At 60.7% G+C, this 112587-nt stretch carries 106 protein-coding genes and 3 tRNA genes (2 of these 109 running past the window's edge); 61 read left to right on the forward strand and 48 right to left on the reverse strand.

From position 1 onward, the window contains the following. Both B3C1_RS04690 and hda read left to right on the forward strand, forming a co-directional pair. Positions 1 to 348, forward strand: partial view of a DUF2066 domain-containing protein gene (locus B3C1_RS04690; protein ID WP_008483254.1) — the end only. It extends 654 nt beyond the left edge of the window; 348 of the gene's 1002 nt are visible here — the last part of the coding sequence; its start codon lies off the left edge, out of view; the stop codon is at positions 346 to 348. A 49-nt stretch (positions 349 to 397) separates the two neighbouring features. Beyond that, entirely contained in the window at positions 398 to 1090 is a 693-nt protein-coding gene (gene hda / locus B3C1_RS04695; protein ID WP_008483255.1) for a DnaA inactivator Hda, read from the forward strand. Between the two features lie 42 nt (positions 1091 to 1132). On the opposite strand, the gene B3C1_RS04700 is transcribed toward hda, so the two are convergent. The 5 genes from B3C1_RS04700 to B3C1_RS04720 are packed head-to-tail and all read right to left on the reverse strand — an operon-like array spanning position 1133 to position 5872. Further along, positions 1133 to 3076 (reverse strand): hypothetical protein, encoded by a 1944-nt coding sequence (locus B3C1_RS04700; protein ID WP_008483256.1) that lies wholly within the window; start codon positions 3074 to 3076, stop codon positions 1133 to 1135. A gap of 27 nt (positions 3077 to 3103) precedes the next feature. Further along, positions 3104 to 3496, reverse strand: coding sequence for a DUF2069 domain-containing protein (locus B3C1_RS04705; RefSeq protein WP_008483257.1), 393 nt, complete (start codon positions 3494 to 3496; stop codon positions 3104 to 3106). Further along, the gene (locus B3C1_RS04710; RefSeq protein ID WP_008483260.1) at positions 3493 to 4032 is read right to left on the reverse strand and encodes a flavodoxin family protein; all 540 of its coding nucleotides are present in this window, start codon (positions 4030 to 4032) and stop codon (positions 3493 to 3495) included. Before B3C1_RS04710 ends, B3C1_RS04705 begins: the two co-directional genes overlap by 4 nt. After that, positions 4029 to 4370 (reverse strand): arsenate reductase (glutaredoxin), encoded by a 342-nt coding sequence (arsC, locus tag B3C1_RS04715; protein ID WP_008483261.1) that lies wholly within the window; start codon positions 4368 to 4370, stop codon positions 4029 to 4031. The genes B3C1_RS04710 and arsC overlap by 4 nt, the downstream gene beginning before the upstream one ends. 59 nt (positions 4371 to 4429) lie before the next feature. After that, entirely contained in the window at positions 4430 to 5872 is a 1443-nt protein-coding gene (locus B3C1_RS04720; protein ID WP_008483262.1) for a beta-barrel assembly-enhancing protease, read from the reverse strand. Between the two features lie 115 nt (positions 5873 to 5987). Here B3C1_RS04720 and B3C1_RS04725 point away from each other — a divergent pair, with 115 nt between their 5' ends. Both B3C1_RS04725 and B3C1_RS04730 read left to right on the forward strand, forming a co-directional pair. After that, on the forward strand, positions 5988 to 6242 hold the full coding sequence (locus tag B3C1_RS04725) for a sulfurtransferase TusA family protein (protein ID WP_008483263.1): 255 nt from the start codon (positions 5988 to 5990) through the stop codon (positions 6240 to 6242). Continuing rightward, the gene (locus B3C1_RS04730; protein ID WP_008483264.1) at positions 6239 to 7315 is read left to right on the forward strand and encodes an AI-2E family transporter; all 1077 of its coding nucleotides are present in this window, start codon (positions 6239 to 6241) and stop codon (positions 7313 to 7315) included. Before B3C1_RS04725 ends, B3C1_RS04730 begins: the two co-directional genes overlap by 4 nt. A 30-nt stretch (positions 7316 to 7345) precedes the next feature. Here the strand turns inward: B3C1_RS04730 and B3C1_RS04735 are convergent, their stop codons facing one another. The 3 genes from B3C1_RS04735 to ltaE all read right to left on the reverse strand — a co-directional run bounded on the left by B3C1_RS04735 (position 7346) and on the right by ltaE (position 10409). Beyond that, positions 7346 to 8851 carry a methyl-accepting chemotaxis protein gene (locus B3C1_RS04735; protein WP_008483266.1) on the reverse strand — a complete coding sequence of 502 codons (1506 nt, stop codon included), beginning with the start codon at positions 8849 to 8851 and terminating at the stop codon, positions 7346 to 7348. Between the two features lie 92 nt (positions 8852 to 8943). Further along, complete coding sequence (locus B3C1_RS04740; protein ID WP_008483268.1) at positions 8944 to 9411, reverse strand: GNAT family N-acetyltransferase; 468 nt, start codon at positions 9409 to 9411, stop codon at positions 8944 to 8946. Continuing rightward, the gene (gene ltaE / locus B3C1_RS04745; RefSeq protein WP_008483270.1) at positions 9402 to 10409 is read right to left on the reverse strand and encodes a low-specificity L-threonine aldolase; all 1008 of its coding nucleotides are present in this window, start codon (positions 10407 to 10409) and stop codon (positions 9402 to 9404) included. The genes B3C1_RS04740 and ltaE overlap by 10 nt, the downstream gene beginning before the upstream one ends. Before the next feature lie 163 nt (positions 10410 to 10572). Between ltaE and B3C1_RS04750 the strand changes: the two genes are divergently transcribed. Continuing rightward, positions 10573 to 12420, forward strand: a complete 1848-nt coding sequence (locus B3C1_RS04750; RefSeq protein ID WP_035481178.1) for an ABC transporter ATP-binding protein — start codon at positions 10573 to 10575, stop codon at positions 12418 to 12420. Between the two features lie 26 nt (positions 12421 to 12446). Here the strand turns inward: B3C1_RS04750 and B3C1_RS04755 are convergent, their stop codons facing one another. The 3 genes from B3C1_RS04755 to B3C1_RS04765 form a co-directional block, all read right to left on the reverse strand. Further along, entirely contained in the window at positions 12447 to 12977 is a 531-nt protein-coding gene (locus B3C1_RS04755) for a DUF2780 domain-containing protein (RefSeq protein WP_008483272.1), read from the reverse strand. 93 nt (positions 12978 to 13070) lie between these two features. Beyond that, positions 13071 to 13541, reverse strand: a complete 471-nt coding sequence (bcp, locus tag B3C1_RS04760; protein WP_035481226.1) for a thioredoxin-dependent thiol peroxidase — start codon at positions 13539 to 13541, stop codon at positions 13071 to 13073. Positions 13542 to 13549: 8 nt separating this feature from the next. Beyond that, positions 13550 to 14086 carry a glycine cleavage system transcriptional repressor gene (locus tag B3C1_RS04765; RefSeq protein WP_008483274.1) on the reverse strand — a complete coding sequence of 179 codons (537 nt, stop codon included), beginning with the start codon at positions 14084 to 14086 and terminating at the stop codon, positions 13550 to 13552. 90 nt (positions 14087 to 14176) lie between these two features. On the opposite strand from B3C1_RS04765, the gene dapA reads away from it, so the two are divergent. The 11 genes from dapA to B3C1_RS04815 all read left to right on the forward strand — a co-directional run bounded on the left by dapA (position 14177) and on the right by B3C1_RS04815 (position 21262). Beyond that, entirely contained in the window at positions 14177 to 15055 is an 879-nt protein-coding gene (gene dapA, locus B3C1_RS04770) for a 4-hydroxy-tetrahydrodipicolinate synthase (RefSeq protein WP_008483275.1), read from the forward strand. Positions 15056 to 15064: 9 nt separating this feature from the next. Continuing rightward, positions 15065 to 16150 carry an outer membrane protein assembly factor BamC gene (gene bamC, locus B3C1_RS04775; RefSeq protein ID WP_008483276.1) on the forward strand — a complete coding sequence of 362 codons (1086 nt, stop codon included), beginning with the start codon at positions 15065 to 15067 and terminating at the stop codon, positions 16148 to 16150. A 104-nt stretch (positions 16151 to 16254) separates the two neighbouring features. Next, complete coding sequence (purC, locus tag B3C1_RS04780; protein ID WP_008483279.1) at positions 16255 to 16968, forward strand: phosphoribosylaminoimidazolesuccinocarboxamide synthase; 714 nt, start codon at positions 16255 to 16257, stop codon at positions 16966 to 16968. Between the two features lie 115 nt (positions 16969 to 17083). Further along, the gene (locus B3C1_RS04785; RefSeq protein ID WP_008483282.1) at positions 17084 to 17464 is read left to right on the forward strand and encodes a SpoIIAA family protein; all 381 of its coding nucleotides are present in this window, start codon (positions 17084 to 17086) and stop codon (positions 17462 to 17464) included. Between the two features lie 66 nt (positions 17465 to 17530). Continuing rightward, complete coding sequence (locus B3C1_RS04790; RefSeq protein WP_008483284.1) at positions 17531 to 18421, forward strand: PhzF family phenazine biosynthesis protein; 891 nt, start codon at positions 17531 to 17533, stop codon at positions 18419 to 18421. Next, positions 18421 to 18747: a DMT family transporter gene (locus tag B3C1_RS04795; RefSeq protein WP_008483286.1), complete on the forward strand. Its 327-nt coding sequence runs from the start codon at positions 18421 to 18423 to the stop codon at positions 18745 to 18747. The genes B3C1_RS04790 and B3C1_RS04795 overlap by 1 nt, the downstream gene beginning before the upstream one ends. A gap of 47 nt (positions 18748 to 18794) precedes the next feature. Further along, positions 18795 to 18956, forward strand: a complete 162-nt coding sequence (locus B3C1_RS20100) for a hypothetical protein (RefSeq protein ID WP_156804451.1) — start codon at positions 18795 to 18797, stop codon at positions 18954 to 18956. Between the two features lie 61 nt (positions 18957 to 19017). Next, positions 19018 to 19500 (forward strand): GNAT family N-acetyltransferase, encoded by a 483-nt coding sequence (locus tag B3C1_RS04800; RefSeq protein ID WP_008483287.1) that lies wholly within the window; start codon positions 19018 to 19020, stop codon positions 19498 to 19500. 12 nt (positions 19501 to 19512) lie between these two features. After that, positions 19513 to 20013, forward strand: coding sequence for an isochorismatase family protein (locus B3C1_RS04805; protein ID WP_008483288.1), 501 nt, complete (start codon positions 19513 to 19515; stop codon positions 20011 to 20013). Positions 20014 to 20116: 103 nt separating this feature from the next. Further along, positions 20117 to 20410: a hypothetical protein gene (locus B3C1_RS04810; protein WP_008483289.1), complete on the forward strand. Its 294-nt coding sequence runs from the start codon at positions 20117 to 20119 to the stop codon at positions 20408 to 20410. A gap of 27 nt (positions 20411 to 20437) precedes the next feature. Then, a complete protein-coding gene (locus tag B3C1_RS04815) occupies positions 20438 to 21262 on the forward strand; it encodes an SGNH/GDSL hydrolase family protein (RefSeq protein WP_008483290.1) in 825 nt (274 codons plus the stop codon). 27 nt (positions 21263 to 21289) lie between these two features. Here B3C1_RS04815 and B3C1_RS04820 read toward each other — a convergent pair whose 3' ends face one another. Further along, complete coding sequence (locus tag B3C1_RS04820; RefSeq protein ID WP_008483291.1) at positions 21290 to 22345, reverse strand: NAD(P)-dependent alcohol dehydrogenase; 1056 nt, start codon at positions 22343 to 22345, stop codon at positions 21290 to 21292. Positions 22346 to 22537: 192 nt separating this feature from the next. On the opposite strand from B3C1_RS04820, the gene B3C1_RS04825 reads away from it, so the two are divergent. Beyond that, a complete protein-coding gene (locus B3C1_RS04825) occupies positions 22538 to 23401 on the forward strand; it encodes an AraC family transcriptional regulator (RefSeq protein ID WP_008483292.1) in 864 nt (287 codons plus the stop codon). Positions 23402 to 23514: 113 nt separating this feature from the next. Here B3C1_RS04825 and B3C1_RS04830 read toward each other — a convergent pair whose 3' ends face one another. From B3C1_RS04830 to B3C1_RS04860, 7 genes are all read right to left on the reverse strand, one after another. Next, the gene (locus B3C1_RS04830; protein ID WP_008483293.1) at positions 23515 to 24204 is read right to left on the reverse strand and encodes a M15 family metallopeptidase; all 690 of its coding nucleotides are present in this window, start codon (positions 24202 to 24204) and stop codon (positions 23515 to 23517) included. Further along, positions 24173 to 25303, reverse strand: coding sequence for a succinyl-diaminopimelate desuccinylase (gene dapE, locus B3C1_RS04835; protein WP_336391105.1), 1131 nt, complete (start codon positions 25301 to 25303; stop codon positions 24173 to 24175). Before dapE ends, B3C1_RS04830 begins: the two co-directional genes overlap by 32 nt. Next, positions 25300 to 25650, reverse strand: a complete 351-nt coding sequence (locus B3C1_RS04840; RefSeq protein ID WP_008483295.1) for an ArsC family reductase — start codon at positions 25648 to 25650, stop codon at positions 25300 to 25302. The genes dapE and B3C1_RS04840 overlap by 4 nt, the downstream gene beginning before the upstream one ends. 107 nt (positions 25651 to 25757) lie before the next feature. After that, the gene (gene crr, locus B3C1_RS04845) at positions 25758 to 26264 is read right to left on the reverse strand and encodes a PTS glucose transporter subunit IIA (protein ID WP_008483296.1); all 507 of its coding nucleotides are present in this window, start codon (positions 26262 to 26264) and stop codon (positions 25758 to 25760) included. A gap of 33 nt (positions 26265 to 26297) precedes the next feature. Beyond that, positions 26298 to 27947 carry a phosphoenolpyruvate--protein phosphotransferase gene (ptsP, locus tag B3C1_RS04850; RefSeq protein ID WP_008483298.1) on the reverse strand — a complete coding sequence of 550 codons (1650 nt, stop codon included), beginning with the start codon at positions 27945 to 27947 and terminating at the stop codon, positions 26298 to 26300. Next, entirely contained in the window at positions 27931 to 28200 is a 270-nt protein-coding gene (locus B3C1_RS04855; protein WP_008483300.1) for an HPr family phosphocarrier protein, read from the reverse strand. The genes ptsP and B3C1_RS04855 overlap by 17 nt, the downstream gene beginning before the upstream one ends. 157 nt (positions 28201 to 28357) lie before the next feature. Next, complete coding sequence (locus B3C1_RS04860; RefSeq protein WP_008483302.1) at positions 28358 to 30769, reverse strand: TonB-dependent receptor plug domain-containing protein; 2412 nt, start codon at positions 30767 to 30769, stop codon at positions 28358 to 28360. A 409-nt stretch (positions 30770 to 31178) separates the two neighbouring features. Here B3C1_RS04860 and B3C1_RS04865 point away from each other — a divergent pair, with 409 nt between their 5' ends. Genes B3C1_RS04865 through B3C1_RS04875 form a run of 3 tightly spaced genes read left to right on the forward strand, consistent with a single transcriptional unit; the run spans position 31179 to position 33843 of the window. Further along, on the forward strand, positions 31179 to 32756 hold the full coding sequence (locus B3C1_RS04865; protein WP_035481183.1) for a flavin monoamine oxidase family protein: 1578 nt from the start codon (positions 31179 to 31181) through the stop codon (positions 32754 to 32756). Continuing rightward, a complete protein-coding gene (locus tag B3C1_RS04870; protein ID WP_008483304.1) occupies positions 32753 to 33349 on the forward strand; it encodes a c-type cytochrome in 597 nt (198 codons plus the stop codon). The genes B3C1_RS04865 and B3C1_RS04870 overlap by 4 nt, the downstream gene beginning before the upstream one ends. Before the next feature lie 11 nt (positions 33350 to 33360). Beyond that, on the forward strand, positions 33361 to 33843 hold the full coding sequence (locus B3C1_RS04875; RefSeq protein WP_008483305.1) for a RidA family protein: 483 nt from the start codon (positions 33361 to 33363) through the stop codon (positions 33841 to 33843). A gap of 41 nt (positions 33844 to 33884) precedes the next feature. On the opposite strand, the gene B3C1_RS04880 is transcribed toward B3C1_RS04875, so the two are convergent. The 3 genes from B3C1_RS04880 to B3C1_RS04890 all read right to left on the reverse strand — a co-directional run bounded on the left by B3C1_RS04880 (position 33885) and on the right by B3C1_RS04890 (position 36696). After that, positions 33885 to 35174 (reverse strand): OmpP1/FadL family transporter, encoded by a 1290-nt coding sequence (locus tag B3C1_RS04880; protein ID WP_008483306.1) that lies wholly within the window; start codon positions 35172 to 35174, stop codon positions 33885 to 33887. A gap of 248 nt (positions 35175 to 35422) precedes the next feature. Continuing rightward, positions 35423 to 36139: a DUF3379 family protein gene (locus B3C1_RS04885; protein ID WP_008483307.1), complete on the reverse strand. Its 717-nt coding sequence runs from the start codon at positions 36137 to 36139 to the stop codon at positions 35423 to 35425. Then, positions 36136 to 36696, reverse strand: coding sequence for a sigma-70 family RNA polymerase sigma factor (locus B3C1_RS04890; protein ID WP_051012881.1), 561 nt, complete (start codon positions 36694 to 36696; stop codon positions 36136 to 36138). Before B3C1_RS04890 ends, B3C1_RS04885 begins: the two co-directional genes overlap by 4 nt. A 119-nt stretch (positions 36697 to 36815) precedes the next feature. On the opposite strand from B3C1_RS04890, the gene B3C1_RS04895 reads away from it, so the two are divergent. Next, a complete protein-coding gene (locus B3C1_RS04895) occupies positions 36816 to 37502 on the forward strand; it encodes an SDR family oxidoreductase (protein ID WP_008483310.1) in 687 nt (228 codons plus the stop codon). Here B3C1_RS04895 and B3C1_RS04900 read toward each other — a convergent pair. Genes B3C1_RS04900 through B3C1_RS04925 form a run of 6 tightly spaced genes read right to left on the reverse strand, consistent with a single transcriptional unit; the run spans position 37493 to position 44134 of the window. After that, positions 37493 to 39079: a BatD family protein gene (locus B3C1_RS04900; protein ID WP_008483314.1), complete on the reverse strand. Its 1587-nt coding sequence runs from the start codon at positions 39077 to 39079 to the stop codon at positions 37493 to 37495. The two genes, B3C1_RS04895 and B3C1_RS04900, sit on opposite strands and share 10 nt — an antisense overlap. After that, on the reverse strand, positions 39073 to 40842 hold the full coding sequence (locus tag B3C1_RS04905) for a VWA domain-containing protein (protein ID WP_008483315.1): 1770 nt from the start codon (positions 40840 to 40842) through the stop codon (positions 39073 to 39075). Before B3C1_RS04905 ends, B3C1_RS04900 begins: the two co-directional genes overlap by 7 nt. Then, positions 40839 to 41810 carry a VWA domain-containing protein gene (locus tag B3C1_RS04910; protein ID WP_008483317.1) on the reverse strand — a complete coding sequence of 324 codons (972 nt, stop codon included), beginning with the start codon at positions 41808 to 41810 and terminating at the stop codon, positions 40839 to 40841. The genes B3C1_RS04905 and B3C1_RS04910 overlap by 4 nt, the downstream gene beginning before the upstream one ends. Next, positions 41797 to 42252, reverse strand: a complete 456-nt coding sequence (locus B3C1_RS19280) for a DUF4381 domain-containing protein (protein WP_008483319.1) — start codon at positions 42250 to 42252, stop codon at positions 41797 to 41799. Before B3C1_RS19280 ends, B3C1_RS04910 begins: the two co-directional genes overlap by 14 nt. Beyond that, positions 42246 to 43181, reverse strand: coding sequence for a DUF58 domain-containing protein (locus tag B3C1_RS04920; protein WP_008483320.1), 936 nt, complete (start codon positions 43179 to 43181; stop codon positions 42246 to 42248). The genes B3C1_RS19280 and B3C1_RS04920 overlap by 7 nt, the downstream gene beginning before the upstream one ends. Then, complete coding sequence (locus B3C1_RS04925; protein ID WP_008483321.1) at positions 43178 to 44134, reverse strand: AAA family ATPase; 957 nt, start codon at positions 44132 to 44134, stop codon at positions 43178 to 43180. The genes B3C1_RS04920 and B3C1_RS04925 overlap by 4 nt, the downstream gene beginning before the upstream one ends. Before the next feature lie 171 nt (positions 44135 to 44305). On the opposite strand from B3C1_RS04925, the gene fadI reads away from it, so the two are divergent. Beyond that, the gene (fadI, locus tag B3C1_RS04930; protein ID WP_008483322.1) at positions 44306 to 45619 is read left to right on the forward strand and encodes an acetyl-CoA C-acyltransferase FadI; all 1314 of its coding nucleotides are present in this window, start codon (positions 44306 to 44308) and stop codon (positions 45617 to 45619) included. Continuing rightward, a complete protein-coding gene (gene fadJ / locus B3C1_RS04935; RefSeq protein ID WP_008483324.1) occupies positions 45619 to 47772 on the forward strand; it encodes a fatty acid oxidation complex subunit alpha FadJ in 2154 nt (717 codons plus the stop codon). Before fadI ends, fadJ begins: the two co-directional genes overlap by 1 nt. Positions 47773 to 48211: 439 nt before the next feature. On the opposite strand, the gene B3C1_RS20105 is transcribed toward fadJ, so the two are convergent. The 3 genes from B3C1_RS20105 to B3C1_RS04950 form a co-directional block, all read right to left on the reverse strand. Continuing rightward, a complete protein-coding gene (locus B3C1_RS20105; protein WP_156804452.1) occupies positions 48212 to 48349 on the reverse strand; it encodes a hypothetical protein in 138 nt (45 codons plus the stop codon). Between the two features lie 77 nt (positions 48350 to 48426). Then, positions 48427 to 52938, reverse strand: a complete 4512-nt coding sequence (locus B3C1_RS04945) for an EAL domain-containing protein (RefSeq protein WP_156804453.1) — start codon at positions 52936 to 52938, stop codon at positions 48427 to 48429. Next, on the reverse strand, positions 52905 to 55679 hold the full coding sequence (locus B3C1_RS04950) for an insulinase family protein (RefSeq protein WP_008483328.1): 2775 nt from the start codon (positions 55677 to 55679) through the stop codon (positions 52905 to 52907). Before B3C1_RS04950 ends, B3C1_RS04945 begins: the two co-directional genes overlap by 34 nt. Positions 55680 to 55788: 109 nt before the next feature. Here B3C1_RS04950 and sixA point away from each other — a divergent pair, with 109 nt between their 5' ends. Further along, positions 55789 to 56247 (forward strand): phosphohistidine phosphatase SixA, encoded by a 459-nt coding sequence (gene sixA, locus B3C1_RS04955; RefSeq protein ID WP_008483329.1) that lies wholly within the window; start codon positions 55789 to 55791, stop codon positions 56245 to 56247. Here sixA and smrB read toward each other — a convergent pair. Further along, positions 56236 to 56754: an endonuclease SmrB gene (smrB, locus tag B3C1_RS04960; protein ID WP_008483330.1), complete on the reverse strand. Its 519-nt coding sequence runs from the start codon at positions 56752 to 56754 to the stop codon at positions 56236 to 56238. The genes sixA and smrB overlap by 12 nt on opposite strands. 50 nt (positions 56755 to 56804) lie before the next feature. On the opposite strand from smrB, the gene prmB reads away from it, so the two are divergent. From prmB to B3C1_RS04985, 5 genes are read left to right on the forward strand one after another with little or no spacing between them, the layout of a single operon-like run. After that, positions 56805 to 57743 (forward strand): 50S ribosomal protein L3 N(5)-glutamine methyltransferase, encoded by a 939-nt coding sequence (gene prmB / locus B3C1_RS04965; RefSeq protein WP_008483331.1) that lies wholly within the window; start codon positions 56805 to 56807, stop codon positions 57741 to 57743. A 2-nt stretch (positions 57744 to 57745) separates the two neighbouring features. Next, positions 57746 to 58810 (forward strand): chorismate synthase, encoded by a 1065-nt coding sequence (gene aroC / locus B3C1_RS04970; protein ID WP_008483333.1) that lies wholly within the window; start codon positions 57746 to 57748, stop codon positions 58808 to 58810. Between the two features lie 5 nt (positions 58811 to 58815). Continuing rightward, the gene (locus B3C1_RS04975) at positions 58816 to 59352 is read left to right on the forward strand and encodes an elongation factor P hydroxylase (protein ID WP_008483335.1); all 537 of its coding nucleotides are present in this window, start codon (positions 58816 to 58818) and stop codon (positions 59350 to 59352) included. Then, positions 59349 to 60458 carry an ATP-NAD kinase family protein gene (locus tag B3C1_RS04980; RefSeq protein ID WP_008483337.1) on the forward strand — a complete coding sequence of 370 codons (1110 nt, stop codon included), beginning with the start codon at positions 59349 to 59351 and terminating at the stop codon, positions 60456 to 60458. The genes B3C1_RS04975 and B3C1_RS04980 overlap by 4 nt, the downstream gene beginning before the upstream one ends. Position 60459: 1 nt before the next feature. Beyond that, entirely contained in the window at positions 60460 to 60729 is a 270-nt protein-coding gene (locus B3C1_RS04985; RefSeq protein ID WP_008483338.1) for a YfcL family protein, read from the forward strand. Between the two features lie 116 nt (positions 60730 to 60845). On the opposite strand, the gene mnmC is transcribed toward B3C1_RS04985, so the two are convergent. Continuing rightward, on the reverse strand, positions 60846 to 62744 hold the full coding sequence (mnmC, locus tag B3C1_RS04990) for a bifunctional tRNA (5-methylaminomethyl-2-thiouridine)(34)-methyltransferase MnmC2/FAD-dependent 5-carboxymethylaminomethyl-2-thiouridine(34) oxidoreductase MnmC1 (protein WP_035481192.1): 1899 nt from the start codon (positions 62742 to 62744) through the stop codon (positions 60846 to 60848). Positions 62745 to 62868: 124 nt separating this feature from the next. On the opposite strand from mnmC, the gene fabB reads away from it, so the two are divergent. From fabB to purF, 10 genes are all read left to right on the forward strand, one after another. Beyond that, the gene (gene fabB, locus B3C1_RS04995) at positions 62869 to 64083 is read left to right on the forward strand and encodes a beta-ketoacyl-ACP synthase I (protein ID WP_008483340.1); all 1215 of its coding nucleotides are present in this window, start codon (positions 62869 to 62871) and stop codon (positions 64081 to 64083) included. A 62-nt stretch (positions 64084 to 64145) separates the two neighbouring features. Beyond that, on the forward strand, positions 64146 to 65222 hold the full coding sequence (locus tag B3C1_RS05000; RefSeq protein WP_008483341.1) for a 4-phosphoerythronate dehydrogenase: 1077 nt from the start codon (positions 64146 to 64148) through the stop codon (positions 65220 to 65222). Positions 65223 to 65229: 7 nt separating this feature from the next. Next, positions 65230 to 66240: an aspartate-semialdehyde dehydrogenase gene (locus B3C1_RS05005; RefSeq protein ID WP_008483342.1), complete on the forward strand. Its 1011-nt coding sequence runs from the start codon at positions 65230 to 65232 to the stop codon at positions 66238 to 66240. 116 nt (positions 66241 to 66356) lie between these two features. After that, positions 66357 to 69440, forward strand: a complete 3084-nt coding sequence (locus tag B3C1_RS05010) for a FimV/HubP family polar landmark protein (protein WP_008483343.1) — start codon at positions 66357 to 66359, stop codon at positions 69438 to 69440. 83 nt (positions 69441 to 69523) lie between these two features. Then, the gene (gene truA, locus B3C1_RS05015; RefSeq protein ID WP_008483345.1) at positions 69524 to 70318 is read left to right on the forward strand and encodes a tRNA pseudouridine(38-40) synthase TruA; all 795 of its coding nucleotides are present in this window, start codon (positions 69524 to 69526) and stop codon (positions 70316 to 70318) included. Positions 70319 to 70426: 108 nt separating this feature from the next. After that, positions 70427 to 71296, forward strand: a complete 870-nt coding sequence (gene accD / locus B3C1_RS05020; RefSeq protein ID WP_008483346.1) for an acetyl-CoA carboxylase, carboxyltransferase subunit beta — start codon at positions 70427 to 70429, stop codon at positions 71294 to 71296. 16 nt (positions 71297 to 71312) lie between these two features. Beyond that, the gene (gene folC, locus B3C1_RS05025) at positions 71313 to 72554 is read left to right on the forward strand and encodes a bifunctional tetrahydrofolate synthase/dihydrofolate synthase (RefSeq protein WP_008483347.1); all 1242 of its coding nucleotides are present in this window, start codon (positions 71313 to 71315) and stop codon (positions 72552 to 72554) included. Beyond that, positions 72535 to 73140 carry an SPOR domain-containing protein gene (locus B3C1_RS05030; protein ID WP_156804454.1) on the forward strand — a complete coding sequence of 202 codons (606 nt, stop codon included), beginning with the start codon at positions 72535 to 72537 and terminating at the stop codon, positions 73138 to 73140. Before folC ends, B3C1_RS05030 begins: the two co-directional genes overlap by 20 nt. A 68-nt stretch (positions 73141 to 73208) precedes the next feature. Beyond that, on the forward strand, positions 73209 to 73697 hold the full coding sequence (locus B3C1_RS05035) for a CvpA family protein (protein ID WP_008483349.1): 489 nt from the start codon (positions 73209 to 73211) through the stop codon (positions 73695 to 73697). Between the two features lie 24 nt (positions 73698 to 73721). After that, positions 73722 to 75236 carry an amidophosphoribosyltransferase gene (purF, locus tag B3C1_RS05040; protein WP_008483350.1) on the forward strand — a complete coding sequence of 505 codons (1515 nt, stop codon included), beginning with the start codon at positions 73722 to 73724 and terminating at the stop codon, positions 75234 to 75236. Between the two features lie 40 nt (positions 75237 to 75276). Here the strand turns inward: purF and B3C1_RS05045 are convergent, their stop codons facing one another. Next, the gene (locus B3C1_RS05045; RefSeq protein WP_008483351.1) at positions 75277 to 75873 is read right to left on the reverse strand and encodes a Yip1 family protein; all 597 of its coding nucleotides are present in this window, start codon (positions 75871 to 75873) and stop codon (positions 75277 to 75279) included. A gap of 110 nt (positions 75874 to 75983) precedes the next feature. On the opposite strand from B3C1_RS05045, the gene B3C1_RS05050 reads away from it, so the two are divergent. The 5 genes from B3C1_RS05050 to miaE all read left to right on the forward strand — a co-directional run bounded on the left by B3C1_RS05050 (position 75984) and on the right by miaE (position 83584). Beyond that, positions 75984 to 77117: a tetratricopeptide repeat protein gene (locus tag B3C1_RS05050; protein ID WP_008483353.1), complete on the forward strand. Its 1134-nt coding sequence runs from the start codon at positions 75984 to 75986 to the stop codon at positions 77115 to 77117. A 175-nt stretch (positions 77118 to 77292) separates the two neighbouring features. Beyond that, complete coding sequence (locus B3C1_RS05055) at positions 77293 to 77826, forward strand: outer membrane beta-barrel protein (protein ID WP_008483354.1); 534 nt, start codon at positions 77293 to 77295, stop codon at positions 77824 to 77826. A gap of 12 nt (positions 77827 to 77838) precedes the next feature. Beyond that, entirely contained in the window at positions 77839 to 82437 is a 4599-nt protein-coding gene (locus B3C1_RS05060; RefSeq protein ID WP_008483355.1) for a thrombospondin type 3 repeat-containing protein, read from the forward strand. Positions 82438 to 82517: 80 nt separating this feature from the next. After that, positions 82518 to 82769 (forward strand): hypothetical protein, encoded by a 252-nt coding sequence (locus tag B3C1_RS05065; protein WP_008483356.1) that lies wholly within the window; start codon positions 82518 to 82520, stop codon positions 82767 to 82769. 38 nt (positions 82770 to 82807) lie between these two features. Beyond that, positions 82808 to 83584, forward strand: a complete 777-nt coding sequence (miaE, locus tag B3C1_RS05070; RefSeq protein WP_008483357.1) for a tRNA isopentenyl-2-thiomethyl-A-37 hydroxylase MiaE — start codon at positions 82808 to 82810, stop codon at positions 83582 to 83584. An 11-nt stretch (positions 83585 to 83595) separates the two neighbouring features. Here miaE and B3C1_RS05075 read toward each other — a convergent pair whose 3' ends face one another. Together B3C1_RS05075 and B3C1_RS05080 are read right to left on the reverse strand one after the other, a co-directional pair. Continuing rightward, entirely contained in the window at positions 83596 to 84315 is a 720-nt protein-coding gene (locus tag B3C1_RS05075; RefSeq protein ID WP_008483358.1) for a UDP-2,3-diacylglucosamine diphosphatase, read from the reverse strand. Then, a complete protein-coding gene (locus B3C1_RS05080; protein WP_008483360.1) occupies positions 84312 to 84803 on the reverse strand; it encodes a peptidylprolyl isomerase in 492 nt (163 codons plus the stop codon). The genes B3C1_RS05075 and B3C1_RS05080 overlap by 4 nt, the downstream gene beginning before the upstream one ends. A 109-nt stretch (positions 84804 to 84912) precedes the next feature. Between B3C1_RS05080 and cysS the strand changes: the two genes are divergently transcribed. Next, positions 84913 to 86286, forward strand: coding sequence for a cysteine--tRNA ligase (cysS, locus tag B3C1_RS05085; protein ID WP_008483361.1), 1374 nt, complete (start codon positions 84913 to 84915; stop codon positions 86284 to 86286). 36 nt (positions 86287 to 86322) lie between these two features. Here the strand turns inward: cysS and B3C1_RS05090 are convergent, their stop codons facing one another. The 3 genes from B3C1_RS05090 to folD form a co-directional block, all read right to left on the reverse strand. Next, on the reverse strand, positions 86323 to 87123 hold the full coding sequence (locus tag B3C1_RS05090; protein WP_008483362.1) for an isocitrate lyase/PEP mutase family protein: 801 nt from the start codon (positions 87121 to 87123) through the stop codon (positions 86323 to 86325). A 105-nt stretch (positions 87124 to 87228) separates the two neighbouring features. Next, complete coding sequence (locus B3C1_RS05095; protein WP_008483363.1) at positions 87229 to 88014, reverse strand: ion transporter; 786 nt, start codon at positions 88012 to 88014, stop codon at positions 87229 to 87231. Next, positions 88004 to 88861 (reverse strand): bifunctional methylenetetrahydrofolate dehydrogenase/methenyltetrahydrofolate cyclohydrolase FolD, encoded by an 858-nt coding sequence (gene folD, locus B3C1_RS05100; protein WP_008483364.1) that lies wholly within the window; start codon positions 88859 to 88861, stop codon positions 88004 to 88006. Before folD ends, B3C1_RS05095 begins: the two co-directional genes overlap by 11 nt. A gap of 163 nt (positions 88862 to 89024) precedes the next feature. Here folD and B3C1_RS05105 point away from each other — a divergent pair. The 11 genes from B3C1_RS05105 (at position 89025) to B3C1_RS05155 (ending at position 99506) form a co-directional block, all read left to right on the forward strand. Then, positions 89025 to 89101, forward strand: a tRNA-Arg gene (locus tag B3C1_RS05105). Positions 89102 to 89112: 11 nt separating this feature from the next. Next, positions 89113 to 89188 (forward strand) — tRNA-His (locus tag B3C1_RS05110). Between the two features lie 73 nt (positions 89189 to 89261). Further along, positions 89262 to 90398, forward strand: coding sequence for a GNAT family N-acetyltransferase (locus B3C1_RS05115; RefSeq protein ID WP_008483365.1), 1137 nt, complete (start codon positions 89262 to 89264; stop codon positions 90396 to 90398). Positions 90399 to 90633: 235 nt separating this feature from the next. Then, positions 90634 to 91938: a trigger factor gene (gene tig / locus B3C1_RS05120; RefSeq protein WP_008483366.1), complete on the forward strand. Its 1305-nt coding sequence runs from the start codon at positions 90634 to 90636 to the stop codon at positions 91936 to 91938. Between the two features lie 89 nt (positions 91939 to 92027). Further along, complete coding sequence (gene clpP / locus B3C1_RS05125; protein ID WP_008483367.1) at positions 92028 to 92639, forward strand: ATP-dependent Clp endopeptidase proteolytic subunit ClpP; 612 nt, start codon at positions 92028 to 92030, stop codon at positions 92637 to 92639. 78 nt (positions 92640 to 92717) lie between these two features. Beyond that, positions 92718 to 93989, forward strand: a complete 1272-nt coding sequence (gene clpX / locus B3C1_RS05130) for an ATP-dependent protease ATP-binding subunit ClpX (protein WP_008483368.1) — start codon at positions 92718 to 92720, stop codon at positions 93987 to 93989. Positions 93990 to 94075: 86 nt separating this feature from the next. Beyond that, complete coding sequence (lon, locus tag B3C1_RS05135) at positions 94076 to 96430, forward strand: endopeptidase La (RefSeq protein WP_008483369.1); 2355 nt, start codon at positions 94076 to 94078, stop codon at positions 96428 to 96430. A gap of 226 nt (positions 96431 to 96656) precedes the next feature. After that, positions 96657 to 96929 carry a nucleoid-associated protein HU-beta gene (gene hupB / locus B3C1_RS05140; protein ID WP_008483370.1) on the forward strand — a complete coding sequence of 91 codons (273 nt, stop codon included), beginning with the start codon at positions 96657 to 96659 and terminating at the stop codon, positions 96927 to 96929. Between the two features lie 56 nt (positions 96930 to 96985). Then, positions 96986 to 97062: transfer RNA gene (locus B3C1_RS05145), tRNA-Asp, on the forward strand. 61 nt (positions 97063 to 97123) lie between these two features. After that, positions 97124 to 99004, forward strand: coding sequence for a SurA N-terminal domain-containing protein (locus B3C1_RS05150; RefSeq protein ID WP_008483371.1), 1881 nt, complete (start codon positions 97124 to 97126; stop codon positions 99002 to 99004). Between the two features lie 43 nt (positions 99005 to 99047). Continuing rightward, positions 99048 to 99506: a CreA family protein gene (locus B3C1_RS05155; protein WP_008483373.1), complete on the forward strand. Its 459-nt coding sequence runs from the start codon at positions 99048 to 99050 to the stop codon at positions 99504 to 99506. Positions 99507 to 99556: 50 nt separating this feature from the next. Here B3C1_RS05155 and B3C1_RS05160 read toward each other — a convergent pair whose 3' ends face one another. Beyond that, positions 99557 to 100702: a methionine aminotransferase gene (locus tag B3C1_RS05160; protein WP_008483374.1), complete on the reverse strand. Its 1146-nt coding sequence runs from the start codon at positions 100700 to 100702 to the stop codon at positions 99557 to 99559. Between the two features lie 91 nt (positions 100703 to 100793). Between B3C1_RS05160 and B3C1_RS05165 the strand changes: the two genes are divergently transcribed. The 3 genes from B3C1_RS05165 to B3C1_RS05175 are packed head-to-tail and all read left to right on the forward strand — an operon-like array spanning position 100794 to position 102591. Beyond that, on the forward strand, positions 100794 to 101393 hold the full coding sequence (locus B3C1_RS05165; RefSeq protein WP_008483375.1) for a methylthioribulose 1-phosphate dehydratase: 600 nt from the start codon (positions 100794 to 100796) through the stop codon (positions 101391 to 101393). Then, positions 101390 to 102064: an acireductone synthase gene (gene mtnC, locus B3C1_RS05170; protein WP_008483376.1), complete on the forward strand. Its 675-nt coding sequence runs from the start codon at positions 101390 to 101392 to the stop codon at positions 102062 to 102064. Before B3C1_RS05165 ends, mtnC begins: the two co-directional genes overlap by 4 nt. Further along, the gene (locus tag B3C1_RS05175; protein ID WP_008483377.1) at positions 102061 to 102591 is read left to right on the forward strand and encodes a 1,2-dihydroxy-3-keto-5-methylthiopentene dioxygenase; all 531 of its coding nucleotides are present in this window, start codon (positions 102061 to 102063) and stop codon (positions 102589 to 102591) included. Before mtnC ends, B3C1_RS05175 begins: the two co-directional genes overlap by 4 nt. A gap of 32 nt (positions 102592 to 102623) precedes the next feature. On the opposite strand, the gene B3C1_RS05180 is transcribed toward B3C1_RS05175, so the two are convergent. After that, positions 102624 to 103265: a hypothetical protein gene (locus B3C1_RS05180; protein WP_008483378.1), complete on the reverse strand. Its 642-nt coding sequence runs from the start codon at positions 103263 to 103265 to the stop codon at positions 102624 to 102626. A gap of 14 nt (positions 103266 to 103279) precedes the next feature. After that, positions 103280 to 104269: an S-methyl-5-thioribose-1-phosphate isomerase gene (mtnA, locus tag B3C1_RS05185; RefSeq protein ID WP_008483379.1), complete on the reverse strand. Its 990-nt coding sequence runs from the start codon at positions 104267 to 104269 to the stop codon at positions 103280 to 103282. Positions 104270 to 104389: 120 nt separating this feature from the next. Between mtnA and mtnK the strand changes: the two genes are divergently transcribed. Next, a complete protein-coding gene (mtnK, locus tag B3C1_RS05190; protein ID WP_008483380.1) occupies positions 104390 to 105574 on the forward strand; it encodes an S-methyl-5-thioribose kinase in 1185 nt (394 codons plus the stop codon). A 27-nt stretch (positions 105575 to 105601) separates the two neighbouring features. On the opposite strand, the gene B3C1_RS05195 is transcribed toward mtnK, so the two are convergent. The 6 genes from B3C1_RS05195 to pspF form a co-directional block, all read right to left on the reverse strand. Continuing rightward, positions 105602 to 106372 carry a peptide ABC transporter ATP-binding protein gene (locus tag B3C1_RS05195; RefSeq protein ID WP_008483381.1) on the reverse strand — a complete coding sequence of 257 codons (771 nt, stop codon included), beginning with the start codon at positions 106370 to 106372 and terminating at the stop codon, positions 105602 to 105604. 2 nt (positions 106373 to 106374) lie between these two features. Continuing rightward, on the reverse strand, positions 106375 to 107376 hold the full coding sequence (locus B3C1_RS05200; RefSeq protein WP_008483383.1) for a peptide ABC transporter ATP-binding protein: 1002 nt from the start codon (positions 107374 to 107376) through the stop codon (positions 106375 to 106377). A 2-nt stretch (positions 107377 to 107378) separates the two neighbouring features. Further along, complete coding sequence (locus B3C1_RS05205; RefSeq protein ID WP_008483385.1) at positions 107379 to 108272, reverse strand: ABC transporter permease subunit; 894 nt, start codon at positions 108270 to 108272, stop codon at positions 107379 to 107381. Continuing rightward, positions 108259 to 109290: an ABC transporter permease gene (locus B3C1_RS05210; RefSeq protein ID WP_008483386.1), complete on the reverse strand. Its 1032-nt coding sequence runs from the start codon at positions 109288 to 109290 to the stop codon at positions 108259 to 108261. Before B3C1_RS05210 ends, B3C1_RS05205 begins: the two co-directional genes overlap by 14 nt. After that, positions 109290 to 110900 (reverse strand): ABC transporter substrate-binding protein, encoded by a 1611-nt coding sequence (locus tag B3C1_RS05215; protein ID WP_008483387.1) that lies wholly within the window; start codon positions 110898 to 110900, stop codon positions 109290 to 109292. The genes B3C1_RS05210 and B3C1_RS05215 overlap by 1 nt, the downstream gene beginning before the upstream one ends. Positions 110901 to 110995: 95 nt before the next feature. Then, positions 110996 to 112045: a phage shock protein operon transcriptional activator gene (pspF, locus tag B3C1_RS05220; RefSeq protein WP_008483388.1), complete on the reverse strand. Its 1050-nt coding sequence runs from the start codon at positions 112043 to 112045 to the stop codon at positions 110996 to 110998. A gap of 172 nt (positions 112046 to 112217) precedes the next feature. Here pspF and pspA point away from each other — a divergent pair, with 172 nt between their 5' ends. Next, positions 112218 to 112587, forward strand: the 5' portion of a protein-coding gene (pspA, locus tag B3C1_RS05225) for a phage shock protein PspA (protein ID WP_008483389.1). It continues 296 nt past the right edge of the window; the window shows 370 of its 666 coding nt (coding positions 1-370); it begins with the start codon at positions 112218 to 112220; the stop codon falls past the right edge of the window.

Raw genomic sequence — 112587 nt, forward strand, 5'->3', positions numbered from 1 at the left:
GCCAGCGGCGACAGCCGTGGCGACAGCCTGGAACTGGCCTTGAAGGCCATGGTGGACGACATGGCCGACCGCCTGGCCCAGAGCCTGGCGGTCAAAGGCCAACTGTCGGCCCAGCTGACCCAGCTGACCCTGGTGGGGGTGGGCCGAGCTGCGGATTACCTGCAGGCCCTGGACGAGCTTAAAGCCCTGGCTCAGGTGGCCGATGCCAATGTGGACTCGGTATCGGGTTCGCAGGTGGTATTCAGCCTGCAGCTGCGTGGCGACGAAGAACAGCTGCGCCAGGCTTTGACCCTGTCCCGCCATTTTGAGGTGGGGCCGGATGGCCAGTATCATTTTGTCAGTCGATGAGCGGCCTGGGGCCGCTCTGCATTATTAAGTAACAGGAAACCAGTCTTCTATGCAGTTGCCCCTGGCGGTTCAACTTCCTGACGACGAAACCTTTGTCAGTTTCTACCCAGGCGACAATGCCCAAGTGGTGGCGGCAGTAAAAAATGCCGCCCGTGCCGAAGGCAAAAGGGTGCTCTATCTGTGGGGGAAAGGTAAAAGCGGCCGCAGCCACCTGCTGCATGCCGCCTGCGCCCTGGCCGCCGAGCGCGGTGCCGCCGCCGCCTACCTGCCCCTGAAAGCCAGGGAACAGATGGCCCCGGCCATGCTTGAAGGCATGGAAAAACTGGCCCTGGTCTGCATCGATGATGTGGGGGCCATAGCCGGTGACGATGCCTGGGAACGCCAGGTGTTTGACCTTTACAACAGAGTCTTGGAAACCCGCGACGGGGCTCACCTGGTGATCACCGCCGAGGCGCCGCCCCAGCAGTTGGGGCTGGCCCTGCCGGATCTGGTGTCGCGCCTGGACTGGGGGGTGACCTACCAGCTCCATCCCCTGGACGATGAAGGCAAACTAGCGGCCCTGCAATTGCGGGCGGGATTACGGGGTTTTACCCTGCCGGACGATGTGGGCCGCTTTGTGCTCAACCGCCTGTCCCGGGATATGCGTTCCCTGTTTGAAGCCCTGGACGCTCTGGACAAGGCCTCCATTGCCGCCCAGCGTAAGCTGACCATTCCTTTCGTCAAGCAGGCCTTGGACCTGTAACTCATCGCCATAAAAAAGCCCGCATCGTGCGGGCTTTTTTTGTTACTGCGATTTGGGCAGGGGCGGCATGACGCTGCGCCGCTGGTTGCTGGGTAAGGGGGCGCTGCGGGGCGCCTCGGCCAGGCTTTGAGCGCTGACACTGAAGGCGGCGGCACCGGCGCAGTTGGCCGGATCCAGGTTGTCCACCCAACCCTTGCCGGCACAGAACTCCAGTGGTGTCAGGGTGTTGAGCATGGCCTGGGCCTGGCTGTAGGCGTCGGGTAAGACCCCTTGTACGGCAGTCAGGGCCCTTGAACGCACTTGGCTGACGGCGATGCGGTTACGTTGGCCCCTGTCGACGATGTAATCGTTGGCGGAGCTGGGATTGCTGGGCAGGCTGGTGACCGCTACGTCTCTGTCGATGCCATAGCGCAGCTTCATCATGGTCTCTTCAAACAACATGGCCAGATCCTCACGGGTGCTGGCGTAGTTGTAAAAGTCGTTGGCCCGGTCGGGGAAGAAAAAGCCCGATACATCGCCCGGTTGATAGGCCCTTTGGGCGGCTGACGCCGTTTCCCCGAAGAAACTGACCTGGGCTAGCTCGGCCATTTCAGCTGACAGCAAGGGTGATGTCGTGCTGAGCTGGGTAGACAGCACAGGAGAAGCCAATGCCGCGTCAACGAAGATGCTGTTGCCGTTCAAGCCCAAGGCCAGTTTGGTCTGAGACATAAAGTCGTTGGCGTGGGTCAGCTCATGGTAGAGCAGGGAGCCAAGATCTGCCTCCAGCTCGGCCAGGGTGCGGCTTTGGCGGGCCTGGGGATCGGTGCTGGAGAAGGCATAGTCGTTGTCCTTGACGTAGCGCCAGGGCACCAGGAATTGCAGTTCGGAACCAAAGCCGGCGCGAAAATCGGGCTGCTCGTTGATCATGTCCCGCTCGGCCGGGGTCAGCCAGAGACTGTCTGGGTCCAGGTAGATGGCACCGGTCAAGGCCCAGTAAAAGGACGGCCTGATGTCATGGGCGATGACGATGGCGGTAGTGGCCCGCAGCAGATGCTTGAAGTCGCTGTTGGGATCCAGGCTGGTCAGGAAAGTCTTGAAACGCTCCCCCATCCAGTCGTGGGACACCAGCACCCTGTCCATGATCTGGTTGACGGTGGGCTCCTGGTTGTTCAGGCCTATGGGTGGCAGGTTGTTGATGGTGCAAAGATCGCTGTCGTCCAACTGGTTGGAATAAACACAGTCGGCCAGGCGGCTGGCATAGGGGCTGCTGCCCTGGTAGGCGTAGACCCGGGTCCTGGGGGTTGAGGTAGCGCAGCTTTCCCCGTCTTCGGCGCAAAAGTAGGGGCTGGTGACCTCTGGCCTGTCCTGTACCGCCACATAGACCCTGTCTTTGAGGGTGCCCACATTGGTCTCGACACTGCCCTCAAAGACCATGACGGCGTCGCTGCTGACCTTGGGTGCGGTCACGAACAGCACCGGAGAGCTCTGGCTGGTCTGTAAGCTGGCGCTGGGGCCAGACAACTGGCGGAACGACCAGCCCGACACGCTACTGATGCCGGTGGCGTTGAGGCGCAGTGAAAACTCGGCCCCTTCGCTGACCGAGCGGTCCAGCCGCATCTGGGCCTTGGCAGCGGTGTCGCTGCTGACATCCAGGCTGAAGTCTTTACTCAGGGTGTTGCCGTTGGTCAGGGTGGCGGTAAAGCTGAAACGGTAGTTACCGGCCTCGACGGCGTCAAAGCCTACGCCTGTAGTCTTGTCGGCCAGCAGTGGCACAGTGGGGCCGGCGGTCTGGGTCCACTGAAAGCTTCGGTAACTGCCGGCCGGTAATGTGGCCACTATGCCGACGGCGTCGCCGGTTTGGGCGCTGCTGTCACCGGTCAGGGTCAACTCTGTGGTGGGGGGAATAGGGTTGCTGATATCGTCAGAGCCGCTGCTGCCGCCGCAGGCAGCGAGCACAGCGCTGGCAAGGACCAGCGCCAACAGGCGTGGGGTGGTGGGAACCGTCATAACATCCTCTGTCTCGTTTTTCGAATGTTAATGAGGTTGGTTTTTTTTGAGTCCTAAATCAAGCTCTTTGCCACGCCAACGGGCGTAAAAGACACCGCCGGTTAACATCATTAAGGTAAATATCAGCTCCACGGCGGCCAGCCAGCGCTCGGCCGGGCTAACCCAGAGCAGGGTCAGGCTGTGGGTAAGGTAAAGCAACACCAGAAAGTTGGCCCAGGCGTAGGTGTAGGGGTTGCCCTTAAGTATGCCCTTCAAGGGCAACAGCAAGGGCAAAAACCACAATGCCAGCAGGAAGCCGGCACTGAGTTGCGGATGGGGGGCCAGCCACAACCGCCACAGCGGTACCCAACAAAGCAGCCCCAAATAACCGGCCAGGGCCAGATAGCGCATGCGCTGGGTGTGGGGCTGGGCCGGTTTCATGCAAGGGCCTTGGTCATCTTGCCCAGGCGCCGGCCCATGGCCAGGCACAGGGCCTTTTCATCGTTGGTGATGGCGCCGGCCTCGGCCCAGTGGCTGGGGCCATAGGGAGTGCCACCGCTTTGGGTGTGATGCAGGGCAGGCTCGGTATAGGGCAGGCCCAGTACCATCATGCCGTGATGCAACAAGGGCACCATCATCGCCAGCAAGGTGCTTTCGTGGCCACCGTGCAGGCTGCCGGCCGAGGTAAAGACACAGGCCGGTTTGTCCACCAGGCTGCCGGCCAGCCATTCGCTGGCGGTGTCGTCCCAGAAGGCCTTCATGGGGGCGGCCATGCCGCCAAAGCGGGTAGGGCTGCCAAGGGCCAGGGCCGAGGCGCTGTGTAGCTCCTCCCTACTGACCTTGGGATCTTCGCCGCCGTCCTCGACGGTGCGCAGCCAGCTCTCCACCCCGGTCTCTTCGATGCCCCTGGCAATCAGGCGCGCCATCTGGCGGGTTGCCCCTGTCTTGCTGTAATAGAGCACCAAGGCCGCTGTCATAGGATCTCCAGTACCTGCTCGGGGGGGCGGCCAAGGCGGGCCTTGTCACCGTTCACCAAAATAGGGCGCTCGATGAGCTTGGGGTGCTCAGCCATGGCCTTGATAAGGGCGGCTTGGTCCTCTTCCTGGGCCAGGCCCAGTTCTTTGTAGAGGTCTTCTTTGGTGCGCATCAGCTGGCGAGCAGAGTCGAACCCTAGCTTTACCAGCAGCCCATTGATGGTTGCCTCAGAAGGGGCCTGTTCCAGGTAGAGCACCACCTCGGGGGAAAGGCCCCTTGCTTCCAACAAGGCCAGGGTTTCGCGGGACTTGGAACACCTTGGATTGTGATACAGCTGCATAACGCCTCCTTCTAGCTTGAGCCGCCATTGTAGCGGCCCAGCCAGTGCTGCCAACCCTTTTAGCGCAGGGCCTCGAACTTGGCCTTCTGGCTTTTCACCTGGGCGATACGGCCCTCGATGCGCCTTTGCTCTATGGCGTTGCTGCCGTAAGCCTGGTAGGCGCGGTTGAAGTGGTTGATAGCCCGGTCGAAGGCGCCCCGGTAGGCCAGCTGCTCGGCCTGCCAGAATTCCCGGGCACCGGTGTCTTTCACCTGGGCCTGGGCTTTTACCATCATGTCCATGGCCAAGGGGTCTTCCTGGTGGCGGTAAAGATAGGGTTCGAGCACCTTGATGGCCTCATCGCCTTTTTCGGCGTAGATCCAGGCGTTGGCCAGGTTCAGGGCCACCACCGGGCTGTTGGGGCGAATACCGGCCTCTGGCGCCAGGAAGCGGGCTGCTTCTTCGGCCCGTTTCAGGCCGATAAGGGCATCCACCTTCAGCACTTTGTAGTAGAGGTTTTCCGGCGACTTTTTGATCAGCCGTTCGGCGATGTCCAGGGCTTGCTGGTTTTCGTCCTGCTGCAAGGCCACCAGGCCCAGGCCGTAATGAACTGCATCTTCAAACACATATTGTTTGTGGCGCAGTTCGCTCTCCAAACGGCCTTTAACCTTGGCCGGCTCGTCACCATAGTTGGCGCGGATCAGCATTTTGGTGAGCTGGAACTCCAGGGATGGCTGGCTTATCAGCGGCGGGTATTGCATGGCCCGGTTACGGGCTTCGGCAACCCGGGACTCGGACAAGGGGTGGGACAGCAAAAATTCCGGGGGCTTGGACACGAAACGGTACTGGGCCACCATTTTTTCAAAGAAACTGGCCATGCCAGACGGGTCGAAACCGGCCGTGTAGAGGGTACGAAAGCCTACCCGGTCCGCTTCCTGTTCGTTCTGGCGAGTGTAGTTGGTGCTAAATTGCTGGTTGGCGGCGATAGAGGCCTGCAGGCCGGCCATGCCCGCCTCCGGGTTGGCGATGCCCACCAGGATGGACCCGACGATACCGGCTATGGTCAGGGGTAGGTTCTTCTGGTTCTGCTCCAGTTTACGGGCCAGGTGGCGCTGGGTGACGTGGGCGATTTCGTGAGCCAGCACCGACGCCAATTCGTCCTCGCTTGCCGCCTGGCGGATGATGCCGGTGTAAAGGGCCACATGGCCGCCGAAGTAGGCGAAGGCGTTCAGTTCGTTAACCCGTAACACCATGAAGTCAAAAGGATAATTGACGTTATCCGCATGGGACACCAGCTTGTGCCCCAGGGCCTGGACATACTCGGTCACCAAGGGGTCCAGCACCATGGGGGCCTGGCTGCGCAACTGATAGGTGTAAAGCTCCCCCAGGGACTCTTCCTTCTCCAGGCTCAGTACCGACAGGCCGGCGGTGCCGATTTGCGGCAGGTCGCTGGCGGCGGGAGCAGGGAGGGGCATGGCGAGGCCAAGGCTGAGCAGTGTGGCAATAAATCCTTTAACTTTCATTCATGTGACTCGCTGTGGCGGGCCTAGACAACATAACAACTGGACCACCAAAAGTCCTGTTTGTTTCCGCTCTTTTGTCCCCCATAATGAGAAGCCCGAGCAAACCGGAGCTGACATGCAGCACGACTTGCGCCGCTACCGCTGTCCCATGGCCCTGGTCCAGGCCAAGATTGCCATAGGCCGCTGGCCGGGAGATGCCCCCCTGGTGCTGCTGTTGGCCGAAAAGGCCAGTACCGAAGATCTGTGCCGCTGGCTTTGTGCCCAGGGCCAGCCTTTCGAGCGCCACGACAGTCCCGGATTTTTTCAGGTTTGCCTCACCCCCAGGGTGCCAGACTCGGCGCCTTCGCAACATGCTCAGGAGATGCAGTGAAAGCATTGGTGTTCGATTGGTTCCGCCGCCGTTTTTCCGACCCTAACGCCATTACCCTCTTTTTACTGCTGGTGTTCGGCATCCTGGCCATCTATGCCCTGGGTAATGTCATGGCCCCCTTGCTGGTGGCCCTGGTGCTGGCCTATCTGCTGGAGTGGCCGGTACAGAAACTGCTGGGATTGAAGCTGTCCCGTACCTGGTCGACAGTGCTGGTGATGGTGCTTTTCATCGGCCTGACCCTGGTGGCGATGCTGTTCCTGGTGCCTACCCTTTGGACCCAGACTTCCAACCTGGTCAAGGAATTGCCGACCATGCTCGACCATGTGCGCCACTTTGTTCTGGAGCTGCCCAGCCGCTACCCCAGCCTGGTGCAGCCCGAGCAGATCCAAACCCTGGTGGACGAGTCCCAGAAAACCCTGATCAACTGGGCCCAGGCCGCCCTGGGGGCGACGGTAGCGTCCCTTGGTAACGTGGTGTCCATCATGATTTACCTGATCTTGGTGCCGCTGTTGATGTTCTTCCTCCTTAAGGATAAAGACAGCCTGCTGGCCGGGTTTGACCGCTTCTTGCCCCGCAACCGCAAGCTGGCTCAGCAGGTCTGGCATGAGATGAACGTGCAGATCGTCAACTACATCAGGGGCAAGGTGCTGGAGATCTTGATTGTCGGCATCGCCAGCTACATCACTTTTGCCATCTTCGGGCTGCGCTACTCGGCGCTGTTGGGACTGGCGGTGGGTTTGTCGGTACTGGTGCCCTACATCGGCGCCGTGGTGGTGACCATACCCGTTGCCCTGGTGGCGGCCGTGCAGTGGGGTTTCGATAGCACCTTTATCTACCTGATGGTGGCCTACGGGGTGATCCAGGCCCTGGACGGCAATGTGCTGGTGCCCATCCTCTTTTCCGAAGCGGTGAACCTGCACCCTATCTTCATTATCTTGGCGGTGCTGTTTTTCGGTGGGATCTGGGGATTTTGGGGGGTGTTCTTTGCCATACCCCTGGCGACCTTGGTCAAGGCTGTGGTCAACGCCTGGCCCATGCCCCCCGAGCCAGAGGCCCTGCCCGAGGCGAAGTGAAAAAACGGCTCCCAAGGGAGCCGTTTTTTATCAGGCCGGTAGGCGTAGGGTGGCCAACTGATCCGCCATGGCCTGCTGCTGGCGGCTAATAAGGCCGGTCAGCTGCTCCAGTTCCAGCAGTGCCTCGGCGATACGCTCCTGGCGGCTGCGGATATGGGCGGCGCCACGGGCCATTTCCTGGGTTACCTGGCGCTGCTGGGTGGTGGCGCTGGCCACCTGAGCCATGTGTCCAGAGCTGTGGTCCAGGGCCTGCAGGCTGGCAGCGATTTGTTCCGCAACCTTGGCTGCGGCAGCTTCACTGCCTTGCGCTGCCGACCGGCAATGGCCCATGGCGGCCACGGCCTCACTGACCCTTTGCTGCAGGCTCTTGATAAGATTGGTTATCTCGCCGGTGGACTGCTGGGTTTGAGCGGCCAGGCTGCGCACCTCGTCCGCCACTACCGCAAAGCCCCGGCCGGCGTCCCCGGCCCTGGCCGCTTCGATAGCGGCGTTCAGGGCCAGCAGGTTGGTCTTGTCCGCCACTTCGGCTATCACGTCCACCACCTTGTTGATGGCGGCGCTGGCCAGGTTGACCTCGTCCATAAAGCCGGCCGTGGTGCCCAACTGGCGGCCCATGTCCTGGCTGGCCCGGGCGGCCTGATCGGTGGCCAGTGAGGCCTGTTGTTGCTGTGCAAGGGCCTGGCCGACCTGGGCCTGGGCCTGGTCAGCGCTGTCGGCGATATGGCTGGCGGAGGCGGCCATTTGCTCAATGGCGGCGGCCAGCTCCTGCAGGGCCTGGCTGATGGCTTTGCTCTGGCTGTTGATGTCCTGTTCCTTTTGCACCAACTGGCCATTGAGCCGGCCCAGGTCATCTTTCTCGGTGACCAGGGCTTTGGCCATGGCGCCAAGGGCGCCGAGCATCTGGGCAAAGCCCCTGAGGGCTGGGGTTAGGGGCGCCACCTGGATATCCAGGTTGATGCTGCCTTTGTCCAGACTCATGGCCTGGCTGGCCTCGGTCAGCACGTCCCCTTGCAGGTTTTCCTGGCGCGATTGCAGAGCCATCAGCACCAGCACCGCCGTTTCCACCACCACGTAAGCGGCGTGCAGGCCCACTGTCTGCCAGTGGTTGGCCATATGGTTGAACAGCCAGACCGGGTAACCTTGGTGTTGCAGGTAGCAAAACAACAGATGGTGTACGGCAATGACCGCCGCCCCTGTCAGCAGGGTGGGAATTTGGCGGTAGACGGTGAGCAGTGCCAGGGTCACGAAGACCCCGAAGTGGAGCTCGATAAGGCCGTGGGCCAGATGGATCTGCAGGGCCACCATGGCCATCTGCAAGGCGGCCATCAGCGGGCCGGAGATGGGCAACTGGCCCAGGGCCAGGCGCACGAAGGCGGCCATGGCCAACAACGGCAGGCCAAAAGCCAGGGCCTGGCCCCATTGGCCATGCCAACTGGCCAGGTAAAGGCAGAACAAAAAGTAAAAGGCCATCACGCCCAGCATCAGGCGGTTGGCATTATGCAGTCGGGCAGATTCCAAAGGGGAAACAGCAGGCATTCCAGGGCACCTTCGAATTCGGGGGAGCGGATTCTACCCCCGAAAGAAGGTCATGGATCAGCCGAACTGCACTGTTCTTGACCTATTTCAAGTCAAAGGGCTTTTTCCATGGTCCAGTTCACCAGGATTTTACCCCGCCGTTGCACCTGGTTTTCAGAGGTCACCGAAAAGCCTTGCTTGGCAAAGAAGGGTTTGGCCAGTTTGGACGCGTCCACCGTCAGCTGTGTCAGCCCCTGCTCCCTGGCCCTGTGTTCCAGTTGCCGGTAAAGGGCCTGGGCCACCCCTTGGCGCTGAAAGTCCGGGTGGGTAAAGGCAAGGCCGATAAGGCCGGAAGGTTCCAGGGTCATAAAGCCGGTCAGGGTCCCGTCCTGCTCCGCCACCAGGGGCTGCAATAGGTCCAATTTCTGGCGCCAAAGGCCGTAATCGATGGGGTAGGGGGCCCAGGCGTCCAACTGAGCCTGGTTATAGGGCCCCAGGGCCGAGCGGTGCACGCTGGCGTAGAAAAGCTCGGCCAGGGGGCGGGCGTCGCGGCTCTGGTAAGGCCTGATGATCAGTGACATCGGTAAAAGTCCGCCACCGCCTTGAGCAAGCGGGCCACGTCGTCCCCGCTGATACCCAGGTGGGTTACCAGCCTGATGGGTTTGCCGGCGCTGATAAGGATGCCGCGCTCCAGCAAGTACTGCTTAAGCTCCTGCTCCCGGCCCAGTTGGCACTGGGCGTAGAGGATATTGGTGGGGGTGGCGGTTACCTTGAGGGCGCCAATCTCCCCAAGGCCCTGGGCCAGTTGGCCGGCATGGTCGTGGTCTTCTTGCAGCCTTGAGGGCATGGTGTCCAGGGCGATATGGGCCGCAGCGGCGATGATGCCAGCCTGGCGCATGGCGCCACCCAACATCTTGCGAAGGCGCCTGGCCCTGTCGATAAAGTCCCGGTCACCCATCAGCAGCGAACCCACCGGCGCTCCCAGGCCTTTGGACAGGCAGATGCTGACCGAGTGGTAATGGCGGGTAATGTCCTTGATGTCCACCCCCAGGGCCACGGCGGCGTTAAAGGCCCTGGCCCCGTCCAGGTGCAGCTTGAGGCCCTTTTCCTGGCAGAGGGCGGCGGCCTGCTGCTGGTAGTCCAGGCTCAGCACCTTGCCGCCTATGGTGTTCTCCAGGGACAACAGCCTGGTGCGGGCGAAGTGAAAGTCGTCGGCCTTGATGGCGGCCGCCACCTTGGCCAGATCCAGGCTGCCGTCCGCTTCGTTGTCGATGGGTTGGGGCTGGATGCTGCCCAGCACGGCGGCGCCGCCGGCTTCGTATTTGTAGTTGTGAGCCTGCTGGCCGCACAGGTATTCGTCGCCGCGCTGGCAATGGCTCATCAGCGCCAACAGGTTGGCCTGGGTGCCGGAGCTGGTAAAAAGACCGGCTGCAAACCCCAGCTTGTTGCAGGCAAAGGCTTCCAGGGCATTGACGGTGGGGTCGTCCCCGTAAACGTCGTCACCCACTGCTGCCTGGGCCATGGCGGCACGCATTTCATCTGTGGGCTGGGTGACGGTGTCACTGCGAAAATCGATCATAAAAGCCTTCCTGGGGTTGTTTGGCTTGGTTATATCGCAAGGCCGGCCGGGATGCACGGGCGATTCTTGCAATTTGTTCATAGCCTTGTTTCGGCGCCAAGCGTCGCCGAGGCTGGCCGGACCGTGTATCCTGACGGCACTTTTCTCGCCGTATCGAGGTGTTATGTTCGGCTGGTTTGAAAGACGATTGGAGCCCTTGCCCAAGGACGAACCCCAGGTGCCGCCCCGCACCCTGGTGGCCTTTTGCCTGCACTACACCAAGGGCGCTTGGCGCTATCTGTTGCTGGCGGCACTGATGATGGCCCTGGTGGCCATTACTGAGGTCTGGCTATTCGGCTTTATGGGCAACATTGTCGACTGGCTGTCGGGTATGAGCCGCGACACCTTTATCGAGGAGCAGGGCCCAGTGCTGGTGGCCATGGCCTTGGTGGTGCTGGTGGCGCTGCCGGCCTTTGTGGGCCTGCATTCGCTGATCAACTTCCAGACCCTTATCGGCAACTTCCCCATGCGCATTCGCTGGCAGGTTCACCGTTACCTGCTCAAGCAGTCCATGGCCTTCTACCAGGACGAGTTTGCCGGCCGGGTGGCCACCAAGATGATGCAGACCGCCCTGGCGGTGCGCGAATGCGTGATGAAGCTGATGGACGTACTGAACTACGTGGCCGTCTATTTCATCGGTACCCTGGTGATCGTCGGCGCCGCCGACTGGCGCCTGGTGATCCCCCTGGCCCTGTGGCTGGGCTGCTACATGCTGATGCTGCGCTTTTTCGTGCCGCGTCTGGCCAAGGTGTCGGCGGTCCAGGCCGACGCCCGTTCGGTGATGACAGGGCGCATCGTCGACAGCTACACCAATATCCAGACCGTCAAGTTGTTCTCCCACGCCCGCCGCGAGGCCGATTACGCCGAAGAAGGGATGCGCGGCTTTATGAACACCGTCTACGCCCAGATGCGGCTGGTGACCAAGCTCAACGTCAGCCTCTATGTGCTCAACGCCCTGCTGCTGTTCTCGGTGGCGGCCCTGGCTCTGTGGCTGTGGCTGGAAGCGTCCATTTCCGTTGGCGCCGTGGCGGTGGCCCTGGGCCTGGTGCTGCGTCTGTGGGGCATGTCCCAGTGGATCATGTGGGAAGTGTCGGCGCTCTTTGAAAACATCGGCACGGTGCAGGACGGTATCGGCTCCATTTCGGTGCCAAGGCTGGTGGAAGACAAGGCCGATGCCGAGCCTCTGGACGTCAGTCAGGGCGGTATCCAGTTCCAGGACATCCGTTTTCACTATGGTAAGGAAAGCGGCGTCATCGACCATTTGAGCCTTAACATCCAGCCTGGTGAAAAGGTGGGCCTGGTGGGGCGCTCCGGGGCCGGCAAGTCCACCCTGGTCAACCTCTTGCTGCGTTTTTATGACCTGGAAGGGGGCAAAATCTGCATCGACGGCCAGGACATTGCCGCCGTCACCCAGGACAGCCTGCGGGCCCAGATCGGCATGGTCACCCAGGACACCTCGCTGCTGCATCGCTCGGTGCGGGACAACATCCTCTATGGTCGCCCCGACGCCGACGAGGCCATGATGCGGGAAGCGGCCAACAAGGCCGAGGCGGACGGCTTTATTGAAGAGTTGTCCGACGCCAAGGGCCGCAGCGGCTTTGACGCCCATGTGGGCGAGCGGGGGGTCAAGCTGTCCGGTGGCCAGCGCCAGCGTATCGCCATCGCCCGGGTGATGCTCAAGGACGCCCCCATCCTGATCCTCGACGAGGCCACCTCGGCCCTGGACTCGGAAGTGGAAGCGGCCATCCAGGAAAATCTCTATCGCCTGATGGCCGGTAAGACGGTGATCGCCATAGCCCACCGCCTGTCCACCATTGCCGCCATGGACAAACTGGTGGTGATGGACAAGGGCGCCATAGTGGAGGTGGGCAGCCACGACGAGCTGCTGGCCAAGGGGGGCATTTACGCCCAGCTCTGGCAGCGCCAGTCCGGCGGCTTCCTCGGCGACGAGGACGAACTGGCAAGGGCATGAAAAAAGCGGGCATCAGCCCGCTTTTTTTAGGCGCCCATCAGGGCGGTTTTCAGGCTCTGCATCAGGGCCGTGCCCCCTTCGGACTGCACATAATTTAGCAGCGGCGGCAGGAACTGTTGGACCATGCCCGGTTCCATGCCCAAGGACTCAAAGGCGCTGCCCAAGGCGTCCAGGCTGGGGTTGCCGTCGCCGCCATCACCGCCCAGCAGGGCGTCGGCTTTGCCCAAGAGTCCGCCCTGGCTGCCGGTGGACTGAGCTGCATTTTCCCCAAGGTCCGGGGCGGCGGCCAGCAGTTGGTCGAGGCTTGGGAACAGCTCGGCCAACTTGCCAAAGTCGTTGCCGCTCATGTTGTCCTTGGCCATGGCCAGCAGGGCCCCGGTGCCGCCTTGGGCCTGGTCCTGGCTGACCCCAAGGGTGGATACCAGGGTGTCCATCAGGCCGCCTTCGGTTTGCGGCTGGGTTTGGCTTTTAATAGCGCTGCCCAGTTTGCCAAGGTCGATGGCCTGGGACGGAAGGGCGGTAACGGCCAGGGCGGTGGCGATAAGCAGGGTCTTCATCTGTGCTCCTTGGAATGTGCTTTATGCTGTTGTCCGCCGACTGTCTTGAACAGCAGCTTAACCATCAAAAAAGGGCGCCCCAAGGCGCCCTTTTCAGCCGTTGCTGGCCAGCCAGTCCAACACCACCTGGTGGTGGTCGCTGGTTTTGAACTTGTCGAAGCGGTGGCGGACTGTGCCGTCGCTGCCAATCAAAAAGCTCAGGCGGTGGATGCCGTCGAATTCACGGCCCATGAATTTTTTCAGGCCCCAAACCCCGAAGGCCTCGGCCACCTGGTGGTCCTCGTCGGCCAGCAGCGGAAAGTTCAGCTCCTGCTTTTGCTCGAAGTTTTTCAGGCGTTTGGCCGGGTCTGGGCTGATGCCCAGCACCGCCACGCCCTTGGCCTTAAGCTCGCCCAGGCTGTCGCGCAGGCCACAGGCCTGGACGGTGCAGCCGGGGGTGCTGGCCTTGGGGTAGAAATAAACCAGCACCTGCTGGCCCGCGAAATCACTGAGCTTGACGGTGTTCCCGTCCTGGTCGGCCAGGGTAAAGGCAGGGGCCTTGTCGCCGGCATTGAGCGGTTTGATGCTCATCATCACTCCTTATGACGAATTTCGGTCAGGGGGGTCAGATGGGAAAGTTTCACATCCAGGGCGGCGGCGTTGCACAGGGGGGCGAGGGCGGTCTCAAATTCCCCAAGGTCGGTGCCGTCCGGCAGGTTGATACGGATGGCCAGGTGTAATTGGTCATCTTCGGTGCTGGCCGACAGGGCCGAGATGTTGACCTGGCGTTCGGCCAGGAACTGGGTCACCTGGGAGATCACCCCGGGGCGGTCCGGGGTGACGGCTTGCAGTTCCAAGCGGTGGGCGTAGTTGGCGGCTTCGTGGTGGCCGGTGCGTTTCATCATGGTCAGCAGGTTATGATCCCGCGCCAGCATCGGCATCTGGCTTTCCAAGCGGGCCACCGCATTCCAGTCACCACTGATCAGCATGATCAGGGTAAACTCGTTGCCCAGGATGGCCATGCGGCTGTCGACGATGTTGCAGTGGCAGGCACTGGCCAACTTGACCAGCTCGTTGACGATGCCCGGCCTGTCTTCACCGACGGCGGTGACCACCAAAAATTGGCTCATTCACTGTCCTTTCAATGCGTTAACTGCTGGCTTGTGTTGCACAAAGGGCAAAAGTACCATACCAAGCCAATGATAAAACAGGAGCATAACATGTTCACCGGCAGCATCGTCGCCCTCGTCACCCCCATGACCAGTGAAGGCGCAGTGGATTTTGACGCCCTCAAGGCACTGGTTGAGTGGCATATCAGTGAAGGGACGCAAGGGATTGTTGCCATGGGTACCACGGGTGAGTCCGCCACCCTGGATACCGACGAACATATTGCCGTGGTCAAGGCCGTCTGTGAGGCCGCCGGCGGCCGCATCAAGGTGATCGCCGGCAACGGTGGCAGCGCTACCCACAAGGTGGTAGCCCTGACCAAAGAGCTGGACGCCTTGCCCATCGACGGTTTCCTGACCGCCACCCCAGCCTACAACAAGCCCACCCAGCAAGGCCTTGTGGCCCATTTTGAGGCCGTGGCTGCCGCCACCGCCAAGCCCATACTACTTTATAACGTGCCCGGCCGTACCGCCGTGGACATGAAACCGCAAACCGTGGCCACCTTGAGTGAACTTCCCAACATAGTGGGTATCAAAGAGGCCACCGGTGACCTGGCAAGGCTGGCAGATCTGCAAGCCCTTGTGGCGGATGACTTTGTGCTGTTGTCCGGGGATGATGCTACCTGCCGCGCCTTTATGCTGGCTGGCGGCCACGGCATTATCAGCGTTACAGTCAACGTGGCGCCCAAGGCCATGCGCAACCTTTGCGACTTGGCCCTGGCCGGCAAAGGTGCAGAGGCCCTGGCCCAGGACCTGAAGATCCAGGGGCTGCACAGGTCCCTGTTTGTAGAAGCCAACCCGACACCGGCCAAGTGGGCGCTCAAGCGCCTGGGGCTGTTGAAAACCGACACTTTACGTTTGCCGCTTGTGCCCCTGACCGCAGCCGGCCAAGCGAGCGTTGAGGCCGACCTGAAAAAAGCCGGCCTTCTTTGAGGTATTTGGATGACCATAACTAAAACGACCCTGGCGCTGGCCGTCATTGCCCTGGCCGGGTGCTCTTCGACCATGGAACGTCGCCAGGCGGACGGCAGTTTTGCCTACGCCCAATTGGAAACCGAGCCGACCCTCAAAGCGCCGGCCAATCTCCATGCCCCCAAAGGGGATGGCCGTTTTGACATACCGCCGGCCAAGGCCCAAGGTCCGGTGGGCAAGGAGCTGGACATCCGCGCCCCGCGCCTGGTGCTGACCCTGGTGGACGGCTCCCGCCTGGAAGAGAGCGAGTCCGGCTCCAAGGTGCAAATCGACGCCCGTGACGGTGTGGGTGACGTGGTGTCCATCGTCCAGCAGCGCCTGGACCAGTGGCTGGCCGCCCGCAATATCCCGGTCCAAAAACGCGGCAGCACCCAGATTGAAACCGGTTGGTTCGTGCCGGCCGACAGCGAAACCATGATGGCCAGCGCCGACGACTTCCCGGTCAAGCGCCGCTTTGCCATCAGCGTCAAGGCTCCCGAGCACAAGCGCACCGCCGAGGTCAGCATCAAGAGCCTGGGGGCTGAGAAGACCTCCAGCGACGACGAAGAGACCATCATAGGGGAAGGGGAACGCGCCGCCGTGGCGGTCCTGAACGACTGGCTGGCTTACTATGCCAGTAAGGACGAGGTCAGCGCTCGCGACCAGCTTCTCGCCAAGTTCCGCCCCGTGGCCGTTACCCTGCGTCAGGAAGAGGGCGACCAGACCGCCTTTGTTCTGGGTGCCGATTTTGAGCGGGCCTGGAACCGCCTGCCCATGGTCCTCGAGCACCTGGGCTTTGAGGTCAAGGACATCGACAAGTCCCTGGGTACTCTCTTTGTCAGCTATAAGGGCAGCCCGGACAGCTCTTTCTGGAGTGGCCTCTTTGGTGGCGACGACAAGGAACTGACCCTGGAGCACGGTAAATACCAGATCCAGCTTGGGGAACTGGGGGACAACACCTCCATGACCCTGACCGACGATGATGGCCAGCCGCTGCCCACCGCCAAGTACACCGAAATGTACAATCAGTTCGCCGAACTGATGCGCGATGGCGATCTGAAAGAACTCAAGAAATAGCGCTGACAAGCCAGAGTCAGGGCATTACAATACGCAGGCCGCCGAGAGCGGCCTTCTTTTTTCGCCCAAGCGCAAACGTTTTCAGCAATCGGAGTCCTCATAGGATGGAAAAACGCCAAGAGCTTTACCGTGGCAAAGCCAAATCTGTTTACACCACGGACAATCCTGACTACCTTGTCCTGCATTTTCGCAATGACACGTCCGCCTTCGACGGCGAGAGGATCGAGCAGCTGGCGCGCAAGGGCATGGTGAACAACAAGTTCAACCACTTCATCATGAACAAGCTGGAAGCGGCCGGCATTCCCACCCAGATCGAAAAACTGCTGGGTGACGACGAAGTGCTGGTGAAGAAACTGGACATGATCCCGGTGGAATGTGTGATCCGCAACTACGCAGCCGGCTCCCTGGTGCGTCGCCTGGGCGTGGAAGAGGGCAAGAAGCTCGAGCCCCAGACCTTCGAATTGTTCCTGAAAAACGACGCCCTCCATGACCCCATGGTCAACGACAGCCTCTGCGCCGCCTTTGGCTGGGCCACCGAAGCCCAGTTGGCCCGCATGAAAGAGCTGACCTACCAGGTCAACCAGGTGCTGTCCAAGCTGTTCGATGACGCCGGCATGCTGCTGGTGGATTTCAAGCTCGAATTCGGCCTATTCAAGGGCGAGATCGTGCTGGGTGACGAGTTCAGCCCAGACGGCTGCCGTATCTGGGACAAAGACACCAAGAAGAAGCTGGATAAAGACCGGTTCCGCCAAGGCCTAGGTGGCGTGGTGGAAGCCTACGAAGAGGTGGCTGCCCGCCTGGGCCTGGATCTGGGCTAAGGTTTAACCGCTTCAAAACCCCGGCTGGTCCGGGGTTTTTTATTGCGTTGGAGCAAGGACTTAGCTCAACCAGGGACTATGCTTAAGGCTATGGAAGGTCCCTAAGGAGAGCGGTATGGGCACCACAAGACACGGACTGAGCATTGGCCTGGAGCGCACCGGCAGCGAGTTTTTCCTGGTTCTGAGGGCCGCCGGCACCCTGACCCACAAGGATTACCAAGTGATCACCCCAATGCTGGACAGCGCCCTGGCGGCGGTGACCAGCCCTCATGTAAAAGCCCTGGTGGACTTGCGGGAGCTACGTGGCTGGGAGCTGCAGGCGGCCTGGGACGATTTTCGCCTCGGCCTCAAGCACGGCCAGGCCTTCGACAAGATTGCCCTGCTGGGCAACAAGGTCTGGCAGCAGCTGGCGGCCAAAGTCGGCGACTGGTTTGTGTCCGGCGAGATTTGCTATTTCGAAGAGGAAGCCGAAGCGCTGGCCTGGCTTGCCGAATAATCGCCGGTCTTCTTCCCTTGAGGCTTTCATGACAGTACCCTCCTTGGTCTGACAAGGAGGACTGTCATGGCCTTATCCCCTCTCAAATCCCCAACGTCCTGCCAGGTGCATCTGGTGCGGGCCTTTACCTGGCGCGGCCAGGGCGGCAATGGCGCCGGCGTGGTGCTGGATGCAGGCGAGCTTAGCGAGGCCCAGATGCAGGCCCTGGCCCAGCAGGTGGGCCTGTCGGAGACGGCCTTTATCAGCGCCTCAAACAAGGCTGACTTTGCGGTGCGCTTTTTCACCCCCACCGAGGAAGTAGACTTTTGCGGCCATGCCACCCTGGCGGTGTTTTCCTTGCTGCACCAAAGCGGTCGCCTAGGCCCTGGCCACTATCGCCAGGAGACCAAGGCCGGGGTGCTGGGGGTGCGCATCGACGCCGACGGGCAGGTGGTCATGGACCAGTGCCTGCCGCAGTTTATGGCCCAGCACTCAGCTGAGCTCCTGGCGCCAATGCTGGGTCTGGTGCCGGCCGACATCGGCCTGCCGGGCTTGCCAATCCAGGCTCTGAGCACCGGCCTTAGGGATCTGATGGTGCCGGTGGCCAAGGGCGGCCTCGATAAGGCCCGCCCCCGGTATCGAGCCATCAGCGACTTTTGCCGGCAGCAGGGGCTGGTGGGCTTTCACCTGTTCGAGGCACCAAGCCAGGGGGAGGTGCGTTGCCGCAACTTTGCTCCCCTGGTGGGCATAGACGAGGAGTCGGCCACCGGCAGCGCCTGTGGCGCCCTGGCAGCCTACCTGGCCCACTACCAACCTGGCCTGCCCAACCCGCTTACCATGGTGCAGGGCCAGGCCATGGGCCAGGGGTCTCGCCTGGACACCTGGGTGGAAAAACGCGACGGCGCCATCAGCGCGGTCAGGGTCGGTGGCAGGGCCGCTGTTTACGACCAGACACAGCTTGCTGTGGAGACCTGCTGATGAAGCACTGGCTGTTGCTGACCCTGGCTATTGTCGCCGAGGTGGTTGGCACCTCGGCCCTCAAGGCCAGCGAGGGCATGACCCGGCCCTGGCCGGCGCTGCTGGTGGTGCTGGCCTATGGCCTGGCCTTCTATCTTTTGTCCCTGACCCTCAAGGTGATACCGGTCGGGGTGGCCTATGCGGTCTGGTCAGGACTGGGGGTGGTGTTGGTCACCGCTTTTGCCTGGGGCTTTTTCGGTCAACGGCTGGATTGGCCACAGCTGCTGGGCATGGGGCTTATCGTGGTGGGGGTTGTGGTAATGAACCTGTCCGGCGGCGCTCATTGAGGGCCGCTTGTGCTAAGCTGGGCGGCTTCTGAGTGGAGGAACCTGTAGTGCTGTTTAGACTCTTCCTGGTGTTTTTGATGGTGGCGGTGTTGATCACCCTGGTGGTGGGCGCCGCCAAGCGCTTTGGCCTGCCGACCCTGCCGGCCCTGCTGCTGGTGCCGGTAATAGCTTTGTTGGGCTGGCTGTTGTACAAAAGAAAATCACCATGAAAAACGCGGGCCCGGCCCGCGTTTTTATCTTCTGGCCCTTAATTGCCTGTTAGGACACGCCATGACCGTTACCATTATCCAGGTCGATTACCAGGACCCTCGCCAAGGCGCCGACCTGGCATTCTTGCTGGGCAGCTACGCCGCCGATCCCATGGGGGGCGGCGAGCCCCTGGACGAGGCACATCTGGCCGCCTTACCCAAGGCCTTGGCCAAGCTGCCTTATGCTCTTAGTCTGCTGTGCTACGTGGACGGCCAACCGGCAGGGCTGTTGAACGCCTTTGAAGGCTTTTCCACCTTCAAGGGCAAGCCCCTTTATAACATCCATGATCTGGTGGTACTGGCTCCCTACCGGGGCCAAGGGCTAGGCCAGCAACTGCTTTCGGCCATGGCCGACCTGGCGCGGGCCAAGGGCTGCTGCAAGCTGACCCTGGAGGTACTGGACGGCAACCTGGTGGCCAAGCAGGCTTATATCAAGGCCGGCTTCGCCGGTTATCAATTGGATCCGGCCCTGGGCCAGGCGCTGTTTTGGGAAAAACAGCTGTAAGGGAGTGATGAAATGAAAGCCTTGCTGTTGATTGACGTACAAAAAAGCCTGGTGGCGGAGTGTGAGGCCACAGCGCCCATGCTGGCGGTGTTGGTGGCCCAACTGGCCAAGGCCCGGGCTGTGGCGGCGCCGGTGCTGTTCGTGGCCGACCGGCGGGTAGAGCCGGACCCGGGCTTGCACCCGGCCCTTGAGGCAAGGGCTGACGAGCCGCTGCTGTGGAAAGACTACTGCGACGCTTTTTTGGAGACGGATCTCGATGCCAGGCTCAAGGCCCTTGGGGTCACCGAACTGGTGATAGGTGGCCTGCAGAGCGATTTTTGCATCGACACCAGCTGCCGCCGTGCAGCCTCCCTCGGCTACAAGGTGACCCTCATTGCCGACGGCCATGGCACCGCTGCCAACGGCGTCTTGCAGGCGGCGCAAATAGTGGCCCACCACAACAGGGTGCTGCGCCACTTTGATGCCGGCCAAGGCCAGGTGCGGGTGCAGGCCGGGGCTGAGCTGGCCTTTTAAGGCGTTCTTGTGGTGAGGATCATATTTTGAGGTGCCGCCGAGGCGATTTCCTGCTGTTGGGCTAGAAACAACAAAAGGCAATTGTCGTTGTGGAGGCCGCAAGATGGGAACGACCAGGGATTGGTGTATCGAACATGACCCGGGATTTGAGCATTTGGTGTACCGGGAGCCCGGTCGCTACGTGGTCTGCCATGTGACCCAGGGTTATGCCTACATGGGAGGGGGCAGTGTCTGTCAGAAGGCCCAGCCCAGGGTCTGTGTTTATGCCGACTCGCTAAGGGTGTTGGCCGCCCAGGATCAAAACCTGAGCCTGCAGGAAAGGGACAGGGAAAGGATATGCCGGCGCATCCAGTGGTTCTTCGAAGACAAGGGCCTGGCAACGGAGATCTGTCCTTAGCCGAACCAGCCTGACAAGGAGGTCTGCATGTATACTCGCGATCCGCACCAGTTCCGCCTGGCGGTTTGGCAAAATCCCGATTACCCGGCCGTGCTGGTGGAAGGGGATTCTTGGGCCGACCATCCCTTGGTGCCCAATCTGTCTTGGAATCTGCACCAATACCTGGGCCACAAGGTGAATATCCTCAATATCAGCCAGTCTGGGGATCTGGTGTTCAATATGGCCCACGGCAAGCAGTTCAATACCCTAAAAGCTTACCTGGCCAGCAGCCATTTTGACTTTGACCTGCTGCTGCTGTCCGGGGGCGGCAACGACATCCTGGTCAACGACCAGCCGGAGTTCAAGCTCGAGCGCATCCTAAAACCCAGCCAGCAACCGGATCCCCGCTTTTTTATCGACGAGGGAGCCTGGAAAGCCTCCCTTGACCGGGTGGAACTGAGCTACGTGCGGATCCTCGACGCCGCCAAGGACGCCAACCCCCATCTCAAGATCCATGGCCACTGCTACGACTATATCTACCCCAGGGACAAAGGGGCCGACATCATTGTCATCCCCGATGCCCTGGGGCCTTGGGTCTACCCGGTGATGCAACATATACAGGTGACCGACCAGCAGTTGCAGCGCAATATCATCAAGTGCCTGCTGGACGACTTTGCCGCCATGCTCGGCTCCCTTAAGGCCCGCTATCCCCAGTTCGACTTCAGCAATACCCTGGGCACCTTGCCCAACCACCCCAGCTGGGATCTGAACCTGCCCAACTGGGATGATGAAATTCACCCCAACGGCAAGGGCTTTGCCAAGCTGGTCAATGAAAGGGTAGGGCCCGACGTCAAGGCCCGGCTACCGGCATAAAAAGGCCCGCATCTGCGGGCCTGTTGTTTAGGCGTTCTTGAGGCTGGCCATGTCGATGACGAAGCGGTATTTCACGTCACCTTTTTTCATGCGCTCATAGGCCTGGTTGATGTCCTGCATCGCCAGCATCTCCACGTCACAGGTAATGCCGTGCTCGGCGCAGAAATCCAGCACTTCCTGGGTTTCCGGCAGGCCACCGATAAGGGAGCCGGCAATCACCCGGCGCTTCAGTACCAGGTTGGCGGCGTGGACGGGGGGATCCATAGGTTCGATAAGGCCAACCAGAATATGCACACCGTCGTACTTGAGGCAGTTGAGGTAGGGGTTCAGGTCGTGCTGCACCGGAATGGTGTCCAGCAGGTAGTTGAAGGTGCCGGCCACGGCCGCCATCTGCTCGGGGTCGGTGCTGATCACCACATGGTCGGCCCCTTGCTTCTTGGCTTCGGCCACCTTGCTTTCGGAGCGGGTGAAAATGGTCACCTCGGCGCCCATGGCCTTGGCAAACTTCACACCCATGTGGCCAAGGCCACCCATGCCCAGTACCCCTACCTTGTCACCGGCCTTGACCCCGAAGTGCTTGAGGGGGGAATAGGTAGTGATGCCGGCACAAAGGATGGGCGCGGCGCTGGCCGGGTCCAGGGCTTCGGGGATGGACAATACAAAGCGCTCGTGCACCACTATGCTGTCGGAATAGCCGCCATAGGTGATGGTGCCGTCAATTTTGTCCTGGCCGTTATAAGTGCCGACAAAACCGTTCAGGCAGTACTGCTCCAGGCCGTCATCACAGGCAGAACAATGCTTGCAGGAGTCTACCAGGCAGCCGACACCAACGATGTCGCCTACCTTGAAGCGGCTGACATCGCTGCCCACGGCGGTCACATGACCGATGATCTCATGGCCGGGCACCACTGGATAGACAGAGCCGCCCCAGTCGTTCTCGGCGGTGTGGATATCGGAGTGGCATACGCCGCAATAGTCGATTTCGATGGCCACGTCATCGGCGCGCAGGGCGCGGCGCTCGAAGTTGAATGGCGCCAGGGGGCTGGTGGCGGACTGGGCCGCAAAACCTTTGGCTTGTGCCATAACGAAGGCTCCTTAAGGTCGAAAGGGTGAAAAAGTCCTGACTATTGTTAGGGGGAAGGGCCTGGCAAGCCATCCACATTCCTGCGAGTTTTTTGCCAATTTCTCCAAAAGCCCGGCACAGTGCTTAAGGCGGGCGGGTAGTAGAGGCATAATGTTCCGGCGCCCTGAGGCGCAGAATGAGAGACGCGACCCATGGCCAACGCCCTTATCCCCTTGCTGACATCGCTGCTGCAATCTGACCGATCCTCCAAGACGGCACTTGAGGGGGTGACAGTGCTGCATTGTCCGAGGGCTGTACCGCGTTCACCGCTGATCTACAGCCCACCTTGCCTTGTTATCATTGCCCAAGGTCGCAAAATTGGCTACCTGGGAGACAGGGAGATCCATTACAACCCGGGCCACTACCTGGTGCAGACCCTGCCGCTGCCCTTCGAATGTGAAACCTATGCCAGCAGCGATGCGCCCCTGCTGGGCTTGTCGATACGCATCGATCCGGTGTTGTTGGCCGAACTGGTCCATGAAAGCGGCCCCATGGCCCTGGCCGACGGTGACCCCAGCCCCATGGCGTCGGTGCCCATGACAGGGGCTATGGCCGGGGCCGCCGAGCGCCTGCTGCAATGCCTGCAATCGCCACTGGAGGCCAGGGTTTTGGGCCAGGGGCGCCTTCGGGAGCTGATTTTTGAGGCCCTTAAAGGGGCCCAGGGGCCTGCCCTTAGGGCCCTGGTGCAGGGGCAAGGCCATTACGCCCGAATTGCCCAGGTGCTGGCGGAGATGTGCGACAACCTGGGGCAGGAAATGACGGTAGAGCAGCTGGCCCGCAGTGCCAGCATGAGCCTGTCGAGCTTTCACCAGCATTTCAAGGACGTGGCCCGCTGCTCGCCCCTGCAGTATTTAAAACGACTGCGGCTGCTCAAAGCCCAGATGCTGTTGAGCCAAGACCAGCTCAACGTCGGCCAGACCGCCAATGCCGTGGGCTATAAGAGCGTCAACCAGTTCAGCCGTGACTATAAGCGCTACTTTGGGGCCAGCCCCAACCAGGAGCGCCGCTCGGCATAAAAAAGCCCCCTAGCGGGGGCCTTTGGGGGGCTTGTTCTTGGGCTGACGCGGCCACAGCAGGGCCAAGTTACCGACGATAACCAACAGCACCAACAGGGCTATCCACCATCCCATCAGGGCTCACTCACATTGGTGATAAAACGGGCCATCAGTTCCTCCAGCCTCGGCACTATCACCTCGCGGCCGGTCACCTGGCCGTAGTTGAGGGTATCGGCCAGTTTCCCAACGCTGAGCCGCTTTAACAGCGGCACTGCCTGGGGGGCATAGCTTAAATGCCAGGGCTCGACGGCTACGCCGCCCCTGTCCTGGTCGTAGGGCAGGAAAAAATCAAAGCCCGGTGCCGCGTCCCGAAGCCAAAGTGCAAAATCATGCTGGCTGCCGCCGGGGCCGTATTCCTGGGGGGTCAGGCCAAGGGGAGCGCTGCCCTGGGCTCTGGCACAATACAGATCCAGGTCCGTGCCCCAATGGTGGCGGCTGGCCCCAGGCAGGGCCGAGAAACGCAGTATCGCCAGCAACTTTTGCTCGTCGCTCATGGCTGCCAGGTCCAAAGGCCGGCCGGCATCGTCATGGACAGGGCGTACCCCCCGCCATTTGCCGGAAAAGATCTGCTCCTGGCGCTCAAAGTCCCGAAAGCTCGAGGCAATGGTCAGGGCAAAGCCGTCCTTGCGGGCCGCTGCCTGCAAGGTTTCGAAGGCGCTGGCAGTCGCTGCTGCCAGCCGCTGGCCTCCCAGATCCCGTAAATGGCCGACATAGCGGCCAGTCAGGACCAGATCAGGCCAGGAGTCGCTCGAGAAGTCGCTCATAAATCAGGGCCAGTTTGTCCAGTTCGTCCACCTTGGTGCATTCGTTCACTTTATGGATGGTGGTATTAACAGGACCCAACTCCACCACCTGGGCACCGGTCGGGGCGATAAAACGGCCGTCCGAGGTGCCACCTGAGGTTTCCAGGCGGGTGGGCTGGCCTGTTACTTCCTCTATGGCCAGCTGCACGGCGCCAAGGAGCGGGCCAGAGCCGGTGAGGAAGGGCTCGCCGTTGAGTTTCCAATGAAGATCGTAGTCCAGGCCGTGGGCGTCGAGGAGGCCGGTGACCCGGGCCTTGAGGTTGTCGCTGCTGGATTCGGTGGAAAAGCGGAAGTTGAATTTCACCTCCAGCTCGCCGGGCACCACGTTTTCGGCGCCGGTACCGCTTTTGAGGTTGGAGATCTGGAAACTGGTGGGAGGGAAGAATTCGTTGCCCTTGTCCCACTCGATGCCGGCCAGTTCGGCCAGGGCCGGGGCCGCCAGGTGCACCGGGTTCTTGGCCAGATGCGGGTAGGCCACGTGGCCCTGCACCCCTTTGACGGTCAGGTACCCCGACAGGCTGCCACGACGGCCGTTTTTCACCACGTCTCCCACCGTCTTGGTGGAAGAGGGCTCGCCGACGATGCACCAGGTGATCTTCTCGTTGCGGGCTTCGAGGGTGTCTATCACCCGCACCGTGCCGTTGATAAAGGGGCCTTCTTCATCGGAGGTGATGAGGTAGGCGATTGAGCCTTTGTGGTTGGGGTGTTTTTGCACGAAGCGCTCGGTGGCCACCACCATGGCCGCCAGGCTGCCTTTCATGTCGGCGGCGCCCCGGCCGTGCAGGTAGCCGTCCATCACCGTGGGTTCGAAGGGCGGGGTATGCCACTGCTCCAGGGGGCCGGTGGGCACCACGTCGGTGTGGCCGGCAAAGCAGAACAGCGGGCCTTCGCTGCCTCGGCGGGCCCAGAGGTTGGTGGTGTCTTCAAAGACCATGGACTCGAGGTTGAAACCCACGGCAGCCAGGCGTTCCCCCATCAGCTGCTGGCAGCCTTCGTCTTCGGGAGTGACAGAGGGGCGGCTGATAAGATCGGCAGCCAGTTGCAGAACGTCGCTCATCAGGCCACTCCGAAGATGTTGGCGTATTGGTCGGCCTTGAAGCCCAGCGCCAGTTGGTCATCTTTGGCCAGCAGCGGCCTTTTGATCAGCGCCGGGTGGCTCAGCATCAGGGTTACAGCTTTCGCCTGGTCCAGGTTTTCCTTGTCGCTGTCGGGCAGTTGCCGAAAGGTGGTGCCGCGCTTATTGAGCAGCGCTTCCCAACCCAGGGTCTGGGCCCAGTCTTCCAATTGGCTTTGGGCCAGGCCGTCAACCCGGTAGTCGTGAAACTGGTAGGGGATACCCTGGGCATCCAGCCATTGGCGGGCTTTTTTGATGGTGTCGCAGTTTTTGATTCCGTAGAGGGTGGTCATCTGTGCTTGGGGTCCGCGTTGGCATTTTGACCCCATGGTAACAGGAGCGGCCCGCTATCGGTACAGGGCCGGGGCAGGTAGCAAAAAGGCCCCGATGGGGGCCTTTTTCAGCGATACAGGGTGAGGATGACGTCTTCCCCGGCCTTGACCTTGCCGGTCTTTTTACGGATATGGCGAAAATCGTCCATGTTGGACACCACTATGGGGGTCAGGGTAGAGCGGGCATGGGCTTCGAGGAACTTGAGGTCGCATTCGAGCACCACGTCCCCTTTCTTGACCTGCTGGCCTTCGCTGGCCACTCGCAGGAAACCTTCCCCCTTGAGTTCCACCGTGTCGATACCCAGGTGGACAAAGATCTCCACCCCCTGCTCGGACTCGATGGAGAAGGCGTGGTTGGTTTCAAAGATCTTGCCAATGGTGCCGTTGACCGGCGCCACCACCTGATGGGAGCTGGGTTTGATGGCAATGCCGTCACCGACGATCTTTTCTGCAAAGACCACGTCCGGCACGGACTCGATATCGACCAGCTCACCGCTGACCGGGGCGTGGATGTCGATACCATCCCCCTGCGGGCCGTCGCCGAGTAACTGTTTGAGCTTATCCAGTAGCCCCATAGCTGCCTACGTTGTCAGTTTTTCTCAAGCTTATCATGCTTTTTGCAAAAGGGCGCTGAGTTCGGCGGTGGAACGGCACCCCAGCAGGGCCTGGCGCTCGGGCAGTGCGACCGGTGTCACCAGGCGCTGGCGGATGGCGGGCAGGGCGCTGGCCTGCATGGAAAGACCGGTCAGCCCCAGCCCCAGCCACAGGGGCAGGTAGTCGGGGCTGGCGGCCAGCTCGCCGCACAGGGTCACCGGCAGGGACCGGGGCTGGGCGGCGTCCACCACCCTTGCCATCAGCCTAACCAGGGCCGGGGATACGGCATTGAGCCGGTCGGCTACCTTGGGGTTTTCCCGGTCCACCGCCAGGGTGTACTGGGCCAGATCGTTGGAGCCGATGGAGAAAAAGTCCACTTCCTCGGCCAGCACGTCGGCCAGCATGGCGGCGGAGGGGGTTTCCACCATGGCCCCAAGGGGCGGGCAGGGCAGGGCCATCTGCCCGGCCAAGGTTGCTAGCCGGTCTTTGACCGCCAACACCTCGTCGAGCTCCGAGACCATGGGGATCATGATCCGCAGCGGGTACTGGCGGGACACTTCCAGCAGCGCCTGGAGCTGGGTGTCCAGCAGCTGCGGGTTGTCCAGCAGCACCCGGATACCGTGCCAGCCCAGGGCCGGGTTAGGCTCTGAACCTTTACCCAGCCAGGGCAACGGCTTGTCGCCACCGGCGTCCAGCAGCCTGAAGGTCACCACCGCCGGGGCGCATTCCCGGGCAATGTGCTGGTAAATCTGCACCTGGCGCTCCAGCCCCGGCGCCTGCTGGCGGTTGGGAAAGAGCAGTTCGGTGCGGCAAAGGCCCACGGAGCTGGCGCCGGTGCCCGGGGTTTTGCGGGCTTCCAGCAGGGTCGAGATATTGACCCCCAAGGCGATGGGGGAGGCCGCCGGTATGACCTCGGCCTCCCCGGCCAAGGCCTCTTGGCGGCAGGTGGGAAAGTCGGGCAGGGCCGGGCCGTAGAACAGCAGGCCCTGGTCCCCGTCCAGGGCCAGCCAGTCGCCGTCACTGACCCTGTCCATGGCTTCGCAGCCGGCCAGGGCCGGTATGCCAAAGGCCCGGGCCAAAATGGCGGCGTGGGAGTGGCGGCCGCCCTTGCGGGTGACGATACCAAGCAACTTGTCGTTATCCAGCAAGGTCAGCTGGGCCGGGTAGAGCTCGTCGGCCAGCAGGATGACCGGGTCTTCCAGCAGTATATGGTCGGGGGGCATGCGCCCTTGCAGCAGGTGCACCAGGCGGCTGGCCAGTTCCCTAAGGTCGGCGGCCCGTTCGGCCAGGTAGTCGTCGCCGATATTGACCAGGGTGCGGGCCTGTTCATTGAGCACCTGGTAGACGGCGGCTTCGGCCCTGGCCCTTTTGTCGAAGATCTGGCGGCGCACTTCTTCCACCAGCTCCGGATCGGTTACCAGCAAGTGCAGGCCCACGAACAGGGCGGCGATGTCGTCACCGAGCTTTTCTTGGGCTTGCTGATGAAGCAGTTCGAGCTGGGACTCGGCCTGGGTCAGGGCGTCTTGGAAGCGCTGCCATTGATGGTCAAGCTGGGCCGGGGCGCAGGGGGTAAAGTCGAGACGCAGATCGTGGCTGGGCAGGGTCAGGGCCGGGCCCTTGATCTTGCCGCCGCTGACGGCAATGCCGTTAATGCTGGCCATCATTGAACTGTTCCAGCCATTGATGGAGGGCACCGATGGCCTGGCGGGCATCGTCCCCCTGGGCGCACACTTCAATGCTGGCACCGCTGACCAAAGGCAGCTTTTGCAGGGCAAACAAGCTCTTGGCATTGGCCTGCAAGCCGTCACAGCGCACCTGGATATCCGCCTGGAATTGACGGGCCAGGGCCACCATCAAGGCGGCGGGCCGGGTATGCAGGCCATGGGGGGCCAATAGGGTGATGCAACAGCTTTCCATCAGTACCTGACAACTAGGGAAACTCCCGAAGATTACCATTAAGGATTTTCACCGCCAACTGCCCTTGCCTTAGGGTTGTTCAGGGATCTTCCCGGCAGGATGCCGCCAACAAAAACAGGAGCGCCGAAGCGCTCCTGTAACCGGGTCACTATCGTTGTCAGAAATGATAGTTGGCTTTGAAGAACCAGCGCAGGCCGTCGGTGCCCACTGCCGAGTTGGCCGGGTAAACCTGGCCTGTGCCCTCGCCGTACTGGAACTTGTCCGGGTAGTTGTCGAACAGGTTTTCCACGCCGGCGGTCAGGGCCAGGCCTTCCATGGCGTACCAGGTGGCGGAGGCGTCGGCGATAAGCTCGGCGCCGTAGGTCTGGTATTGCTGGTCGGTGGCGTTCTTCCATTTGCCGTAGTAGCGCAGCCCCAGGTCGAACTTCAGGTCGTCGATGCTGTGGGTCAGGTTGAGGTTGACCCGGGTCTTGGGCAGCAGGTTTTCGATATCGGCCTTGCGGTCGGCGTCGATGATGGTGCTGTCCTTGATGTCGGTGACCTCTGTCTTGTTGTAGTTGGCCCCCAGGTTGATGACGGTATCCCCCAAAGAGGAACTTAAGAGGTAGTTGACCACCAGGTCGATACCCTGGGTACGGGTGTCAAAGCTGTTGGTAAAGAAGCGGATCTGCCCGAAGTCGTCGGCCCGGGGAATGCCCGCCGCCACCAGCTGCACCCGGGTGGCATCGTCGATGTCGATGGAGCCGGACATGGCGACCCGGTCCTGCACCTCGATGCGGTACAGATCCAGGGTGGCGGTCAGATCGGAGGTCAGGGGCCAGCCCAGGCCCACGCTGATGTTGTCGGACTCTTCCGGCTTGAGGGCCTTGCCGCCGAAGAACTGGGCGATGGGGTTGGTGGGCGGTATGGTGCCCACGGCCACCGGGGTGGGGTCGTCACCGATAAAGGTGGTGGCCACGTTGATGGTGTGGGACTGGCCCGGGGTAGGGGCACGAAAACCGGTGCTGACGGTGCCGCGCAGCACCAGATCGTCGGTGGCGTTATAGCGGATGGAGAACTTGCCGTTGGTGGTGTCGCCAAAGTCGGAGAAGTCCTCAAAGCGCCCGGCCAGGCCCAGCATCAGCTGGTCGGTCAGGTCCCATTCCATGTCCAGGTAGGCGGCGTAGTTGGAGCGGGTCCATTCGCCGGTCTGGTCGGGGTCAAAGCCGGGGAAGCCGTTGGAGCCGATCCCCAGGTAGCTGTAGGGGCCGATTTCCCAGGACGCCTTATCGCCGGCGATGATCTCGTAGGTTTCATCCCGGTACTCAGCGCCGAAGGCCAGGTTCAGGCGGCCAATGGGGTAGACGAAGTCGGCGTTGAGGTTCTTTTCGGTCTGCTGCAGGGTGCCCGGCAGGAAACTGACCGGCGAGTCCGGCCCCAAGGAGGGGTTGATGGTGTTGTGCATAAAGTATTCGATGCGGTCGCGGCCAAAGCTGCCGGACAGATCAAAGCTCAGGTCCTCGGCCAGGGCGTCCAGGCTGCCTTTAAGCCCCACCACTTGGCTGAAATCGTAATTGTCCGAGCCAAAGCGGGGGGTAAAGCCGCCGGGGAACCATTGCAGGAAGTTAAAGGTGCCGCCGCCGTCCAGGGGAATGTCGGTGAAAAAGTCCCTGTCCCGGTTACGGTAATAAAAGCTGCCCTCGGAGGTGGCCTCGGAGTAGTTGCCGAACAGGTAGAGCTGATCGGTGGCGTTAAGGTCCAGCCCGGCGTTCCAGAACAGCCGTTTGGCCTTGGCACTGGGGGTACCCCAGATCATCGCCGGGTCCGGCACGCCGCTGATGCCCTGGTCGATGTAGGACTGGGCGTCGGGGCGCTGTACCCCCCTGGAGGTCTCGTCACGCTGGGTGATCTCGGCGCTGATGTTGATAAAGCCGGCCTCGGTCAGGGCCGCCCCCAGGTTGGCCGCCACCTTCCATTCGTCGCCGTCTCCTTCCTGGGTTGAGCCGTACTGGGCCATGGTTTCCAGGCCGTCGCTGTCGGTACGCAGCACAAAGTTAATGACCCCGGCGATGGCGTCGGAGCCGTACTGGGCCGAGGCGCCGTCTCGCAGCACTTCCATGCGCTTAAGGGCAATGCTGGGAATGTTGGAAATGTCCGGGCCCTGGGCTCCCTGGGCCAGGGAACCACCGCTGAGCTGCACCAGGGCAGAGCGGTGGAAACGCTTGCCATTGACCAGCACCAGGGTTTGGTCCGGCGGCAGGCCGCGCAGGGTAGCGGGCCGCACAAAGGAGCTGCCGTCGCTGATGGGTTGAGTGGGCACGTTGAAGGAGGGCACCAGTTTGCGCACCACTTCCCCCAAGTCGGAGTTGCTGTGGCCCCGGATGTCGACGCCGTCGAAGATGTCGATGGGGGCGGCCGAATCGGCCGCCGTACGCCCCGCGACCCTGGAGCCGGTAATGGAGATCACCTCGGTTTCGTCGGGCAGTGCCGCCTCTTCTTCGGCCCTGGCCGGCAAGGTACCCAAGCCCAGCATCACCGCCATGGAAAGCAGGCCCAGGGTCTGTCCCTTTCTGTTTTTATCGCTTGTCATTTTTTATCCGCCCTTTATTGAAAGTGTGTCACTTCATTCCTGGAAACAACGGCGGCATTAACCTTCCAGTAACACTTTAAGGCGATAGCACAGAGCCAAATTCCCTTTCAAAGAAAAACAGCGAGCGTCAACCAATGGCGTCGGTGATTTGTGAGGCCATTCGCAAATACCCCGCGCTAAATAGCTTGTTTTTTAACCTTTACGTAAGCGTAATAATGTTTTAAATACAATGTCTTACCATAGAGTAAATGCTCTAGTTTTTGTGATGTTTGTCCCATAATGTTATTGGCTTGATAATGAGTGTTTTAAAAGTTACGAGGTTTATGTTTAGGGTTGGGAGTGCGCTTAATTTATAAAAACGGCCGAATTCAAATCCCTGAATAAACTAATCCGTAACATTGGGTGGCTTATGAAAAATGCACTGACACGGCGGCAACTATTGGGCCTGCTGGGGCGGGTCGGGGGCTCGGCGGCGCTGTTTCAAGCCGCCGGCCTGCTGGGGGTGACGGCCATGCCGGTACAGGCGGCACCAAAGCGGCTGACACCGGTGCCGGGCAAGGGACCCAAGGTCTTGATCTTGGGTGCCGGCATCAGCGGCTTGACCGCCGCCTATGAGCTGGGCCTGGCCGGTTACCGCTGCACCATACTGGAAGCCTCCCACAGGCCCGGCGGGCGCAACCTGACCGTGCGCCACGGCGATTTTATCGACGAGTTGGGTAACCCCCAGTACTGCCGTTTTGACGACAAGCCCCATCTCTACCTTAACTGCGGGCCAGCACGGATCCCCGCCTCCCATACCGGCCTGATGCATTACTGCCGCGAGCTGGGGGTGGCGCTGCAGCTCTTTAGCAACGACAACCGCAACTGCTACACCCAGGACGATGCCGCCTTCGGTGGCAAGCCGGTGCGGCTGGCCGAATACCAGGCCGACATCCGCGGCTTTATGGGGGAGCTGATGGCCAAGTCCCTGGCCTCGGCCCAGCATCTGGACGCCCCCTTTGACGAAGCCGATCTGGGGCAGCTGCAGGAATTTGTGCGCCTCTACGGCGATCTGGGCGCGGATCTCAAGTACCGGGGCACTGAGCGGGCCGGCCTGGTGTCCGGCGGCTTTGTGGACCCTGAGATGCTGAAAAAGCCGAACCGCTTTAGCGACCTGATGCGCAGCCACTACTGGGCCGGCGCCCTGCACTTTGCCGAGGCGGCGGACCAGGCCCCGGCCATGATGACCCCGGTGGGGGGCATGGACAGGGTGGTACAGGGTTTTCTCAAGCACACCGCCGACAAGATCCGCCTCAAGGCCCAGGTGCAGAAGGTCTGGCTGGACGAGCAGGGGGTGGAGGTCAGTTACCTCCATGGCGGCCAGCAAAAGGTGGAGCGGGCCGACTACTGCCTGAACTGCATTCCTACCCACATCATGGCCGGCATCGACAATAACTTTCCCGCCGACTATCGCCAGGTGCTGGGGGCAGTGCAGCGGGGCAAGCTCTTTAAAATCGGTTTCCAGGCCAAGGAACGGTTCTGGGAAAAAGAAGGGATCTACAGCGGCATCAGTTGGACCAACCAGGACATTACCCAGATTTGGTATCCCGAGCACGGCACCTTCGAGCAAAAGGGCATCCTGCTGGGGGCCTACAGCTGGGATCCGACCATCGCCGACCGCTTTGCCGCCATGACCCCTGACCAGCGCCTCAAGGCCGCCCTGGCCCAGGGCAGCAAGGTGCACCCGGACTACGCCCAGTACATGGAAAACGGTGTCACCGTCTGCTGGCAACGGATGAACCACATGCTGGGCTGCAGCTCCTATTGGCCAGAGGCGCTGCTGGCGGACGGCTTCAAGCGCCTGCAGGCCCCGGCCGGACGCCATTACATGGTGGGGGATCAGATCAGTTTCCACCCCGGCTGGCAGGAGGGGGCCATCCGCTCGGCCTGGCATGCCCTGGCCGATATCGAACGCCGCGAAGGGCAGCGTGCCCGGGAGGCCGCATGAACAAAGTGCTGCTGTTGGGTCTGCTACTGGCTTTGCCGGCCCTGGCAGCCAGCGACGATGCCCGTTACTGCCTGGTATGCCACGGCAGCAACGCCAGCGGTAATGCCACCGTTGCTGCCCCCAACCTGTCGATACTGCCCGGCTGGTACCTCAAGGGCCAGCTCCATGGCTTTGGCCAAGGCTGGCGCGGCCAGGGGGACTGGCATGGCCAGGAAATGGCGGCGGTGGCGAAGACCATGTCGCCTCAGCACATTCAGGAGGCCGTTAGCTTTCTGGCTGGCCTCGGCGTACATCGGGCCGAGGGCACCCTTGACGGCGACCCGGCCCGGGGCCAGGTCCTTTACCCGCGCTGCGCCGGTTGCCACGGCGATAATGGCCAAGGGCTTGAAGCGCTGCAGGCGCCGCCCCTGGCCGGCCAAAGCGACTGGTATCTGTTCAAGCAGCTCAAAGCCTACCGGGATGGGGAGCGGGGCCAGGCCGGCACCGACCAAAGCGGCCAGATCATGGGCCAGGCAGCTCTGCTGCTGGGCTCGGACCAGGAGATGCGGGATCTCGCCGTCTACCTCAACCAATTGTCAGCACCACCACACTGAGGACCATAAAAATGAAACGGACACTGTTGATGGGCACCCTGCTGCTGGCAGCCGGTGCCGCCCAGGCCAGCGACATCAAGCGCTACCCCTTGCCGGGGGGTAGCACTTTTCCCATCGCCTCGGCGGTGGAGGTCAAGGGCACCGTCTATCAAAGCGGCATGGTACCGGCTCCCAAGGATGCCAAGGCCGCCAAGGGCAGCGCCGCCTTCTGGGGCAATACCGAGGAGCAAAGCCTGAGCGTGCTGTCGCGCATCGAGGCCTCCTTAAAGGAAAAGGGCCTGGCCATGGCAGACGTGGTGAAGATGACGGTGTTTTTGGTGGGGGACCCGGCCTTGGGGGGCAAGATGGACTTTGGCGGCTTTATGAAGGCCTATACCCAGTATTTTGGCACCCAGGCCCAGCCCAATCTGCCGGCCCGCAGCGCCGTGCAGGTGGCGGCCCTGGCCGGGGAGGGCATGCTGGTGGAAATTGAAGTCATTGCCATCAGGCCATAAAAAAGGGCCCAACGGGGCCCTTTTTTGACGCGACAGCTCTCTTAGAAGCGGTAGGACGCTTGCAGGGAGAAGATGTCGGCGTCGCCTTTCATGGTGCCATTGAACTGGCCGGCCGGGGACGGGTTGCCGTCTTTGATCACGGCGCCTTCGTTGATATCGGCTTCGTCGGAGTCCAGGTAGTTGTAGGCGACGTCCACTTCGAAGTTGGGGCTGAAGCGGTAGGTCATACCCAGGCTGTACCAGACGCGGTCGGAGTCGGGAATACGCAGGGTACGGTGCTCGTCGGCTACCGGGCTCTCATCGAACTTCAGGCCGGCACGCAGGGTGATGTCCTGGGTGGCAATGTAGGTCAGGCCCAGGCTGTAGGCCCAGCTGTCGTCCCACTGCTCTTCCTGGTTCAGAATGGAGGCGCCCAGGGTGGTATTGCCGCGCAGGCGGTCAAACTCGGACCACTCGATACGGTTGACGGACGCCTGTACGGACAGGGTGTCGGTCAGCTTCTGGTTCAGGGCCAGTTCCCACAGGGCCGGCAGGGTCAGGTCGACAGAGTCGTCAAACTTAGCCGGTACGCTGGGCTTGAGCTGGGGGATGATGCCGGTGTCGACCTCACCTTCCAGGGTCAGGTCAACCTTGGAGCGGTAGGAGAAGCCCACTTGGGTATCGTCGCTAAAGCGGTAGTACAGGCCCAGGTTCCAGCCGTAGCCGTAGTCGTCACCTTCCAGTTTGGTCAGCAGCTGGCCGGAGAAGGGCGCAGGGGCCGCAGCGGGCATGCTGGAGCTGATGGTGGCGTCGGCGTAGACCAGGTTCAGACCAAAGCCTACGGAGAAGCTGTCGTCGACCTTGTAGGCAAGGCTGGGGTTGAAGTTCATGGTGACCAGGTCGGTCTCATCCGCCAGGGTACTGGCCAGGATACGGTCGTTGTAATCGGTCTTGAGGCCGAAGTTGCCGAAACCGCCGAAACCGAAGGTCCACAGCTCGTTGATGGGCAGCACGAAGTAGGCCGCCGGTACAAAGGCGTTGGGGGCCACATCGTTCTGGCCGGTATAAACGGGGGAGGCGCCGGTAACGAAGTAGTTGGTGGCGGTACCTTCGATATCGATGTTCGGCATGATGTAGGAGCCGGACAGGGTTACCACAGGCTTGGTCAGCTGAGTCATCAAAGCCGGGTTGGAGGCAACAACGGAAGCGTCTTCAGCAACGGCGGCTTCACCGGCGTTGGCACGGCCCAGGGCTTTGGCTGAGTGCTCGGTAATTTGGAAACCGGCGGCCATGGCACCGGAACAGATGCTGAAGATGGCGCTGGCGAGAAGTGATTTTCTGATTAACTGCATAATTATTATCTCTCTACGTGACATCCTTGATTAAAGTCCGCTCAGCGGACCTGTTGAGGATATTATCAAAAGTTCGGCGAATACTCATAAAAAAGCGCAGGTTCTGACGGCTTATTTGCGATGAAAGTCAACTGAATCGCGGTCAGTAAACTTTGCCGGGCTCCGAGTCCCCTTTCGTAGCCCTGCCAAAGGCTTACAGGCAAAAAAAGACCTGGTACGGGACCAGGTCGGGCGTCAGTGTACAGCTGTTAGGCGGACCAGTTAAGGTGGGCCTTTAATTTATTCTCCATCTCCTGCAGGGGTTCCCCTTTTTCACCGATCAGTATCACCTGGTGCTGACCCCATTGCTCGGCCATGCCGTCGAACTTGCCGTCGGCAAAATAGGCTTTTTCCTTTTCCCCTTTGCTGGCCTTGGCGTTGACGATAAAGAGGGTCACCCGGCCTTTTTCACCGGCCAGGACGGCGTGCAGGCTCTTAATGCCGTCAAAGTCGCAGAAATTGACGAAGTAGATATGGCCCACCTGCTGGTCCATCTGGCCACCATAGGCCGCCAGCTTGCTGTTGAAGGTGGCCAGGGTTGCCTTTTCATCCACCGCCGCCGTCATGGTGGGGTACTCGTGGTAGACGTGGGCCAGGGCATGTTGGCTAAAACCTAGCTGGCTGCGGTCCAGAGCAAAAAAGCTCAGCAGGGCGCCGGCCAGGAAGGCAAAAGAGGCCGCTATGCCCAGTTGCCAACGCCAGCGGCGGCGCTGGCGCTGCTCGAAGTCCTTGAGGCTTTGGTTCAAGAGGATGCGGTTGGCCAGGTTGCCAGGAGCGGCCACCTTCAGGGCCGCCAGCAGTTTGGCGTCCTGTTGGCGCACTTCCTGTAGCAGCTTGGCATTGGCGTCGCTGTCCTGGGCTGCGGCTTTGAGGGCGGGGTCTTGGGGATCGCTCAGGGCGCGGCGGCGAAATTCCAGTTCGTTCATTCTGTTGCCCTCCTGCTGCTGGGGGAATCTGTGGCCAGCATGTCGCGCAGCTGGTTGCGGGCCCGAAAGAGGCGGGTCATCACGGTGTTGGTATTGAGTTCGAGGATCTGGGCAATCTCGTCCCCCGAGTAGCCGAACAGCACCTGCAGTACCAGGGGTTCACGATAGTCCTGGGCCAACTGGCTCATGGCCCGGCGCAGCTCCAGGTGGCTGAGTTGGGTTTCGCTGTCGGGGCTGTGCTCGTCGAGGATCTGCGCCTCCTGATAGTCGCTCATCTCCAATTGCTTGCGCTCGAACCGGCGGGCGTTTTCCCGGCGCAATATGGTGATGAGCCAGGCCCTGGCAGACTTTTCATCCTTGAGGTCGTCAAGGTAGCGCCAGGCCCTTAGGAAACTTTCCTGGACCAGATCCTCAGAGACCGCCGGGTCTCCCGTTAGCCAGAGGCCATAGCGATACAGGTCGGTGGACAGGGCCGCGACCAAGGCCTCGAATCGTCGTTGTTTTGTGTTCATGGCTTCATTGACCGGCCATGTGCGCATTTGCTTTCGCCCTAGCATGGGTTTCTTGATGAAGTGGTGGTGCCTTCCACCTTAGCCGAGGGCCGGTCGGCTGACGAGGCCTTGCAAAGGCTTTGGCGGCAGCCGATGCTGGGGTTTTGCACCCAAAGGAACCAGCCATGGCTGACTTTCACGGAAAAAACCTGGTGGTGACCGGGGCCAATGGCCTGATTGGCGCTGCCATTTGTGACTATCTTCGCCAGCGTGGCGCCAAGGTGCTGGGGTTGGACAAAGCAGCAGGCCCCGGCTGCCAGGCCTTGGATCTGGCCGACGCCGCCGCCATTGCCCGCTTTGGGGCCGGCATTGACGGCGCCGTCCATGGCCTGGTCAATAATGCCGCCATCAGCGACCCCCACAACAGCCCTTTGGCGGACTTGTCCCTGGCCACCTGGCAGCAGGTGCTGGCGGTGAACCTGACGGCGCCCCTGCTGCTTACCCAGGCCTTGCTGCCCCATTTTGCCGAAGGGGCCAGTGTGGTGAATATCGGCTCGAGCCGGGCGCTGATGTCCGAGCCCAACAGCGAATGTTATGCGGCCAGCAAAGGGGGGCTGGTGGCCCTGAGCCACGCCCTTGCCATCAGTTTGGGGGCCAAGGTGCGGGTCAACTGCGTCAGCCCAGGCTGGATAGCCCCGGACCAGGCCGAGCTGAGCCTGGCCGACCACGGCCAGCACCCGGTGGGCCGGGTTGGCCGGGGCAGTGACATTGCCAGCCTGGTGGCTTGGCTGTTGAGCGAGGAGGCGGGCTTTGTCACCGGCCAGCATTGGCTGGCCGATGGCGGCATGAGCCGTAAGATGATTTACAGCTGAAAGCGGGCGTAAAGGCCGTTGCCGGGGGGCGGGGCCTGGGGCGGCTTGGCCTGCTGCAAGGCCTGCCACAGGGCCTGGCCGTTGAAGCTGGCAAGGCTTGGGGCAAAGCGGCTTTGCTGCAGATTGTTGATGGCCGCCGCCAGGGGCGGATGGGCCAAATAGGCTGCCAGGGCTTCCAGGGAGTGGAGTTGGTATTTGTCCTGGGCCCACAGCAGCAAGGCCTGGCCGGCCCTGGCCGGATCCCCCGACAACACCGCCTGGCGCAGCTTAAGCCAGCCGGGAGATTCCTGCTCCGGCAGGGCCTTGGCCTTGGCTTGGCCCAGACGGGGCTTAAGCCAGAGCCAGAGGGTGGCGGCCCACAGTAGCAGGGCAGCCAGGGTCAGCCAGGGCCAGAAGCCGGCGCTGGTGGTGGCCGGAGCGGCCTGACTGTCTTGCACTTGTGACTGGGGCAGGGTGCCGGGGGCTATGGTGAAAGTGCGGGCCGGTAAGCTGGCGACCCGATATTGCTTGGCCAGGGTGTCAAACCAGGTCACCTCCACTGCCGGCAGGGTAAAGGTACCGGCCTTGGCCGGCACCAGAGCCACGGCGGAGAGCTGCTGGGCCATCATCCAACCGTCGTTGATGTAGCTCTTACGGTCTTTTTGGTCCGGGTAGACCTTGATGCCTTCCGGCACCGGAATATCCAGGGGCGGCAGGTTGGTGGCCAGGGTGCCGGTGGCGGTGAGCACCAGGGTGCGGGTCAGGGGTTGGCCCAGGGCCCAATGTTCTGGGTCGCCGCTCCAGCGCTCCTCCAGGTTCAGTTCCCGGGCCGGCAGCCAGGGGCGGCTGGGGTCAGGTACTGCCAGTACCGTCAGGCTCTGGGGCTGGCCGACCTTGCCTACTTCCCGGCTCTGATAAAAGCCCCGGCTGTCCTGGGTGAAAATTTCGCCGTTAAAGACCGGCGGCTCCACCACATAGCTGCCCACTTCCTTGGGGAAGAGGGCGTAGTTGCGTTCAAAGCTGCGGTAGCGCCGGCTCTGGCGAGTCAGGGTGCCTTCTTTGTCCTCCCCCAGGGGTTTGAACTCGGCTTTGTCCATCTTGGGATCCGAGAGTTTGCCGGACTTGAGGTCCTTACCCACCAGTAGCAGCACCTGGTAGTTGACCTGGGCCCCGGGGTAAACCTGGGTGTCGGACAGGCTGGTTTCCAAGATCAAGTCCTGGCTCTTGGTACTGGCGCCAGGGGCCACCACTTCCAGCTTGATGGGGGCGGTGACCAGATCGTCCACTTTCAGGGACGGCACCAGGTATTGCCCCGGCTTTTTGGCGATAAGGCTGATGCGCCAGCGGGTTTCCCGACTGACGTTGAAGTTCTGAATTTGGGTGGAGCGGCTGACATTGGTGTTGCCGACCATGAAGTCCTTGAACAGCGGCTGGGTGTCCAGGGCGTCCGACGCCATGTCGTCATTGACCGTCACCTCCAGGGTGACCGCCTCTCCGGCGATAACGGGGTTGCGGCTTAAGGTGGCCTCCACCTGGGTGGCGGCCATGGCCAGCATCGGCAAACCGGCGGCCAAGAGCCAAAGCAGGCGCTTTACCATTGCTCCTCTTCCTTATCGTGTTTGGCCTGGGCTTCATAGGCCCGGCGCATTTTCTGTTGCAGCAGGTAACCGGGGTCGTCGTTGACGGCGTCCAGCAGCTTGTCGCTGTTAAGCATGGGGCCTTGGGATGGGTCCCCTTCGCCTTTGGCAAGGCCGGCCTTTTGTTGGCGGCCCTGGTCCTTACCCTTGTCGTCCGCCCCTTGGGGGCTGGGCTTGTCGTCTTCTTGCCCTTGCTCGTTGCCCTGTGGCTTGGGTTGGTCCTTGGCTCCGGCGTCCTTGTCCCCTTGCTGGCCGGCATCGGGCTCCTTGGGCTTTTGGGAGTTATCCCCCTGGTCCTGGGGCTTGCCCTTGTCGGCGTCCGACTGGTCGCCGGGCTGCTGGCCCTGGTCCCCCGGTTTTTGATCCTGTTCTTTTTGTCCTGACGACTCATCCCCCTGGTCGCCTTGGCCCTGCTGTTGCTGGTCTTGTTGTTGGTTCAAAAGGTCCAGATTAAAACGGGCATCGGCAAAGTCGGGCTGTTCGGCCAGGGCCTCCTGGTAGGCGCCGATGGCACCTTGGGTATCTCCGGCCTTCGCCAGGGCATTGCCTTGGTTGTAGCGAGCCTGGGCCCCGGGCTGGTCTTGCCAGAGGGCGGCGGCGTCCTGGTAGTGGCCGGCCCGGTACAGGGCGGCGGCCTGCCAGTTGGGGTCGCTAAATTGGTTGGCCGCCTCGGCGTAGTCCTTGGCCTGGTATTGCTGGTAGGCCTCTTGGCCCTGGTTTTTAAAGAGGGCAGCGTGGCTAGGCTGGGGCAATACCGCCACCAGGGCCAGTACCAGCAGGCCCCGGCGAAAGGCCAGCAAGGCCAAGGGCAGCAGCAGCCACAGCAGGTAACGGCCGCCGTCCTTGGGCAGAGTCATTACCTCGTCCGACTGGGTTTGGCCACTGTCGGGGCGGGTCAGCAGGGCATTGAGGTCGCCATCGTCCAGGCCCGCCTTGATGCAAAGGCCGTTGACGGCGCCACAGGTATCACTCAAACGGCTTTGGGGAATGATCACCTGGCCCTGGCCGTCCTTAAGCAGTTCCCCTGACAGGGTACGGATAGGGGCGCCGGCTTCGGTACCGAACACCAGGGTAGAGAGGTTGAACGGCCCCAGGTCCAGGTTGGCCAGGGCGCGGCTTTCCTTGGGGTTGAGACCATCGGTAAAGAGCAGGATGTCACCGCGCCGGTAGCCGGCTTGCTGAAGCAGCTCTATGGCCTGGACTACCCCCAGATCGGCCCTGGAGCCCTGGGCCGGCATGATTTCGCTGGACAGGGCCTGGAGCAGATGCTCGAGGGTACCGCCGTCCCGGGTCAGGGGGGCTATGGTGTAGGCGCTGGCGGCGTAAGCCACCAATCCGGTCTCACCCTCGTTGAGGCGGCGCACCAGGTCGATGGCTTTGTATTTGGCCTGGGTCAGACGGTCTGGGGCCAGATCGGTGGCGCGCATGGACAAAGACATGTCCATCACCAACACCCGGCCGCCCTTTAATTGGTAAAGGGGGTATTGGTCTTGCTCCCAGCTGGGGCCGGCCAGGGCCAGGGTACCCAGCAGCCAGGCCAGGGCCAAGGCCGCCAGAGGCCAGCGGCTTTGGGCGCCGTCTTTGCCTACCAGCAGGTGTTTGGCCAGGTGCGGTGGCAGCAATTTTTGCCAACCGGAGCCGGCCGGGCGGCGCTGCCAGCACCACCACAGCAGCAAGGCCAGGGGCAGCAGGGCCAGCAGCCAGCTTGGTCTTAGCCAGATCATCGGGTCCTCCACAGGGCCAGGGCCACGCTCAGCAGCAGCAACAGGGCCAGGGGCCAGTAAAAGATATCGGTGCGGGGCCGCAGGGTCTGGGTATTGTCTTCCAAAGGCTCAAGTTGGTTGAGCTCCTTGTAGATGTCTTCCAACTGGTCTGCATCCTTGGCCCTGAAGAAACGGCCGCCGGTGGCGTCGGCCAGGCGAGCCAACTGGGCTTCGTCCGGCGGATCGCCATTGGGCACCTTGATATTGCCAAGGGGTGTGCGTTTTATCTGGTAGTCAGAGCCAAAGCCGATGGCGTAGAAGGTCACGCCCTTTTCCCTGGCGGCGGCGATGGCATCGTCCGGCTCGATGCCGCCGGCAGTGTTGCGCCCGTCGGTAAGCAGCACAGCCACTTTTTTCTGACTCTTACGGCCTACCAGCTGTTTGGTGGCAAGGGCTATGGCTTCACCGATGGCGGTACGGTTACCCACCAGGCCCAATTCGGCTTCTGACATCAGGGTGGCGATGGTGTCCAGGTCGTAGCTCAAGGGAGCCTGCACATAGGCATGATCGGCAAAAAGAATGAGGCCCAGGCGGTCGCCCTGGCGGGCCTTGATGAAGTCGAACAACACCCCTTTGGCGGCGGTGAGGCGGTCACTGGGGCGACCACCGTATTCCATGTCGGTTTCCTGCATGGAGCCGGAGAGATCCAGGATCAGCATCATTTCCCGGCGGCTGTCGGGCAGGCTGACCGGATCCCCGACCCAGACAGGCCGGGCCAAGGCCGCCAGCAGCAGCGCCCAACCCAGCCACTTTAGCCAGGCCGGCAGGCGGCGCCGGGCGACGGCAGGGTTGTCGTCGTCGGCCTGGTGAACCACCGCCAGTGGTACTTTCAGGCGGGTCAGGCTAGCCACAGGTTGGGCTGGCAACAGCAACCACAGCAGGGGCAGCGGCAGTAGCAGCAGGACCCAGAGGGCTTCAAACTCCAGCACTGTGACCCTCCTGAGTGTGGATCCAGGCACTGGCGAAGGCCTTTAGATCCCGAAACAACTCGTAACGGATGGGAAAGCTCTTGGCATAGGGACCGGCTTCCAGGAGTTCGATTAGGTGCCTGTCCACCGGCTGGGTGGCCTGGGCTTGTAAAAAGGCCAGCCAGGGCTTGCCAGACAGGATGCTTACCTGATCCTTGGGGTGGTAATAGCAGGCCGCTTCTTTCAGAAGTTGGTTGAGCATGGCCAGAAAGTCTTCGCCGTTACCCAGTTGCTGCAGGCGTTGTTGCAACCTGTCTCCCACCGTGATGCGCTGGCGCCGCCAATACCAGATGGCGCCGGCAATGGCGGCCAGCACCAGGGCCAGCAGCAGCCACCAGCCCAGGGCCAGAGGCCAGGCGGAGGGGGGCAGGGGTTCGTGGATGTCTTTGAGCTTGGCTAGCATGGCTGCACCCGGTCGAGCTGGAATTCCAAAGACTGTTGGGCGCCCACGGCGCAAAAACGGATATCCATGGCTTTGAGGGTCTGGCGTATGGCCTGGATGGTCTTTAAGCGGCTGCGCTGATAGTGGTTGCGAAAGCGCGCCGACCCTATGGGCAGCAGGCCCTTTTGGGTCGGTCCCTGTACCGGCAGGGTCAGGGGCAGGCGGCTTTGGGGCAGGGTCAGCTCCAGGGGGTCGGTGATCATAAAGACGCAGACGTCGGCGTGCTTGTGCAGCCTGGCCAGCAGCCACTGGCTTTCGGTGTCCCAGCCTTGCAGGTCGGTCAGCAGCCAGATCTGGCTGCCGGGGGCGGCCAGCTTCAGGCTGCGGCGCAGCAGATCGTTCAGTAGCTCAGGCTTGCTTTGGTGCAAGTCCGGCGCCTGGTTTTGCAGGTCGATAAGGGCGTGGGCAAGGGCCAATACCCCTTGCTGGCGGCCCTTGGGCTTGAGTTCCTTGTGGCTGTCGCCGTTGCCGATAAGGGCGCCGATGCGGTCCCCGCGCTCGGCCACGTGCCAGGCCAGCAGGGAAGCCAGGTGGGCGGCCTGCACCGCCTTTAACAGCAGCTTGGAACCAAACTGCATGCTGGGCCCCAAATCGACAATAAGGTGTACCGGCCTTTCCCGCTCTTCACGGAACAGCTTGGTGTGGGGCTTGCCGGTACGGGCCGTGACCCGCCAGTCGATGGTGCGGATATCGTCTCCCACCTGGTACTGGCGCACTTCGTCAAAGTCCATGCCTCGGCCCTTGGCCCTGGCCTGGTGCTGGCCGGCCTGGTGGGCGCGGGAACTGGCCTTGGGGGTCAGTTGCACCTGGCGGGCCAGGCGCCGGTAAGGCACCAGTTCGTCCAGGCACAGGGTGACGCCGTTGGCGCCACTGGGTAGGGCGGCGCTCATGGGCAGGGTACGCGGGCGAGGATACGGTCCAGCACTTGCTCCATGGTGACGCCACCGGCCTCGGCCTGGTAGGACAGCAGCAGGCGATGGCGAAGCACGTTGGGCAGCAGGGCCTGGACATCGTCTGGGGTGACAAAGTCGCGGCCGGCCAGCCAGGCCCTTGCCCTTGCGCAGCGCTCAAGGGCGGCGGTGGCGCGGGGGCTGGCGCCGTAGGCCAGCCAGCCGGCCAGCTCGTCGTCAATCCGGGCCGGTTCGCGGGTGGCCATAATCAGGGCCACCATGTACTGCTCCACGGCGTCAGCCAGGTGCAGGTTAAATATTTCCCGGCGGGCGGCAAAGATGTCGTCCTGGCTCAACGGCTCTACCGGTATAGGTTTGTCTTCGATGGCTTCCTGGCGGTTGAGGCGCAGTATCGCCATTTCGGTCTGGGCGTCCGGGTAGTCCACCTTCACATGCATCAAGAAGCGATCGAGCTGGGCTTCCGGCAGTGGGTAGGTGCCTTCCTGCTCCAAGGGGTTTTGGGTGGCCATGACCAAAAACAGGCGGGGCAGGGGATAGGTGGTCTTGCCCACCGTTATCTGCCGCTCGGCCATGGCCTCCAGCAGTGCCGACTGCACCTTGGCCGGGGCCCGGTTGATTTCGTCGGCCAGCAGCAGGTTGTGGAACAGGGGGCCTTTTTGGAAGGCGAACTCGCCGGTTTCCGGCCGGTAGATATCGGTACCGGTCAAATCCGCCGGCAGCAGGTCAGGGGTGAACTGCACCCGGTGAAAGTCGGCTTCCAGGCCCTGGGCCACGGCTTTGATGGCGCGGGTTTTGGCGAGCCCGGGGGGGCCTTCCACCAACAGGTGACCATCGGCCAGTAGGGCGATCAGCAGGTTCTGGGTCAGTTGGCTCTGGCCCACCACTTGTTTATCAAGGTGGCTTCGCAGGCGGGTGAAGGCAGCGCGTGTCATTGATTTTCTGATTATTCTTGAGTGTTGACCTTTTTGTAACGGAAAACGCAATTAAGGTCTACAGCAGTCTCTTGGCCAGGCGTTTCCATTTTGAAATGGAGTGGTTACAATCGGACTCACAGGTCAGACCTCTGCCGCACAGAGGCGCCCATCACAACAGAGAGGAAAGGGATGACGGCCAAACAACAAAACCTCAAAACCGCCAACGGTGAGCGTATCGCTGTCGTTGCCGGCCTGCGTACGCCATTTGCCCGCCAAGCCACCTACTACCACGGCGTACCCGCCCTGGATATGGGCAAGATGGTGGTCAACGAACTGCTGACCCGCGCCGAACTGGACCCCAAGCTGGTGGACCAACTGGTGTTTGGCCAGGTGGTACAGATGCCCGAAGCCCCCAACATCGCCCGTGAAATCGTGCTGGGCACCGGCATGAACGTGCACACCGACGCCTACAGCGTGTCCCGTGCCTGTGCCACCTCTTTCCAGTCCACCGCCAACGTGGTGGAGTCCATCCTGTCCGGCACCATCGATATCGGTATCGCCGGCGGCGCCGACTCCTCCTCCGTATTGCCGGTCGGGGTATCCAAGAACCTGGCCCGCGCCCTGGTGGATTTGACCAAGGCCAAGACCCTGGGCCAGCGCTTTGCCATTTTCCGCCGCCTGGGCCTCAAGGATCTGCTACCGGTACCGCCGGCAGTGGCCGAGTACAGCACCGGTCTGTCCATGGGTGACACCGCCGAACAGATGGCCAAGAGCCACGGCATCAGCCGCGTCGCCCAGGACGAACTGGCCCACCGCTCCCACAGCCTGGCCGCCAAGGCCTGGGCCGACGGCCTGCTGCGCGACGAAGTGATGGTGGCCCATGCCGAGCCTTACAAAGGCTTTTTGGACAAGGACAACAACGTCCGCGAAAACTCCGACGTGGCCAGCTACGCCAAGCTCAAGCCGGTCTTTGATCGCAAGTTCGGCTCCGTTACCGCCGCCAACGCTACCCCCCTTACCGACGGCGCTTCTGCCATCATCCTGATGCGTGAAGGCCGTGCCAAAGAGCTGGGCTACGAGCCTTTGGGCTATATCCGCTCCTATGCCTTCAGCGCCATCGACGTCTGGGAAGACATGCTGATGGGCCCGTCCTACGCCACCCCCCTGGCCCTGGACCGCGCCGGCATCAGCCTGGCAGACCTGACCCTTATCGACATGCACGAAGCCTTTGCCGCCCAGACCCTGGCCAACGTCAAAATGTTCGCCTCGGACAAGTTCGCCAAGGAAAAACTGGGCCGCGACAAGGCCACAGGGGAAATCGACATGGACAAGTTCAATGTGCTGGGTGGCTCCATCGCCTATGGCCACCCCTTTGCCGCCACCGGCACCCGCATGATCACCCAGACCCTGCGCGAGCTTAAGCGTCGCGGTGGCGGCCTGGGCCTTACCACTGCCTGCGCCGCCGGCGGCCTGGGCGCTGCCATGATCCTGGAGGCCGAATAATGACCGACAAGACTTTTAGCTTCGCCCTGCGCGAGGACGGTATCGGCATCATCACCATGGATGTGCCCGGCGAGTCCATGAACACCCTCAAGGCCGCCTTTGCCGAGGAGATCCGTGCCATTCTTGCCGACATCCGTCACGATCCGGCGGTAAAAGGCCTGGTTCTGGTGTCCGGCAAACAAGGTTCCTTCATTGCTGGCGCCGATATCGGCATGCTGGATAAATGTGAGAGCAGCCAGGACGCCGAAGCCCTGTCCAAGGCCGGCCATGCCATCTGCGCCGAGCTGGAAAGCCTCAAGGTGCCGCTTATCGCCGCCATCCATGGCCCCTGCCTTGGCGGTGGCCTGGAGCTGGCCATGGCTTGCCACGGTCGGGTTGCCTCCGATTGGGACAAGACCGCTCTTGGCCTGCCGGAAGTGCAGCTGGGCCTGCTGCCGGGGTCCGGCGGCACCCAACGCCTGCCGCGCCTGGTGGGCATTCAGAAAGCCTTGGACATGATGCTGACCGGCAAACAGCTGCGCCCTGCCCAGGCCAAAAAGGCCGGCCTGGTGGACGAAGTGGTGCCCCAAAGCATCCTGCTGGACGTGGCCATCGGCCTTGCCAAGAAAGGCAAGCCCCTGCGCGACGGTGTCAAACTGGGCTTTAAGGACAAGCTGTTGGAAGACAATGGCGTTGGCCGCAACATCGTCTTCGACCAGGCCCGTAAAACCGTGCTGAAAAAGACCGGTGGTCATTACCCGGCGCCACTTAAGATCCTCGAATGCGTGCGGGTCGGTATGACCGACGGCATGGACGCAGGCCTGGCGGTTGAAGCCAAGTACTTCGGCGAACTGGTAAAAACGCCAGAGAGCAAGCAGCTGCGCGGCCTTTTCTTCGCAACCACTCAGATGAAGAAGGAAACCGGCGCCGAGGGCGTGACTCCCAGGAAAGTCGCCAAGGCGGCGGTTTTGGGTGGCGGCCTGATGGGTGGCGGCATTGCCAACGTCACCGTGACCAAGGCCGGCGTGCCTGTGCGTATCAAGGACATTGGCGAGCAGGGCATCAGCCATGCCTTCAAATACAGCTACGACCTGTTGATGAAGAAGGTTAAGCGCCGCCACCTGCGTAAGAGCCAGGCACAAAAGCAGATGATGATGCTGACCGGCGACACCCAGTACCGGGGCTTCCATGACGTGGATATCGTCGTCGAAGCGGTGTTTGAAGACTTGGCCCTCAAGCATCAGATGGTCAAGGACATCGAGACCCACTGCGGCCCCGAGACCATCTTCGCCTCCAACACTTCGTCTCTGCCCATAGGCCAGATAGCCGAGGCCGCCCAGCGCCCTGAAAACGTCATCGGCCTGCATTACTTCTCGCCGGTGGACAAGATGCCCCTGGCCGAGATCATTGCCCACGACAAGACCTCGCCCCAGACCATCGCCACCACAGTGGCCTTTGCCCGCCGCCAGGGCAAGACCCCTATCGTGGTCAAAGACGGCGCCGGTTTCTATGTCAACCGTATCCTGGGTCTGTACATGAACGAAGCAGCCTACCTGCTGATGGAAGGGGAGCCGGTTGAAAAACTGGACAAGGCCCTGACCGCCTTCGGCATGCCGGTGGGTCCCATGACCTTGCTGGACGAGGTGGGTATCGATGTGGGTGCCAAAATTGCCCCCATCCTGGAAAAAGAACTGGGCGAGCGCTTCCAAGCACCGGCGGCCTTTGACAAGCTGCTGGCCGACGGCCGTAAGGGCAAGAAATCCCAGAAGGGTTTCTATCTTTACAAGGATCTGCCCAAGTCTTGGAATCCGCTGAAAAAGCTGCCGAAAAAGCCGGTGGACGAGTCTGTGTACCGGGTGCTGGGCATCAGCCCTGCCGGTAGGTTGGACCTGGATGCCATTGCCGAGCGCACCTTGCTGCAGATGCTCAACGAGGCGGCACGCTGCCTGGATGAGGGCATCATTCAAAGTGCCCGCGACGGCGATATCGGCGCCATTTTCGGTATCGGTTTTCCTCCCTTCCTGGGCGGGCCTTTCCGCTACATGGACAAGTTGGGCGCCAAAGCGGTAGTGGCCAAGCTTGAGGCCCTCAAGGCCCAGCACGGGGAGCGCTTTGCTCCCAGCCCATTGCTGGTGAAGATGGCCGAAGACGGCGGTCATTTTTACAATGACTGAGTAAAAAAGGGGAGCTCGGGCTCCCCTTTTTTTGGTCATAAATTCGTCATCATGGTAAAGTACGGGGCTAGCTGTAGAGGTGCCCTATGTCCTGGTTGTTGTTGCCGTTGTTTTTCCCTGCCTTTTCCCTGCTGTTTTACATTGAAGCCCTCAAGGGCGGTATCAGACCCCGTTATTGGGCTCTGGTTGGCCTGGTGACTGGTCCCTTTGCCTGGCCCATGCTGCAAGCCAGAAAGCGACTCTGGTGGCGTCAGGTTTGTGGTTACTCCGGCATTTTATTCCGGGCATAAGAAAAGGCGCCATCAGGCGCCTTTTTCACGTCAGGACCACCACCTTTGAGCCGGGGTCACTCTTATAGACAGTGTCTCCAACCCCTCAGGCAGCCGGTGGGACCGCTTAGGGCGGCGTCCCAGCCAGGTTTTCAGAAGGGTGATCATGATTACAGGCCTACTTGGTCTTCAATCATTACCTGCGCGGATGCGGAGGTGGGGGACAGACCTACCTGATCTTCGATCTGGGTGGTCGGGGTAGGATTGAAGAAGTTGAGCAGAATGGCCAGCAGAGAAGCGTTAAACATGATTATTATCCTCAGTGAGTGTAAGTAGTGTCTTGCCGTTAATGAAGAGCAAGCACTGTGCCAACACCCTCGATCATTTAACGTTTCAAACTGACAACATCTGCCGGGCCGAGTTTTCCCCCTCTTTTCAGCAATAATTGCTCAAAATCCATGGCTGGCATGGGTTTACCAAACAGATATCCCTGGCTGATAGGACAGTTGAGCTGTTTGAGAGCCGTCAATTGCTCTTCAGTTTCTACCCCTTCGGCTACCACCTGCAGTTCCATATTCTTGGCCAGGGAAATAATGGCTGCCGTGAGGCTCCTGGCACTGGTATCTACCGTCAAGTCTTTGACGAAGGAGCGGTCAATTTTGACGCTGGTGACGGGAAATTGGCGCAGGTGGGACAGGGAAGAATAACCGGTACCGAAGTCGTCCATGGCCAGGGTAATACCCCGCTCCCTCAGCCTTTCCATCACGGCGATGGCCCTGATGGGATCTTCCATCATGGCGCCCTCGGTCAGCTCCAGCTCCAACAGGTGGGGAGGCAGGCCACAGGTCTCCAGGACTTCGTCGATTCGGGCCACCAGATCCTGCTGGCGGAATTGTCGTGGCGACAGGTTGATGGCGATGCGGCCGGGGAAGAGGCCTTGATCATACCATTTGCAGACCTGACGGCAGGTGGCATGCATCACCCAGTTACCCAAGTCGACAATCAAGCCGCTTTCTTCGGCGATGGGAATAAAGTCGGCCGGGGAAATATAGCCACCTCTGCCGTCCGGCAGCCGTAAAAGGGCCTCGGCGCCCTTGCACTGTCCTGAGTAGGTGTCGGCTTTGGGCTGGTAGAAGACCTCGAACAGGTTTTCCCGCAGGGCCTTACGTACCCGGTTCTCCAGGGCGAGGCGGGCATGGGCCTGCTCATTCATGGTGGTGGAGAAGAACTGGCAGATATCGCCACCAACGTGCTTGGCGTGGTACATGGCGGCGTCGGCATTACGCAGCAGGTTCTCCGGGTTGTCACCGTCATCGGGATAGAGGACGGCGCCAATGGCGCAGGTGACGTTGATTTCTTCGCCGTGGAGGTAGAAGGGGGCCATCAACTGGCGATGCAGGGCGGCAGACAAACGGGTGATGTCGTCGAGCTTGGCCTGGCTGTCCACCACTATGGCAAATTCGTCTCCCCCTAGGCGATAAAGGGTATGTTCCTGACCCATCACGTACTGCAGGCGGTCTGCCACTTCCAAAAGTAGCTGATCGCCGTATTGGTGGCCGAGGGAATCGTTTACCTGCTTGAAGTTATTAAGATCCAGCACCATCAGGGCACAAGGCTGCTTCTTGCGCACCAGGCCATGCAAGGTACTCATAAAGAAGCTGCGGTTGGGCAGGCCGGTCAAGGGGTCGGTGTTGGTCAGGCGTTCAAGCTCCCGCTCTTTTTCCTTACGCTCGGAAATGTCGGAGAAGACGGCCACGAAATGGAAAGAGTCCTTCTCGTCATCCATGACCCTGTCTATGGTGATCTCGATAGGGTAGATCTCGCCACTGTTGCGCCTGGCTTCCAGCTCGTCGTGCCAGCGGCCGGATTTTTCCAGGGCCTGTTTGATCTGCTCCATGAAACGTTCGTTGTAGAGCGAGAAGTTCCACGGCTTGCCGATGGCATCCTGGCGGCTGGTGCCGGTGACCCGGGTAAAGGAATCATTGATATCCTGGATAATGAAATCCGGCGAGGTAATACAGATGGCGTCGGAAATATTGCGGAATGACTGGGCCAGCAGTTTGAGCTTTTCTTCGGTCTTCTTGAGCTTGGAAATGTTCTTGATGGTGCCGGTCATGCGGACAGGGGCGCCCCTGTCGTTGTATTCCACCACCCGGCCCCTATCGAGGATCCAGACCCAATCGTCTTCCTTACCTTTGACCCTGTAGGCGATTTCAAATTCGTCCTGCTCTCCAGAGAAGCAGGCATTGAGGGTTGATTTCACCCTGGCCAGATCCTTGGGGTAAATATTGTTCTTGTTGTCTGCGGTACGGACACCGTCATCCGGCAGTAGCAGGGTGTCCCAGATATTGGATCGATAGATGTTGCCGTTCTCGATATCCCAGTCCCAAAGCTCGTCACCGCTCCCCCAGAGGGCCAGTTTCAATCTTTCTTCGCTTTCCACTATGCGGGCATGCTGGCGCCGCCGGGTGCGGACTATGGACAATATATGCAGGGCAATAAAGAAGACAATGCAGATGTAGACGAAAATAGCACCATTGCTTCGCCACCAGGGGGGCAGTATCACCAGATTAATGCCCTGGCTTTGAGCAACGACTCTGCCACCATCTATGGCCCGAAAGGTGATCTTATGGGTCCCCGAGTCCAACTTGCTCAGTGCCAGGCGATTGGAGTTGTCCAGGTCGTACCATCTGTCATCGTAACTGGATACCTTGTATTGAAAGCTGGCTCTGTCTGGAAACTCGCTGTTGAGCAATGACAAATCCAAGAATAATGGATACTGGTGGTACTCCAATGTCAGTGAGTGCGTCTTAAGCAGTTCACCCAATAAATCATTTCGTTCGTCACCAAACAGGTTCACTCCTGATACCGTAATATCCCCGCTTGGACTGTCGTGAGGCACCGAACCCACACCGACTAGCGTAATACCGCCTATACCTCCGAGATAAAGGGTGCCGCTGGGGGAGATCATGAAGGCAGTAGAGGCATATTCATCAAGAATGTTGTATCGGCTATCAAAACTGGCAACGATGCCAAGGTGGAGCAAATCACCCTGAACATCGAATACCTTAAAACCGGACGAAGTCAGGGTGACAAAGCGTTCGCCACTGGCTACAGCCACAGTGCCGCCAGAGTAAATTTCCTCGCTGGGCTTTAACGGCAGTTGGAGAACTTCGCCGCTGGCAATGTCGATGATCCTGCCATCTTTAAGAAGTGCATAGAGCCTGTTCTTATACTCGACAACCTTTTTTGTCCAAGTATCAACGACCTTGACTTCTTTTCCTGAAGAGAGTTCTTTTTGGCAGAGCCCGTTGTCCCCTGCCAAATACTGGACACCTTTGAACTTGTAAAGATGATTGGTGAAACCGGGGTTACAACTGGTAAAGCCGCCATCCCTGATGATATGGCCGGCCTCCAAGTGGTAATAATTGTGGTTTCTATCGCTAAGAATCCAGTTTTCCTGATAAATGGCCGAGTTGAATGCAATGTCAGAAACAATTGTCTGCGTCTGGCCTCTGTTTTGTACCACCAAGCCATTGGACGTCAAAATGAGGTAGCCATTGGCACTGTCAAAAAGATAGTTCACCTTGCCATCGTCGAGGGCGAGGGGCTTGATCGTCTCACCGTTATAGATATAAGCATTGGCCTTGTTGTCAATCAGTAATACGTCCTTGCCCGAGTGCGCAATGAATTTGACGTAAGTGCTAGATGAACTGGAGGGTAGGGTCTGGTTGGTAAGTGCCGATGGGTTTTTCTTGAAAATAATGACGCCGTTGGAATGGGTTCCCAGCAGGAGCGACTTGTTGTCTTCTACAAAGGTCCATGACTTGCCTTTGAAAAAAAAGGTTGGCTTGTCTTGGCCATTTAATTGGATGAGTCCCTCTTCGGTAGCCAGCTTGAATTGGCTGCCGTCATGTCGGAAATCGTAGGTTGGCGCTTTGAAAAGTGGCTGACTTGGTTTTTTGAAATCAAAGAAACCAAGCTCGGAAGCGACATAGACGCTATTGCCAACGTTAGCCACCTTGTTGATATTCAGGCCGAAACGGAGCTCTTCACCGGTTTTTTCAAAGGCTCTGTTAAGTGACAGCAATCCCTTGTCATAGGTGGCTACCAAGAATCCGCCCTGGTAAGGCATGACTTGTTTAACGTTGCTGATGCTTACTTGGTCTTCAACTTTGAATGATGCGGGGTTAACTTCATAAAGCCCGTCCTGGGCACCCACCAAAATGGTGCCGTCCCCCAGTTCATTGACAGACCATATGACTTTGTCATCGAAGCTGTCGAGCCGTGAAAATGCCGAGGCCGGCCATTTTTTTACCAACAACCCATTCTGGGTGCCTACCCATAAGTTGTTGTGGCTATCGTTGAAAAGGTTGCGGATAAAGCCGGATTTGGCGGGGAATTTGTCGCTGCCGGGCAGGAAGTTGACCAGGCTGCGGCCATCGAAGCGGGACAGGCCGCTGGTGGTGGCTATCCAGGTGAAGCCCTTGTGATCTGTAACCATGTCCAGGGCGGTCAGCTGTGGTAAACCGGCTTCCTTGTCCAACACCTGGTATTGGTAAAACTGTGGTTGCTCGGGAAGTTGGGCCCAGGTCGAGAAGGACAAGAGACAAAACAGCCACAGCCAAGGCTGCCCTTTAATTTTGGGGTTTCTGGGCCACATCTGGCTACCTGGAAAGGGGCGGATGAGAATCAATATATCCTTATAACTTAGGCATCTAGCACTGTCAAAGGCACGCCATGAGAGGGGGGGAGGGGCTGTTCCACCAGGCGCTACCCTGGTGTTAGCCCATCCTTCCCGGCAGCAGGCGCACCACCGGATCAAGGTCCACGACCACCGGCCAATCCTCTCCTTTCCCGGCGTTAAGAACGGAAGGGCTCCGGCGGCCAGCGGCACTGAGGCAACTGGGTTTTAAAGAGCTCTACGTCGGTAATAAGTCGAAGGTTATCCAGCGCTTCAAGATGCCGATGCTGGTGGCCCACCGAGGCCAGCAGTAGCCGGTCGGCCGAGCGGTTTCGCAGCCGCTTGACCATCATCCGGATCAGTTGAGTACGGTTGAAACCGTGAATGGCGCGGCTCAGGCGTTGGCGCCAGTCGAAGGTCAAGTCACCCTGGCCAACGGCGTTCCAGAGCCTGGCGCTGCGATCGGCCAAGGTGGCGTCGGGCTGGGCCAACTGGTGCAGCAACACCGCCTTGGTGGCCTGCCATTGCTGGTCACTCAGCCCCAGCAGTAACAGCGAAAAGTCGGCGATAAAATCGTCGATGGCGTCCAGCAGCTGCACCGGGCCGGCCACCGGGCTTTGCACGTAGAACAGCAAACCTGGCAGCCGTTGCATGGGGAAGAAACTGACCCCCAGCATGTAGCCCAGTTGCTGCTTGTTGCGCAGCTCGTCGAAGAAGGTGGCGCTCATCAGCTGCTGGGCCAGCATGAAAAAGGCATGTTCCTTGGGAGACGCGTGGCGGCCCTGGTAGAACACCAGCAGCGCCGAGTCCGGGTGGTCCACGCCATGGGTACGCAGCAATGGCCCCCTGTGTTCCAGGCGCAGCACCCGGCGCACCGGCTCCTGGCCCTTGGCCCTGTTGGTCACTTCCTCAAGCCAGGGGTACACCTCGTCGATGGGGGCACTGCCGTGGACCAGGCCTTCCACGAACAACGAGCTGGTGACCTCCTGCTGGTGTGCCACCAGATCGTCGTAACTGAGTTGCTGCATCTCGGCTGCCAGCCGGGCATAGCCAGGATGGGACGGTTGTAAAAGCCGGGTCAATTCCGCCAGCAACTGCTGCACCGGCTTTTGTTGTTTCAGTGACTGGTATTGGCGAATAAGGGCCTTTCGGCACATTTCCATCACCCCTTTGGGGGGCGGCTCGTCCAGAAGGCGCTGGGTGATATGACTAAACAAGCGATGCTGGCGCCCCAAAATGCCCCCCAGCTGCAGGGTGATACCGGCCTGCTGGGGATAGAGCTGCCAGCTAAGACCAGCCAGCTCGGCGTCATAAAGCTCGCCTGTCAACGATTCTGACACCATGTCCAGCCAGAGCCGGGTCAGGGCTATATGGCGCGGGGTTTCCATGGCATGGGGGCTTTCCATGGCTAGGTACAAGTGCCCTTTGGGCAGCCTGAAATCCGGGTCCTGCCAGTGCCATAGCCGTAAGTGGGGCCCGCTTTTGACCGGCTCGGGACGATTTTGCACCCGGCCCAGGGGGGCCGGCTCTGGGGGCTGGCCCAAAAAGGGATTGGGGGAGGGTAGGCGCAGCTCGCCAAACACCCTGGGGGCATGCCAGCGGGCCAGCCATTCCTTGCTGATGGGCCTGGTCAGAAAGGGGGTGTGGTACCAGGGCGCCTCTGCTTCCCCTTCTACATCCGGAGACACCAGGGCCAGGCGCAGGTTGTCCGGGGTCAGGAAGTCTAGCCAATAGTGCAGCCGCTCCGGGCTGAAGCCAGTCATCACAAAATCGCCGTAAAGCACATCGTCAGGCGGAAATTGCAGCAGATTAACCGCCAGGTGGCTGGCGTAATCCATGGGCTCCGTGACTTCCATCAACCGAAAGGATTGCTCTGCCAGTTGTTGGCGTTCAGAAAAACGCCAACTTTCCAGGCCCTGGGTGCGGATCAGGGCCAACTGGGCAAAGAGGGCCTCGACGATCTCGGCCTGGTGGGCTTCTCCTTGGGGAGTAAGTAAAAACTGTACTGTGTATTCGCGAAAACCGCTACCGCTGATGCCGCCGCCAGCGGACAGGGCCTCAACCCATTGGCGTTCTTTGAGGTAGGCCAGCAGGCTGCCCTGGCCCTCGTGGCCCAGCAGGTGGCTGATAAAGGTCAGGGGCTTTTGCCGGTATTCGCTCTGCACCGACGGCAGCGGGAAGTTCACCGCCAGGCGCCGCTGGTCTTTCAAAGGCTTGGCTGACACCTGGAAGGGCAGGTTCTGGTAGAGGCGGGTACCTTCCCAAAAGGCCGGCACCTTATCGCCCCGGCGGATATCGGAAAAATAACTGTGGGCCCAGGACGAAAGCTCGGCCACCGATTGTGGTCCGTAGAGCACCAGGGTCATATTGCCGGCGTGGTAGTGATGTTCAAAGAGGGTCCTGGCCTCTGCGGCCAAGGCTTCTGGGTCGCCGGACAGGGTTTCGAGGTTGCCCACCGAGAACTTGCTAAAGGGATGCTCGGGGTTCACCACCGCCTTGTGCACCTGGTAGAGGCGGCGGGTGTCGTCCTGCAATTTCAGGCGATATTCGGCTTCGATGGCATGGCGCTCCTTATCCACCGCTTCACTGGACAGCAAAGGGCAGACAAAAAAGCGGGAAAAGCGCCATAGGGCCTCGGCAAACTGCTGCGGCGGAATATCGAAGAAATAGCTGGACTGCTCTGTCCCTGTCCAGGCGTTGTGGTTGCCGCCGGCGCTCTGAATAAAATTCTGATACTCGCCGGTGCCCGGGTGCGTATTAGTACCCAGGAACAACAAATGTTCCACAAAGTGAGCCAAGCCCTCCCGGTGGGGCGGGTCGAAAAAGTGGCCCACCCGCACAGCGGCAGCGGCCGCCGCCTTGTGGCTCTTGGGGTCCTCCACCACCAGTACCGGCAGGCCGTTGGCCAAGGTGATGTGTCGGTAAGTACGGTGATCAAAAGGACTTTTATGCACGGTGGCCCCTGTGGTCAGGACGAATCTTCATTATGACCGTCCTTGGCAAGATTGGAAACGCCGACGGCTTTCTGTACACTGCGCGACCAGTTTTGTATGGAGATGACAGATGCAGATCCTGGTAATGCGGCACGGCGAGGCCGAACCGCAGATAACCCACGACGCCGAGCGCCGCCTGACCGCCCTGGGTCAGCAGCAGGCCCAGGCGCAGGGCCAGTGGCTGAAAAGCCTGGGCTGGACGCCCGATGCCCTTTGGGTGAGCACTTACCTGCGTGCCCAGCAGACTGCCGAGCAGACCCTGCGTGCTCTGGATGCCCATCCTAAGCGTCTGGTTCTCCCTGAACTGACTCCCGACGGCAATGCCGGTGCTGTGGCCGATCTGGTGGCGGCGTCGCCGGAAATCGAGCGGCTGCTTATCGTTTCCCACATGCCGCTGGTCTCTTACCTGGTGGAAAAACTAGTGCCCGGCGAAGTGCCCATGGCCTTTGCCACGGCGCAAATCGTGGTCATCGACATCGAAGACGGCAAGGCCAAAGTGAGCCTTCGCCAACTCTCCTCAGTGGACTGAGTCCACCAGTATCAGCAATGCCCCCTGGCCCCCGTATTCCCTGGGGGCCGACTGTATCGCCAGCACCTTGGGGTGCTGCGCCAGCCAACTGGGTACCTGCTTTTTCAGTGCGCCTGTGCCGATGCCATGCATGATGCACAGGCAAAACACCTGATCTTTGATGGCCCGGTCAATTAACGCCACCAATTCGAGCTTGGCGCTTTCGCGGGTCATACCGTGCAGGTCCAGGGTCATCTCCGGGGCATAATCGCCCCGGCGCAACTTTTTCAGTTCCCCAGCCGACACCCCTTCCCGCACGTAATTGGGCCAGTTCTCACCGAAGTGGGGCTGGTAGCTGTCGGAAAAGTAAAAACTCGCCTCCCGGGCGGTCTTTTGATCGGCTAATTGGCGGCGCTTGGGGCGTCGCGGGCGCTCATGGCCTATGGTATCCTGCGCCATCGGCCGGGTGTCGGCCATGGCGTCACGGAAAAGGGCCAAATCGTCGTTATCGATGGGGGTCTTTTTCATGGGGCCATAGTGTAGCCCAGCGCGGTGCTGGGCTGAAATGGGAGGCAGAGTTGGACAAGATTTTCTTAGATGAAGCCGTTGCAGAGCTTCACAGTATCCAGGACATGATCCGTTGGGCCGTCAGCCGCTTTAGCGCCGCCAACATCTATTACGGCCATGGCACCGACAATCCCTGGGATGAAGCCGTAGCCCTGGTCCTGGCCACCCTCTATCTGCCCATCGACATCGACAACGATACCCGCCATGCCCGCCTGACCGTGTCAGAGCGCCAACGTATCGTCGAGCGCATCATGGTGCGTATCCAGGAGCGCAAGCCGGTGCCTTACATCACCAGCCAGTCCTGGTTCTGCCATATGCCCTTTTACGTGGACGAGCGGGTGCTTATTCCCCGCTCCCCCATCGGCGAGCTGATTGAGCAGCGCTTCTCGCCTTGGCTGGACGGCCGCGACGTCACCCGTATTCTCGACCTTTGCACCGGCTCCGGCTGCATTGGCATTGCTTGCGCCCATTACTTCCCCGAAGCGGAAGTGGACATCACCGATCTGTCCAAAGACGCCCTGGCGGTAGCCGAGCGCAACATCGAAGAACACGGCATGTTGCACCAGGTCACCCCTATTCACTCGGATCTGTTCCGCGCCATTCCCGAGGGTGAAAAGTACGACCTTATCGTTACCAACCCCCCTTATGTTGACGCCGAAGACATGTCGGACTTGCCCGGTGAATACCACCACGAGCCCGCCGTGGCCCTGGCCGCCGGCACCGATGGCCTCAAGTTGGTAAACCGTATCCTCGCCAATGCCGGCAAGCACCTCAAAGAGGGCGGCATTTTGATTTGCGAAGTGGGCAACAGCGAAGTGCACATGAACCACCAGTACCCCGAGCTGCCCATCGTTTGGCTGGAGTTCGAGCGCGGCGGCAGTGGCGTATTCCTTATTACCAAGGAAGATCTGGACCAGCACGCTGACCTGTTCAGCCTCTATAAGGATTAACCATGGCCGGCAACACCTTTGGCACCATCTTTACCGTTACCACCTTTGGCGAAAGTCACGGCCTGGCCCTGGGCGCCATTGTTGACGGCTGCCCCCCTGGGCTTGAGCTGACCGAGGCGGATCTGCAGCACGATCTGGACCGTCGCCGCCCTGGCACCTCCCGTTACACCACGCCGCGCCAGGAACCGGATCAGGTCAAGATTCTCTCCGGCACCTTTGAGGGCAAAACCACAGGTACCCCCATTGGCCTGCTGATTGAAAACACCGATCAGCGCTCTCAGGATTACTCCGAAATAGCCCGCCAGTTCCGCCCCGGCCATGCCGACTATGGCTATCACCACAAGTACGGCCTGCGCGATTATCGCGGCGGTGGCCGTTCCAGCGCCCGCGAAACCGCCATGCGGGTGGCCGCCGGCGCTATCGCCAAAAAATGGCTGGCGCAATTTGGCGTGACCATCCGCGGCGCCCTGGTGGCCATGGGCGAGGTGGACTGCCCGGTTACCGACTGGAGCCAAGTGGAGCAAAACCCCTTTTTCTGCGGTAACCCAGACAAACTGGACGATTTGGACGAGCTGCTGCGGGCCATCAAAAAAGAAGGGGATTCGGTTGGTGCCAAGATCATGGTCGAAGCCAGCGGCGTACCGGTGGGCCTCGGCGAGCCGGTGTTTGACCGCCTCGATGCCGATATCGCCAAGGCGATGATGTGCATCAACGCCGTCAAGGGCGTGGAAATTGGCGACGGCTTCGAAGCGGCCCGCCAACGCGGCTCCGAGCACCGCGACGAGATCACCCCGGAAGAGGGCTTTCTCACCAACCACGCCGGCGGCATTTTGGGCGGTATCAGTACTGGCCAGAGCATCAGTGTCAATATCGCTCTCAAGCCCACCTCCAGCATCAAGGTGCCGGGGCGCAGCATCGATGTCGACGGCAACGCCGTGGAGGTGGTGACCAAAGGCCGCCACGACCCTTGTGTGGGCATTCGCGCTGTCCCCATCGCCGAAGCCATGCTGGCGTTGACCTTGATGGACCATTGGCTGCGCCACCGAGGGCAAACCGGACGCATTTAAGCCGTATGCACCGATACTCTGACCTCATCATGCTCTTTAACGATTGCTTCCTGGCCAGCCACAACACTGTGCTGGTCAGGGGCGACGACGAGCCCATTTACCTGCCGGCAGACAGCGACAACCCCCATCACCGGGTGGTGTTTGCACACGGCTACTACGCTTCTGGCCTTCATGAAATCGCCCATTGGTGCCTGGCCGGGGAGCAGCGCCGCCAACAGGTGGATTACGGCTACTGGTACTGCCCGGACGGCCGCGATGACGCCCAGCAAAAGGCCTTTGAAGCCGTCGAAGTCAAACCTCAGGCTATCGAATGGGGCCTGTGTGCGGCGGCGGGTTTTCGCTTTAACGTCAGCACCGACAACCTAAGCGGCAGCGCCGAGCCGGACCGGGCTGGCTTTCAGCACAAGGTCCACGGTCAGGTACTGCGCTATCTTGCCGAAGGTTTTCCCCCTCGCGCCGCCCACTTTATGGCGGCTCTTGCCAAGTTTTACGGGCAAAAGCCGCCGGTGGCGGCGGATTTTCCTTTGCCGGAGGCGCTATGAAGCTTGGTCTTATCATCAACCCGGTGGCCGGGGTTGGTGGCAGTGTCGCCCTTAAGGGCAGCGACGGTGTCGTTGAAGAAGCCTTGGCCCGTGGTGCCGTCAAACAGGCCAATAACCGTACCCGCACTGCCTTGGAACCCTTACTGGCGGTAAAAGATAAGCTGTCTTTTATCACCGCCTCCGGGGAGATGGGCGCCGATCTCCTTCAAGAGATGGGCTTTCGCTTTGAGGTGGCCTACCAGGCGCCAAAGGACACCTCTGCCGAAGACTCCAAAGCTGCCGCCAAGGCGCTGCTGGATAAGCACGTTGAGCTGCTGCTGTTTGCCGGCGGCGACGGCACCGCCCGGGATATCTGCGCCGTCGTGGAAGAAACCCTGCCGGTGCTGGGAGTCCCCGCCGGCTGTAAAATCCATTCTGGGGTTTACGCCGTTACCCCCAAGGCGGCCGGGGAGCTGATTGCTTCCTTGCACCGGGGCGAGCTGTTGAGCCTGGTGGACGCCGATGTCATGGACATCGACGAGAGCCAGTTTCGCCAAGGGGTGGTGCGCGCCAAGCGCTTTGGCGAGATGCGCATTCCCAGCTCCTTGCGCTACGTGCAGGCGGTCAAGCAGGGCGGCAAGGAATCGGACGAACTGGTGCTGCATGATATTGCCAGCGAGGTTATCAGCCGCATGGAGCTGGGCCAGCGCTTTGTGATGGGCTCGGGCAGCACTGTGGCCTTTATCATGGAAGAGCTGGGCCTTGCTAACACCCTGCTGGGGGTCGACCTTATCGAGAACGAGCAGCTTTTAGAAAGCGATCTCACCGAAGCGCAGCTCTTTGAGGCTATCATTCCCGGCACCAAGCTGGTGATCACCCTGATTGGTGGCCAGGGCCATCTTTTTGGCCGCGGCAACCAGCAGCTGAGCCCCAGGGTTATTCGCGCCATAGGCCGTGACAACATCCTGGTGGTGGCCACCAAGCGTAAATTGCAAGCCCTGGACGGGCGCCCCCTGATCATCGATACCGGCGACGCGGCGCTAGACCGAGAGCTCACCGGTATTTACCCCATCATTACCGGCTACCGGGACAGCGTTATGTACCGGGCCGCTAACCCGACGGACTGATATGGCTTACCAGCAGTTTCTAGACAATATCCAAACCCAACTGGACGATTTGGTAGTAACCGGCAGCGACGACGATCTGTTCGCCAGTGGCTACCTGCAAGGCCACGTTAGCCTTTCGGCTGGCCAATACGAGCTGGAAGAGACCGAGCCGCAAGTGGCAGAGCTTAAAGTGCGGGTCAAGGCCAGCCTTAATAAAGCCATCGAAGCGGGCGAGCTGAACCCTCAGGATCAGGCGCTGGTAGTGGGCCTTTGGGAGCGGGTCAGCCAGTAAAGGCGCTACTGCGCTTGCCAATATGGCGTTAAAAAGGCCCGGGTTTGGCGCAGGTCTGCACTGCACTAACCCGGGCCTTTTGGGTTTTATTGGCGTCCCTCGCTGGGCCCTTGAGTTTAGATAGAAAGGCCCTTCTTAAGCCTGCGAACCCAAAACCGGTTGGGCATCAGCGCATCCAGCACTGCGTTAGGCAGCGGCAGCGGTTCAGCCAGCATTTGCGACACCAGCACATCGGCGCACAACAGCCCCGAGGTGACGCCCCGGGCGCCAAGGCCGCCCAGTAGCCACACCCCTTCATATTCGGTAGCCGCCATCTCGTTCTCACTCTTGCCCTCAAAACCGGCCGGATCGGGCAGGGCGCCCACTACCGGCAGGTGGTCCCGCAGCACCACCCGGGTGCCGGCATTACCGCCGACGATTCCTTCCGGCAGCCAATCGGCACCCGGGAAGCTGGCCTTCATCTTGGCGATATTCTCTTGGTGCTCTTCCTCCCGCACCGCGATGTCGAGGTCTTGGCGTACAAAGCTGGCGCCGATACACAGGGCCCCAGCCTCGGGCGGCGTCATATAACCGTTGTGGCACAGCACGGTATTAAGGCTGGCCAACTGGCCGTCGGCTTTGACTTGGCTGATTTGCCCGCGCACGGCGGTAAGCGGCAGCTTTTCGGCAAGGGTGATATTGCCGGGGCCGGCGGCAAGAATAAGATTATCGAAAGTGCCCAGCACGGCGTCGCCTGCCAAAAGCTGCCAACCCTCGGCACTTTGGCTAAAGCCGGTGACCTCCACATCAAACTGTACCTTGCTGCCGGCCAGCAGCCAGTCCACCAACGCCGGCGGTTTCAGCCAGCCCGCTTTTTCAAAGTAAAGGCCAGGGTAGGGCAGGGACACCCCGGCCAGAGCGCTGGCCTCCACATCGTCCACATAGCGGCAAAGGGCCGGATAGCCCTCGGCCAGGCGTGGGTAGCGGGCCTTGAGCTTGTCGTCCAGCGCCAGTTGCAGCAGACCGTTGAGGCCTTGGGGAATGCCGCTTTCAACGGCAATGCGGCGGCTGTAGCCAAAGGCGCTGGCAAAAAGCTGGCTGACGGCGTCTTGGTCGATGTTTAACAGCGGGTAGAGCGCCCCTTGAGGGTTACCTGAGGCGCCGACGGCGGCCAGATTGTCTTTACAAAAAAGGGTGGCTTCGATGCCCCGGCGCCTTAGCTGCCAGGCACAGGCGGCGCCGGCAAGGCCAGCGCCGACAATGGCCACCTTGCCAAGCTTCTTCGCTGGGCGCCTTTGATAAATGGTGGCCGCAGGCTGGGCGCTGGGCGCTGCCAGGCACCCTGCCAGCATCTCCCTTTTGGTGCCAAAGCCCGGCACCTTGTTGGCGGCGAAGCCGGCGGCATTTAGGCCCCGGCGCACAAAGCCGGCGGCGGTAAAGGTGGCAAAGGTGCCGCCGGGTTTGGCAAGCTTGGCCATGGCGTCAAACAGGCTTTGCTGCCACATTTCGGGGTTTTTGGCGGGGGCAAAGCCGTCTAAAAACCAGGCGTCTACCAGGCCCCCTTGGGGGCGCTGCCAGCTTGGCAGCAGATCTTTAATGTCCCCCAGCCACAAGTCCAGGGTGACCTTGCCAAACAGCAGGCGATGGCAGCCTTCGACGGCGTCGGGGTATTGCTCGATAAGCTGCTCCGAGAACGCGGCAAGTTCTGGCCAGGCGCTAAGGGCAGCGGTTAAATCGCTGCGGCTTAGGGGGAATTTCTCGGTGGAGATAAAGTGCAGCCGGGCCTTGGGGCCGGCCTGCGCATTAAAAGCCTGCCAGGCGGCCAGGAAGTTAAGGCCGGTGCCAAAGCCGGTTTCGGCGATAACAAAGGCCCCTTGGTGATCGCTAAAACGCTGGGGCAGGCCATTATTGTGCAAAAATACGAAGCGGCTTTCTTCAAGGCCAGAGGCGTTGGAAAAGTAAACGTCGTCAAAGTCTTGGGCCACCGGCGTGCCCTGTTCATTGAAATGTATGCTGGCCTGTCGCATTGTTGTCATCCCCGCTGCTTAGGGTGGCGTATTCTACCCTTGACCTGGGTACTGGACCATGGGGAAAGCCGACCACTTGGGTTTGTCCCTTTGCGTACCATAGGGTTAATGCAACTGAATTAAGTGAGGCATGATGAAACGCGTCGTGATCACCGGTCTGGGTGTGGTATCCAGCATCGGCAACAACGCAGAGGAAGTGCTGGCGTCCCTGAAAGCCGGTAAGAGCGGTATCTCCCATTCCCAGCAGTTCGTAGAACAGGGGCTGCGGTCCCAGGTTTGGGGTGATGTGAAGCTGGATATCAGCGAGCACATCGACCGTAAAGCCATCCGCTTTATGGGTGAAGCCGCCGGTTATGCCTACATTGCCATGGAGCAAGCTATCGCGGACGCGGGCCTTTCTGAGGAGCAGGTGTCCAATATTCGTACCGGTATCGTTGCCGGCTCCGGCGGCGCCTCCAGCAAGAACCAGAGCCTGGCCATCGACACCCTGCGCGAAAAAGGCGTCAAGCGCGTCGGCCCCTACATGGTGCCGCGCACCATGTCGTCCACCGTTTCTGCCTGCCTGGCCACCCCTTTTAAAATCAAGGGCGTGAACTACTCCATCAGCTCCGCCTGCTCCACCTCTGCCCACTGTATCGGCCATGCTGCCGAGCTTATCCAGTTGGGCAAGCAGGACATGGTCTTTGCCGGCGGCGGTGAAGAAGTGGATTGGACCCTGGCGATGATGTTCGACGCCATGGGCGCCCTGTCTACCAAGTACAACGACAGCCCGGAAAAGGCCTCCCGCACCTATGATGCGGACCGTGACGGTTTCGTTATTTCCGGTGGCGGCGGCATGGTGGTGGTGGAAGAGCTGGAACACGCCCTGGCTCGCGGCGCCAAGATTTACGCCGAGATTGTTGGCTACGGCGCCACCTCCGACGGTTACGACATGGTCGCCCCCAGCGGTGAAGGCGCCCTGCGCTGCATGCAGATGGCCATGCAGGGTGTGGACGGCGCTATCGACTACATCAACACCCACGGCACCTCCACCCCGGTGGGCGACGTCAAAGAGCTGGAAGCCATCCGCACCCTCTTTGGTGACAAGGTACCGGCCATCTCCGCCACCAAGGCCATGACTGGCCACGCCCTGGGCGCTGCCGGTGTGCACGAGGCCATTTACTCGCTGCTGATGATGGAGCACGGCTTTATCGCCCCGTCGGTCAACATCGAGAACCTCGACGAGAAAGCGGACGGCATGCCGGTTATTCGCGCCGCCACCGACGCCAAACTGAATGTGGTGATGTCCAACAGCTTCGGCTTTGGCGGCACCAACGCCTCCCTGGTGATGAAACGCTACCAGGGCTAAGGCTTCTAAAAAGGCCGGTTTGGGGTAGACTCACCCCAAACCGGTTTTTTTGTGCCTGCACCATGCTCAATATCCTTGCCGACGGCCTGATGCCCCTGGTCGACGATCTCTTTGCCCCTCTGGGAACACTGCAACGTTTCGAAGGCCGCCAACCGACGCCAGCGCAGCTGGCCCAGGCCGAGGTTTTGCTGGTACGCTCGGTGACCCAGGTCGACGCCGCCCTGCTGACCCAGGCGCCCAAGTTGCGCTTTATCGGCTCCGCCACCATAGGCACCGACCATCTCGACATTAAAGCCATTGAAGAAAAAGGTCTTTTTTGGACTGCCGCCCCTGGCTGCAATGCCGACGCCGTAGCCGACTATGTGCTGTCGGCGGTACTGAACTGGCAGACGATGACTGGCCGGGACCTGCCGGCCTTGACCGTCGGCATTGTCGGCGTCGGAAATATTGGCTCTCGGCTGTCTAGACGGCTAAATGTGCTGGGTGTTAAGGTGCTGTGCTGCGATCCGCCAAAGGGCGAGCCGGGTTTTATCACCCTGGCCCAGATGCTGCCCCAGGTGGACGTGCTGACCTTGCATGTACCTGGCGGCCAGGGCACGCGCCATATGATTGGGGCAACCGAATTGGCCGCCATGAAACCAGGGGCGCTGCTGATCAACAGTTGCCGTGGCAGCGTGGTGGATAACGCCGCCCTGCTGGCCTGGCTTGAAGCCGGGGCCGGGCAGGCGGTGCTGGACGTCTTTGCAACCGAGCCGGATTTTGACCGGCGACTGTTGGACCTGGGGCTGTGGCTGACGCCGCACATTGCCGGCCACAGCATAGAAGGCAAGCGCCGAGGCACCTGGATGCTTTATGAAGCCCTGTGCCAGAAGCTAGGGCAGGTGCCCCAGGGGCGCTTTGAAGACCAGCTGCCAAGGGCGCCGGTGGAAAGCATCAGCGGCATTGAGCTGGCCGTTAGGCGCCTTGGCAACCTGGTGTTTGATATCCGGGATGACGACGCCTGGTTCAGGGCCGGCCTCAAGGCCGGCCGCACATTCGATGAGCTGCGCCGCAGTTACCCCAAAAGGAGGGAATGGGGCAGCCTCAAGGCAGGATCTTTGGAAGACGGCGCCAGGCTTTGGGACCTGGCGTCACATTGACGAGGTAATGATGACAATCAACGTGGCAATCCTGGGCGCCTCTGGCGCCGTCGGTGACACCCTGCTGGAGCTGCTGGAAGAGCGCGACTTTCCGGTAGGGGAACTCTTTTTGCTGGCCTCCAGCCGCTCTGCTGGCCAAACCCGTCAATTCAAAGGCAAGAGCCTGATTATCGAGGACGTGGAGCAGTTTGACTGGTCCAAGGTCGAGCTGGCCTTCTTCTCCGCCGGTGGCAGCGTGTCTCGCCACTGGGCGCCCATTGCCGCCGATGCCGGGGTATTGGTGATCGACAATACTTCCGAGTTCCGCTACCAGCCGGAAGTGCCGCTGGTGGTGCCGGAAGTGAACCCCGAAGCCATTGCCGATTATCGCAACCGCAACATCATTGCCAACCCCAACTGCTCTACCATCCAGATGCTGGTGGCCCTCAAGCCCATTCATGACCGCTACGGCATCAGCCGCATCAATGTGGCCACTTACCAGGCCACCTCCGGTGCCGGGCGCAGCGCCATGGAAGAGCTGGCCAAGCAGACCGCCGACGTGCTGAGCGGCCGTCCCGCCGAGCCCAGCAAGTTCCCCAAGCAAATTGCATTTAACTGTTTGCCGCAAATTGACGTCTTCCAAGATAACGGCTTCACCAAAGAAGAGATGAAGATGCACTGGGAAACCCAGAAAATTCTGGGGGACGACAGTGTTGCTGTGAACGCCACCTGTGTAAGGGTACCGGCTTTCTACGGCCATGCTGAAGCGGTGCACCTGGAAGCCCATCAGCCGGTTGACGTCAATGAAGTCAAGGCGCTGCTGGCCCAGGCGCCCGGTATCGAGCTGGTTGAAGACAGCGACTACCCAACCCAGGTGACTCATGCCTCTGGCAGCGACAGCGTCTTCGTCAGCCGGGTGAGGGCGGACTTCAGTCACCCCCATGGACTCAACCTCTGGGTGGTGGCCGACAACGTCCGTAAGGGGGCAGCCACCAACAGCGTGCAAATCGCTGAGCATTGGCTAGCCAACTACCGCTAGGCAAAACCGCCCTACAGGGCGGTTTTTTGTTATTGGCGCACTGTTACAGCCTTGTTTATGATAGCTTCGTTTGACAATTACAATGAAAGGACTCACAAGGAGTCCTGGGGATCGGCATGAAACTTTCAAGGATCGCTGCCTTGGTCCTGGCTACTGGTGTCAGTAGCCAGGCGCTTGCATTGGAACTCGGGGAGCTGAAGGTCAGCTCTGCTATCAACCAACCCTTTGCCGCCAAGCTGGAATTGGTTGGCCCCGACGCCCTGGACCCGACCAAGATCCGTATCGATCTGTCGGCCCGCCAGGCGTTCGAACCCCTGGGCCAGAAGGTCCAGGTCAAGGTTGACGATATCGTCACCGAAAAAGGCCGTCGCTACCTGGTGCTCTCCTCCGCCGACAATGTCTCGGCGCCTTTTGTCTCTCTCCAGGTGGATATTGCCGGCTTGCCCAGCGGCCGGGTTACCAACGATTACGACTTGCTGTTGGACGATAAGCCCAGCAGCGATCTGTCGGCCCTGCCTCAGGAAAACCGTAGCGCTGCCCCGGCAGCGGCCGCCAAGCCCAAAGTTACGGTTAACAGCCCGGCCAAGACCACGGCTACCGACTTGGCCTCCGGCCATACCGGCAAGAGCGATTTCTACGGCCCCATCTCTCCCAGCGATACCCTGTGGAGCCTGGCCAACGGCCTGCGCCCTGACCGCAGCGTCTCCGTCTATCAGACCATGATCGCCATCCAGCGCAAGAATCCCGAAGCCTTTCTGGACGGCGACATCAACCGCATGGTCAAAGGTTCCATCCTGCGGGTGCCGACCCTGGCCGAAGTCCAGGCGGTGGACCCGGATGAAGCCCGTCGCCGTTTTGTCAGTGGCACTACCGTCACGGCGTCGCGCCTGACCCAAAACGACAGCCCTCAGGTCAGCCGCTCTGTGGCCCAGCCCAAGGTCGCGGAAAAGCCCAAGACCAGCACCAGCGCACCGGCTGTGGTCAAGGCCAGCAGCAACGGGCCCAAGGTGGACGAATCCCTGTTGCAGCAGAAGCTCAACGAACAAGCCCAGCGCCACGCCGAAGAAATGGCGCAGCTGCGTAAGGAGCTGTCCTCCAGCACCGACAATCTGGAAGAAGTGCTGGCGGAGAATCAGCGCCTGAAGAGCCGCATCAACCAGGTAATGGAAGAGTTGGCCAGCCTGCAGCAACAACTGGCCGATGAGGTCAAGCTCCAAGAAGAGCTGCGCCAGGTGATCGCCAGCCAAAACGCCAAGCTCAACCAGCCCCAGGCCAGTAAGGAAGAAGGGGACTTCTTCGGTCAGCTGCTCAATACCACCTGGGGCCTGGCCCTGCTGGGCGCCATTCCCGGCCTGCTGCTGTTGTTGCTGGGCCTGCGCTGGTGGCGTGGCCGCAACAAGGAAGAAGTGAGCGAAGAGCGCAGCTTTGCCTCTCGTATCGTCAACAAGGACGAGAGCGCCGACGACGGCATGGACAATCTGGATGGCGCTGCGGCGGCTGCCCTTGCTGCCGGGGCTGCGGGTGCTGCCCTGGCCGATGAGGACGACATTCAGGACGACCCCCTGGCTGACGCCTCTCTTGACGACATGCTGGCGTCATTGCCCGATGAGGAAGAAGAACTGCCTGCGGCAGAAGCCCCCCCAACTGCCGAGCAGGAAGAGTTCTTCGAAGAAGATGATTTTGCCATCCGCCTCGATGAAGAAAGCGATCTGGACGATTGGGTGGTACTGGAAGAGCAGACCACGCAGCAGCGGATGAGCGAGGCAGAAGAGATCCTGGAAGACCAACCGGAGGAGACCCCGGCAGACGATCTGGATGCCGCCCTGGACGCGTCCATCTCAGAAGTCGAAGCTCTGCTCAGCGAGGAAGACGCTGCCGAACCTGTGGCCGAGCCACAGGCGCCTTCGGTTGCCGAAGCCAACCAGGCCTTCGACGATGAGAGTCTGCAGCTGCCAGAGCAAGATGACGATGCCTTCCTGGCTGCCGCTGTGGTACAGCAAGCCGCAGATGATGCCAAAGACGATCTCCAGGCCAGCACCTCAGCGGCGGTAGCCGAGGCCGTTGCCGAGCCTGTGGCAGAAGATCTGGCCTCTGAGGAGACGGCTGAGGAGCCGTTGCTGTCTGAGCTGCCGGACTTTGAAGAGGAAGTTCCAGTTGCTGTGGAGCCGACCCAGGCAACGGTCCCGCCGCTAGCGGAAGAGAGCGCCTTTGCTGAGGAAGAGGCCCCGGCCGAAGCCGAGCCGCAGCTGGCCGACTTGCCCCAGGAAGATGACTTGCCGGCCTTCGATGCCTTGGATGAGCAGCCTGCGGCCATGGCGCCTGAAGATGACGATATCCCGACTTTTGCCGCCACTGAGCCGGCCGGAAACGACCTGGAGCAGGCAGAAGACGATGAGCTGGCCTTTGAGGAAAGCGAACTGGCGGACTTCAACGACTTCAATGTGGCAGCGGCAGATGCCCTGTTGGCGGGGATGAGCAAAGAGGATGGCCAGGCGCTGGCCGACGACACCGCAGAGGAAGACGAGGATCTGTTGTCTCTGCCGGAGCTGGACGAGGATTTTAACTTCGACGACCTGGATAAGGCCCCTCAAGAGGTGAATGCCTCGGTGAACGAGACAGAACTGGACCTGGACGACGACATCCTGGAGCTGGATGAGGACGCCGAACTGGCCAACGATGATCTGCTGGCCGAAATTGCCGGTTACGAGGACCAGAACGAGTTGTCGCTGGACAACCTTGACGAGGACTCGCTGCTGGAGCAGGAAGAAGGCCAGATTCCTGGACAAAAGTGGGATGCTGAGAACACTCTTAATTGGGAAGCACCCAAGGTCGACAGCATTGCCTTTGACAACAATCCTGTGGCGTTGGAAGGGGAAGGCCTGGATTGGCAGGCCCCCAAGGCCGGCAAAGAGGACTTTATCGACATCGATGAGTTGATGAAGGACGCTGACAGTGACCTCAGCGAAGAAGATCCCTACGGCGAGTGGTCTCTGGCCCTGGACATGAAAGGCTATGAGGATCTGGTAGGCAAAGGGGATGAAGAGGACGACTCCCAGATGGGTTCCAAGCTGGACCTGGCCCGCGCCTACATGGAAATAGACGACCTGGACTCGGCCAGGGAGCTGCTGGACGAGGTCCAGGCCAAAGGCAGCGTCGATGAAAAGGCCGAAGCCATCAAACTCCTTGGTCGCCTAGGCTGACCAATCCCCAAAAAGCGGTGGCCATGCCACCGCTTTTCTTTTGCGGCTATAATGCCCGCCCCGAATACAGTAGAGACAGATTGATGCGTATCGCCCTTGGCATCGAATACGACGGTAGCCGCTATTTCGGCTGGCAACGCCAGCAGGAAGTGGACAGCGTGCAGGCCCAGTTGGAAGCGGCCATCAGCAAGGTGGCCAACGAGCCTGTCGAGATCTTCTGTGCCGGGCGTACCGACGCCGGTGTCCACGGCACCGGCCAGGTGGTGCATTTCGACACCCAGGCCATTCGCGGGGAAGGGGCCTGGACCCTGGGTCTTAACTCCAACCTGCCGGATGACATCGCCGTGCGCTGGGCCATGCCGGTTAGCGAGGACTTCCATGCCCGTTTCTCCGCAACCGCCCGCCGCTACCGCTATATCATCGTCAACCAGCCCTACCGGCCCGGCTTGCTGCGCCAGGGGGTCACCCACTACCACAGGCCCTTGGACGAAAAGGCAATGCACAGGGCTGCCCAGGCGTTGCTGGGGGAGCAGGACTTTTCCAGTTTCCGTGCCGTGCAATGCCAATCCAATACTCCCTTTCGCAACGTGATGGCGGTGTCGGTGGGGCGCTTTAACCACTATGTGGTGGTGGACATCCAGGCCAATGCCTTCTTGCACCATATGGTGCGCAATATTGTCGGCACCCTTCTAAAGGTCGGGGACGGGGAGCTGCCCGAGACGGCGGTGGCCGAACTGCTGGCCCTTAGGGACAGGAGCCTGGCACCGGCGACGGCACCGTCCAACGGCCTTTACCTGGTAGCGGTGACTTACCCGGATCACTTCGGGTTGCCGCAACCGCAGCCGGGCCCCCTGTTCCTGCCAGACCCCCTCAGCTGACCAGTTTTTGCTGTAAGCCCCTTGGCTATCTATGCTTTAATGCCATGAGTAGTAAGGTTTCAATGGCGCCTGGGAAGGCGCCATTTCAGTAGCTCTCACAGGTGTCACATGAGCTGGATCGAAAAGATTCTCAACAAAACCAAGAACGTTTCCCAAGACCGCAAAAACATCCCGGAAGGGGTGTGGACCAAGTGCGCTTCTTGCGACCAGATCCTTTACCGCGCCGAGCTGGAGCGGAACCTGGAAGTGTGCCCCAAGTGCAGCCATCACATGCGCATTGGTGCCCGTGCCCGCCTGGACGGCTTTCTGGACCAGGACGGCCGCGAAGAGCTGGGCGCCGAGCTGGAGCCCCAGGACGTACTGAAGTTCCGCGATTCCAAGAAATACAAGGATCGCATCGTCGAAGCCCAGAAGAAGACCGGCGAGAAAGATGCCCTTATCGTGATGAAGGGGCGCCTTAAGGATCTGCCGGTGGTGGTCGCCAGTTTTGAATTTGACTTCATGGGCGGTTCCATGGGCTCTGTGGTAGGTGCCCGCTTCGTGCGCGCGGTGGAAACCTGCATCAAGGAAAACCGGGCAATGATCTGCTTTAGCGCCTCCGGTGGTGCCCGCATGCAGGAAGCCCTGATGTCCCTGATGCAGATGGCCAAGACCTCGGCCGCCCTGGCGCGCCTGAGCGACAAGGGCCTGCCCTTTATCTCGGTCCTGACCGACCCCACCATGGGCGGCGTATCGGCGTCCTTTGCCATGCTGGGGGATATCCATGTGGCTGAGCCCAAGGCGCTGATCGGTTTTGCCGGCCCCCGGGTCATCAAGCAGACCGTGCGTGAGGACTTGCCGGAAGGCTTCCAGCGTTCCGAGTTCCTGGTGGAAAAGGGCGCCATTGACATGATCGTCGACCGTCGCCAGATGCGTGATACAATCGCCCGCCTGCTGGCTAAGTTGATGGGGCAGCCCAGCACTGAATCGGCTGCCTGAATAGGCAAGGATTAGAATGACCACATTCTCAAGCCAGTCCCTTGCGGACTGGCTTTTTCATTTAGAGAACCTGCACCAGAGCGCCATCGACATGGGCCTGGAGCGGGTCAAGGCCGTGGCCGAGCGGGCCCAATTGCTGCCTTTGGCCGCTAAAACCCTGCTGGTGGGCGGTACCAATGGCAAGGGCTCCACTTGCGCCATGATGGAGTCCATACTGCGCCAGGGCGGCTACAGCGTGGCTGTTTATAGCTCACCGCACCTGGTGGACTACCGGGAACGGCTGCGCCTCAACCAAGCCATGCTCAGCGAAGAAGAGCACTGCCAGGCCTTTGCCGCCATTGAACAGGCCAGAGGCGAGATTAGCCTGACCTATTTCGAATTTTCCACCCTGGCGGCTCTATGGCTCTGCAAGCGTCACCAACCCGACGTGGTGATACTGGAGGTAGGCCTGGGCGGGCGCCTGGATGCCACCAATATCGTCGATGCCGATGTGGCGGTGGTAACCAGTATCGACCTTGACCACCAGAGCTTTCTTGGCAATAGCCGTGAGTCGGTGGCCAGGGAGAAAATCGGCATTGCCCGCCAGGGCCGCCCCCTGGTGTGTGGCGAGCCGGATCCTACCGAGGTCTTTTTCGAAGAAGCCGCCCGTATTGGCCCCAAGCTGTGCTGGGTGGGCCGCGATTTTATCTATGAAGACCAAGGGCAGCACTGGGTGCTTGAGGGTAATAGCTGGCCAAGGCCGGGCCTGCCCCTGCCCAACGCCGCCACCGCCCTGACCGCCCTTAAGGCTCTTGGCCTGCCCCTAAAGGCCGAGGCCATTGCCTCTGGCCTGCGCTTGGCAAGCCTGCCTGGGCGCATGCAGCAGCTATCTGACAGCCCTCTGGTGCTGTGCGACGTGGCCCATAATCCCCATGCCGCCCGTTACCTCAATAGCGAGCTAAAGCGCCGTTTTGCCGGGCGCCCTTTGCACGGTGTTTGCGCCATGCTGGCAGATAAGGACATCGAAGGCACCCTGGCGGCCCTGGACAGCATCAGCCATTGGTACCCGGCCGAACTCAGCGGCGTTGGCCGTGCCGCGCCGGCCAGCCGCTTGGCCAAAGCCCTTGGGGCAGCGCAGAGTTATGGGACAGTTATTGCCGCTCAGCAAGCAGCCGTTAAGGCTGCCGGGACCGACGGCGTGGTGATCGTGTTCGGTTCCTTTTACACTGTGGCGCAGGTATTGCCCAAGGGGAGTGACGGTGTCCAGTCCAGTAACTAATCGTATTGTCGGAACCCTGGTGGTGGTGGCGCTGCTGGCGCTTATCATCCCGGAACTGCTCCGTGAACCGGCCGCCCCGACGCCGGAGAAATTCGAGGTTATTCCCCTGCGCCCCGAAATCGGTGCCACACCGGAGCCTAAAACCTACCCTGAGGATGCGCTGGCCAACCAGGTGACCGTGCCTCAGCCAGAGCCGTTGCCGGATAACGATGCCAGCGAGCTGCCTCCCGAGGTCAAAGGCACCGAGACAGCGCAGGTGACCGTCAAGCCTGCCGAAAAGGCCCAACCCAAACCCCAGCCCAAGGTAGAGCCCAAAACGCAACCCAAGGCCGAGGCAAAGCCGCAGCCGGTCAAGGATGCCTGGGTGGTGCAGATGGGGGCCTTCGGCCGCCACCAGTCCGCCCTGGAATTGGTCAAGAAACTACGTAATGCGGGATTCAAGGCTTTCTTGGTGCAGGAGAATGGTTTGTCCAAGGTGTTGGTGGGACCGGAGACGGACCGCAGCCGCCTGGAAGGGCAACTGGATAAGCTCAATAACGTGAGCGGCCTCAAGGGGCGGGTCTTCCATTACGACCCTCTTCGCTGAATTGACCTTTTTCCCCAAGTGTCTGTTAGAATACGCCGCCGTTAAAATCTAAACGTTTGCGTGACTGCATGAATTGGGTCGACATAGCGATTTTGGTCATCATTGGCCTCTCTGTTCTTATCAGCCTGGTCAGGGGCTTTGTGCGTGAGGCCATGTCTCTGCTGGTGTGGGTGGCCGCCTTCTTTGTCGCCAGCAGTTTCTACGAAAAGCTGGCTCCCCTGTTCACCGGTCTGGACGACCCCCTGTTTCGTAATGCAGCGGCCATAGCGCTGCTGTTTCTGGCTACCCTGATACTGGGTGGCCTGCTCACTTACATCGTCGCCCAGTTGGTCGACAAGACGGGTCTGAGCGGCTTTGACCGCTTGCTGGGGATGATCTTTGGCGCCCTGCGTGGCGTGCTGGTGGTGGCGGCCTTGTTGTTCGCTTTCGACAGCTTCACCTCCATGCCCGACTCCCAGTGGTGGAAGTCTTCTCGCCTGATCCCCGAGTTCGGGGTGGTGGTGCAATGGTTTTTTGAATACCTGCAATCTAGCTCCAGCTTTTTGCCCAAAGGCTAAGGCCTTAACCGAGAGGAACGAAACATGTGTGGTATCGTCGGTATCGTTGGGAAATCACCGGTCAATCAGGCCATTTACGATGGCTTGACCGTGCTCCAACACCGCGGACAGGACGCTGCCGGTATTGTCACCATCTCTGACAATACCTTCCGTCTGCGCAAGGCCAACGGTCTGGTTAAGGATGTGTTCGAGCGCCGCCACATGGAGCGCCTGTCCGGCAACATTGGGGTAGGGCATGTGCGTTACCCCACCGCCGGTTCCTCCTCCAGCGCCGAGGCCCAGCCCTTCTACGTTAACTCCCCCTTCGGCATTGCCGCCGCCCACAACGGCAACCTGACCAATGCTCAGGAGCTAAAGGAAAGCCTCTTTAAAGAGGCCCGTCGCCACATCAACACCACCTCGGACTCCGAGATCCTGCTCAACGTCTTTGCCCATGCCCTGACCGCCTGCACGGCCATTTCCCTGCAGCCTCAGGACATCTTCAAGGCTGTCAGCGAAACCCACCGCCGTTGCCGGGGTGCCTATGCGGTGATGTCCATCATCATCGGCCATGGCCTGGTGGCCTTCCGCGACCCCTACGGCATCCGTCCCCTGGTATTGGGTCGCCGCGAGGGCCCGGAAGGGGTAGAGTACATGGTGGCTTCCGAGTCTGTGGCCCTGGACGTGGTGGGCTTTGAGTTCATGCGCGACGTCGCCCCGGGCGAAGCTGTCTATATCACCGAAGAAGGTGAGCTCTTCACCCAGCAGTGCGCTGATAACCCGGTGCACTGCCCCTGCATTTTCGAATACGTCTATTTTGCCCGTCCCGACTCCACCATGGACGGCATTTCCGTCTATGCCGCCCGTGTGCACATGGGCCGTAAGCTGGGTGAGAAGATCAAGAAGGAATGGGGCGAGCTGGATATCGATGTGGTCATCCCCATTCCGGAGACCTCCTGCGATATCGCTCTGGAGATAGCCGGTGTGCTGGACCTGCCTTACCGCCAGGGGTTCGTGAAGAACCGCTACATTGGCCGTACCTTCATCATGCCGGGCCAGACCATCCGCCGGAAGTCGGTGCGTCGTAAGCTCAACGCCATCAATGCCGAATTCAAAGGCAAGAACGTGCTGCTGGTGGACGACTCCATAGTGCGGGGCACTACCTCAGAGCAGATCATCCAGATGGCCCGCGATGCCGGTGCCAACAAGGTCTACTTCGCCTCTGCCGCCCCTGAGATCCGCTTCCCCAACGTGTATGGTATCGACATGCCGTCCGCCAATGAGCTTATCGCCCATGGCCGCGAAGTGGACAACATCTGCGAACAAATCGGTGCCGACGGCCTTATCTTCCAGGCCATAGGCGATCTCATCGATGCCGTGCGTCAGGAAAACCCGACCGTACAGCGCTTTGAAACCTCGGTGTTTGACGGTGATTACGTGACCGGCGACGTGGACCAGGCTTATCTGGACGCTCTTGACGAGGCCCGCTCTGATACGGCCAAGGCATCAAGGGCCAATATCGAGGACCCCAACCTCGAAATGCACAACGAAGAAGCCTAAAAAAAGGCGGCCTAAGGGCCGCCTTTTTGTTGGCGAGCGGTCAGGTATACATGGGCCCGAAACCGGATCCCCAGAGGATGGCGGTAACCGCCAAGATGCTGACCAGCAGCACCAGGCCCACCGTCACTAGGGAGCTGGCGTAGATAAAGCCGCGCTCTTCTGGAATGTGCATCAGGATGGGTACCCCCACGTAAAGCAGGTACACCGAGTACGCGACCCCGGCCAACCCCACCAGCATGACGAACCAGAGCACCGGGTAGAGGGTAGCGAAACCCACCATAAAGAGTGGTGTGGAGGTGTAGGCCGCCAGCTCCAGGGTTTGGGTGTAGGACGGAGTGGACCCGAAGGTCTGGGCCATCCACTTGGCCAGGTATGCCAGGGCAAAGACCCCGGCGATCAGCGCAAAGTACATGGCCACCGAAATCATCAGGGCACTGTCACCGGTGAGCTTGACCGGATCGCCAACCCCGATTTGCCAGCCTAGCTCTGAGGCCGAGTAATAACCGCAGATGGACGGGATCAGGGCCACCAGCATGATGTGTGACAAACTGTAAGTAAGGCTTTCATGGCGTTGCTCAATGCTGTGCCATTCATCTCTCGGATGGGCGTAAAGCCCCCATATATGGTTAAGAATCATAGTCTTATCCTTTTAAAACCTCGAACGCTTCTCCCCAAGGGCCCGGTACGCAAAATCCCCAGGCCTGATTAGAATTAAGTGTAAATAAAATGTTTCGTCAAGGTGGCCCCATGCGTCTCTGGCTACTGCTGGTGCTGGCCCTCAACGGATGCCAGTCCGCTCCAGAACCCCGGCCCACGGAAGCGCCCCCCCAGTATTGGCAGGATGCCCACTTCAACGACAAACCCCAATTGTTGTCACCTGACGCCCTGTTTGAGGTGACAGACGAGATGGCGGCATTACTGCAAGGCATTAGGCCAGTACGAAACAAGAACGAACGCCTGAATCAGCTCATTGAATGGCTCTTTGAGCGCAATACCTTGCCTATCAGGTACAACGCGGAAATGACCGTTGCTCCCAAAGAAGTGATGGTATATCGACAAGGTAACTGCCTTTCCCTTTCAGTGTTTACCGCGATCATGGCTCGACACTGGGAACTTGAGGCGCAACTCCAAAGGGTATCTATCCCTCCCAGATGGAGTCGATCTGGTGATTTGATAACGCTTTCTCAGCACGTGAATATTCGGGTGAAAACAGGAGAGATGGGCGCCAATGTACTCGCGGATGCTGCTTACCGCATCGTTGATTTTCAGCGTGGTTATGGGCGTTATGCATTTCGCACAAAGCCCATTTCAGACGAGGTAGCCGCCTCTTTTTTCTATCACAACATAGCTGCCAACTGGCTAATTGAAGGGAAGCTTGACCAAAGCTATTGGGCGGTGAAAAAGGCGCTCGAGCTGGCGCCTGGTGAGATGGACAGCTGGAATCTGCTTGGGTTGGTGTACCGGCGCAAAGGACTAATGAAGGAAGCAGAATCTGTCTATCGCTACGTCATTGGAATTGACAACAAAGATCCGTCGGTTTGGCAAAACTTAGCCGTGCTTTACAACTTGGAAGGGCGACAACAAGAAGCGAATGACGCCAAACACAGAGCCGACGCCCTGATGCCGGAAAACCCCTTTGATTATATCGATCAGGGGGAGCAGGCCCTGGCCGTAGCCCAGGTCGCCAAGGCCAAGGCCCTCTTTGAGCGGGCGCTGCGTATAGACGACATTAATGAGGAAGCCCTGTGGGGTATGGCCAAAGCCTATCGTCGCCTTGGTCAGGATGATCTGGCCCGCAAGATGATAGACAGGGCCATCGCATTGGCCAGCACACCTGACATGGAAAGGCAGATGCGGCAGTGGCAGCAGGCGAACCTCTGAGATGTTTCCAAAAGGTTAAAATATAGCGACTAATTTTTAGCTTGCCTAAAATTTAATCAAATATGCCAGCAGGTTAGCAAAAATGACCTAAAAGCCGGTTCTGACTTCGTCACAGCCCCCGGGCCTGACTAGCTTTGCCACTGAGCGCAAAGTCTGTCTCGACGGAGTGAGAACTATGAAAAAGCAGTTTTGCTGTACCCTTGCGTCCTTCCTGTTTCTTTCTACTGTATCCCTCGACCTCCATGCCGAAGCGTCCCATGTCAGTGTCATGCCCACCTTCATCGGTGCTGACCAGGACAGGGGAACTGATGAATCCGGTTTTGGTGTAAGGGCTATCTACGGTTGGAAAATTAATGAGCGTTGGGATTGGGAAGCCCAGTTTTTCTACAACGTCCTGGAAACTGATGAAAGTGACCTGACCGATTTCTATCAAGCCGGTCTGGGCCTGGATTTCAGGTACAACTTCACGTCTGACTACGGCGCCACTCCCTATCTGCTGGTTGGCCTGGGTGCCGTGCACAACGATGTCGTGCCTAACCGGGACGACGACACCTCGGCTTTTGCCAACCTTGGTGGCGGTTTGGTGTTCAAAGAGATAGCCAATACCCGCCTGCAGATCCGCACCGAATTTCGCGTGCTCTACGACAGCTTCCAGGAAGATTACCTCGACTGGCAATTCGGTCTGGGGTTTGAGTTTCCGTTTCGCTAAGGAGAGCCAGTCATGATTATCCAAAGCAAGGGGCTTAGCGCCCTGAAAATCTGTTTAGTGGCCATGATGCTGGCCATGCTGACGGCCTGCAGTGCCGGCGGCGGCAGCGGCGATGACGGCAGCGGTGGCGGCGATCCCAGCCCGGTGCTGGACGCCGACGGTGACGGTATTGCCGACAACCTCGACAATTGTGCCAGCGTAGCCAACCCCGACCAATCCGATGCCGATGGGGATGGCCTTGGGGACCTCTGTGATGACGATGTTGACGGCGACGATGTCGATAATGACGCCGACAACTGCCCGGCCCTTGCCAACCCGGATCAGGCGGACGCCGACGGCGACGGCCTGGGGGATGCCTGCGATAACGACATCGACGGTGATGACATTGCCAACAGTGTCGATAACTGCCCCTTGGTGGCTAACCCGGATCAGGCCGACGGCGACGGCGACGGCATTGGTGACGCCTGTGACGGCGGCGATGATACCGACGCCGATGGTGTAGGCGATGGCAACGACAACTGCCCCAATGTTGAAAACCCTGATCAAATTGACAGCGACGGTGACGGCATAGGCGATGCCTGCGACACCGACGATGACAATGACACTGTGCTCGACAGCGTCGATAACTGCCCCTTGACTGCCAATACCGACCAGCTTGACAGCGACGGCGATGGCCAGGGTGATGCCTGCGATACCGATGACGACGACGACGGCCTGGCTGACGGCAGCGACAACTGCCCCACTGTGGCCAACCCCGATCAAACCGATACGGACGGTGATGGCATAGGTGATGCCTGTGACAACGACACCGATTCCGACGGTGACGGTATCGGTGACGGCGTTGATAACTGCCCGGCGGTGACCAACCCCGGCCAGCTCGACACCGATGGCGATGGTTTGGGGGATGCCTGTGACGGTGACGACGATGGCGACGGTATCGACGATGCCAGCGACAACTGCCCACTGGCAGCCAATGCCAGCCAGCTCGATACAGACGGCGATGGCTTGGGTGATGTGTGCGACAACGACGACGATGGCGACGGCTTCGACGATGGTGCCGACAACTGCCCGCTGGTGGCCAACCCTGACCAGGCCGACACCGATGGTGATGGCATAGGTGACGCCTGTGATGCCAACACCGACAGCGACGGTGACGGCATCGATGATGGCAGCGACAACTGCCCCTTGGTAGCCAACCCCACCCAAGGGGACACCGACGGTGACGGCTTGGGGGATGCCTGCGACAGCGACGACGACGGTGACGGCGTTGACGATGGCGCCGATAACTGTCCTATCAACTCCAACGCCGACCAAGCCGACAATGACGGTGATGGCCAAGGGGATGTTTGTGATACCGACGATGACAACGACACCGTGCTGGACGGCGCCGATAACTGCCCGTTGGTGGCCAATACCGGCCAGACCGACACCGATGGCGATGGCCAGGGCGACGCTTGTGATGCCGACGACGACAACGACGGTGTGAACGACGGTACCGACAACTGTCCCCTCAATGCCAACCCGGCCCAGACCGACACCGACGGCGATGGTGTAGGTGATGCCTGTAGCACTGACGACGACGGCGACGGTGTGGATGATGGCGCCGACAACTGCCCGCTGGTGGCCAACCCTGGTCAGGAGGATGCCGACAGTGATGGCATAGGTGATGCTTGCGATGCCAATACCGACAGTGATGGTGATGGCGTTGACGACAGCACCGACAACTGTCCTGCGGTGGCCAACCCCGGCCAGCAAGACCAGGATGCCGACAGCATCGGGGATGCCTGTGACAACGACCTGGACGGCGATGGCATCGATAACGGTGTCGATAACTGCCCGACCGTGACCAACGCCAGCCAACTGGATTTGGACGGCGATGGCCTGGGGGATTTGTGTGACAGTGATGATGACGGCGACGGCGTCCAGGACGTGCTGGATAACTGCCCCCTGACGGCCAACAGCAGCCAGACCGACAGTGACGGCGACGGCCTGGGCGATGCCTGTGACGGCGATGACGACAATGACGGCGTGCTAGACGGTGCCGACAACTGTCCCCTGGTGGTTAACCCCGGCCAGTTGGACAGCGACAGCGACGGCCTGGGCAATGCCTGTGACACCGATGACGATAACGACGGCGTGGCCGACCTTATCGACAATTGCCCCCTGACGGCCAACGCTTCGCAGTTGGATACCGACGCTGATGGCCAGGGCGATGCCTGCGACAACGATGACGACGGTGACGGTATTGCCGACGGTTCCGATAACTGTCCGCTGATCGCCAACCCCGGCCAGGGGGATCAGGACGGTGATAGTCTCGGGGACGCCTGCGACCCCTTCACCGACAGCGACGGTGATGGTGTTGCCGACGACAGTGATAACTGCCCGCTGATCGCCAACCCCGGCCAGGATGACGCCGACTCTGACGGTGTCGGGGACGCCTGTGATTTCAACAGCGACTTCGACGGCGACGGCTTGGATGACGGCGTGGACAACTGCCCCGCCGACTTCAACCCCGCGCAGGTAGACAACGACGGCGACGGTACCGGTGATGTCTGCGACAACGACGACGACAACGACGGTATTGCCGACGGTGCCGATAACTGCCCGTTGGTGGCCAACAACAGTCAGCTTGATACCGACGGAGACGGCTTGGGCGACGCCTGTGACCCCCTGACCGACAGCGACGGTGACGGGGTAGCCGACAGTGCCGACAACTGCCCTGCGTTAGCCAACCCCGGCCAAGCGGATCTGGACAGCGACGGCCTGGGCGATGCCTGTGACGGTGACGACGACGGTGACGGTGTCGCCGATGTCAGCGACAACTGTCCTGTTACCCCCAACCCCGATCAGCTCGATACCGATGCTGATGGCCTGGGGGATCCCTGCGACAGTGACGACGATGGCGACGGCGTGGCCGACGGACTGGACAATTGTCCCCTGACCGCCAACCCAACCCAGTTGGACACCGATGCAGACGACATAGGCGACGCCTGTGACAATGACGACGACGGAGATGGCGTGGCCGACCTGGCAGACAACTGCCCGCTGGTGGCCAACCCCGCCCAACTCGACACCGATGGAGACGGGACCGGTAACGCCTGCGACAGCGATGACGATGGTGACGGTACCCCGGACGCCACCGACAACTGTCCGCTCATTGCCAACCCAGGCCAGGAGGACGCTGACAGCGACGGCATAGGTGATGCCTGTGATGCCAACACCGACAGTGACGGTGACGGTATCGATGATGGCTCAGACAACTGCCCCTTGGTGGCCAATGCCGGCCAGTCGGATCTCGACAGTGACGGCATAGGGGATGCCTGCGACACCGACGCTGACGGTGACGGTATCGACGATGGCATCGACAACTGCCCGCTGGTTGCCAACGCCGATCAAACCGATACCGATGCCGATGGTGCAGGTGATGCCTGTGACAGTGACGATGACGGCGATGGTGTCGCCGACGGTGCTGACAACTGCCCCTTGGTGTTCAACGCCGACCAGCTCGACAGCGACGGTGATGGGGTAGGGGACGCCTGTGATACCGATGATGACGGTGATGGTGTGACGGACAGCCTCGATAACTGCCCCTTGGTAGCCAACCCGGACCAGGCCGACTTGGATGGTGATGGCCAGGGCAACCTTTGTGACAGCGACGATGATGGCGACGGTGTTGCCGACGCCTCAGACAACTGCCCCCTGCAGTTCAACATCGACCAGTTGGACAACGACGGTGACGGCCTCGGGGATGCCTGTGACAGCGACGACGACAACGACGGCGTGCTGGACGGTGTCGACAACTGCCCCTTCATCTCCAACCCCAGCCAGGTGGATGTGGACTTCGACGGCCTTGGAGACGCCTGTGACTCCTTGAACGACCAGGATGGGGACGGTATCGATGATGCCACCGACAACTGCCCTCTGGTGGCCAACCCCAGCCAGGCTGACCTGGATGGTGACGGCATTGGCGATATCTGCGATACCGACGACGACAACGACGGTGTGCTGGACGGTGTCGACAACTGTCCTACTGTGGCCAATGCCGACCAGGCCGACCAGGATCTGGATGGCATTGGGGATGCCTGTGACGCTGTCGCCAACATCGAATGCGGCACCGGCAAGCTGTTTGAACCCATAGTGGGGGCCAACGTGGTGGACGATGATGGCCTGCGCGGCGTGCTCTGCGTCGGTTGCGGTGTCACCAGTCCGGCCAACTTTGTCGACAGCAACATCGACAATGCTGCCCGGATGAGTACCCCGGTGGCCGTTGCCGCCTCGGTATGGGCCAGCGCCGAGGACACAGCCAATACCTACACCGGCGCCAAGCGGGTGGCGGTGATGGTGTCGTCCCCCAATGGTCTGCTGGACCTGAGCCTGCTGACCAATATCGGGCTGCGTACCTACCTCAACGGCGTTGAGCAGGAGCGCAGCACCAACGGCGGCCTGCTGGGGTTGCAGCTGCTGGGTCTGCTCAATGACAACACCCGCCAGTTGGTGATGTTCGAAACCACCCTCGACTTTGACGAGGTGGAGATCAACAAGGCGGCGGTAGTGGGTGCCCTGGATGTGCTGGATATCTACGCTGTCTGCGTAGCACCTCCGGCCAGCTGACAGCTCCCTTACTGGTTAAAAGCCCCTCCCTGGAGGGGCTTTTCTATACTTAAGGGCCACCACTTCAAGGAGGAAGTGCGATGAAAACTCTTCTGCTGTTGGCTTTTCTAGCCGCTACCGCCCAGGCTCACCCCGTTATCCGTGACCACAAAAGCCTGCATCAGGACTGCCGGCACATTGCCCGGCAGGTCAAAGCCATCGAGAAAAAGCAGGCCTCCAAGGCCTATAGCAAGCTTGAAAAGCAGCTGCGCCAGCAACTGCAAAAGTGGGAGAAGGCCTGGCATAAGCAAGGTTGCCCGCGAAGTGGCCCCAAGACCTTGTCCAAGGGCTGAGGCTTCTTTAGGATCCGGCACTCACCACAGGAGTGCCCATGGCCGTCAGCTTATCTCAATACCAAACCCTGCTTGACCCTATCCAAGCCTTCCTGGGCTGTGCCACCCCGGACAGCTGGCTGACCGAAGCGGCCAAGCCGCAGAACCTAGCGCTGCTGCTTATCGATCATTGCAACTGCGAGCTCAAGGCAGCCCAGACGGCGGTCTGGCTTATTCGCCGCTATGCGGTGGATAACGACGCCGGCAAAGCGCTGCTGGCCTGGGTCAAACCCTATGAGGACCTGGTCTATCGCAAGGTTCAAGGGGAGCTGGGAGGCGCCAAAAACGCCCTTATCGGCGAGCTGGCGGCCAAGAAGGGCTTTGCCCATGGCGCCGATATCCTCGACAAGATGGTGCGCCTTATCAAAGAAGAGCTGCACCACTTCGAGCAGGTGCTGGAGCTGATGGCGGCCAAAGGGGTGCCCTACGACAGCCTGAGCGCGGCCCGCTATGCCAAGGGCCTTATCGGGGCGGTGCGGGACCATGAACCCTGGACTTTGGTGGACAAGCTGATTGTCGGCGCCTTTATCGAGGCCCGCTCCTGCGAGCGTTTTGCCCGGCTGGCCCCCTTGCTGGACGAGGACATAGGCCGCTTTTACGTGTCCTTGCTGCGCTCTGAGGCGCGCCACTACCAGGACTACCTGACCCTGGCCCGCCAGGTGGCCGGCACCGATATCGATGACCGGGTCGCCTTTTTCCGGGAACTTGAAGCCGAGCTTATCCAAAGCCCGGATCCGCAGTTTCGTTTTCACAGCGGCGCCCCGGTGACGGCATAAAAAAAGCGCCTTCAGGCGCTTTTTTCAAAGGGGCGGCATTCCAGCCTGATGTCCTCTTCGGTTACCACCAGCACCGAGCCTTGCTCGTACCAGTCCCCCAGCACAATGCGCTCCCCCAGCCGTTGCTGGTGGCGGTTGGGCCTGTGGGTGTGGCCATGGATCAGCAGTCCCACCTGGTGGCGGGCCATGACCTTATCTACCTCGGCTGGGGTGACGTCCATAATGGCATCGCTTTTCATAGCGTTGCTCGCCTGGCTTTTGGCGCGGGCCTTACGGGCGATACGCCGGCGCAGCCACAGCGGCAACAGCTGCATGCGCCATTGCCAGAAGCGGCCGCGGCTTTTTCTGCGAAAGGCCTGGTAGCCCAGGTCCAGGGTGCAGAGGCTGTCGCCGTGGAGGATAAGGGCAGGGGTGCCGTAGAGATCGACCACCGCTTCTTCTGGCAGCAGGGTCAGGCCGGCAGCCTTGGCAAAGCGCTTGCCAATCAGAAAGTCGCGGTTGCCGTGGATAAAGAACTGGGCCACGCCCCGCTCGGCATTGGCCTTGAACAGGGCTGCCACGGCCTGGTTAAAGGGGCTGGTATCGTCGTCCCCTATCCAGGCTTCAAAAAGGTCCCCCAGTACATACAACCGGTCGGCCTTGGGGGCTTCTTGTTCCATAAAGCGGCGAAACGCCCCGAAGATGTCGGGGCGTTCCGGGCTCAGGTGCAAGTCGGCGATGAACAGGATCACGCCAGCTCGGCACGCTCGATAAGCACGTCTTCCAGGGGCACGTCCTGGTGGAAGCCGTGGGAACCGGTGGCCACGCCTTTGATTTTCTCAACCACGTCCAGGCCTTCGACCACTTCACCGAATACGCAGTAGCCGTAGCCTTGGCTGGTGGCGGACTGGAAGTTCAGGAAGTCGTTGTCCTTGACGTTGATAAAGAACTGGGCGGTGGCGGAGTGTGGGTCCGGGGTACGGGCCATGGCGATGGTGCCTTTCTTGTTGGCCAGGCCGTTGTCCGCTTCGTTCTTGATGGGGGCTCGGGCGGATTTTTGCTTCATGCCCGGCTCAAAACCACCGCCTTGGATCATAAAGCCGTCAATCACCCGGTGAAAAACGGTGTTGTCGTAAAAGCCATCTTTGACGTATTGCTCGAAGTTGGCCACGGTTTCCGGGGCCTTTTCGGCGTTCAACTCGATTTTGATGGGGCCGAAATTGGTGTGCAAAATAACCATGAATACTGTCCTCTTGGCTTGTCGGGGCGCATTCTACCTAATTTGCCGGTGACGCAACCAGCCACTCGCAATACAATGTGGCCATTGTCCGACATAACCAATGGTTGTCATGCTGAAAGTCTTCAACACCTTAAGCCGCGAAAAAGAAACCTTTCAACCTCTTGTCCCCGGTAAGGTGTCCCTCTATGTCTGTGGTATCACTATCTATGATCTGATGCACATTGGCCATGCCCGCACCTATGTGGCTTTCGATGTCATCAACCGCTACCTGCGCCACAAGGGCTATGACGTCACTTATGTGCGCAACATCACCGACGTAGACGACAAGATTATCAAGCGTGCCAACGAAAACGGCGAGAGCTGCGAAGCCCTGACCGAACGCTTTGCCACCCTGATGCGCGAAGACTTTGCCGCTCTCAACACCTTGCCCCCGGACATCGAACCCAAGGTTACCACCCATATGGATGACATCATCCAGATGGTCAAAGCCCTGGTCGACCGTGGCCATGCCTACCAGGCTGACAATGGCGACGTATTGTTCGAGGTCAAATCCTTTGAGCAGTACGGCCAGTTGTCCCGCCAGGATCTCGACGCCCTGCAAGCCGGGGCCCGGGTCGACGTGGAAGACGCCAAGCGCGATCCCCTGGACTTTGTGCTGTGGAAGCAGGCCAAGCCCGGCGAACCCAAGTGGGCTTCCCCCTGGGGCGAAGGCCGCCCGGGCTGGCACATCGAGTGTTCGGCCATGTCGTCCCGCCACCTGGGGCCGGTGTTTGACATCCATGGCGGTGGTTCGGATCTGACTTTCCCCCACCATGAGAACGAGATTGCCCAAAGCTGCTGCGCCAGCGGCCAGCAGTTTGCCCGCTACTGGCTCCATTCCGGCATGGTGCAGGTCAACAAGGAAAAGATGTCCAAGTCCCTGGGCAACTTCTTCACGGTCCGCGACGTGCTCAAGGTGTTCGACGCCGAAACGGTGCGCTATTTCCTGCTGACCAGCCATTATCGCAGCCAGCTCAATTACTCCGAAGACAACCTCAACCAGGCCAAGGCGGCCCTGGAGCGGCTCTACACGGCCCTTAAAGGGGTCAGCGCCGAGGCTGAACTGGCCGGCGACTGGGCGGCCCGCTTCGATGCCGCCATGGACGATGACTTCAACACCCCCGAAGCCCTGGTAGTGCTGTTCGAGCTGGCCCGGGAGCTGAACAAGGCCAAGCAGGAGGGCAGGGCGGATGTGGCGTCCCTGGCCGCTACCCTCAAGCACCTGGGGGGCCTGCTGGGGGTCGTGCAGCAGGCTCCGGAGGCCTTCTTGCAGGGGGGTGATGAGGACCTGGACGTGGCCCATATTGAAGGCCTTATTGCCAAGCGCAACCAGGCCCGCCAAGACCGGGATTGGGCCGCCGCCGACGCCGCCCGTGACGCCCTGACCGCCCTTGGGGTGGTGTTGGAAGACGGCCCCCAGGGCACCAGCTGGCGAAAAGCCTGATGCGACAAAAAAGCCCGGCCATGCCGGGCTTTTTTGTCAGCCAAAGAGCGCCTGGGCCTTGGCAAAACCGAAGCTGTGCTTCTCCATCAAGGGCCAGCGGCCCTGGCCAAGGCTTTGGGCCGCCATGGCATCCACCAGCCCCAGTACCGCCAACATGGGCCCAAGGCCCAGGCTGACCCGGGTCACCCCCAAGGCAAACCAGTCATTGGCATTAGCCCCTGGCAGGGCCATCAGGTTGACCGGCAGGGGACTGGCGCTGACCAGGGCTTTTATGTCATCGGCGCTGCTCATGCCCGGTACAAACAGCATGTCGGCCCCGGCCTGCTGGTAGGCCCTGGCCCGGTGCAGGGTTTCTTCCAGGGCATTGTCGACGCCCAGCAGGTAGCTGTCGGTGCGGGCGTTGATAAAGAGCGCCAGGCCAAAATCCTCCGCCACCGCCCTTGCCAGGGCAATGCGCTTACACTGGCTGGCAAGGTCCAAAAGCCCGCTACCTGGCAGGCTGTCTTCGAGGTTGATGGCAACGGCGCCGGCCTCCAGCACCCCCAGTACCGTTTCCGCCAGGTCTTCATAGCCGCTTTCAATGTCGACGCTAAGGGGCAGGGAGGTCCTGGCGATAATGGCCGCCAGGGGTGCCAGCAGCTGCGCTAAGGTCATCTGCTGGCCGTCCGCCAGGCCCTGGCTGTAGGCCATGGCGGCGCTGCTGGTGCCAAGGGCCAGGTAGCCGTTTTTCTCGAACAGGCGGGCGCTGGCGGCGTCCCAGATGCCGGGCAGCAGCAACTGTTGCTGGTTAAGTTGGCGAAAGCGCCGGGCCAGGGCTTGTTGGATATGAGGTTGCATCCGTTATCTCCTTCATCAATGCCGGTACATGATGAAAAAGCGCGGCGCCCCAGGCTGGCCCTTTTCGGACCTGCATTAAAAAACAGGCCTAGGCCTGTTTTTTGTTTACATGCGGGCGCCGCAGTGGCGGCAGAAGCGGGCGTCCGGTTCATGGCCGCCCCGGCCGCACTCATTACATAGCTTGCTGTAGCGCTGCTTGGCCATTTCGTTGGTGAGGATGCCGGTGGGCACGGCGATAACGGAGTAACCCAGCAGCATCACCACCGAGGCTACCGCCTGACCAAGGGGAGTTTGCGGGCTGATGTCCCCGTAGCCCACCGTGGTCATGGTCACCACAGCCCAGTACATGCTGCGGGGGATGCTGGTAAAGCCGTTCTGGGGGCCTTCGATTAGGTACATCAGGGCGCCGAACACCGTGATAGTCCCCAACAGGGAGGCAAAGAACACGAAGATCTTGGGGCCCGATTGCACTATGGCGCTGATAAGGCGCCGGGAGGCTTCGGAGTACTCCATCAATTTGAGGATCCGAAACACTCGCAATACCCGCAGCACCCTGACGATCAGCAGGGTATTGGCGCCGGGGATGATCAATGCCAGGTAGGTGGGCATAATGGACAGCAAGTCCACCAGGCCGTAAAAACTGAACAGGTATTTGCGCCGGCTCTGGGTGCAGTAGAGGCGGGCCAGGTATTCGAGGGTGAACAGGCCGGTAAAGGCCCATTCGGCAAAGGCCAGTTCCTGCTGCCAGCGCTGGTGTATGCCAGCCACCGAGTCAAGCATCACCGCCAGCACGCTCAGCATGATGGCGACGATCAGGCAAACGTCAAAAGCACGCCCGGCGGGCGTGCTGTAACCGAAGATAACCTCGTTGAGCTTTTCCTTAAGCGTCATGGAACCTTTCGCACGCCTCCAGGGTGTTTTCCATCAGGGTGGCCACCGTCATGGGGCCGACGCCGCCGGGCACCGGGGTGATAAAGCTGGCCCGCTGTGCGGCAGCCTCAAAGCCCACGTCGCCGCGCAGCTTGCCGTCGCTTTGGCGGTTGATACCCACGTCGATAACGATGGCCCCTTCCTTGACCCACTCACCGGGGATGAACTCGGCCTTGCCCACCGCCACCACCAGAATGTCGGCGCGGCGCACATGGGCTTCGAGGTCTTGGGTGAAGCGGTGGCAGGTGGTGGTGGTGCAGCCGGCCAGCAGCAGCTCCAGGGTGGCGGGGCGGCCAACGATGTTGGAGGCGCCCACCACTACGGCATGTTTGCCGTGGGGCTGGTAGTCGATGGATTCGAGGAGGGTGATGATGCCCTTGGGGGTGCAGGGGCGCAGCACCGGAATACGCTGGGCCAGGCGGCCGACGTTGTAGGGGTGGAAACCGTCCACGTCCTTGTCGGGCTGGATACGCTCGAGCACCTTGGTGGCGTCGATACCGGCCGGCAGCGGCAGCTGCACCAGAATACCGTCGATGCTGGGGTCCTGGTTGAGCTGGTCAATCAGGGCCAGCAGCTCGTCTTCGCTGGTGGTGGCGGGCAGGTCAAAAGACTTGGATAAAAAGCCCACTTCTTCACAGGCGCGGCGCTTGGAGCCCACATAGACTTCGGAGGCCGGATCGGAGCCTACCAGCACCACGGCCAGACCGGGTTGGCGTTTTCCCTGGGCAAGGCGCTTGGCAACGGCATTTTTTACTTTCTCGCGAACAGAAGCAGCGACCGCTTTGCCATCGATGATTTGAGCAGACATGCAGCAATAATCCTTCAGGAAATCGTTTGAGTGGGCTTGGGCGGCCATATTGTCGCAAAGAATAGGGGCTTAGGCCATGCTCTCTTGGTGGTTGACCGCCATGGCGCATCTTTGTATGATGCGCCCCGCTTTTCAGGCATTGTTCTGTGCGTCTGAAGGATTTGCGCCCTTAGCTCAGTTGGATAGAGCAACGGCCTTCTAAGCCGTGGGTCACAGGTTCGAATCCTGTAGGGCGCGCCATGAAATTTATGGTGGGCGTAGCTCAGTTGGTAGAGCCCCGGATTGTGATTCCGGTTGTCGTGGGTTCAAGTCCCATCGTCCACCCCATTTCTCCCCCCTTGTGTGTCTTTCCCCCCTGTCCATCGGTTATGCTGGCCTCTGTTGCGTTGCCGGTATCCCCATGGTCTCAATCCGTTTTTTAAGCGCCATTGCGCAAGTGCCGGCTGCCCATTGGGACGCCCTGGCCCAAGACCACCCCTTTGTGCGCCACGGCTTTTTGGCGGCGTTGGAGCAAAGCGGCGCTGTGGGCCGAGGCAGTGGCTGGCAACCCCAGCATCTGGTGCTCTACGAGGGTGACACCCTGCTGGCGGCCATGCCCCTTTATCTGAAACAGCACAGCTTTGGCGAATACGTCTTCGACCAGGGTTGGGCCCAGGCCTATGAGCGCCATGGCCTGTCTTATTACCCCAAGCTAGTAGCCGCCGTGCCCTTTACGCCGGTAACAGGCCCCAGGCTGATGCTGGCCAAAGGGGCAGGGCAGGAGCGGGTGGCCGAGGTGTTTGCGGCCCTTATCAAGCACTGCCAGGCCCTGGGGGCCTCCTCCTGGCACCTGTTGTTCCCCAGCCCCTTACAATTAGCGCAGCTTAAAGATGCCATGCCAGACCTGGCGGCCCGGCAAGGGGTGCAGTTTCACTGGCACAACAAGGGCTATGGGGACTTTTCAGACTTCTTGGCGACCTTCAAGGCCCGCAAGCGAAAAACGGTGACCAAGGAGCGCCAGCAAGCCCAGCAGGGGCTGACCTTTAAGCGCCTGTTGGGGCCTGAGATCAGTGAGGCCCTTTGGCAGCGTTTTTACCTTTTCTACCGGGGCACCTACCTTAAGCGCAGCGGCCATGGCGGCTACCTGCCGGCGTCGTTTTTCCCGCTGCTGGGCCAGGCCCTAGGGGAGCAGCTGCTGATGGTGGGGGCCTTTGCCGGGGAGGAACTGGTGGCGGCTTCGCTGTTTTTCAAAGACGGCCAGTGCCTGTACGGCCGTTATTGGGGCTGCCTGGAGGAAAGGGACGCCCTGCATTTTGAATGCTGTTATTACCAGGGTATCGACTATTGCATCGACCGGGGGCTGGCCCGTTTTGACGCCGGCGCCCAGGGGGAGCACAAGCTTGCCCGTGGCTTTGAACCTGTGGTGACCTGGTCGCTCCATTGGCTTGAAGAGCCGGCCTTTGCCGAGGCCGTAGCGCACTTTGTCCAGGAGGAAGCGCAGATGCTGGCCCAGTACCGCAAGGAAGCGGCGCAACGGCTGCCATTTCATGCAATCTGAGTGGCTTTTTACCGTTGTTGCCGGCCTGTTGCCGCATTATTGACCAGGGCGTCAACCCCTTCCTCGACTCTCCCCAAAACCGCCGCTATAATGGCGCGTCATTCTGTAAGCCTATGCTGGCCGGGCCTTGATTTGCCTGGGCCGCACGAACATCAGGGCAGGGCGAAGACCGTGCCTTACAGTCAAAAAGGCGCTGCACCGGCTGCGCCGATGATCACATTATCGAGGTAAAACGATGCAAGTTTCTGTTGAAACGACAAAAGGCCTGGAGCGCCGTCTGACCATCACTGTGCCGGCTGACACCATTGACAGCGCTGTTGAAGCTGGCCTGCGTGAAGAAGCCAAACGCGCCAAAGTTGACGGTTTCCGCAAGGGCAAGGTGCCGGTCAACATCATCAAAAAGCGTTTCGGCCAGGCCGTACGTGGCGACGTGACCCAACGTGTAGTTGAGCGTCACTTCATCGAAGCCATCGTCAAAGAAAAGCTGAACCCGGCCGGTAGCCCCCGTTTCGCCATCACCAAAGACGAAACCGGCAGCGACTTCGAGTTCACCGCGACTTTCGAAGTTTACCCCGAAGTGGCTCTCAAAGGTCTGGACACTGTTGAAGTGGAAAAGCCCACCGTTGAGATCAAGGACGAAGACCTGGCCAAGATGCTCGAAACCCTGCAAAAGCAGCACGCTAGCTGGGTTGACAGCGACAAGGCCGCCGCTGACGGCGATCGCGTCACCATCGACTTCGTTGGCAGCATCGATGGCGAAGAATTCGAAGGCGGCAAGGCCGAAGGCTTCCAACTGGAGCTGGGCAAAGGCCGCATGATCCCCGGTTTTGAAGACGGCATCCTGGGTAAAAAAGCCGGCGAAGAGCTGGTTGCCGAGGTGACCTTCCCCGAGGACTACCACGCCGAAAACCTCAAAGGCAAAGCTGCCAGCTTCGCCATCAAGGTAGGCAAGGTTGAAGCCCAGGACCTGCCTGAGCTGACCGACGAGTTCGCTACCCGTTTCGGCGTTGCCGAAGGCGGCGTTGAGGCCCTGAAGGCCGAAGTGCTGAAAAACATGGAGCGCGAGCTGAACAACGTGCTGCGCAACAAGGTTAAAGACCAGGTTCTGAACGGCCTGATCAAAGCCAACGACGTTGAGCTGCCCTCCGCCCTGGTTGCCCAGGAAGTGGACAACCTGCGTCGCCAGGCCCTGTCTCGCTTCGGTGGCAACGTCAACGCCAAGAACCTGCCTGAGCTGCCCGCCGAGCTGTTCGAAGAACAAGCCCGCCGCCGCGTACAGGTTGGCCTGCTGCTGGGCGAAGTGATCAAGTCTGAAGAGATCAAAGTTGACGACGCTCGCGTCCAAACCCTGATCGCCAACCAGGCCTCCGCTTACGAAGACCCCGCTGAAGTTATTAAATACTTCAACGAAAGCAAAGAAATGCTGGACCAGATGCGTAACCTGGCCCTGGAAGAGCAAGCCATCGACGCCATCCTGGCCAAAGCCAAGGTGACTGAGAAGGCCGCCGCCTTTGATGAAATCATGAACAACGGCAACTAAGGTCCGTCCTGGTGCGTTGACTTGCTTGAATAAAGCAACGTTATAATGGCTCGAGCAACCCTCGAGCCATTTTCATTTCAGGACATTTAATGAAGCTTATCGCCGAGAACGACCCCATGAACGCCCTGGTGCCTATGGTCATCGAACAGACCGCACGCGGGGAGCGCTCCTTCGACATCTACTCCCGCCTGTTAAAAGAGCGGGTGATCTTCCTGACCGGCCAGGTCGAAGATCATATGGCGAACCTCATAGTGGCGCAGCTGTTGTTCCTGGAAGCCGAGAACCCGGAGAAGGATATCCACCTGTACATCAATTCTCCCGGCGGCTCCGTGACGGCTGGCATGGCCATCTATGACACCATGCAGTTCATCAAGGCTGACGTGAGCACCCTCTGTATCGGCCAGGCCGCGTCCATGGGCGCCTTCCTGCTGGCTGGCGGTGCCAAAGGCAAGCGCCACTGCCTGCCCAATGCCCGGGTGATGATCCACCAGCCTTTGGGCGGCTTCCAGGGCCAGGCCTCGGATATCGAGATCCACGCCCGCGAGATCCTGTTCATCAAGGACCGCCTGAACCGCCTGCTGGCTGACCACACCGGCCAGAGCCTGGAAACCATAGCCCAGGATACCGACCGGGACCGTTTCATGACGGCCGAACAGGCCATGGAGTACGGTTTGGTGGACTCTGTTCTTGCCAACCGTTGAGTGATCCGGCATTTAGGTCGTATCCTACAATAAAGTGAAAGCCGGGCAGGCTTGGGCCTGCACTGCACGAGGTAAGCAATGACTGAAAGCTCTAAAGGCGGTGGCGACGGTAAGCTGTTGTACTGCTCCTTTTGCGGCAAAAGCCAGCACGAGGTCCGCAAGCTGATTGCGGGCCCGTCTGTCTTCATCTGCGATGAGTGCGTTGATTTGTGCAACGACATCATCCGTGAAGAGATAAAGGAAATCGCCCCGCGCCAGGCCAAGGACAGCCTGCCCACGCCAAAAGAAATACGTAATCACCTGGATGATTTCGTCATTGGCCAGGACCATGCCAAGAAAGTACTGGCGGTTGCCGTTTACAACCACTACAAGCGCCTGCGCAATCCCAGCCACGACGACGTGGAACTGGGCAAGAGCAACATCTTGCTGATCGGCCCCACCGGCTCCGGTAAGACGCTGCTGGCCGAGACCCTGGCCCGCCTGCTGGATGTCCCCTTCACCATGGCCGATGCCACCACCCTGACCGAAGCCGGTTATGTGGGCGAGGACGTGGAGAACATCATCCAGAAGCTGCTGCAAAAGTGTGACTACGATATCGACAAGGCCCAGCGCGGCATCGTCTATATCGACGAGATTGACAAGATCTCCCGCAAGTCCGACAACCCCTCCATCACCCGTGACGTGTCCGGTGAAGGGGTGCAGCAGGCCCTGTTGAAGCTGATTGAAGGCACTGTGGCGGCGGTTCCACCCCAGGGCGGACGCAAGCATCCCCAGCAGGAATTCCTGCAGGTGGACACCTCCAAGATCCTCTTTATCTGCGGCGGCGCCTTTGCCGGCCTCGACAAGATTGTCGATGGCCGCACCGCCACCTCCAAAGGCATCGGTTTCGGTGCCGAGGTCAAAGGGGACAAGGACAAGGCGTCCATCTCCGAGCTGTTCCGCAAGGTAGAGCCCGAGGATCTGGTCAAATACGGCCTTATCCCCGAATTCATCGGCCGTCTGCCGGTGGTGGCCACCCTGGACGAGCTGGACGAGTCGGCCCTGGTGCAGATCCTGTCCGAGCCCAAGAACGCCCTGACCAAGCAATACCAGGCCTTGTTCAGCCTGGAAGGGGCCGACCTGGAGTTCCGCGAGGACGCCCTCAAGGCCATCGCCAAGAAGGCCATGGAACGCAAGACCGGTGCCCGTGGCCTGCGTTCCATCGTCGAAGGGGTGCTGCTGGACACCATGTACGAACTGCCCAGCGTCGAGAACGTAGACAAGGTAGTGGTAGACGAAACCGTGATCCGCGGCGAGTCCAAACCCATCCTGATTTACCGCTCGGAAGACAAGGTCGCGTCTTCCAACTAAAAAACGGGGCGAAAGCCCCGTTTTTTTCTTGAAATCCGTCACACCAATCCCCATCTTGAGCCTATCAGCCTCCCCTGGAGATCCGCATGACTCTTGAGCGTTCAGAACGCATCCAAATTCCCGTACTGCCACTGCGTGATGTGGTGGTCTATCCCTACATGGTGATCCCCCTGTTTGTGGGCCGCGACAAGTCGGTCAACTGCCTGGAAGCAGCCATGGCCCAGGACAAGCAAGTGTTCCTGGTGGCCCAAAAAGACGCCGAGCTGGATGATCCTGAACTGGCCGACATCTACGAAGTCGGTACCGTTGCCACTATCCTGCAGATGCTCAAACTGCCCGACGGCACCGTCAAGGTGCTGGTGGAAGGCAACCAGCGGGCCCGCATCGACAGCCTGCAAACCGACGACGACTACCTGCACGGCGAAGTCACCTTCCTGGAGTCCACTCCCATAGAGGAGCAGGAGCAGGAGGTGCTGCTGCGCACCGCCATCAATCAGTTTGAAGGCTATATCAAGCTCAACAAGAAGATCCCGCCCGAGGTGCTGACCTCCCTGTCCGGTATCGACGAGCCGGCGCGCCTGGCCGATACCATGGCGGCCCATATGCCCATCAAGCTGGACGAAAAGCAGAAGGTGCTGGAAATCATCCCCGTGGGTGAGCGCATCGAATACCTGCTGGGGCTGATGGAAAGCGAAATCGACCTGCTGCAGATCGAAAAGCGCATCCGCAACCGCGTCAAAAAGCAGATGGAAAAAAGCCAGCGGGAGTACTACCTCAACGAACAGATGAAGGCTATCCAAAAAGAGCTGGGTGAGCTGGAAGATACCCCGGACGAGTTCGAAGGCCTGCAGCGCAAGATTGACGAAGCCGGCATGCCCGAGGAAGTGCGCACCAAGGCCAGCAGCGAGCTGTCCAAGCTCAAGATGATGTCTCCCATGTCGGCGGAAGCCACAGTGGTACGCTCCTACATCGACTGGCTGGTGTCGGTGCCCTGGTCCAAGAAAACCAAGGTTAAAAAAGACATCGCCAAGGCCGAAGAGATCCTCAATGCCGACCATTTCGGCTTGGAGAAGGTCAAGGAACGGATCCTCGAGTACCTGGCGGTGCAAGCCCGCTCCAGCAAGCTCAAGGGTCCCATCCTGTGCCTGGTAGGGCCGCCGGGGGTGGGTAAAACCTCCCTGGGCCAGTCCATCGCCAAGGCCACCGGCCGCAAATACGTGCGGGTCGCCCTGGGCGGGGTGCGTGACGAAGCGGAAATTCGCGGTCACCGCCGTACCTATATCGGCTCCATGCCCGGCAAGCTCATTCAGAAGATGTCCAAGGTAGGGGTGCGCAACCCGCTGTTCCTGCTCGATGAAATCGACAAGATGGCCTCCGACATGCGCGGCGACCCGGCCTCGGCCCTGCTGGAAGTGCTGGACCCGGAACAGAACGCCACCTTCGCCGACCATTACCTGGAAGTGGATTACGATCTGTCCGACGTGATGTTCGTGGCCACCTCCAACTCCATGAATATCCCAGGCCCGCTGCTGGATAGGATGGAAGTCATTCGCCTGTCCGGTTACACCGAGGACGAGAAGCTCAACATCGCCCGCAACCACCTGCTGCCCAAGCAAATCGGCCGTAACGGCCTGAAGAAGGGCGAACTGGTGGTGGAAGACAGCGCCATTATCGGCATCATCCGTTACTACACCCGGGAAGCCGGTGTCCGTAACCTTGAGCGTGAGCTGTCCACCCTGTGCCGTAAGGCGGTGAAAAAGCTGTTGCTGGAAAAAGACATCAACACCGTCACCATCGATGGTGACAACCTCCACGATTTCTTGGGGGTGATGCGCTTTGACTACGGCCGTGCCGACGACGAAAACCGTATCGGCCAGGTCACCGGCCTGGCCTGGACCGAAGTGGGCGGCGATCTGCTGACCATAGAGGCGGCCAGCGTGCCCGGCAAGGGCAAGCTGACCTACACCGGCTCCTTGGGCGACGTGATGAAAGAGTCCATCCAGGCGGCCATGACGGTGGTGCGTTCCCGTGCCGAGAAGCTGCGTATCAACAGCGATTTTCATGAAAAGCGGGATATCCACATCCACGTGCCGGAAGGGGCCACTCCTAAGGACGGCCCGTCCGCCGGTATTGCCATGTGCACCGCCTTGGTGTCCAGCCTGACCGGTAACCCGGTCAGGGCCGATGTGGCCATGACAGGGGAAATTACCCTGCGTGGGGAAGTGCTGCGCATCGGTGGCCTTAAAGAGAAGCTGTTGGCGGCTCATCGCGGCGGTATCAAGCAGGTGCTTATTCCTTATGAAAATGAACGAGACCTGGAAGAGATACCGGAAAACGTCAAACAGGACCTGGTGATCCACCCGGTAAAATGGATTGACGACGTGCTGAAACTGGCGTTGGCAGAGGATCCGGCCGGCTTTTCGCCACAAAGTGCGGCCTGAAGACGACTTTTTGCGTTTGAGGGCTTTCCACTAGCGACCGCTCTGGTATAGCCTAAGCTTGGTCGCTAGGCTGGAGGGCCTGTTCTGCCAGGGTTTGCCGACTGAAAGAGCATACTTTGGTATGCTTGCACTGGGCTAACAGGCTTGATATAAAACCTCCGCTAGGCCGCAGTTTCTGGGAGATTTTAACTGCGGAGCAAAAATAACAATTGAAGGGGATGATATTGTGAATAAATCACAACTGATCGATAAAATTGCCGCAGGTGCTGATATTTCCAAAGCTGCTGCTGCTCGTGCACTGGATGCGTTCACCGACGCCGTAACTGAGTCCCTGAAAGACGGCGATTCTGTTGCTCTGGTCGGTTTCGGTACTTTCTCCGTACGTGAGCGTGCTGCCCGTTCTGGCCGTAACCCCCAGACTGGTGCCACCATCAACATCGCTGCTGCTAAAATCCCGTCCTTCAAGGCCGGTAAAGCGCTGAAAGACTCCGTAAACTAAGACGCCTGCCCGGGCGCGGCAAAAGGGTCCATGACCTTCAGCGCCCAGGAATGTGAGGAGTGGTAGTTCAGTCGGTTAGAATACCGGCCTGTCACGCCGGGGGTCGCGGGTTCGAGTCCCGTCCACTCCGCCAAAGCCTAAAAGGCGCATCATGTAGGTGATGCGCTTTTTTTATATAAGAGAGACAAATCAAGATGATGGAACAGATCCGGGAAGGATCGCAGAGCTGGATTGTTAAAATCATCCTTGGGCTCATCATCCTTTCCTTCGCCCTGACAGGTGTGTACTCCTATCTCAGTGGCGGGCCTAACGGCAACGCGGCAGCTGAGGTCAATGGTCAGTCCATCAGCCGCGTCGAGCTGAACCGGGCCTACCAGAACGAGCGGGCCCGCCTGGAATCCCAAAACGCCGACATGTTCAGCCAACTGGCCGGCAACGAAGCCTTTCTTAACGAAATTCGTCGTGGTGCCCTGGAGCAGCTGATCAACCAGCACCTGATGGCCGACGCCATCAGCGAAATGGGTCTGCGGGTGTCCGACGAGCAGGTCAAGGCCGCCATCCGTGACATCCCTGCCTTCCAGATCGCCGGCAACTTCGACAACGAGCGTTACCTGGCGGTGCTGCGTAACCAGGGCATGAGCCCCAGCCGCTTCTCGGAAATGATGCGTGCCGACCTGGCCCGCCAACAGTTCGTTGACGGTGTGCTGGCGTCTGCCTTCGTGATGCCCGATGAAGCCAAGGACCTCTATGCTGCCAGCCGGCAGAGCCGTGACGCCATGGCGGTCACCGTCAAGGCCAGCGACTTCCTGGCCACCATCGAGGTCAGCGACGAAGACATCCAGGCCCGCTACGACAGCGAGCCCCAAGGCTATATGGCCCCGGAGCAGGTGGCTGTGGATTACGTGGAACTGAACGCCGACGATCTCAAAGCCGGCGTCACCGTTACCGACGAACAGATCCAAAGCTACTACCAGGACAACACCAACCAGTTCCGTCGCCCCGAGAAGCGTCAGGCTTCCCATATTCTGTTCACCGGTGACGACGCCAAAGCCAAGGCCGAGGCCGCCCTCAAGGCCATCCAAGGCGGTAAGGATTTTGCCGAAGTGGCCAAAACCGAATCCACCGACACCCTCAGCGCCGAGAAAGGCGGTGACCTGGGCTGGATCGAGCCGGGCGTATACAAAGGCGACTTCGACAAGGCCCTCTTTGCCATTGCCAAAGAAGGGGACATCGCTGGTCCGGTTGAATCCACCTACGGCTATCACCTGATCAAGCTGACCGGTATCGAGATGGGCACCGTCAAGGGCCTGGCCGAGGTTAAGGACAGCATCAAGACACTGCTGGTCAAAAAGGCCGCCGATGCGCTGTTCTATGAAAAGCAAAGCAAGCTAGAGCAGGACGCCTTCGAACTGCCCTTGGCTGAAGCGGCTAAGAATATCGGTGTTGAGGTTAAGCATGTCCCGCTGTTTGCCCGTAGCGCCCCACCGGCGGCACTGAGCAACGGCTCTGTACTTGACGCGGTGTTCTCTGACAGCGTCAAGCTTGACCGTCGCCCCTCCGGGCTGCTGGAAGTGGGTCCCGAACACATAGTGGCGCTGGTTGCCAGCGACTACAAAGAAGCCCACCGCAAGGCCCTGGATGAAGTCAAAGGCGAGATAGCCACTGCTATCCGCAGCGAGCGTGCCAAGGCCAAGGCCGAGGAGCTGGCCCAGGCTCTGCTGGACAAGCTTAACGCCGGTGAAGACGTCAGCGGCTTCCTGGCCGACAACAAGCTGTCCGAAGAGACCCTGGACGCTCTTGCTCGTAACGATACCAAGGCCGCCCCCGCCATAGTGCGCAGCGCCTTCGACCAGCAGCCCGGCAATGCCGAGCTGGTGACCCTGGCCAGTGGCGACAGCGCCGTGGTCAAGGTCAAGGCGGTACATCCGTACCAGCCCACCGAGCAGGACCAGTTCATCATCCAGATGTGGCAGCAGCAACTGGCCAAGCAGCGTGCCGACGCCGCCAACCGCCAGTTCATCGATGCCCTTCGCAAGGTGGCTGAAGTCAAATACCTCAACCTCAGCAACGGTTGATGAAAAACCCCGGCTTGCCGGGGTTTTTATTAGGGAGAGAACGATGCAAAAGACCTTGATAGGCGCCTTGGCCCTGGTGCTGCTGGCCAGTGGCTGCAGCGACGACAGCGCCCGGGTATCCCTGGGCTGGTTTACCACCAAGGACGTGGTGGTAAAGGGCTTTACCGACCCCAAGATCCCCGGTGTGACCTGCCATGTGGCCCATGTGGAGGACGACCTGAGCTTCTCTGACCCCTCGGACATGTCCATCGCCTGTCGCCAGACCGGCCCCATCACCGCCGCCATGCTCAAAGGCATCGACAGATCCAAGTCCGGCGAGTCGGTGTTCAAAGAGTCGTTGTCGGTGCTCTTTAAATCCCTGAAAGTGCGCCGTATTTGGGACGCCGAGCATCAGAGCCTGATTTACCTGTCCTATTCCACCAAGGAAACCCAGGGCAGCACCCACCATGCCATTTCCACCGTGCCCCTGTACGGCACCGAGGCCTGGCAACAGCCCCACTGACGGGTATGCTTTTCTCAAGTCATAAAAAAGGCCGCTGATGCGGCCTTTTTTTACAGCTGGCAGAGCCGGCGGGCGGCCTCTAGCAAGGTGGCGTCTTCCTTGGCAAAGCAGAGGCGGATAAGGCGCTGGCCGGCCGGCGGCGTCTCGTAGAAGACGCTGATGGGAATGGCGGCCACCCCGACCTCCTTGACCAGCCGCTCACAAAAGGCCAGGTCGTCTTCGTCGCTGATGGCGCTGTAGTCCAGCAGCTGAAAGTAGGTGCCCTGGCAGGGCAGCAGCCTAAAGCGGCTGCCGGCCAGGGCCTGGCGCAGCCGATCGCGCTTGGCGCGGTAAAAATCGGCCAGGGCGAAGGTTTCTTCCGGCAGGGCTTCGAGGTGGCCGGCAATGGCGGTTTGCAGGGGGTGGGTGGTGCAGAAGGTCACGTACTGGTGGACCTTGCGAAGCTCGGCGGTCAGGGCTGGCGGCGCTATGGCATAACCCAGCTTCCAACCGGTCAAATGAAAGCTCTTGCCGAAAGAGGACACCACCAGGCTGCGCTCGCGAAGAGCAGGGTGGCTATTAACGCTCAGGGCCTGCTCACCAAAGTGGATGAATTCGTAGACCTCGTCGGACAGCACCAGGGTGTCCAGGGGCGCAATGGCCTGCCAGAGGGCGTCCAAATCCGCCGGTTGCCAGCAGGCGCCGGTGGGATTGTGGGGGCTGTTAATAAGCACCAGCCGGGTCTTGGGGCTCAGCAGTGCCGCAAAGGCCTGCCAGTCCGGGCGAAAATCCGGGGCATGGAGGGTAAGGCGTTTGCAGCGGCCACCGGCCAGCAGCACCGCCGGCTCGTAAAGGTCATAGGCCGGGTCGAACAGGATCACCTCGTCGCCGGGGTGCACCAGGGCGGCGATGGCATCGAAAATCGCCTCCGAGGCGCCGCTGGTGACGGTCACTTCCTGGGCGGCCGACAGGATGCGGCCATAGTGGCGGCTGACCACCTGGGCAATGGCCTCTTGCAGGGCCGGCAAGCCGGCCATGGGGGCGTACTGGTTGTTGCCGTGCAGTACGGCGTCGGCGGCCCGCTGCAACAGGCGCTGGTCCGGGGGGAAGTCGGGAAAGCCCTGGGACAGGTTCAAGGCGCCAAACTGGGCGGCCAGGGCCGACATGCGGGTGAAAATGGTGGTGCCGGTGGCGGGCAGTTTGGAGGCAATGGTCACGGCGTCAGGCCCGGGAAAAGGATTTGGCGACAGGGTAGCAGAATGCTAGGATTTGGCAACTTAGACGTCTATCTGTCCAAATGGAGTGCCTATGTCCCAGCCGGGACTGATCTCGACCCTGCTGCACTACTGCAACGAAGCCGCCGCAAGGCATTGGCTGCCGGCCACCGGCGGCAACCTGTCGGTGCGCCTGGACGCCGAGCGCTGCCTGATCACCGCCTCAGGGGTGGACAAGGCCAAGCTTGGCGAGCAGGACCTGGTCACGGTCAACCTGGCCGGCCAGGTGCTGGCTGGCCCCAAGCCCAGCGCCGAAACCTTGGTCCATTGTGCCCTCTACGGCGCCGACCCCGGTATTCAGGCGGTATTCCACACTCATTCGGTGGCGTCCACCCTGCTGTCGCGGCGCACCGAGGGGGACAGCCTCTGGCTCACCGGTTATGAGATGCAAAAGGCCATCAAGGGAGTGACCAGCCATTTGGAGCCTCTGGAGATCCCCTGTTTTGACAACAGCCAGGACATGCCGGCCCTGGCCGCACAGATCCGCCAGCGCTACCTGGATAAGCCCTTTGTCGGCGGCCTGCTGTTAAAGGGCCATGGCCTTTATGCCTTCGGGGACAGCCCCCAGGAGGCCTGGCGCCACCTGGAAGGGCTGGAGTTCTTGTTGCAATGCGAATGGGAGTACCGCCGATGATCAAGGCCGTGGTCATGGACGTGGAAGGCACCACCACCGACATCCAGTTTGTACATAAGGTGCTGTTCCCCTACGCCAGGGCGCGGATGGCCGACTTCGTCACCAACCAGGCCCAGGAGCCGGCCGTGGCCGAAGCCCTGGCCGCCGTCAGCCAGGAGGCGGGCCTCGGCGCCGATGACATCCAGGGCCAGATAGCCGCCCTTATCCGCTGGATAGACCAAGACAAAAAGGTCACCGCCCTTAAGACCCTGCAGGGGCTTATCTGGCGCCAGGGTTACCAACAGGGGGACTTCACCGGTCACCTCTATCCCGAGGTGCCCGCCGCCCTTGGCCGCTGGCGCGAACAGGGGCTGCGCCTGGCGGTGTATTCGTCCGGCTCGGTGGCCGCCCAGCAGCTGCTGTTCGGCTACTCGGACGCCGGCGACCTGCAAGGGTTGTTCGAAGCCAACTTCGACACCCGCATCGGCCACAAGCGGGAAGAGGGCAGCTACCACAATATCGCCAAGGCCCTGGCCTTGCCGGCCGACCAGATCCTGTTCCTGTCCGATATCAAGGAAGAGCTGGCGGCGGCGCGCCAGGCCGGTTTTGCCACCTGCCAGCTGGTCAGACCCGGTACCCAGGCCGCTGAGGGTTATGCTCTGGCCCACAACTTTGACGAGGTAACCCTATGACCATCCTGACCCTGTGCAGTGAGAACGGCATCGAACTTGGCAGCTGGACCGACAGCGCCGTCATAGGTGAGAAGCTGGCCGCCGTCGGTATCGACTACCAGCACCTGGCCACCCGGCCTCTGGACGATCTGAGCCCGGAGGCGGTGATGGCCTGCTACCAGGACGCCATCGCCAACTGGCAGCAGCAGGGGGGCTATCAGAGTGTGGATGTGGTGTCGCTACAGCCGGACAACCCCAATGCCGGCGAACTGCGCCGCAAGTTTCTGGACGAGCATATCCACAGCGAAGATGAGGTGCGCTTTTTTGCCGCCGGCTCCGGCATCTTCTATCTGCACCTTAACCACCATGTCTATGCCCTGACCTGCACCCAAGGGGATTTTCTGTCGGTGCCGGCCGGTACCCGCCATTGGTTCGATATGGGCCTTGAGCCCTACTTTGTGGCGGTGCGCCTGTTTACCAACCCCGACGGCTGGGTGGCCCAGCACACCGGGGATCCGGTAGCGTCGAACTTTATCGACGCGGCATGAGAAAAGGCGCCTAGGGCGCCTTTTTTATTGCCTTACTGGCAGTACTGCTGGGTGGGGGTTACCGCCAGCACCTGCACCTGGCTGCCTTTGGGGATCACCAATTCGGTGGGGCCCACCGGGCTGGCCCCGGCGTTGTAGTTATAGGTGTAGCCAAGGCGGGTCCAGGGAAAGCCGCCATCCTGATAGGACGCCGCTGTCTGGCCGGCGTACCAGGCCTTGTGGGCCTGGCTGACCGTTTTGGGAAAGTCGGCGCCGCATTGGCTCTGGCCTAGGCTGGGGTCGGCGCAGGGCCGAAACAGCAGCGCCGAGTCCACTTCCAGGGTAACGAAGCTGCGGGCCTGCTGTGGCTCTGGCGGCAGGCCCAGCAGGGCCTGGGTGCCCAGGCGCTTATCGCCGTAGCGGCGGCAAAAGCCCTGCACGGCGCCATCCAAGGTTACCCAGGTTTCCCCCCAATCCAGGGTCAAGGTCTTGCCCGGTTCAAAGCTGCCTGGATACTTGCTCCAGGTCACTACCTTGATCTTGCCCGCCGCAGGGCTGGCCAGGGGCGCGGCTTCCTGGGGGGTAATGACGGCGGCATCGGCAATGGCCGCCAGGTAGCGATGCTGGGCATCACCTGGGGGCAGGCTGGCGCAGCCGCCGAGGCAGAGCAGGGTCAGGCAGAGTCCTTTCTTCATGGCGCTTTCCTTGGTTAGGCGATAAAGGCACCGGGGTCGGTGATAAGGCCCCGGTCGGTCACCCAGCCGCTGATAAGGTCGGCCGGTGTGACATCGAAACCCGGATTGTAGGTCTGGGTGTCGGCGGGCGCCAGTTGCTGCTCGCCCAATTGGCAGACTTCGCTGCCGTCCCTGTCTTCGATGGGGATGGCGCCAGCGCCGGGGCAGGCCGGGTCTACCGTGGTCCAGGGGGCGGCGATGTAAAAGGGCACCCCGTAATGTTTGGCCAGCACCGCCAGCATCAGGGTGCCGACCTTGTTGGCGGTGTCGCCGTTGGCGGCGATACGGTCGGCCCCTACCAACACCAGGTCCACCTGGCCGTCGGCAAAGAGGCTGGCGGCGGCGCTGTCCACCTGCAGGCGATGAGCAACCCCGGCCGCCTTGAGTTCATAGGCGGTGAGCCTGGCTCCTTGCAGCAGGGGGCGGGTTTCATCCACCCACACGAAGGGGCCCAACCCCGCTTCCTGGGCCCGGGTGATGATGCCAAGGGCGGTGCCGCGCCCGGCGGTGGGCAGGCCGCCGGTGTTGCAATGGGTGAGGATGCGCATGCCGGGTTTGATAAGGGGCAGGCCCGCTTCGGCAATGGCGTCGCACAGGGCCAGGTCCTCATCGAACAGGGCCAAGGCTGCCGCTTCCACCTGCTCGGCGCCCTGGTCCAGCACCGGGTTGATGCGGTCCAGAAGATTCATCAGGTTGACCGCCGTCGGCCGGCTTTGGCGCAGTACCTGGCTGGTTTGGCGAAGGGCCTCGAGCGCCAGGCCCTGGCGGGCCAGCACTGCCAGATAGAGCACGGCGGCAATGCCGATAAGGGGCGCACCGCGTATGGCCAGGCTCTTGATCAGCTCCACCAGGTGCTCGGTGCTCTGTACCGTCAGCCATTGTTGGCGGCCGGGCAGGGCGCGCTGGTCAAGGATCTGCAGTTGGCCGTCTTGGTAGCGAAGGGCGGTAGCTTGTCTGAGGGTCATAAGAAGGCAGTCTGTCACCGTAAAAACCGGATTGTCGCATTTCCCGAAAGAGAGGTGTAGACGTCTAAACGTTTTTGCGTTTAAATTTCTGGGTGTCCATGAATGTCCCGGAGTAGCGCCATGTCCTATCAGGTGTTTGATAGCCTTGCCGCCATCGACTTTGCCAAAGCCAAGGGCTTTTTCCCAAACGAGGCCCAGGTCAGTAGCCATGAGATTGGCGACGGCAACCTGAACCTGGTGTTCCAGTTGTCCACCCCCGAGCGCAGCCTTATCGTCAAGCAGGCCTTGCCTTATGCCCGCTGTGTGGGTGAGTCCTGGCCCTTGACCCTGGACCGGGCCCGTATCGAGGCCGAAACCCTGCAGGCCCATGCCAAGGTTGCCCCGGATCTGGTGGTCAAGGTGCTGGATTTTGACCTGGAAAAATACGCCATGGTGCAAGAGGACCTGTCGCACCTGGTGTTGCTGCGTAAACGCCTTATCGACGTGGAAAAAGTCGATAACCTGGCCGAAGACTTGGCCCGTTACCTGGCCGACAGCCTCTACGCCTATTCCGATTTTGCCTTGGCGGCCCAGGCCAAAAAGGCACTGGTGCAGAACTTTACCAACCCGGAGCTGTGCCAAATCACCGAAGACTTGTTCTTTACCGACCCCTTCCGTGAGCACGAGCGTAACGATATCTTCCCCGCCACCCGGCCCCTGGCCGAGGAGCTGTGGCAGGACGTGATGCTGCTGGACGCGGTGGCCGAGCTTAAGGCCCGCTTCCTGTCCTGCCCCCAATCCCTGCTGCACGGCGACGTGCACTCGGGCTCGGTATTCTCAGGGCCTGGTGAGCTGAAGGTGATCGATGCCGAATTCGGTTTCTTCGGCCCCATCGGCTTTGACGTGGGCTCGGTGATCGGTAACCTGCTGCTGGCCTGGTGCCGCCACAAGACCTTGGGTAACAACGACTACGCCGACTGGCTGGAAGAGGAAAGCCTGAGCTTCTGGGACCTGTTCGAGAGCCGTTTTCGCACCCTGCTGGCCGGTACCCAGGACCCGGGTCTGGCCAGCGAAGGTTATCAGAGCCGTTTCCTGGCCCAGGTGCAACGCGACGCCCTGGGCTATGCCGGCTGCGAGCTTATCCGCCGCACCCTGGGCCTGGCCCATGTGGCGGACATCACCAGCCTGGACGACGCCCAGCGCAGCGATGCCGAGAAAAAGGCCCTGGCCCTTGGCCGCAGCCTGATCCTGGCCAGCCAGGGCAGCTGCGACATCAGCCTGATCCGGCGGCTGCTCAAACCCAGCCCGGTGCGCTTCGCCGCATAATAAAAAAGGCCGCATTCGCGGCCTTTTTCAATTGCCCCAGAGGTTCTGGGCCATCAGCATGCGCTTGGTGACCTCATGCTGGGGGTTGCTAAAGACCTCTTTGGTCGGCCCCCGCTCCACCACCTGGCCGTGGTGCATGATCAGCACATAGTCGGAGATGTGCTGCACTATGCCCATGTTGTGGGACACGAACACATAGCCCAGCTGCTGTTTGCGCTGCTCGTCCAGCAGGAAGTTGAGGATCTGGCCGCGCAGGGACACATCCAGGGCTGCCAGGGCTTCGTCACAGACCAGCACCTTGGGGCCCAGGATCAGGGCCCGGGCCAAAGCCACCCGCTGCTTCTGGCCACCGGAGATCATATGGGGGTAGTAGTCGGCATGTTCGGCCAGCAACCCTACCCGCACCAGGGTGGCCTCAATCTTGGCCTGGCGCTGGGCGGCGGTGAGGGTGGTATTGAGCTTAAGGGGCTCTTCGAGCTGGCGGCCCACCGTCACCCTGGGGTTGAGGGACGTGGATGGGTCTTGGAAAATCATGCGGATAGAGCGGCAAGACTCGGCCGAATGCAGGGCGAGGGGCTCATCCCCCAGCTTGACCACACCGGTGGTGGGCACTTCGGCCCCCACCAACAGCTTGGCCACAGTGGTCTTGCCCGACCCGGTTTCGCCGCAGATGGCCAGGGTCTGGCCCGCTTCCAGGCTAAAACTCAGGGGCGCCACCGCCTCTATGGTCTCGCGCTTGAACAGCCCCCGGCGGTTGACGAAGGTCTTGGAAAGATCGGTTACCTCTAACAGCGGCACCCTCAGTCCTCCATATTGATGGGGTAGTGGCAGGCAAAGCGGTGGCCCTTGACGTCTTTGACCAGGGGTTTTTCCACGCATTTGCGCTGGGCCCTTGGGCAGCGCGGCCCCAGGCGGCAGCCGATGGGCAGGTGCTGCAAGGGCGGTATGGCGCCGGGCAGGGTATGAAGGTGGCACTTGTGTTCCAGCCCCTCACCAAAGTGGGGAATGGAGCGCAGCAGCGCCTCGGTATAGGGATGGTGGGGCCGGCTGAGAATGCTCTGGGTGGGGCCCGCTTCCACTGTCTGGCCCGAGTACATCACGGTAATGGCGTGGCTCCACTTGATGATGGACTCCAGGTCGTGGGTGATCAGCAGCACCGACATGTTGCCAAGCTGGTTGAGCTTGGCCAGCAGGCTGAAGATCCGCGCTTCTGTGGTGGCTTCCATCTGGGCTGTGGGCTCGTCGGCGATGAGCAGCTTGGGGCCGCTGGCGATGGCCATGGCGATCATCACCTTCTGGCAAAGCCCCTCGGATAATTCGTGGGGGTAGCTGTCCAGCACCCTCTTGTGCTGGGTGATGCCCACCTTGTGCAGCAGCGCCTTGGCTTCACCGGCCCGCCAGCGGCGCCGGCCATAGAGGTTCCAATAGGGCAGGGGGCATTGGTGGTGGGGCAGCACTTCGGTGAGCTGTTCCTTGATGCTGAGCATGGGGTCCAGACAGCTCATGGGCTCTTGGAAGATAAAGCCCAGCTCGCGGCCGATCAGCTCGCGCCTGTCGTCCAGGGGCAGGTCGGACAGCTCAACCCCTTTCCAATGCATGCGGTCGGCATGGACATGCCAGCTGTCGCTTTGCAGCCCCAGTATGGCCTTGGCCACCAGGGACTTACCCGAGCCCGATTCCCCGACCAGGCCCTGGATCTCCCCTTCATTGATAAGCAGGTTGACCTTTTCCACCGCCTGGACCCGCCCCTGGGGGGTTTCCAGCTCTATGGTCAGGTTACGGATGTCCAGCAGGGCGCTCATGGTTATTGCTCCAGACGGGCGTTAAGGGCCTGGCGCAGGCCGTCACCCACCAGGTTAATGGCGATCATAGTGGTAAGTATGGCAACCCCGGGCAGGGTCACTGTCCAGGGCGCCATATAGGCCAGGTCCGTAGCGCCGGCCAGCATGGCTCCCCATTCGGGCAAGGGGGCCTGGGCGCCCAGGTTCAAAAAGCCCAGGGCGCTGATGTCCAGCACCGCCGCCGACAGCCCCAGGGCGTACTGGTGCACTATGGTGTCGGCGACGTTGGGCAGGATAACGTCCCACAACAGGCGCAGCCTGCCCACCCCGTCCATGCGCGCCGCCACCACATATTCCTTTTCCATCTCGGCGGCCACGGCGTCGTGGGTGACCCGGATAAACTGGGGCACCAGCGCCAGCCATACCGCCAACAGCGCCGCTCCCAGCCCTGGGCCCTGTATGGCCACGAAGGTGATGGCCAGCAGCACCGATGGGATGGACAGCAGGGTGTCGAGGAAATGGTGCAGTATGGAGCCCTGCAAGCCCTTGAGGGTGCCGGAAATGGCCCCCAGTACCACCCCGATAAGGGCCGCAGCGGTCACCACCAGCAGCGCCGAGCCGAAGGTCAAGTGGGCGCCGTGCAGCAGCCTGGACAACAGATCCCGGCCCAAGTCGTCAGTGCCGACAAAAAAGTCCACGTGGCCGGCCTGGGCCCAGGACGGCGGCACCAAGAGGGCGTCGGGGTGCTGTACTTCGGGGTCGAAGGGCGCTAGCAGGGGGCCAAAAACGGTGGCGATCAGCAGCAGCCCCATCAGGTAGAGCCCCACCATGGCCTGGGGGCTCTTGCGAAAGGCCCGCCAGGTCTGGACCAGGGGCGAGGGGATGCGCTCGTCGGTGTAGAGGTTAGGGCTCAGCATGGAGGCGCTTTCGATGCAAGGGGTCCAAGGCGGTGAACAGGATATCGATCACCACGCTGACCAGGATAACGAAGGTGGACAGGATCAGCAGGCAACCCTGGATGGCGGGAAAATCCCGCGAGTAAATGCTGTTGACCAGGTAGTTTCCCACACCGGGCCAGTCGAAGATGCTCTCGGTGATGATGGCCCCTGACAACAGCGCCGCCAGTTGCAGGCCGAGGATCCGGCCAACTGGCAGCAGGGCGTTGTGCAGGCCGTGCTTGCGCACCACCCGCCACATGGACCAGCCCCTGGCCCTGGCGGCGCGGATATAGTTCTTTTTCAGCACGTCACGCAAAGAGGTGCGGGTCAGGCGGGTCACCACGGCGGTGGGCACTGTGGCCAGCACCAGTGTCGGCATTACCAGGTGGGCCAGGGCGTCACGCATGGCTTCAAAGCGGTAGGGCACCTTGGACAGCCAGATATCCACCAGCAAGAAGCCGGTCTTGGCCGGGATCTCGTACAAGAGCCCCAGGCGCCCGGACACCGGCAGCCAGCCCAGCTTCAGGGAAAACAGCATCATCAGCAGCAGTGCCCACCAGAAGATGGGGATGGAATAGCCCACCAGGGCTACCCCTTGCACCGTGTAGTCGGTAGCGGAATTGCGGTACATGGCGGCAAAGGCGCCGGTGGGAATGCCGATGACCAGGGCCAGCAGCATGGCCGCCAGGATAAGCTCCAAGGTGGCGGGCAGGGTGCGCATCAAGGCTCCCAGTACCGGGTCGCCGTTACTGAGGGAATAGCCCCAGTCACCGCTGAAGATACGGCCAAGGTAGTGGTAGAACTGCACCGCCAGGCCCTGGTCCAGGTGGTAATGGGCGCGCAGGGCTTCGATTTGCCCGGGGCCCAGGCCGTCGGTGTTGACCAGGTGGCTCAAGGGATCCCCTGGCCCCAGGTGGGTCAGGCTGAAGGCCACCATGGCCAGCAGCAGGAAGGTGATCAAAAAGAGGTTTAGGCGGCGCAGGGCATAACTCAGCATCAGTTGAGCCTCCTGGCCTTGGCAAAGTTGATGGCGCCAAAGGCATGGAGCTGCACCCCTTCGATGTCATTCTGGCTGGCCAGAAAACGCAGGCCATGGGCCAGGGGCACCACCGGCATGGCCTGGTCCAGGTAGGCCTGGGCCTGCTGGTAATAGGCCTTTCGCCCTTCCCGGTCCGGGGTCAGCAGGGCCTTGGCCAGCAGGGTATCAAAGGCCGGGTCACACCAGTTGGCCCTGTTGTTGCCGCTGGCCATGGCCGAGCAGGACAGGGTAGGGGTAAAGAAGTTGTCCGGGTCTGTGTTATCGGCGGACCAGCCAATCAGCACCGAATCGTGCTCGCCCCTGGCCAGGCGCCGGCGAAAACTGGCCCAGTCGTAGGTGACGATGCGCACCCGCACATTGACGGCTGCCAGGTCCGACTGGATAAGTTCGGCCATCTTGCGGGCATTGGGGTTATAGGAGCGGGATACCGGCATGGCCCAGATATCCAGGCTAAAGCCGTTTTCCAGGCCAGCCTTTTTCAAAAGGCTCCGGGCCTGCTCCAGGTCCCGTTTCAGGGGCGGCAAGTCCTTGTCGTAGGCCCAGGAATTGGCGGGCAGCAAGGAGTTGGCTGGAGAGCCGGTGCCGTAGAACACCGCCTGCATTATGGTGTCGTGTTCTATGGCCATGGCCAGGGCGCGGCGCACGTCGGGGTTGTTCAGGGGCGGCCTTTCGGTATTGAAAGCCCAAAAGCCCACGTTCAGCCCCGGCTGGGATTGCAGGCGCAGGTTGTCGTGCTTTTGGATCTCGCCTATCTCAGAGGCCAGGGGCAGGCCGGTCACGTCACATTCCCCGGTGACCAACTTGGCCAGGCGCCGCGAGCTCTTCTTGGTGATGTCGAAGATCAGCGGATTGACCGCCACCTGGCCGTCCCAGTAGTCGGGGTTGGCCTTGTAGCGGATAAAGCTGTCCTTGCGGTAGCTGTCGAATACGAAGGGGCCAGTGCCCACCGGCTGGGTGTCGATGCGCTCCGGCACCCCTTGCTCCATCAGGGCCTGGCCGTATTCGGCAGAGAGGATAATGGCGTAGTCGGTGGCCAGGTTGGACAGGAAAGAGGCGTCTGGCCTGTTGAGCACAAAGGTGACCTGGTGGTCGTTGTCGCGCTCGATGGCGTGCAGCAGGCCTCCTAAGGCCACGGCGTCGAAGAAGGGGTATTCGCCCCCGGACACCTGGTGGTAAGGATGGTCCTTATCCCACTGGCGGCGGAAGCTGAAAATCACATCGTCGGCATCGAAGTCGCGGCTGGGGCTGAAGTAGGCGGTGTGGTGGAAATGCACCCCTTGGCGCAACTCAAAGGTATAGCGCAGGCCGTCCGGGCTCATGTGCCAGGCCTTGGCCAGGCGCGGCAACACCTCGCCGGTCTGGGCGTCGATGTCGATGAGCTTGTCATAGAGCTGGTTGGCCGTGGCGTCGGCTGTGGTACCCGAGGTCACCAACTGGGGGTTGAAGGTCTCGGGATTGCCTTCGGCGCAATAAACCAGACCCTGGTGAACCAGGCTTTTGTGGTTGTCGGAACAGGCGCAAAGGGCCATGCCCAACATACCCAACATCAGGGCGCGATTAGCCAGCATAACCCATGCCGTGAATCGATGTTAAAGAACGGGAGCGGCACTCTACCACTGTTGCCCCGTCCCTTCCAAACCTGCCGTGCATCCGCCCTCCCGGCTCAGCCCTCTTCTGCCTTGTCCAGCAGCTCGTACTTACGCAGTATGCCCCGCAATTGGTGATAGGTCAGCCCCAGGGCCTCGGCGCTGCGCTTTTGGTTGAACTGGTTGGCCTTGAGGGCCTCGTTGAGCACTTGGATCTCAAATTCCTGGGTCAGGGTCTTGAAATCCAAGGGGAAGTCCAAGTCACCGCCGAGGCTGGCGCCCTTGGCCTGGGCTGGCGCCCCAGGGGCCGGCTGGCGGTCGACGGTGCGCACCTGTCCCTTGGGCCGCCAGGGGGACTCGAAGGGGTCCAGCACCACCTGGTGTACCGGCAAATCCGGGTTGTTGTGGCGGTAGACCGACCGCTCCACGGCATTTTTAAGCTCACGGATATTGCCGGGCCATTCATAGTCCAGCAGCAGCTGCTGGGCCTTGCGGGTAAAGCCGGAAAAGAGCGGCTGGTCCAGCTGGCGGGCCATGTTGATGGCAAAGTGCTCGGCCAGCAGCAGGATGTCGTCGCGGCGTTCCCGCAAGGGGGGCAGGGTGATCACATCAAAGGCCAGCCGATCCAACAGATCGGCGCGAAAGGCGCCCCGCTCTGCCAAGGAGGGCAAGTCTTCGTTGGTGGCACAGATCAGGCGCACGTCCGCTTTGAGGGTCTGGGAGCCCCCCACCCGTTCATACTCCCCGTATTCGATGACCCGCAGCAGCTTTTCCTGGATAAGGCCGGAGGTGTTGGCCAGCTCGTCCAAAAACAGGGTGCCGCCGTCGGCCCGCTCGAAGCGGCCGCTGTGGCGCTTGGCGGCGCCGGTAAAGGCCCCTTGCTCGTAGCCGAACAGTTCCGACTCCAACAGGTTCTCGTTAAGAGCGGCGCAGTTGAGCTTGAGGTAGTTCTGATCCCAACGGCTGGACAGGAAGTGCAGGCGCTCGGCAATCAGTTCCTTGCCGGTGCCCCTTTCTCCTATGATAAGCACCGGCTTGTTCAAGGGAGCCGCACGGGACACCTGCTCTATCACTTCAAGGAAGCTGTTGGCCTGGCCGAGCAGGTTGTCGTGTTTTCTGGGTGCCATGAGTGGTGATTTTCGCCAAATTGTGGTTGAACCTATGATAATCCAATTTAGTTAACATGGCGCCAACAAAATTTTCTTTTTAAATTCAGTGTGTTATTCTTTTGTCCAAGTTGGCACGCTTTTCGGATAAGGGAGAGCAAGGAACTCCCTTAGATCAGACGAGGAAACGATAATGGGTATTTTCTCTCGCTTCACAGACATCGTGAATGCCAACCTGAATGCCTTGCTGGACAAGGCCGAAGACCCCGAAAAAATGGTACGCCTGATCATTCAGGAAATGGAAGACACCCTGGTGGAGGTCCGCTCCCTGTCTGCCAAAGCCCTGGCCGAGCGTAAAGATCTGGAAAGGCGTATCGCCAAACTGGCCGAAAAGGCCAACGACTGGCAGGCCAAGGCCGAGCTGGCCCTGACCAAGGACCGTGAAGACCTGGCCAAGGGTGCCCTGATTGAGAAAAGCCGTGCCGAAGAAGCCATGGCCGGTCTGCAGGCGGAACTGACCCATGTGGAAGAGTCCATCGCCAAGCTGAGCGAAGAAGTCACCC

The sequence above is a fragment of the Gallaecimonas xiamenensis 3-C-1 genome, assembly GCF_000299915.1.
In the GTDB taxonomy this organism is placed as follows: domain Bacteria; phylum Pseudomonadota; class Gammaproteobacteria; order Enterobacterales; family Gallaecimonadaceae; genus Gallaecimonas; species Gallaecimonas xiamenensis.

Bases quoted from the DNA above. Each gene is read 5' to 3' on its own strand.
- hda (WP_008483255.1), top strand. From the start codon at position 398: ATGCAGTTGCCCCTGGCGGTTCAACTTCCTGACGACGAAACCTTTGTC.
- B3C1_RS04700 (WP_008483256.1), bottom strand. From the start codon at position 3,076: ATGACGGTTCCCACCACCCCACGCCTGTTGGCGCTGGTCCTTGCCAGC.
- B3C1_RS04705 (WP_008483257.1), bottom strand. From the start codon at position 3,496: ATGAAACCGGCCCAGCCCCACACCCAGCGCATGCGCTATCTGGCCCTG.
- B3C1_RS04710 (WP_008483260.1), bottom strand. From the start codon at position 4,032: ATGACAGCGGCCTTGGTGCTCTATTACAGCAAGACAGGGGCAACCCGC.
- arsC (WP_008483261.1), bottom strand. From the start codon at position 4,370: ATGCAGCTGTATCACAATCCAAGGTGTTCCAAGTCCCGCGAAACCCTG.
- B3C1_RS04720 (WP_008483262.1), bottom strand. From the start codon at position 5,872: ATGAAAGTTAAAGGATTTATTGCCACACTGCTCAGCCTTGGCCTCGCC.
- B3C1_RS04725 (WP_008483263.1), top strand. From the start codon at position 5,988: ATGCAGCACGACTTGCGCCGCTACCGCTGTCCCATGGCCCTGGTCCAG.
- B3C1_RS04735 (WP_008483266.1), bottom strand. From the start codon at position 8,851: ATGCCTGCTGTTTCCCCTTTGGAATCTGCCCGACTGCATAATGCCAAC.
- B3C1_RS04740 (WP_008483268.1), bottom strand. From the start codon at position 9,411: ATGTCACTGATCATCAGGCCTTACCAGAGCCGCGACGCCCGCCCCCTG.
- ltaE (WP_008483270.1), bottom strand. From the start codon at position 10,409: ATGATCGATTTTCGCAGTGACACCGTCACCCAGCCCACAGATGAAATG.
- B3C1_RS04750 (WP_035481178.1), top strand. From the start codon at position 10,573: ATGTTCGGCTGGTTTGAAAGACGATTGGAGCCCTTGCCCAAGGACGAA.
- B3C1_RS04755 (WP_008483272.1), bottom strand. From the start codon at position 12,977: ATGAAGACCCTGCTTATCGCCACCGCCCTGGCCGTTACCGCCCTTCCG.
- B3C1_RS04765 (WP_008483274.1), bottom strand. From the start codon at position 14,086: ATGAGCCAATTTTTGGTGGTCACCGCCGTCGGTGAAGACAGGCCGGGC.
- dapA (WP_008483275.1), top strand. From the start codon at position 14,177: ATGTTCACCGGCAGCATCGTCGCCCTCGTCACCCCCATGACCAGTGAA.
- bamC (WP_008483276.1), top strand. From the start codon at position 15,065: ATGACCATAACTAAAACGACCCTGGCGCTGGCCGTCATTGCCCTGGCC.
- purC (WP_008483279.1), top strand. From the start codon at position 16,255: ATGGAAAAACGCCAAGAGCTTTACCGTGGCAAAGCCAAATCTGTTTAC.
- B3C1_RS04785 (WP_008483282.1), top strand. From the start codon at position 17,084: ATGGGCACCACAAGACACGGACTGAGCATTGGCCTGGAGCGCACCGGC.
- B3C1_RS04790 (WP_008483284.1), top strand. From the start codon at position 17,531: ATGGCCTTATCCCCTCTCAAATCCCCAACGTCCTGCCAGGTGCATCTG.
- B3C1_RS04795 (WP_008483286.1), top strand. From the start codon at position 18,421: ATGAAGCACTGGCTGTTGCTGACCCTGGCTATTGTCGCCGAGGTGGTT.
- B3C1_RS04800 (WP_008483287.1), top strand. From the start codon at position 19,018: ATGACCGTTACCATTATCCAGGTCGATTACCAGGACCCTCGCCAAGGC.
- B3C1_RS04805 (WP_008483288.1), top strand. From the start codon at position 19,513: ATGAAAGCCTTGCTGTTGATTGACGTACAAAAAAGCCTGGTGGCGGAG.
- B3C1_RS04810 (WP_008483289.1), top strand. From the start codon at position 20,117: ATGGGAACGACCAGGGATTGGTGTATCGAACATGACCCGGGATTTGAG.
- B3C1_RS04815 (WP_008483290.1), top strand. From the start codon at position 20,438: ATGTATACTCGCGATCCGCACCAGTTCCGCCTGGCGGTTTGGCAAAAT.
- B3C1_RS04820 (WP_008483291.1), bottom strand. From the start codon at position 22,345: ATGGCACAAGCCAAAGGTTTTGCGGCCCAGTCCGCCACCAGCCCCCTG.
- B3C1_RS04825 (WP_008483292.1), top strand. From the start codon at position 22,538: ATGGCCAACGCCCTTATCCCCTTGCTGACATCGCTGCTGCAATCTGAC.
- B3C1_RS04830 (WP_008483293.1), bottom strand. From the start codon at position 24,204: ATGAGCGACTTCTCGAGCGACTCCTGGCCTGATCTGGTCCTGACTGGC.
- B3C1_RS04840 (WP_008483295.1), bottom strand. From the start codon at position 25,650: ATGACCACCCTCTACGGAATCAAAAACTGCGACACCATCAAAAAAGCC.
- crr (WP_008483296.1), bottom strand. From the start codon at position 26,264: ATGGGGCTACTGGATAAGCTCAAACAGTTACTCGGCGACGGCCCGCAG.
- ptsP (WP_008483298.1), bottom strand. From the start codon at position 27,947: ATGATGGCCAGCATTAACGGCATTGCCGTCAGCGGCGGCAAGATCAAG.
- B3C1_RS04855 (WP_008483300.1), bottom strand. From the start codon at position 28,200: ATGGAAAGCTGTTGCATCACCCTATTGGCCCCCCATGGCCTGCATACC.
- B3C1_RS04860 (WP_008483302.1), bottom strand. From the start codon at position 30,769: ATGACAAGCGATAAAAACAGAAAGGGACAGACCCTGGGCCTGCTTTCC.
- B3C1_RS04865 (WP_035481183.1), top strand. From the start codon at position 31,179: ATGAAAAATGCACTGACACGGCGGCAACTATTGGGCCTGCTGGGGCGG.
- B3C1_RS04870 (WP_008483304.1), top strand. From the start codon at position 32,753: ATGAACAAAGTGCTGCTGTTGGGTCTGCTACTGGCTTTGCCGGCCCTG.
- B3C1_RS04875 (WP_008483305.1), top strand. From the start codon at position 33,361: ATGAAACGGACACTGTTGATGGGCACCCTGCTGCTGGCAGCCGGTGCC.
- B3C1_RS04880 (WP_008483306.1), bottom strand. From the start codon at position 35,174: ATGCAGTTAATCAGAAAATCACTTCTCGCCAGCGCCATCTTCAGCATC.
- B3C1_RS04885 (WP_008483307.1), bottom strand. From the start codon at position 36,139: ATGAACGAACTGGAATTTCGCCGCCGCGCCCTGAGCGATCCCCAAGAC.
- B3C1_RS04890 (WP_051012881.1), bottom strand. From the start codon at position 36,696: ATGCTAGGGCGAAAGCAAATGCGCACATGGCCGGTCAATGAAGCCATG.
- B3C1_RS04895 (WP_008483310.1), top strand. From the start codon at position 36,816: ATGGCTGACTTTCACGGAAAAAACCTGGTGGTGACCGGGGCCAATGGC.
- B3C1_RS04900 (WP_008483314.1), bottom strand. From the start codon at position 39,079: ATGGTAAAGCGCCTGCTTTGGCTCTTGGCCGCCGGTTTGCCGATGCTG.
- B3C1_RS04905 (WP_008483315.1), bottom strand. From the start codon at position 40,842: ATGATCTGGCTAAGACCAAGCTGGCTGCTGGCCCTGCTGCCCCTGGCC.
- B3C1_RS19280 (WP_008483319.1), bottom strand. From the start codon at position 42,252: ATGCTAGCCAAGCTCAAAGACATCCACGAACCCCTGCCCCCCTCCGCC.
- B3C1_RS04920 (WP_008483320.1), bottom strand. From the start codon at position 43,181: ATGAGCGCCGCCCTACCCAGTGGCGCCAACGGCGTCACCCTGTGCCTG.
- B3C1_RS04925 (WP_008483321.1), bottom strand. From the start codon at position 44,134: ATGACACGCGCTGCCTTCACCCGCCTGCGAAGCCACCTTGATAAACAA.
- fadI (WP_008483322.1), top strand. From the start codon at position 44,306: ATGACGGCCAAACAACAAAACCTCAAAACCGCCAACGGTGAGCGTATC.
- fadJ (WP_008483324.1), top strand. From the start codon at position 45,619: ATGACCGACAAGACTTTTAGCTTCGCCCTGCGCGAGGACGGTATCGGC.
- B3C1_RS20105 (WP_156804452.1), bottom strand. From the start codon at position 48,349: ATGTTTAACGCTTCTCTGCTGGCCATTCTGCTCAACTTCTTCAATCCT.
- sixA (WP_008483329.1), top strand. From the start codon at position 55,789: ATGCAGATCCTGGTAATGCGGCACGGCGAGGCCGAACCGCAGATAACC.
- smrB (WP_008483330.1), bottom strand. From the start codon at position 56,754: ATGAAAAAGACCCCCATCGATAACGACGATTTGGCCCTTTTCCGTGAC.
- aroC (WP_008483333.1), top strand. From the start codon at position 57,746: ATGGCCGGCAACACCTTTGGCACCATCTTTACCGTTACCACCTTTGGC.
- B3C1_RS04975 (WP_008483335.1), top strand. From the start codon at position 58,816: ATGCACCGATACTCTGACCTCATCATGCTCTTTAACGATTGCTTCCTG.
- B3C1_RS04980 (WP_008483337.1), top strand. From the start codon at position 59,349: ATGAAGCTTGGTCTTATCATCAACCCGGTGGCCGGGGTTGGTGGCAGT.
- B3C1_RS04985 (WP_008483338.1), top strand. From the start codon at position 60,460: ATGGCTTACCAGCAGTTTCTAGACAATATCCAAACCCAACTGGACGAT.
- mnmC (WP_035481192.1), bottom strand. From the start codon at position 62,744: ATGACAACAATGCGACAGGCCAGCATACATTTCAATGAACAGGGCACG.
- fabB (WP_008483340.1), top strand. From the start codon at position 62,869: ATGAAACGCGTCGTGATCACCGGTCTGGGTGTGGTATCCAGCATCGGC.
- B3C1_RS05000 (WP_008483341.1), top strand. From the start codon at position 64,146: ATGCTCAATATCCTTGCCGACGGCCTGATGCCCCTGGTCGACGATCTC.
- B3C1_RS05005 (WP_008483342.1), top strand. From the start codon at position 65,230: ATGATGACAATCAACGTGGCAATCCTGGGCGCCTCTGGCGCCGTCGGT.
- B3C1_RS05010 (WP_008483343.1), top strand. From the start codon at position 66,357: ATGAAACTTTCAAGGATCGCTGCCTTGGTCCTGGCTACTGGTGTCAGT.
- truA (WP_008483345.1), top strand. From the start codon at position 69,524: ATGCGTATCGCCCTTGGCATCGAATACGACGGTAGCCGCTATTTCGGC.
- accD (WP_008483346.1), top strand. From the start codon at position 70,427: ATGAGCTGGATCGAAAAGATTCTCAACAAAACCAAGAACGTTTCCCAA.
- folC (WP_008483347.1), top strand. From the start codon at position 71,313: ATGACCACATTCTCAAGCCAGTCCCTTGCGGACTGGCTTTTTCATTTA.
- B3C1_RS05035 (WP_008483349.1), top strand. From the start codon at position 73,209: ATGAATTGGGTCGACATAGCGATTTTGGTCATCATTGGCCTCTCTGTT.
- purF (WP_008483350.1), top strand. From the start codon at position 73,722: ATGTGTGGTATCGTCGGTATCGTTGGGAAATCACCGGTCAATCAGGCC.
- B3C1_RS05045 (WP_008483351.1), bottom strand. From the start codon at position 75,873: ATGATTCTTAACCATATATGGGGGCTTTACGCCCATCCGAGAGATGAA.
- B3C1_RS05050 (WP_008483353.1), top strand. From the start codon at position 75,984: ATGCGTCTCTGGCTACTGCTGGTGCTGGCCCTCAACGGATGCCAGTCC.
- B3C1_RS05055 (WP_008483354.1), top strand. From the start codon at position 77,293: ATGAAAAAGCAGTTTTGCTGTACCCTTGCGTCCTTCCTGTTTCTTTCT.
- B3C1_RS05060 (WP_008483355.1), top strand. From the start codon at position 77,839: ATGATTATCCAAAGCAAGGGGCTTAGCGCCCTGAAAATCTGTTTAGTG.
- B3C1_RS05065 (WP_008483356.1), top strand. From the start codon at position 82,518: ATGAAAACTCTTCTGCTGTTGGCTTTTCTAGCCGCTACCGCCCAGGCT.
- miaE (WP_008483357.1), top strand. From the start codon at position 82,808: ATGGCCGTCAGCTTATCTCAATACCAAACCCTGCTTGACCCTATCCAA.
- B3C1_RS05080 (WP_008483360.1), bottom strand. From the start codon at position 84,803: ATGGTTATTTTGCACACCAATTTCGGCCCCATCAAAATCGAGTTGAAC.
- cysS (WP_008483361.1), top strand. From the start codon at position 84,913: ATGCTGAAAGTCTTCAACACCTTAAGCCGCGAAAAAGAAACCTTTCAA.
- B3C1_RS05090 (WP_008483362.1), bottom strand. From the start codon at position 87,123: ATGCAACCTCATATCCAACAAGCCCTGGCCCGGCGCTTTCGCCAACTT.
- B3C1_RS05095 (WP_008483363.1), bottom strand. From the start codon at position 88,014: ATGACGCTTAAGGAAAAGCTCAACGAGGTTATCTTCGGTTACAGCACG.
- folD (WP_008483364.1), bottom strand. From the start codon at position 88,861: ATGTCTGCTCAAATCATCGATGGCAAAGCGGTCGCTGCTTCTGTTCGC.
- B3C1_RS05115 (WP_008483365.1), top strand. From the start codon at position 89,262: ATGGTCTCAATCCGTTTTTTAAGCGCCATTGCGCAAGTGCCGGCTGCC.
- tig (WP_008483366.1), top strand. From the start codon at position 90,634: ATGCAAGTTTCTGTTGAAACGACAAAAGGCCTGGAGCGCCGTCTGACC.
- clpP (WP_008483367.1), top strand. From the start codon at position 92,028: ATGAAGCTTATCGCCGAGAACGACCCCATGAACGCCCTGGTGCCTATG.
- clpX (WP_008483368.1), top strand. From the start codon at position 92,718: ATGACTGAAAGCTCTAAAGGCGGTGGCGACGGTAAGCTGTTGTACTGC.
- lon (WP_008483369.1), top strand. From the start codon at position 94,076: ATGACTCTTGAGCGTTCAGAACGCATCCAAATTCCCGTACTGCCACTG.
- B3C1_RS05150 (WP_008483371.1), top strand. From the start codon at position 97,124: ATGATGGAACAGATCCGGGAAGGATCGCAGAGCTGGATTGTTAAAATC.
- B3C1_RS05155 (WP_008483373.1), top strand. From the start codon at position 99,048: ATGCAAAAGACCTTGATAGGCGCCTTGGCCCTGGTGCTGCTGGCCAGT.
- B3C1_RS05165 (WP_008483375.1), top strand. From the start codon at position 100,794: ATGTCCCAGCCGGGACTGATCTCGACCCTGCTGCACTACTGCAACGAA.
- mtnC (WP_008483376.1), top strand. From the start codon at position 101,390: ATGATCAAGGCCGTGGTCATGGACGTGGAAGGCACCACCACCGACATC.
- B3C1_RS05175 (WP_008483377.1), top strand. From the start codon at position 102,061: ATGACCATCCTGACCCTGTGCAGTGAGAACGGCATCGAACTTGGCAGC.
- B3C1_RS05180 (WP_008483378.1), bottom strand. From the start codon at position 103,265: ATGAAGAAAGGACTCTGCCTGACCCTGCTCTGCCTCGGCGGCTGCGCC.
- mtnA (WP_008483379.1), bottom strand. From the start codon at position 104,269: ATGACCCTCAGACAAGCTACCGCCCTTCGCTACCAAGACGGCCAACTG.
- mtnK (WP_008483380.1), top strand. From the start codon at position 104,390: ATGTCCTATCAGGTGTTTGATAGCCTTGCCGCCATCGACTTTGCCAAA.
- B3C1_RS05200 (WP_008483383.1), bottom strand. From the start codon at position 107,376: ATGAGCGCCCTGCTGGACATCCGTAACCTGACCATAGAGCTGGAAACC.
- B3C1_RS05205 (WP_008483385.1), bottom strand. From the start codon at position 108,272: ATGCTGAGCCCTAACCTCTACACCGACGAGCGCATCCCCTCGCCCCTG.
- B3C1_RS05210 (WP_008483386.1), bottom strand. From the start codon at position 109,290: ATGCTGAGTTATGCCCTGCGCCGCCTAAACCTCTTTTTGATCACCTTC.
- B3C1_RS05215 (WP_008483387.1), bottom strand. From the start codon at position 110,900: ATGCTGGCTAATCGCGCCCTGATGTTGGGTATGTTGGGCATGGCCCTT.
- pspF (WP_008483388.1), bottom strand. From the start codon at position 112,045: ATGGCACCCAGAAAACACGACAACCTGCTCGGCCAGGCCAACAGCTTC.